Here is a 113,607-nt window from a genome sequence, read left to right as displayed (position 1 = left end):
ATCAGGGGATGGATCTTCATGGCCAACCTATACAGCCTCGGCCGAAGGCCGCAAACTTTCGCGCGCCGTAACAATCAATCCGGAACGGATCAAAATAACATTTTGGCATCTTTGAGAATCAATATCTCCGCCGCTATGTAACGCGCGCAATGACCATCGGTTGGGGGCGCGCATGTTGGTGTATCAGGTGATCGTCGTTGTCCTTGCCATTGCCCTGATAGGGCAACTGCTTGCGCAGGGCGGGGATGCCTTTCTGGTTCTCGAGAATTCAAGACCGGTTGGCGGTGACCGCGAGGTCGTGACGATACTCGGCTGGGGCTTTGCCACCCGTGCAGGCCGCAGTGCGTGCATTGCCGATCCGGTAGGCCATGGCATCAATGACATGCGCTTTTCGATGAGCTTCGGCCAGATCATGCTGTCACTGGTGACGCTGGGCTTTGTTCGCCGGGTGACGATCGACTACCGGCTGTTTGCGGGGAACCATGTGGTTGGTGCCGCCTGATGCCTGCACCGCTACGCCATGGTCCCCGGGAGTGGACCAACTATCACGGTACCGAAACCGCACAGCTTGCAGACCTGATCGAACTTCTGAACAGTTCGCGAGAGAGCGGGCGTGACGCACTGCGCGAAGTGGCGACCGATGTGCAGGCGCTTCTCGGCGATGCGAGCCGCATGGGCGCACAGCTGCGCCCGCTGGGAGCTGGATGGTCGCCATCGCCGATCACGATCGTCCAGCATGGCTGGCTGGTCGAAACGCGCCGGATCAATCGCTGCTTCGCCCTCGGCAACGATGATGTCGCGTCCGGTGTCGATGCGTCGCGGTTGCTGCTGGTGCAGGCCGGGGCCACGGTAGACGAGGTCAATGACAGTGCGGAAGAACTGGGCCTGAGCCTGCGGACTGGCGGCGCCAGCAACGGCCAGACCTGGGCAGGGGCCTGCGCAACCGGAACGCATGGCAGCGTCCTGACGGCAGGAGGCATTCAGGACCATATCCGGGCGCTGCAAGTGGTCACGCCTTCGGGCATCTTCTGGGTTGAACCCGCCCGGCCGGTCATGTCGCCGGCCTTTGTCGCGGCGACGGGCAGCACCATCTTTCGCGATGACGATGTGTTCGCCGCCTGCCTCGTTGCCGTGGGGGCCATGGGGTTCATCACGGCAATGGTCATCGAATGCGTGCCGATCTTCATGGTCCGCAACATCCAGAAGCGGGCGCGGATCGGTCGTGACGATGTGACCAGGTTGGCCGAGGGAGATTTTCGCGGCTTCTCGAGGCTCTATGGCCTGGATGAAGACCCGCATTTCCTGCAGGTCATCCTCAATCCCTTCGCCCCGTTCGAAAAGGATGCGCTGCTTAGGCTGCTCTATCTGCGCGATCATGACCCCAGCATTCCGCCACCTCCGCGCCCCTTGACGGGGGCAGGGTTCGACGCGCTGACCCTGATCGGCAAGGCGATGGCGGGCATCGACCTGTTTCGTGCCGATATCCTGCAGCTTGCCATGCGCGCCGGCTATGCGGTGCGGCGGGATGTCGACGATCCCGAGGCCATCGCGACATGGGGCAATACGACCGAGCCGCACAATCCCATTGCCAATCTGTTCAACGGTTCGGTCACATTGACCCGATCGGATCTGGACCGCGCCTTCGACCCGCTGATCGAGGCGTTTCTGAGCGGCGGGGGCGGAACGGTGGTGACGCTGCGCTTCATGAAACGGGCTGCCGGATTGCTGGCCCCGGCGCGCTTCCCGGACAATGTCGTGATCGATTTCGACGGACCGCGCAGCGATGTCAGCCATCGCAGCTATCGTGCGGTGGTGGCGCGGCTCGATGCCATGGGCATTCGCTTTACCCGACATTGGGGCAAGACCAACGATCTGGATGCCGCACGGGTCGCCTGCGATTATGGCGATGATTACCGTCGTTTTCGGGTCGCGCAGCGCCGGTTGATGCCAGACCTGGCGGACATTGCCGTGTTTCGCTCCGATCCCCTCATCCATCTTGGCCTGATCGAATGACGGCGATGGGCGGAGCAAACGCGCTCAAAGCTTGACAAAAGCGCACCGGCACGGTGTTAGCCGCGCTATCGGCAAGCCTTGTCTCTGAAAAGGCTCCAGGCTCCAATTCTCGATCAGGATTCATGGTTCTCATGCACGCATATCGCACCCATAGCTGCACCGCGCTTCGCGCCTCCGATGTTGGCCAGCAGGTTCGCCTGTCGGGCTGGATCCATCGCAAGCGCGACCATGGCAACCTGCTGTTCATCGACCTGCGCGACCATTACGGGCTGACCCAGATCGTCACCGACAGCGACAGCCCCGCCTTTGCCGCGCTCGAGCGGCTGCGCGTTGAGAGCGTTATCACCGTGACCGGCACCGTGGTGGCGCGCTCGGCAGAGACAGTGAACGCCAATCTGCCGACCGGCGAGATCGAAGTGCGCGCGGCCGAGGTCGTTATCCAGTCGGCTGCCGAAGAGCTGCCGATGCCGGTCGCAGGCGAGCAGGAATATCCCGAAGACATCCGCCTGCGCTATCGCTTCCTCGATTTGCGCCGCGAGCGTCTGCACCGCAACATCATGCTGCGCTCGCAGGTGATCGCGTCCTTGCGCCGCCGCATGGTCGAGCAGGGCTTTACCGAGTTCCAGACCCCGATCCTGACCGCCTCGTCGCCGGAAGGCGCGCGCGACTATCTGGTGCCCAGCCGCGTGCATCCTGGCAAGTTCTACGCGCTGCCCCAGGCTCCGCAGATGTTCAAGCAGCTGCTGATGGTGGCAGGCTTCGACCGCTATTTCCAGATCGCGCCCTGCTTCCGAGACGAGGACGCGCGTGCCGACCGTAGTCCGGGCGAATTCTACCAGCTCGACCTGGAAATGAGCTTCGTCACGCAGGACGATGTGTTCGCGGCGCTCGAGCCGGTGCTCGCGGGCGTGTTCGAGGAATTCTCGGGCGGCAAGCACGTCACGCCTGCCGGCACGTTCCCGCGCATTCCCTATCGCGAATCCATGCTGAAATACGGCTCGGACAAGCCCGACCTGCGCAACCCGCTGGTGATCAGCGACGTGACCGAGCATTTCGTCGGATCGGGTTTCGGACTGTTCGACAAGATCGTCGGCAGCGGCGGCAAGGTCCGCGCGATCCCGGCCCCCGGCGCAGGTGCGATGAGCCGCAAGTTCTTCGACGACATGAACGATTGGGCGCGCGGCGAAGGCCATGCGGGCCTCGGCTATATCAACATCAAGGATGGTGTGCCCGGTGGTCCGATCGCCAAGAACCATGGTGAGGAAGGCACGGCAAAGCTGATCGCCGAGCTCGGCCTTGGCCCGAACGACGGCGTGTTCTTCGCAGCGGGCAAGGAGCTTCAGGCCGCCAAGCTCGCAGGCGCGGCGCGCACCCGCGTCGGTGAGCAGCTCGGCCTGATCGAGCAGGGCGTCTACAAGTTCTGCTGGATCGTCGATTTCCCGATGTTCGAATATGACGAGGACGCCAAGAAGATCGACTTCAGCCACAACCCCTTCTCGATGCCGCAGGGCGAGATGGAAGCGCTGGAGACGATGGACCCGCTCGACATTCTCGCCTGGCAGTATGATATCGTCTGCAACGGCGTCGAACTGTCTTCGGGCGCGATCCGGAACCATCGTCCGGACATCATGTACAAGGCTTTCGAGATTGCCGGATACAGCAAGGAGGATGTCGAGAAGAACTTCTCGGGCATGCTCAACGCGTTCAAGTACGGCGCGCCGCCGCACGGTGGTTCGGCCCCTGGCGTCGATCGCATGGTGATGCTGCTGGCCGACGAACCGAACATCCGTGAGGTCGTGCTGTTCCCGATGAACCAGAAGGCCGAAGACCTGATGATGGGGGCGCCTTCGCCGGTGAACCTGAAGCAGCTGCGCGAGCTCAACATCCGCGTGGTCGAGCCCCAGAAGGGCTGACGCAGGGCTGATTGCGAAAACTGTGAAACTGTGATAATGCGATGGTCATGAAGAACGTGACCATCGCGCTGGACGACGAAACGCACCGGCTCGCCCGCATCCGCGCGGCAGAACTGGGCACGTCGCTTTCGGCCATGGTCAAGGCGTATCTGCAGGGTGTCGCAGCAGGCGATATCCCTGCGCCTGCGCCGCAAGCCGGAGCGCGCGAAATACCCATGGCTTTCGCCAGCCAACCCGCCAGCGAATTCACTCCACTGAAAAAGCCGCGGCAGCCCGGCGCGCTGCGGGGAAAGGTCCATATGGCGGAAGATTTCAACGAGACTCCGCAATGGCTGATCGACGCCATGGAGGGCAAGGACAGCGGCAAGCCATGGCCCATGGGCTAATCGTTCTGGACTGAGCGATGCGGCTGATGCTCGATACCCATGTGCTGCTATGGTGGCTTCAGGACAGCCCTCGGTTGGGCCAGAAGGCGCGCGCGCTGATCGCCGACCCCGATCACGAGTTGATGGTAAGCCTTGCCTCTCCCTGGGAGATTTCGGTCAAGCACCGCATCGGCAAGCTGCAGGAGAGCGGAGCGGACGTCATGGCCGCACTGGATGGCCAGGGTTTCGTCGTGCTTGATCTCAAACCTGAGCATCTCCGCGTGCTGGAGGCCATGCCGCTGATCCATCGCGACCCGTTCGATCACCTGATCATTGCTCAGGCCCTGGCGGAGCGCTGCATTGTCATCACCGACGATGCGCAACTTTCTGGCTATGGCGTGTCTTGCCTGCCCGCCTGATCCCGGCTTTGCAGTGACCTCTGGCACAGCTTTGCCGCATGACTTGGGTAAGGATTGTGTTACATTTCAACGGAATCGTATCATCATGACGGTGCATCAATCTGGGGCTAGTGGCATGGGGATTGTGTTTGGGGCGCGGGCGCGTTGGCGCCATCTGGCAATGATCATTGCAGGTCTGGGATGCACGGGGTCCGCCCATGCCGAAACGCTTACGATCGACGCGCTATACCCGGCGCGCGATCGTGACGCTGCTCAGGTCGGTTCGCTGGTTGTCGAACGCTTTGGCGGACGCGACGGGCGCGAGCTATCGTTCGCCCTGGAAGGGGCGCTGGCGCAGGTCAGTGTCTATGGCCAGTCCTATTTCAAGGTCGTTGCAGAGCGTTCGTCCGCCCCAGCCGATGCAATCCTGTCGGGCATTGCCAATGCTCAGGTGCAGAACCAGCCGGTCGAGGAAAGCCGCAAGCAATGCGTCGAGCGCGACGGAAATGACAAGTGTATCCGCGAGGAGCAGGTCAAGATCCGCTGTCAGCGGCGTATCGTCTCGCTGAACCCTTCGCTTCGCATGGCGCGGATCGACGATGGCGCGATCGTCTATCAGCGCCAGATCACGAAGAGTGACCAGATCGTCGTCTGTCCTGATCGCGAGGCCAGCCGCAGCGTGCCCGACACCGTTTCCATGCTGGTCGAACAAGTGGCCGATGAGGTTCGCGGCGATATTGCCCCGGTCTTCCGCAGCGATGCCATTCGCGTGCTCGAAGGGCGCAAGGGTCTGGACAAGGATCAGTCGAACCGCTTTCGCGATGCCTTGAAAGCAACGTTTCGCGATCCCGGCCAGGCCTGTTCGATCTGGCAGGCGCTGGATACCGAGGCGCCGGGCCAGAGCTCGGTGGTCTTCAACCTTGCGCTGTGCGCCGAACAGCGCGGCGAGCTCGACGAGGCTCTGACGCGCTACAGCCAGGCACAGGCTCTTCTGCCACGCGAGCCAGCGATCCGCGCCGCGTTTGACCGGATTGCAGCGCGCCAGGCCGCCGAGGCCGATTATGGCGCGCGCGAGGCGCGCCTGGGAGGGACCGGATCATGACCATCAAACTTTCCGATTACGAGCGGGGAAGCGGCTATGATGGCGACTATGATGCCGCGCTCAAGCAGGTGCAGGAACGCCTCTCGCACGCGCATGCCCGGCATATCGTTCACGGCCACCGCGCGATCATCGTGATGGAAGGCTGGGACGCCGCCGGCAAGGGCGGCGTCATCAAGCGGATGACGGCGGAATGGGACCCGCGCTATTTTCAGGTCTGGCCGATCGGCGCGCCGACACCGAACGAACGGGACAGGCATTTCCTGTGGCGCTTTTGGCAGAAGCTGCCCGGGAGCCGTGAAATCGCGGTGTTCGACCGCTCCTGGTATGGCCGTGTCCTGGTCGAACGCGTCGAAAGCCTGATCAGCGAGCGCGAATGGAAGCGCGGCTATGACGAAATCAACGAGTTCGAGGCGCAGCAGGTCGATGGCGGTACGGCGATCATCAAGATATTCCTGCATGTGACGCAGGCGACGCAGGACAAGCGTCTCGCCGATCGGCTTTCGGTTCCCGAGAAGCGCTGGAAGGTAACGCATGACGATTTTCGCAATCGGGCGAAGCGCGCCGACTATCTCGAAGCGATGCACGACATGTTTCGTCAGACCGATACGCGCTGGGCGCCCTGGGCCGTGTTCGACGGCAACAGCAAGAAGGCTGCGCGCATCGCGGTGCTGACGCATATCGCCGAGCGGCTCGAAGCCAGCGTGCCAAAGGACCTGCCAGAGGCTGATCCCGAACTCGTGGCGCTGGCGAAAGAGGCCTTCGGCTACAAGGGCTAGAACAGTTCGCCCTGCATCCCATCTGCAGGGGCGCGGAAGCTGGTCGTGTCCAGCAGCCATTTGTGCTGGTTCAACCCTGCGCGTTTGACGGCAAGGCGGAAGCGGGTGCGGATCAGATCGGCCCAGGGACCCTGGCCCCGCATGCGCGCGCCAAACTCCGGATCGTTGTCGCGCCCGCCCCGCATCTGCTGGATGATCGCCATGACCTTGGCTGCCCGCTCGGGGAAATGCGTGTCGAGCCATGCACGGAACAGCGGAGCGACCTCGTGCGGCAAGCGCACCGGGATATAGGATGCCGACCGCGCCCCGGCCTCGGACCCTGCAGCCACCAGAGCCTCGATCTCATGATCGGTAATCGCGGGTATGACCGGCGACACATTGACATGCGCCGGCACGCCGACCTGATGAAGTGCTCTCAGCGCCGCGAGACGCTTGCGCGGGGTCGCGGCGCGTGGCTCGAGTGTGCGCGCCATCCTGGCGTCCAGCGTGGTGATCGACAGCGCAACTGCGACGAGGTCGAGCCGTGCCATGTCTGCGAGAAGGTCGAGATCGCGCAACACCCGGTCCGACTTGGTCGTGATCGCCACCGGATTGCGGGCCTCCAGGCACACCTCCAGGATCGAGCGGGTGATGCGATGTTCGGCCTCGATTGGCTGATAGGGATCGGTATTGGTGCCCAGCGCAATGACCTTCGGAATATAGCCGGGCTTGCGCAATGTCGCTCGCAACAGCTTCGCAGCATCGGGCTTGGCGAACAGTCGGCTTTCGAAATCGAGCCCTGGGGAAAGGTCCAGCCAGGCATGTGTCGGCCTGGCGTAACAATAGATGCAGCCGTGCTCGCACCCGCGATAGGCGTTGATCGATTGGTCGAACGGCAGGTCGGGCGAGCTGTTTCGCGAGATGATCGAACGCGGATGCTCGATCGTTACCGTCGTGCGCAATGGCGGGGCACCATCGTCCACCGCGTCCAACTGATCAAGCCAGTCGCCATCGGCCTCGCGCAGGGGAAGGTTGAAGCGCGCCGACTCGTGATTGAGCGGAGCGCCCCGGCCCTTGACCGGACGAGGAGGCATGGATGACGCCATGCCTCCTTCTAGAACATTAACGGAACATTCGCTACCGAATTCGCTCGCCGGATGCGGTTGAACGCAAAGTTGATCGGACGTCAGATCCTTTCGAACCGGACCTTGAGGCCATCCTTGGGTTGCGGGATCGGCCAGGCCTGCCATTCGGGGGCATAACCGGGCTCGGTAACGATGCGATGCTGGCTGAGAACATGGTGCAACAGAACCTTGATCTGCATATAGGCAAAATGCAGGCCGAGGCACATGTGCGCGCCGCCGCCGAACGGTACCCAGGCATATTTGTGGCGGTTGCGCGTCGCTTCCGCCGTGAAGCGCATCGGATCGAACCGGTGCGGCTCGGGCCAGTGCTCTTCCTGCTTGTGGGTATAGGCCGCGCTGATGCTGACCGGGGTGCCAGCCGGAATGCGATATCCACCGAATTCGAAATCCTTCAGCGCGCGTCGCGGCGTGGAGGGAACGGGCGGGATAAGCCGCAGCGATTCCTTGAACGCCATTTCGGTGAGTTCCAGGTTGGCCAGCGAATCATAAGGCATCGGTGAGCCGGCAGGGGCCTGCTCCAGCAGTTCGGCGCGAATCCTGTCCTGCCATTCCGGATGGCGCGCGAGCAGCCATATCAGCGAACTGGCTGACGAGGTGATGGTATCATGCGCCGCCATCATGAGGAAATTCATGTGATCGACCACCTCGTCGGTGGTGAGCAGGCTGCCATCGTCGCGCGTCGCGCGGCAGAACTGGCTGAACATGTCCGGCCCCTGCTGCTCCCGGCGCTTCTGGACCTCTGGGGTGAAGTAATCGACCAGATATTTGCGCCCGGCAACGCCCCGGCCCATCTTGGTGAACGGCAGCGGCCGCCGGACCACGCCGATCGAGGCCTGTACCATGTCGACAAAGGCCTTGTTGATCTTGTCGGCTTCAGGGCCCCACGGGATTCCCAGAAAAGACGTTGCAGCAAGATCGAGCGTCAACTTCTTGATTTCGGTGTAGAAAAGAATGTCGCGATCGGACCATTGGTTGACCCGTTCGGCAATGCCTTCGTTCAGCTTTTCGGCATAGTGCCGCATCGGGCCGGGCTTGAACGCGATCGAAAGCGCGCGTCGATCCGCACGATGATGGTCGAAGTCCATCAGCATCAGGCCGCGCGGGAAGAGAAGGTTGAGAACCGGGCCCCATCCCTGTTCGGACGAGAACACCTTGTCACGGTCGAACAGCACCAGTTCATTCGCTTCTGCGCCGAACAGCGCCACCTGGCGCCGGCCAAAGGCATGGGTGCGATAGACCGGACCGTATTTGGCGCGCATCTCGCTGCCGAACTTTTCCGGATCTGCCAGCATCTTCAGCGTTACCCCCAGAATGGGCAGGCCATCTTCACCTGGGATATGGTCCAGCGCTTCGCCGCCGGGTACCCTGGTCCAGTGAGGGTTGCCGCTGTCGCGCTGGATGGTGTGATCAGGAAACATTTCGCGCGGGGGAGCAATCACGGTGGCCATCGGGGGAATCCTCTGCTCAGATTTAATCGATCCATTAAATACCAACTGACATAGATGTTAGCAAGCCGTCTGTCGCGGGCAGGATGTCATTCATCGTTAATTCAACTCTGCCTTTGTATGAACGAATGATCGGAGCGCCGCTCCGGCGGCCCGCCGCGCCCCGCTTGCGGCGACATGGGGACTGAGCGTTGAACCCTGTTTCTTATCTCCACACCATGCGCACCAGCGCGCTGAGGATCGCAGCCATTGCCGTGGGGGCGGTATCGCTATCTGCCTGTGCTTATGGCGATTACGGCGGTTATGGCGGCGTATCTGTTGGCGTCGGCAATGGCTTTGCAGGTGGCTTCGATCCCTATTGCGACGGATTTTCGACATGGGACAGCTGGTATGGCTGTGATTATGGCTATGGATTTGGCCAGCTGGGCTTTGGCGGAGGCTATTGGAACAATTTCTATTACCCCGGCTATGGGCTGTGGCTGTACGATCGCCCGGGCGGTCGGCGCTTTGCCATGGATGATCGCTATCGCCGGTACTGGGCGCAGCGTCGCTGGGAATTCCAGCAGCAGCGCAGGGCCGATCGCCGTGACCTCCGCAATGACCGGCGCGAATGGCGCGGCAACCGGCGCGAAACGCTGGACGATCGCAGGGACTGGCGGCGCGAGCGTCAGGAGGCGGGACAGGAATTTCCGCGTACCCGGCGAGCGCGAGCGCGAACGGGTGAGGGGGCTGACCCCCGAAGATCGCCAGCGCCGGCTCGAACGCTGGCAGCAGCGCCAGCAGCAACAGCTGGGTCAGCCTGCCGATCCGCAGCGCAACTGGCAGCAGCGCGGTGAGGGCCGGGTCCGAGGCGAGGGCCGGGCCGGTGGTAACCGCCAGGGCAGGGGCGAGGGCGGTCTCCGGCCGGAGATGCGTCAGTCTCAGCCTGGCGCTCAGCGCCCTCCGCGAGCCGAAAGACCTCAGCGAATGGAGCGATCGGCTCCTGGTGTGTCCTACGATTCTGGCCGCTCCGGAATTCAGAGAGAGGACGTCAAGCCACAATAGGCTGACCGGCAAAATGGGAGCGGGTGACGCCATGGGCTTGTGAGCCGCCCCAAAAGCCCTATTCTTTGAAGCGATGATCCGTTTTTCGCTTCTCGACCAATCGGTCCGCTTCGCAGACGTTTCCGCCGCCGATGCGCTGGCTGGAACCATGGAGGCTGCGCGCCTGGCTGACCGGCTGGGCTATCACCGCCTCTGGGTTTCGGAGCATCATGCCAGCCGTTTTCTGTGCGGCAGCGCGCCGGAAATCCTGATCGCCGCGATCGGGGCGCATACCCGGCACATCCGGCTCGGCTCGGGCGGCGTCATGCTGCCGCATTACAGTGCCTATAAGGTCGCCGAACAGTTCGCGGTGCTGAGCAATCTCTATCCCGGTCGTATCGATCTGGGCGTCGGACGGGCTCCAGGAGGAGAGATGCGTGTTGCCGCCGCGCTGTCGGCTCCTCATCCACCATCGTTCCGGGAATTCCCCCAGCAGGTTGCTGAGCTCGTGGGCTATATGGAAGGGAGCCTCACCGATCCCCGACTGAGCCCTGAACCATCGGGCGACGTGCCCGTCTGGATCCTGGGCACCAGCCCCGATAGTGCCATGCTGGCGGGCGCACTTGGCCTGCCTTATGCTCTGGCCCTGTTCATCAACCCGCAGGCGGATCCCGGTCTGACCGACCTGTATCGTCGCCATTTCGTGCCGAGCGCGCAGCTGGCAGAGCCTTATGTGATGCTCGCGACAACGGCTTTTGCCTGTGATGACCCCGAGCGTGCGGAACTTCTGCGCAAGAACTATTTCCTCAACATTGCGCGCCTGCTCGGTGGAAGCGCGCAGCCGGCGATTTCACCGGAGGCCAGCCGCGATATCGGGTTTACCGAGCGGGAGGCGATGATCATCGGTGCGCAGGCGCGGATTGCTGCCTTCGGTACTCCCGATGCCGTGCGCGAAAAGGTGCTGGCGCTGGCACAGGCCTTTGGTGCCGACGAGGTCATGATATCCTGCAACGCCTATCACCAGCATGATCGCCTGCGCGCGATCGAACTGTTCGCGAACAGCATGACCATGGCCGAGGCTGCCTGACGTCATGGCATCACCGATACCGCATTTTTGCGCCGAACAGGCCTTACCTTTCATCGATGGCGAGGCGCTCGTCATCGACAAGCCGGCAGGCTTGCCGGTGAGCCGCCCCCGGCGGGGTGGCGCCAGCCTGGAAGACCATCTCGGCGCGCTTCGCTTCGGTTTTCAGCGGCCGCCACAGCCGGCCCATCGGCTCGATCAGGACACGTCTGGCTGTCTGCTGCTGGCCCGCAACGCGAAGGCGCTGAAGCGTTTCGGTGCTGCGTTCGAGCAGGGCGTGGTCGAAAAAGTCTATTGGGGAATCATCGATGCGGTGATGGAGCAGCAGGCAGGGACGATCGAACTCCCCCTCGCCAAGATCAGCAGCGCGGCCGACGGGTGGCGGATCGTCTCCGACGCATTCGGCAAGCGTGCCGTCACGCACTGGCGCTGCCTGGGGGTTGCCGGGGGCCTGAGCCTGATCGAGTTCCGTCCGGAAACGGGCAGGACCCACCAGATCCGCGTGCATGCACTGCACGGCCTGGGCCATGCCCTTGTCGGGGACCCCGTCTACGGATGCGCCGACTCTTCCGGCCTGATGCTGCATGCCGCAAACCTTACCGTTCCGCGCGACGGAAAGCCGGCGATAATAGCCTCCGCGCCGATGCCGACCCGGTTCCTGCAACGGGGCTTCTCGATGCCCGAGCCTATTGATGCCTGATCTTCAGATTCCGGATCATGCCATTGTTTCAGAACGGTTCATTACCGCTTCTGGCCCTGGCGGGCAGAATGTCAACAAGGTTGCGACGGCCGTGCAGTTGCATGTCAACATCTTTGCGCTCGGTCTGCCGCCGCTGGTGTACAGCCGCTTGCGTGCGCTCGCGGGCAGTCGGATCAACCAGGACGGCGAACTGGTCATCCAGTCGCGCAGCCACCGGACGCAGGAAGCCAATCGCCGCGAAGCGCGAGAACGATTGGTGGGGCTGCTGACAGAAGCCTATGACCTGCCTGCCGTGCGCGCCAAGTCGCGCGTGAACAGGGTGGGCAAGACCGAGCGGTTGGCAGGCAAGAAAAATCGCTCAGCCATCAAGAAGAACAGGGGCAGGGTTAGCCTCGACTGAATCTGACATAGTGGACCTAAAGTCATGTACGCATTTGATATTGATACCAACGCCCCGAAGGCGCAGCTTTATGACGATTTGCATTCGGCCGCGATGGCCCTGGTAGCGGATGAAAGCGATGCCGTTGCCAATATGGCCAATGTGGCGGCGCTGATCTGGCAGTTTCTGCCTGATCTCAACTGGTCCGGCTTCTACCGGATGGTGGACGGCGAACTGGTACTGGGGCCATTTGTCGGCAAGCCTGCGTGTATTCGCATCGCGCTCGGCAGCGGCGTATGCGGAACGGCCGCCGCAAGCGGCGAGACGCAGCTGGTGAGCGATGTGCACGCCTTTCCGGGGCATATCGCCTGCGACGCGGCGAGCCAGTCGGAGCTCGTCGTTCCGGTGCTCCATGACGGCAAGGTCACCCATGTCATCGATCTCGATAGCCCCACCTTGGCGCGATTCGATGACGAGGACCGGGCAGGGATCGAGCGGCTCGCGCAAAGTCTTGCCGGGCGGATTTAACCCGGCGTTTACCTTGGCGCCCAGGCCTGACCCATATTGAAACAGACATTGAGCGCTGCGCGCGTTTTACATCCGCGCGATGGTGCGCCCCGCCTGCAAATGCTAACAAAGGCTTAAGAAAACCGGACGGCTGGGCGCCAGTTTGCGCTTTGGCCTTCAGGCCGCCTAGCTTTGTCAAAAGGGGAGTTAACCATGAAGAGCCGCGCTTTTGCTTCCATGCGCCTTGCCGCCATGGCTGCTGGTGTTCTGGCTATGGCGGGGGCAACCGTGCCCGCCCAGGCTGCCGACTCGCCGCTGCAACGTGGCGCGCCCGCATGGCTGCAACTCCGCACGACCAGCGCGCTCAATGGCGGCACCGTGATGCGTTCGGGTTTCGGCGCGCGCTTTCCGCTGGGCGCACCGGCTTATGTTCGTCCGTTTCGTGGCTTCATTCTGCCAAGGGTCTGGATTGCCCCGACCTATTACATCAGCAACTGGCGCGGCTATGGCCTGCCGCGCCCGGCCCAGGGCTTCGGCTGGTCCCGTTATTATGACGATGCCGTGCTGACCGACCGCAGCGGGCGCGTCTATGACAGCGTTCAGGGCGTCAACTGGGAAGTGGCGCAATCGGGCCCTGCTGCCGCCGCGCAGCAGAGCTATTCGCCCGATTATGACCCCTATAATTATGACGACAGCCTGCTGCTTGGCAACGATGAGGTCGTGCAAGGCACGCATTGGGTGGCGACGCCTCCGAATGCTCCCGGGGTTGATTACGACACCAGCGCTCCGCCGCAGAGCTATTCGCAGATGGATGACCGGGCATTTCTGGAGGCATGCCGTCGCGATTCCGGCCTGGGTGGCGCAGCCATCGGTGCGGCTGCGGGCGGGCTTGCCGGCAATCGCATTGCCGGTCGCGGCAACCGCACCGGGGGCACGCTGATCGGCGCTGGTATCGGTGCTTTGGCCGGGATGGTGATCGACAAGGCCGAGGACCGGGAGCGGTGCAAGCGCCTGCTGGCGGCGGAAAATGCGTCTGGCGCTGGCGCAAGCTTCCCCGCTCCACCGGTCGCTGGCCCGGCCTATGCGCCTGCAGCACCTTTCCCGCCCGCGTACGGCGCCGATTACGATCCCGCGTTTCTGGAGGCATGCCGTCGTGACAGCGGGCTCGGCGGCGCCGCCATAGGCGCTGCAGCAGGGGGACTGGCCGGCAATCGCATTGCAGGCCGCGGCAATCGCACCGGCGGGACGCTGATCGGTGCTGGCGTGGGCGCGCTTGCGGGCATGGTCATCGACAAGGCCGAAGATCGCGAGCGCTGCAAGCGGCTGCTTGCGCAGCAGGGTGCAGCGCCCGGGCAGCCGGGTGGCTATCCACCGCCGCCGCCTGGCTATTACTATTATTATCCGCCGCCGATCGTCACCACGATCACCATCACGCCGGGCAGCTGCAACTGCAATGAGACCGTCGTCGTCACCGACCAGGCGGGCACGGTGCTCCACCGCAGCAAGAATGTACGTGCCTATCGCAACTGAGGCTCAGCTGCTGGTCGGCGTGTCGATATAGCCGGCTAGCCCCCAGGGATCATAGGGCCCCAGCACGAGCTGCTCGAACGTACCCAGGCCTGTTTCTCCCGCGCTGCTATGCACCCGGCAGAGAACCTGGACGTGCAGATTGCTCATGTCGGGCGCAAGCGGGTCGAGTGCGGCAAGGTCGAAATCCTCGCGCTCCACGGCCAGCGCGCCATGGTTGAGGCCATGGCCCTAGCGGGGGCAGGTATAGCCGAGACCGCGCATCTGGAAGCGCTGGATGGGATCGAAATGAATTTCGAGCGGCCCATCGTCGGTGTCGATGACCAGCGTTCCGCCATCGGGCCAGCGGGTGCCCGCGCAGTGGCGCGTCTTCATGGCAGCGCAAGGCGTTTCGTAAAACCCGTCATGGCCTGCCCCATCGGGGGCAGTGGCCGCGCGGGTATTCCACGGCTTGCCGCTGCGATGCGCATTGACATGGAAGAAGAGGCTGCGGCGCTCGAGGTTGACCGGGGTCCATTGCCAGAAAAAGCTGGGCTGACGGCTGGCGGAATGCGGTTGGGCATCAGCAGCACCAATCGGACGCACGCCCCAGCTGCGATCGCGGGTTCCCGCGCACCCGCACGCAAGCTCGGTCCGCTCGCCATCCACCTCTATCCAGCCCCTGTAATGGCCGTTCTGGGTCATGCGGGTATAGTCCATGAACGTTCGCGGGCCGTTGCGAAACGTGAAGCGCGGCTCCTCTATGGGGAAGGCGCGCCCGGTAAAGGTCAGGTCCGCTGCCAAGCCTTCTCCGTCGATCCGGATGCGGACTGTCTGCAGCGGTTCGACAATCTCGATCCGGATCGGGCCGACATGCAGGTCCATGCGTTCCATACCAAGCTCTCGAGACGCATGAAGATTGTGCTGTATACCGTTGCGAATGCAGGAGAAGCTTGCATCTGCAATGTCGAGATGCGGATAGACGCCAAAGGCAAGAGCGAAAAAGCCGCTGCCGTCGGGATTGTAGCCATTGAAGAAATAGCGGTCGTAGAAATTGCGATCCGTGCCAGCATAGGCGACCGGTTCAGCCGTCTGGTGCAGAGGGTAGTCATCACCTTTGGTCAGCATGCTGTTGTCTCCAAATGATTTTCTAGGCGCGCCGGAGCAAGGCTCCGATGCTGTCATGATCGAGCGCCAGGCTGCAGGCGCCCCGCGCCATCGACAGGAAATTGGCATCGCCGCGTTCGGTCCGCTCGACAAAGGCCGCGCTGAACACGGCGGTCGAAAGCCCTGACAGGGCGCCGATCCTGTACTCATCCCAGATGGTGTTGCGGTCGCGCGGCGCGCCGAGCCGGGTCATTTCGGCACAGTACAGATCGATAAGCGCAGATTCGTGGCCCCGACGCAGTTCGGTGCCGATGCCGGTACCCAGAAAATAGCCGAGGTCGGTCGTGCCAGCGCCGCTGACACAGGTCTGCCAGTCGACGACAGCGATCGGCTCTGCGCCAGCGCGGATGCAGAACAGCATGTTGTCCAGCCGGTAATCACCATGGGTCAGGCAGCGAGTGGAAGGGATGAAATGAAACCACGCACTGCAATGCTCTGAAAGCTGCTCGCAGATGTCCAGATATTCGGGCTCTATCTGCCCGGCATAGCGCTCGCGAAAGATCGCCTGGGCACCAGGATAGGCCTGTATGATCCAGTCGCGCGCAGCCGGATCCGGGAGCAGCCAATCCTCGTCCAGAACTGGAAGCCCCTCGGTCGAGGCGTGCAGCAGGGCTGCTTGCCGGATCGCCTCTTCCGCCTCGGCCAATGTACAGGAATTAAGCTGGTTGCCGGCGCGCGCCGGTCCCAGATCCTCGAACAGCAGGATAAAATCGCAGCCCGCCTCGTCGATCAGTGCGGTATAGACCTTGGGCACGCGCATCGGGATCAGCGGCGCGACGCGCGCATAGAAGTTCACCTCGCGCAGATAGAGCCTGAAATGCGCCGCCGTGGCGCGGCTGGTTGCATCGCGCGAGGGCAGCTTCGCCGCGATCGAGGCGGGGGCATGCCGGGCAGGGCCGTCATAGGTCAGAGCGATCCTGACCGTATCCCCCACCTGGCCAGTTCCTATGGGCGTGATTTCGGTCGAGAGGATCTGTGCCCCGTCCAGAACGCCGGCTGCACCGAGCTGGATCTGCAACCAGTCGCGGCCGATATCCTCCGCACGGGTCGGAAATGGGTGCATCGCTCTCCCTTTCGCCGGCGTGTGTCCGGCGCTTGTTTAACCGTACGATTAAACAAGCAGGGGGGAATTGCAATCGGTCAATTGGGCAGGGCTGCGGCGCTTCAGGCGAGTTCGCTGGCGAGGCGTGCCTGCATCTGGTGGACCATCGGGTGCATGGCCTGAATTTCGGCAAACCCCAGCCGGTCCGCTTCCAGCGACCTTTCCAGCCGGACCAGTCGGTCGAGCAGATGCTGGGTCTCATGCACCAGACGCTGGGCCTCTCCCGGCAGGCGAGCCACGACAAAGGGGTCGCTGGTGCTGCATTTGCCGAGCGAACGGCTGCGGCTGCGCAACTGGTGTTCTGAAAGCTCGCCTGCAAAAAAAGCCTTCTGATTCAGCAGCCAGGCGATCGAATGCATCAGCCGTGTCGTCACCCGCAGGGACTCGCAGGACATGTCGATGCGAATGTCATCCTCAAGCGACAGGCCCTGCTGCTGCGGGGTCAGTTCGAAATAGGACCGCGCTTCGTCAGCCAGGACCATGGCCTCGACATAGAGCGACTCGACCAGCTTGGCGGTGAAAGGGGACTGTACGCTTTCCATGTTTTACATTTGCCAAAGACCCGGCGTCCTGCACAGCGTAAACCTATGGTTAAGCGGGCAGCAAGTCTGTTTGTGTCAACTCGGAACACCCTGCCAGCCTGGCATGAACGGGGATTGTCTGCGACTGGATCAGGCGATGATGTCGGGAATGAGATAGTCTTCCAGAATCGCTATCTGGTCACGCAGCATCAGCTTGCGTTTCTTGAGGCGCGCCAGTTGCAGCATGTCGGGGGTGCCGCCATTGCTCAGTGCCACAATGGCATGGTCGAGATCGCGATGCTCTATGCGGAGCGAGGCCAGCTTCTGCCGGACTTCTTCCTCTGTCACGTGCGCGCCCTTTCCCCACCATAGCCCGGCCGTCTTGCGGCGCGGAATCGCCATAGCCCAGGCACGAGGCCTGCCGGTTATCGCGGTTATGGAATGTTTCGCCGCATTGCAAGCCGACCTGTGCATATCAAACCGGACAGGCCGGAAATTTTATGTTTAGATTATCTCCCCACGATGAGAAGGCAACGAGTCGAAGGAGACATACATGCTGAACGACAGCCATACCGAAGCCCTCAAGGCCAAGCATGCTGGTATCGAACGGATGATCCACGACGAAGAACGCCGACCCGCGCCGGATACGGCGCTGATCGCCAAGCTCAAGAAACAGAAATTGCGCATCAAGGAGGAAATCAGCCTTCATTGACAGGCTGATCGAGTTCTAGCGGGCGCCGGCCGGGGGGCCTGACGTCCGCAAAACGCCCGGCGCGCCTGCAAGGCCGATCGAAAGGCCGGGGGCAGAGCGCGCGTCGGGCGCCCTCGGCGGATACCCAGGCTTCCGCAATGCAACGGAGCCTGCATGGACGGGCCTGGCGTGATGCGTTCAGCGCAGGACGATATCGGTACTGATCAGCTTCACGTCATGCAGCTGGTGAAGATAGGCTTCATAATAGCCCTTGTGTGACGCTCCGACGATGGTCAGCATCCGCGTGCCGGGATAGCGGCCAAGTACGTCGCGGATGTTCGCGACCATGCGCAGATTGCGCGTCTCCCAATAACCCAGATACTGTCGGCCAAAGCCCTGGGGAGAGGGGTCTGCAAATGCGGCGCCGAAATCGGATCGATAGGTGAGCATGGCAGCCTCTGGCGCGTTATAGGCGCGGTAAAGGTCAAGCAGGCCATCCGTCTCGGCCAGTCTCGCGTTGAGTTGCTCGCTCTGCGCCCTGCGCGCTTGCGTGGCAGGATTGTCCCACGCTGCCATGATCGCTTCCCCGTTGGCCTTGCGCTCTTCGGGGTCCGACGGTTCTGGCGTGTCGGCAGAATGATCGTCGACGCTGAACAGGCGCTCCAGTCCCAGCCTGGCGGCCAGCACTGCTGCGATCAGATCGGTCTCGTTGCGCCGGGTGCGGGCCTTTTCGAGGATCGCGACCAGCTCGTCCGTCAGGCCATCGCCAGCCTTGCGCTGATCGACCGGCAGCCTCAGCCATTGCACGAGCGCTGATCCCGGCTCGCCTGCCGCGAGGAAAACCGCTGCCAATCTGCGGCGTTGTGCCGGGTCGGGGGCGTCCGGCCAGTTTGCGAGCTGCCGCTCTGCTTCAGCATTGGCCGCTGGAACGGAAAGTCCGGTCGCCGCGCCTGCCTTGCCCGGGTCAGGGCAATAGGTTTCCACTGTCTCGGCATAGCGAGCCGGGTATCGCCGCAGACTGTCGCATTGCAGCCCCGAAAGATCCTCGGTTGCGATCGCGGTCGGCTTCCACGCTGCCAGCCTGTCGAGCAGCGGTTCGAGCGATGCGGGCGTGAAGCTGTCGGGCAGGCCTGAAAGGTGGGGCGTTCCGAGCACCATCACCTCGTTGGGCTCGCCGCGATAGGGGCCTTTCAGTTCTGCCGGACGGAATGAGGGAGTATAATCCTGCGCGATTGCGAGCGGCGGCTGCAGCATGAGGCAAAGGCCGATCATTCCGAACGCCATGGTGCGATACGACGGGGTGCCGGGTCCTGATGCCATAATGCCTCGCAATGACTTGGTGTATTACTGTATTGATACGCTGCTCGATTTGGGCTGTCCAGCGCGCGGTTTGGACCCAAATCGGATGGAAGGCCGGATGGCGCACCGGCCATGGCCGTGCTAGGACCCGGGCCATGTCTCAGGCTCAGATCAACGCAACACTCGCTGCCCGCAATATCCTCACCCGCCTGCACGATGTCATGGCTGCGCGAACCAATGCCCAGGCCAAGCTCAATCAGGTGGTGGATATCATCGGGGATTCGCTGAACAGCGAGGTGTGCTCGATCTATCTTCTGCGCGAAGGCGTGCTGGAACTGTTTGCGACGCGCGGCCTGAACCAGGAAGCCGTGCACGTGACCAAACTGGCGTTGGGGCAGGGGCTGACCGGCACGATCGCCAAGAATGTCGAGACGCTGAACCTGGCCGAGGCGACCGCGCATCCGGACTTTCAATATCGGCCAGAAACCGGCGAGGAAAAGTTCCACAGCTTTGCCGGAGTGCCGATCGTGCGGATGGAGCGCGCGGTGGGCGTGCTGTGCATCCAGCATGTCGAACCGCGCCGCTATCTCGAGGTCGAGATCGAGGCGATGCAGACGGTGGCGATGGTGCTGTCCGAACTGATCGCCAATGCCGGACTGGTCGATGCGCAGGGTGCATCGGACGGCGGCGCCGAACTGACCCATTCGCAGCGGGAAATCGGTTTCCCGCTCGTTGCCGGCCTCGCCAGTGGCAAGGCGGTGTTCCATCAGCCGCGGATCACCATCGAGCATGTCGTCGCCGAGGATGTCGAGGCCGAGCGCCAGCGCGTCTATTCTGCCTTCATCAAGATGCGCGAGCAGATCGACAAGATGGCCAGCCAGGCCGAATTCGGCACCGGCGGCGAGCATGACGAAGTGCTCGAGACCTACAAGATGTTCGCCTATGACGAGGGCTGGTCGCGGCGGATCAACGAGGCGATCGACAGCGGCCTCACCGCCGAGGCCGCGATCGAGCGCGTGCAGCAGCGCACGCGCATGCGGATGCGGCAGATTGACGATCCGCTGCTGGCTGACCGCATGCACGATCTGGAGGACCTCTCCAACCGGCTTCTGCGCATTGTCTCCGGGCAGATCGGCACTGCGGCGCAAATGGGGCTCAGGCAGGATACGATCCTGATCGCGCGCAATCTGGGGCCGGCGGAACTGCTCGAATATGACCGGCGCAGGCTCAAGGGCGTGATCCTGGAAGAAGGCTCGCTTACCGCGCACGTGACCATCGTGGCGCGCGCCATGGGCATTCCGGTCATGGGCCGGATGCGCAATATCCTGCACCAGGTGCGGCAGGACGATCATCTGCTAATCGACACCAACGAGAATTCGGTGCTCATCCGGCCCGCGCCGCAGGTGATCGAGGCGTTCGAGGCCAAGTTCGTGCGCAGTCGCGAGAAGCAGGCCGCCTATGCGGCGCTGCGCGATGTCGAGCCGCGAACGAAGGATGGGACGCGGATCGATGTCCTGATCAATGCGGGGCTGCGCGACGACATCGCGCATCTGGCGGTGACCGGCGCCGACGGGGTGGGGCTGTTCCGCACCGAATTCCAGTTTCTGGTGTCGGCCACCTTGCCCCAGCGCGAACGCCAGCTCAGGCTCTATCGGGACGTCCTGGATGCTGCAGGCGAGAAGCCGGTGGTGTTCCGGACCGTCGATATCGGCGGCGACAAGTCCTTGCCCTATCTGCGCGAGGATGGCCCGGGCGAGGAGAACCCCGCCATGGGCTGGCGCGCAGTCCGTGTGGCGCTGGAGCGCGACGGTCTGCTGAAGGTGCAGGCGCGTGCGCTGATCGAGGCGGCGGCTGGCAAGACGCTCAATGTCATGTTTCCGATGATCGCCGAACCCTGGGAGTTCGATGCGGCGCGGCAGGTGTTCGAGGATCAGTTGAACTTTCTCAAGGGGCGCAAGAAGATCCTGCCCGACCGTATCCGCTATGGCGCGATGCTGGAAGTTCCGGCGCTGGCCGAGACACTCGATCTGCTGGGGCCGAAGATCGATTTCCTGTCGATCGGCACCAATGACCTGACCCAATTCCTGCTCGCGGCTGATCGCGCACATCCCAAGCTGGCGCAGCGTTACGACTGGATCTCGCCTGCCATCCTCCGCTTCATCCGCAGGGTGGTGAAGTCGGTGGAGCCCTATGATATCGACCTGACGGTGTGCGGAGAAATGGGGGGGCGTCAGCTTGAGGCTCTGGCGTTGCTGGCGGTGGGGATCAGGCGCCTGTCGATCACCCCGGCCGCAGTCGGACCGATCAAGGCGATGGTCCGGTCGATCGACCTGAAGGCAGCGAGCAGCCGGATGGAGGAGATGCTCGCTCATCCGCCCGCCAACATGCGCGAAACGCTGCAGGATTGGGCCATGGACCAGGGCGTCGAGCTGGGGTGAACCTTCTGGCGTCTGGCTGCCATGTCGAGGCCGAAAAAATGGTCATGCCCTCGGCGCGCAATTGGTTAACAAACCGCCAATTGCGTTGACTTGTAAATCGGTTCATGGTTCTCCGGACAGATGGACCACGAGATAACCGGGCCAACCCGGATCGGGAGCGCATACGTGTCCGAAACCGCAGATAACGCAGCCGCGCCACCATCCGATGATGGTGATACGACCGGTGATCTTTTCCCTCCCGCGCATGTCGGAGAGCGCCTCGCGGCAGCGCGGCACCGGCACGGTCTCACGCTGCAGGACATAGCCTCTCGCACGCGTATTCCGATGCGCCATCTGGAGGCCATGGAAGCCGGCAAGTTCGAAACCTTGCCCGGGCGGACCTACGCGATCGGCTTCGGCAAGGCCTATGCGCGCGCTGTGGAACTGCCCGAAGATGACATTGCCCAGCAGATCCGAGAAGCGCTTGGCGGCGCATCGGCAGCCTCGACGCGGGAGGTTACGCAATTCGATCTCGACGAGCCGAGCAAGGTCCCTTCCGCCAGGCTCGCTCTGCTTGCCGCCGTTACCGGTGCCGTCATCCTGCTCGCAGGATTTGGCGTCTGGCGCAGCTATCTGTTTCCAGCGGCCAATGTCGAGGAGCTCGCGCAGGCTGCCGATGCCGCCTCGGCCAGCGAGGCAGCGCCGCGTAAAACCGACGCGGGGGCCAAGGTTGCAACTGCGCCTGCCATCGATCCCGGGGCCGAGGTCGTGTTTACTGCGACAGAGGACAACATCTGGATCAAGTTTTACGATGGCGAGGGCAAGCAGCTGATGCAGAAGCAGATGGCTCTTGGCGAGCAGTATGTCGTGCCTGCCGACGCTGTCGATCCCCAAGTCTGGACCGGGCGACCCGATGCGTTCGAGATCACGGTCGGCGGGCGAACCGTTGCGCCGCTGGGCACAGCCGAAGTTGCAGTCAAGGACGTACCTGTTACCGCTGCGGCACTGATGGCGCGGCCGGCAGCATCGCCCGAAACCGCATCGCAAGCGGACGATAGCGCCCGTATATCGGGTTGATTGGTCCGGTTTCGCGCAGTCAATCGCCGTTCATTGACGTCATGACATTCAAAATCCCGTTGCGCGGCTTTGACGAAATCCGCGCGACCACTATAGGTTTTGCCGCATCCCATTTTTCCGAGCTGGAGCCCGACATGACGACCGTCCGCCCATTTTTCGTACTGTCCAGCCGGATGAGCCTGGCCGCGCAGATGCTTGGAAGCACCATGATGGCGGCGCTGATCGCTTCGGCAAGTCCGGCCGCCGCGCAGGCGACATCGCTGGAGCCGCGTGTCAAGAAGCTCGAATCCGAGATGCGGGCAGTGCAGCGCAAGGTCTTTCCGGGGGCGTCGGATCGCTTCTTCGAACCTGAAATCAGCGCACCTGCTTCCGCACCTGCTCCGACGGGCGTCAGCGCCTCTGCGCCGCTCACTGATATATTGCAGCGGGTCGACACGCTGGAAACCCAGATCACGCGGCTGACGGCGCAAACCGAAGAAAACGGCTTCAAGATTGGTCAGCTGGAAAAGCGGCTTCTGCAGATGGAAGAGCAGGCCAAGGCTGCCGCAGCGGCTGCTGCCGCCGCGCCTGCTGGAACCGGCGCTGCAGCGCCAGGCGCGGGCGCTTCGACGCCAAGGCCTGCAACGCCGGGGGCCGCCGCCGCTGCATCGGCTGCGCCGAGCGCCGAGCGGGTTGCAGCGGTCTCGAAGATCGAGAAGCCACAGAGTGCCGATGCGGGCGAGGACGCCTATCTCTACGGCTATCGCCTCTGGGAGGCCAAATTCTATCCCGAGGCACAGGCGCAGCTGCGCTTCGCGCTTGAAAAGCATCCCAGGCACAAGCGTTCGAGCTATACACGCAACCTGCTTGGTCGCGCTTATCTGGACGACGGCAAGCCAAGCGCAGCTGCGAAGATGTTTGCCGAGAATTACGAGAAGGAGCCCAAGGGCGATCGCGCTCCTGAAAGCCTGTATTTCCTTGGTGAATCGCTGATCAAGCTCAACGAAAAGCCCAAGGCCTGCGTCGCCTTTACCGAGCTGGCCGAGGTTTATCCCGATGTCGCAGCGGGCCGTCTGTCGGATCGATTGGCGACCGGGCGGCGCAATGCCGGATGCAAATGACGCCAAGCTGAAACGCATCGGCCAGGCGCTTGCCCGTCTGACCGTCGGACCTCAGGCCAGCCTGTTGCTCGCGGTGTCTGGCGGACCCGACAGCATGGCAATGCTCGATCTGGTGGTTCATGGCTGGCAAGGTCCGGTGCTGGCAGCCACCGTGGATCACGGTCTTCGTACAGGAAGTGCGGACGAAGCGCACATGGTGGCTGATTTTTGCGCAGCGCGGGGTATCGCGCATGCAATCCTGCAACCGCACGAGCCGATTTCAGGCAGTCTCCAGGCAGCCGCACGATCGGTCCGCTACGCGCTGCTTCACGCCCATGCCGATTGCTTGGGGGCTGACCATGTCGTCACCGCCCATCATGCCGATGACCAGCTCGAAACGATCATGATGCGTCTGGCCCGGGGGGCAGGGGTCGACGGACTCTCGGCCGTTCGAGCCCGAAACGGGCGCGTAATCCGGCCCATGCTCGGCTTTCGCAAGGCCGAGCTGGTGCAATATTGCGCAGCACAGGCAATCCCGTTCGCTACGGATCCCAGCAATACCAGTAATGATTTCGACCGGGTTCGGATGCGTCAGGCTCTGGCGAGCTTTGATGCGGTCGACCCGCTGATGGCTGCGCGATCGGCATCGGCTCTGGCAGAGGCGGCCGAAGCGCTGGACTGGGCGGCAGCGCGCGAAGCTGCGCTTGCACTGGTGCCGGAACCTGATGGCGTTCGTCTGACCGTGATGGATTACCCGCCAGGGCTGCTTCGCCGTCTGGTGGTTGCGGCCTTGCAGCAGGTCGAACCCGAGATTGCGGTCCGGGGGCCCGCGCTTGATCGGTTGCTGGCGCAATTGCTGGCGGGCGAACAGGCGATGATTGGCAACGTCCTGTGCCGCCCAGACGGGGCAGGGCAGGGTTGGGTCTTTCGACCGGCCCCGCCGCGCGGCGGGTCATTTTCGGCAATTGCGCCGGAATAATCGATCCCAGCCGACAAAGCGCAGGCGGATTATATTGTCATTCAGGATTAGTAGCCTATCTTGATCATGGTTTATGGCTGCAAAGGCTTTGTGATGAACGACGATCAGGATCCCGGTTCGAACCAGAACGGCTGGATGAAGAACATGCTCATCTGGGCAGGTGTCATCATCGGGCTGCTCGTGGTCGTATCGCTCATCGACACGCGCGGCTCCGCCGATCGCGGCAGCTCGATCAGCTATTCGACATTCCGTGATCGCGTGGCCGATGGTCAGGTCAAGAATGTCGTGATCTCGTCGGACCGTGTGACCGGCACCTATGTCAACGACGAGTCCTTCTCCGCTGTGCGCGTAGAGAACGACCCCACGCTGATCCCGCTGCTGGAAGAAAAGGGTGTGGATTACAGCGGCAAGGCAATCGAACAGCCCAGCCTGCTGGTCGCGATCCTGTTCCAGTCGCTGCCGTTCATCCTGATTATTGCCATCGCGTTCTTCGTCCTGCGTCAGGTGCAGAAGGGCGGCGGGGCGAGTGGCGCCATGGGCTTTGGCAAGTCCAAGGCCAAGTTGCTCACTGAAAAGGCTGGCAAGGTGACGTTTGCCGATGTTGCCGGTATCGACGAGGCGCGCGAGGAATTGCAGGAAATCGTTGAATTCCTGCGCGATCCCAGCAAGTTTGCACGGCTTGGTGGACAGATTCCCAAGGGCGCGCTGCTGGTCGGCTCGCCAGGCACCGGCAAGACGCTGCTCGCCCGCGCGATTGCGGGTGAGGCGGGCGTGCCCTTCTTCACCATTTCGGGTTCGGACTTTGTCGAGATGTTCGTCGGCGTCGGCGCGAGCCGCGTGCGCGACATGTTCGAACAGGCCAAGAAGAACGCGCCCTGCATCGTGTTCATCGACGAAATCGATGCCGTGGGTCGTCATCGCGGCTCGGGCCTCGGCAATTCGAACGACGAGCGTGAGCAGACGCTGAACCAGTTGCTCGTCGAGATGGACGGTTTCGAGGCCAATGAGGGCATCATCATCATCGCGGCGACCAACCGTCCTGATGTGCTCGACCCCGCGCTGCTGCGTCCTGGCCGTTTCGATCGCCAGGTCGTGGTGCCGGTGCCCGACATCGAGGGCCGCGAGAAGATCCTGCAGGTGCACATGAAGAAGGTGCCGCTGGCGCCCGACGTCAACGCACGCGTCATCGCCCGCGGCACGCCCGGTTTCTCGGGTGCGGACCTGGCCAACCTCGTCAACGAGGCAGCGCTGCTCGCTGCGCGCCGGGGCAAGCGCCTGGTTGCAATGAGCGAGTTCGAGGCTGCCAAGGACAAGGTCATGATGGGCGCCGAGCGCAAGTCGATGGTGATGACCGAGGACGAGAAGCGCATGACTGCCTATCATGAGGCAGGCCACGCGATCGTTGCGGTGCACGAGCCTGCATCCGATCCGATCCACAAGGCGACGATCATTCCGCGCGGTCGCGCACTCGGCATGGTCATGCGTCTGCCCGAACGCGACGTGTACAGCTATCATCGCGACAAGATGTACGCCAATCTTGCCGTCTCTATGGGTGGCCGCGTCGCCGAGGAAGTGATCTTCGGCTATGACAAGGTTTCCTCGGGCGCGAGCGGCGACATTCAGTACGCAACCAAGCTGGCGCGCGACATGGTCACCAAATGGGGCATGTCGGATCAACTCGGCCCGCTCCAGTACGAGGAGCAGTCGGAGGGCTATCTCGGCTACGGCCAGAGCCAGCGCCTGATGATGTCGGACGAGACTGCCCGCAAGATCGACGCGGAAATCCGCAAGGTCGTCGATCAGGGCTATGATCGGGCCAAGCAGGTGTTGAGCGACCATGTCGACCAGCTCCACACCCTGGCGCAGGCCCTGCTCGAATACGAGACGCTGAGCGGTGACGAGATCAAGGAACTTCTCGACAGCGGCAAGCTCGATCGTCCCGATGGCAGCAAGATCAAGCCCGATGTCGCTCCAGGCATTGGAGCGGTGATCCCGCGCGCGGGCAAGCGCAAGGGTCCGTTCCACGATCCGAAGCCGCAGGGCGCCTGACCAATCGACTTTCCCCGGTCGGGTTCGTGAACGGAATTGGAAGCATGATGACGGCGTTGGCGCTTCAGGCGTCAGCGCCGTCTGTGCAATCGGGGTCCACCATTGTTCCGCCCGAGACTGTACGAGAGTTTCTTGTTGCGGCTGACGCGCTCGCCGCGATGGGCGAGCAGGGTGCAGGCTCATCTCAGGCTGAAGTCATGCGTGTTGCCGTGCAGGATGCGGCCATGGCCTATCGTGCGGCACTGGCCGAAAGCGCAGCGAGGGGCGATCATCCTGCAGGATGCCCGCCGCCACCGGGCCGGGCGCAGCTATCGCTGGCAAACCTGATCGATGATTTCCGTGCCTTTCCCGAGCCCAATCGGGACATGCCCGTGACCACGGCCTTTGCGCTGGTCATGACGCTGCGCTATCCCTGCGAAGCTAAGCAGAAATAGGCTCATTGGGCGTTCATGTTCGGATGCCTAGCCATCGCTCAAGTGTGCATGGAGGATGAAATGAAGCGGGGAATACAGACAGCAGCCATCGCACTGGCTGCAGTCTTGCTGACAGGCGCGTCATCGGAAATGACGGTTGGAGAGTTTCTGGCGGGAATGAAAAAGGCCGAGAGCATGGGGCCGGCCGCCTTGCTGTCCAGCGATGTGCGCGCACTGCGCTCTGAATCGGAGCGGGTTCGCGAGATGTATGTCGCCGATATCACGCGGCAGAAAAAGGCGGGCGGCAAGATGCACAGCTGCCCGCCGGTCAGCGACAAGCCCAAGATGACGGGCGAGGAATTGCGCGTATATCTCACCAGCCTTCCGCCTGCGGCGCAGAAAAAGCCGTTCCGAGTGGCGGTCTATGACCTGATGAAGAAGAAATTCCCCTGCAAATGAGCTGTTGGCCCTCCCGCTGTTGCGGCGGGAGGGCCGACGGTTTCAGGCAGCGAGAAAGCCTTCCAGCCGCCCGCGGATGATCTGCTCGGCTTCGGACATGATGCGGTCGATCAGTTCCTTGCACGTCGGGATGTCGTGGATGAGCCCGGCGACCATGCCGCAGCTCCACGCGCCGGCATCCATGTCGCCTTCCATCATGATGCGCGGATAGACGCCCGCGACCTGCTCGATGATGTCGGTGAACTGCAGGTCCTTGCCCTTTTCCTTCTCGATCACCAGAAGCTTCTCGACCGCCTCGTTGGTCAGCACACGTTCGGTGTTGCGCAGTGGTCGCATGACGAGCCGGGTGTCGAGCTCGGACGCCGCGACGATCGCCTGCTTCACATGTTCGTGCACCGGGGCTTCCTTGGTGGCGATGAAGCGGGTGCCCATGTTGATGCCGTCCGCGCCCATCGCCAGCGAGGCGACCAGCGAGCGCGCATCGGCCTGACCGCCCGAGGCGACGAACGGAATGTCGAGTTCGTCGGCGGCGCGGGGCAGCAGGATCATGTTGGGCACGTCATCCTCGCCCGGATGGCCGCCGCATTCGAAACCGTCGACGGACACTGCATCACAGCCAATCGCCTGGGCTTTCAGCGCATGGCGCACGCTGGTGCACTTGTGGATGACCTTGATGCCCGCATCCTTGAGATAGGGCAGTACCGATTGCGGATTGTTGCCGGCGGTCTCAACCGCCTTCACGCCGTTTTCGATGATCACGCGCACATAGCCCGGATAATCGGGCGCGGTGAGCACCGGCAGGAAGGTCAGGTTTACGCCGAACGGCTTGTCGGTCAGTGCCTTGCACTTCTTGATCTCGGCATCGAGGTCCTCAGGCGTTTTCTGCGTCAGCCCGGTGATGATGCCGAGGCCCCCGGCGTTGGAAACGGCAGCAGCCAGCTCGGCAAAGCCGACATAATGCATGCCGCCCTGGATGATCGGGTGTTCGATGCCGAAAAGCTCGGTGATACGGGTCTTCACGAGGCTCTCTCCTGTCTTGCGATTGTGCTTTGAAGGTCAGACGAACAGGGCGACGCTCTGCATGGCGGTCATCACCGGTTCCAGTCTGCTGTTCCAAACGGTCATGTACTGGCTGGCGGCGCCATGGTGGGCATGGTGTGTCACCGATTCGAGCAGCCACCAGCCGTTCTCGGTTTCCGGCGCATCGGTCAACAGGTTGACCTGCCAGTTCATGCTGCTCACGGGTCCTGCAATATCCATCAGCCCCATGGCCGATGGCGGCAAGCCGTCGCCGATCGCCAGCAATTCGGTCATCGGGTCAAGTCCGTCGCGCTCGGTCAAGCGGTGCCAGTTGGCCAGTTTCGGCGTGTTCATGCCCAATGCGAGTCGCTTGTCGGGATATTCCATCTGCGAGGTGAAGAACTCCGGAGGGCCGCTGCGTGTCATGTCATCGGTTGGCGGCGGCGCGATATCGGGCCGATGCACCCCTTCGAATGCGATCTTGCTCTCGCGCTTGCTCATGAAGATGAAGGTGCCGATGAAGCCAAGGCCTTCGGCGCTGCGAATCTTCACTTCGACAAAGGCGGTGTTGCGCCCGCGGCGCAAAAGGTCGGTAGAGATCGTCAGTTCGCCCGCCAGCGGGCCCACAAACGCAACCTGGGCAGAGCGCAGCGGCGGTGCATCGGGCACGGTCAACCGCGCGGCATGATGCGCGAGCGCGGAGGACAGGCCGCCATAGCAGGTACGACCCTGCATCCAGCACGGGGCGACGGGAACGGTCCAGCCATTGTCGGCACGGACGAACGAAGCGAGGGTCTGAGCGAGATTCATCGCGCGATTAAGACCAGAGAATCTGGCATGAATCCACCGGAAATTTGCGGATAATCGGCTGCCGCTACGGATCGCGCGATGTCAGAAGAGGGGAAGGCTGGTGGGCGTAGGAAGGATTGAACTTCCGACCCCTGCGATGTCAACACAGTGCTCTACCACTGAGCTATACGCCCACGCTTTAGCCTTGCTGCCGGTGCTGTGCGCCGCGGCAAGGGCGGTCCATTACAAAGAGCTTGGCGGTCGTGCAAGCGGTAAATGAAGCCACTCGCCGATTATTGCCTCAAAGACTCTGAGCGAAGGTGCCACGCGAGAACACGCGATCGACCTCCAGTACCAGATCCTTGAGGTGGAACGGCTTGGACAGGACCCGCGCGCTCGGCGCGGCCTGCTCCGCCTTCAGCGTAACCGCCGCGAATCCGGTGATGAACATGACCTTGGTGTTGGGCGAGATGCGGCCGCAATGCTGGGCAAGCTCGATCCCGTCCATTTCGGGCATGACGATATCGGTCAGCAGCAGATCGAAATGTTCTTCCTGGAGCAGGGGCAGGGCGGCAGTGCCCCGATCCACCGAGGTTACCGTGTAATCCGCCTTTTCAAGGGCTCGCTGCAAATAGGTGCGCATGGCCGCGTCATCTTCCGCCAGCAAAATCCGCAACATCGCTCAAACCCTCCAACGGATACCTTGAGCGGCTTGTATGCCGGAGGCGGTTAAGATTTTCCAGCATCTCCCTCACCTTGTTGTGTGGCTGCCCCGAAGCAGGACAGCAGCAGGCAGGATGGTAAACACTGCTGTGCCTTAGGGCTGCCAACAGCCTGCGGCTTTGACACGGACTACGCTTTGGCGCATGTCGTCGTGCATGGACGGCGTGCCCATCGATGCAGCGATGCCATCGCGACTTTTCAGCCTGGAGGGGTTGGACAGTGCGCGGCTGCCGGTGCTGATCGCGGTGCCCCATGCGGGGCGCGATTATCCCGACGAAATCCTGCAGAATCTGCGTGTCGCCCCCGAAGTGCTCGAGCGCTTGGAAGATCGCCATGCCGACATGCTGTTGCCCGATCCGGCTGCTCTCGGCGCTCCTGTTCTTGTGGCGCACGCTGCGCGCGCCTGGATCGACCTCAATCGCGCGCCGAGCGAGGTGGATCCGCAGATGATCGCCGATGCGCCGCGCACGGCCTTTGCCCAGCCCAGCGCCAAGGTTCGCGGTGGGCTGGGCCTGGTGCCGCGCCGCCTTGCTGATCATGGCGATCTGTGGCGGCGGCCCTTTCGGCAGTCCACCATAGCAGCGCGCATTTCGGGGTTTCATGATCCCTATCATCGCGCCTTGAATCAGGCTCTGCATGCACTGAAAGCGCGTTTCGGTTGCGCATTGCTGATCGATCTCCACTCGATGCCGCCTTTGCGACCCGAAGGCGCAGCTGTGCCGCCGGGAATCGTGCTGGGCGATCGCTTCGGGCGGTCGGCCAGCGGATCGTTGTGCGATCTTGCGATGCGCACCATGACGCGCCTGGGCTTCGAGGTGGCGCTCAACCATCCCTATGCGGGGGGATATGTTCTCGATCGCCATGGACGACCATCGCGCGGCATTCATGCGCTGCAGGTGGAGGTCGATCGGAGCCTTTATCTCGATGCCGGCCTGAGAAACCCGGGGGCGGGCCTGCCCCATGTCCGCTCTGCGCTGGTGGAACTCATCGAAGCCTTGTCCGACGATCTGCTGCGCAGCGATCCAGGCCTTGCCATTGCCGCTGAATGACCGCCCATTTCGGGCATCAGATGTACGAATACGGACTGCTGTGCCGATGCCATGCGTGGCTTCCGAGCGGATATCCCGGCAGGTCTAACAGGCGTGGCGGTGCTGTGTGTGGCCGGCGGAAGGCGAGCGCAAACCGGGGGTACACGAAAGGAGAGCTTGATAATTTTTCGCGGATCGGATCAATCGCGTCGCTGGACCGTTCGAAGATCGGCAGGTTAACATATATCATGGAAAACCCTGCGGGTGGGGTGGGTTCCCAATAGAAAAATTCAATCGCTCCGATTGGACCCTTTCGAATGGGCTTATCGGCTGGGTCGCCTAATTCGTGCGCTGGCGACCTTGGTTTCTTGGGCAGGCAACACATGGCATCATCTTCCGAACACCACATCATGGGCGCGCGCGAGGCTATTCGCTGGATGCTTGGCCTCTTGAAGGGCGAGCGCAATTTCATCGCTCTGGCGCTGGTTTACGGCGTCGCGATTTCCGTACTTTCGCTGGCAACGCCGATTTCGGTGCAGATGCTGATCAATTCGGTCGCCAATACCGCTCTGGTCACACCGCTGGTTACCCTGGCCGCGACTCTGCTTGGCCTGCTGCTGATCGCGGTACTGCTATCGGCTTTGCGGATCTATACGATGGAGCTTTTTGCGCGGCGCTTCTATTCGCGTCAGGTAGCGGAGATCACCATCCGCTCGATCCATGCGCGCAACCCGTTTTTCGAGGACAGCAAGCGGCAGGACCTGTTCAATCGCTATTTCGATGTCAACACGGTGCAGAAGGCCGTGCCCAGCCTTTTAATTGGCGGCTTCACCATCATCCTGCAATCCGCCGTCGGGTTTGCCGTCACGGCCTTCTATCATCCCTTCTTCCTGGCATTCAACCTGATCGTCATCGGCTTGGCGGCACTCATCCTGCTGGTCTGGACCCGCGGAGCCATTCGCTCGGGCATCGCTCTCAGCCATGCCAAATATGACGCCGCCAAATGGCTCGAAAATGTCGGCGCGTCGAATGGCTTCTACAAATCAGGTCGCCATGTCGATTATGCGCTAGATGGTTCGGAGGCCGTGACGGCCACCTATATCGCCGCCAAGGCCAAGCATTTTCGCTATACCATGTCGCAGACCGTGGCCTTTCTGCTGCTCTATGCACTGGCCAGCTCGGGTCTGCTCGCACTGGGCGGCTGGCTGGTCATCCAGGGCGAGCTTTCGATTGGCCAGCTGGTTGCGGCAGAGCTGATCCTTTCTGCTGCATTTTACGGTCTCGGCCAGATCGGTGTGTATATCGATACAACCTGTGACCTGATTGCCGCCGCCGAGGAGATCGGCCTGATCTATCATATCGAGCAGGAAGAGGAGGTGCGCGAGGGTCAGGACGCGATCAGCGGCAGCGATCTGGTGCTGCGCCGGGTTACGCACACTGCCACCGCGCCAGGCATCACGCTCGACATTTCCATTCCCGCAGGCAGCCAGTTGATCGCGCAAGCCCAGAATCATGGGATACAGCGCTTGTTCACCCATGCAATGAAACGTTACCTGACGCCCGAAACCGGCGTCGTCACCTTGGGAGGCCAGGACATTGCGATGGTCGACATGTTCCGCCTGCGCAGCGAGATCATCGTCCTGGACCGTCCAACGATCGTTCAGGCGAGCATCCGCGATTATCTGCGCCTGGCCGGTCCCGAAACCACGTCGCGAGACGTGCTGAAGGCCTTGTCTCTCGTCAGGCTGGAAGAGCGCGTCATGCGTCTGCCCGACGGGCTGGACACACAGCTTTCGACCAGTGGCTGGCCGCTCTCCTATGCCGAGGCGCTGCGGCTGAAGCTGGCAGGGGCCATGCTGAAATGCCCGCGCCTGCTGATCCTGACCGGATTGTTTGACATGATCGATCCGGCTATTCTCAGGGACGTCCGCGCCGTCATGCGCAAAGAGGGGTCGACCATCATCCAGTTCAGCTATCGTCCCTCCGTTACCGAAGGGTGCAGCTATTTGTGGCTTGGTGAGGACGGACAGCGGATCATGGAAGATCCCGACGAGTTCCTGCAGATTGTCGACACCAAGGCAGAGGAGGCCGCGCATGGCAACGCGTGATCGCGCCCTGGACCGCTTCCGCACGCTTTCGGCGCAGCAGCCTCCCCGTCCGCTGCGCGCCATCGGCTGGATGATCCTGATCACTCTGGTCACCGCTACCCTGTTCATGGTCTATGTTCCGTGGATTCAGACGGCTGCAGGTGCCGGACAGGTCATCGCGCTCAATCCGCAGGACCGTTTGCAGAATGTGACAGCGCTCGTTTCGGGTCGCATCGAACGCTGGTATGTTCAGGATGGCGCCATCGTCAGGGAAGGTGATCCGATCGTCCAGATTTCCGACAACGATCCCATGCTGCTGCAACGGTTGCGCGTCGAGCGCAGTCTTGCCGAGGCAAAGGCGGCTGCGGCCGCCAGTGCGCTGAGCACGGCACGGCTCGATGTCGGGCGTACCGGAACGCTGTTCAGTGAAGGTTTGGCGTCGCGGCGCGAGAACGAGCTGGCCCGGATCAAGGTCGCCGAAATGGAGGCCAAGCTGGCCGAGGCGCAGGCCGCGATCACCAATATCGACATCAACCTGGCACGCCAGTCGCTGCAGCTCGTCCGCGCTCCGCGTGACGGCGTCATTCAGCGCATCAGCGGAGGCGACAAGGCCACCATGGTGTCGCAGGGTGATGTGCTGGCTACCTTTGCTCCGGTCGAGGCGCAGCGTATCGTCGAAATCTATGTCGATGGCCGCGACGCACCGTTGATCAAGAAAGGTCAGCAGGTGCGGCTGGAGTTCGAGGGATGGCCCGCAATCCAGTTCTCTGGCTGGCCATCTGTCGCTGTCGGTCTGTTTGACGGCGAAGTCCAGCAGGTCGACCTCGCAGCGTCGCAGAACGGCCTTTTCCGAGTTCTTGTGCGTGAGGCAAAGGGCAAGGCCCGCTGGCCGGGCGAACCGTATGTCCGTCTTGGTGCCAATGTTCGCGGCTGGGTTGCGATGGAGCAGGTTTCGGTCGGCTTCGAGCTGTGGCGCCAGCTCAACGATTTCCCGCTGCAGAATCCGGCTCTGACCGAACAGAACGGAACGGGGATGACTCAGACCGGCGGAAAGATGTCCTCGTCATCATCTTCCTCGTCGTCGTCCTCCTCCTCGTCCAGCAGTTCGTCGGGGAAGAAATGATGCCCAAGACCGTCTGGCTGGCGGGCTTGGCGGGCTTCGCGCTGCTCGCCACGCCTGCCCTTGCGCAGCCGCTGCCAGCGCCCGTGGTCGCGCCGGAGCAGGTGCCTTCCTCGCGTGGATTGCAGCTGTCGGAGGTTCTGGCGTCGTCGCGCAGGTTTGCGCCGACGATCCTGGAGGCTCTGGCCAATACCCGTGCCGCCGACGGGCGGGTGTTGGCAAGCGAGGGCGCGTTCGACCTGCTCTTCACCGGCGAGGGTTTCTCCCGCGTCGCGGGCTTCTATGATGGCACCTATGTCCAGGGCAAGGCCATCCAGCCGCTGACCAACAATGGCGGACAGCTGGAGGCGAGCTATCGCGTCTCGCGCGGGGATTTTCCCGTCTACGAGGATTATAGCTTCACCGATCGGTTGGGTGAACTGAAGGTGCGGGGCGTATTCGCGCTTCTGCGCGACCGCTATATCGACGATCGCCGTTTCGGTCAGCGCAACGCGCTGATCGAGCGTGACATTGCCGGGCTCGATGCGTTGCTCATTGCGATCGGGGTGCAGCAGCGGGCCATCCAGGCCTATGGCCAGTGGGTAGCGGCGGGCCAGCAGGTCCGTGTCTATACGTCGTTGGTCAACCTGGCACAGGATCGTCAGGAGGGTATCCGCCGTCAGGTGCAACTGGGGGCTCGCGCAGCCATCCTGCTGACCGAGAACGAACAGAACCTGTTGCGCCGCCAGTCGCTGCTGGTGGCCGCACAGCGCGATCTGGCCAATGCGGCGCAGCGGCTGTCCCTGTTCTGGCGTGACGATGACGGGCGCCCGCTGGTCGCAACTCCCGCTGACCTTCCGACATCGCTGCCCATGGTTCGCGCCATGCGGGAGACGGACCCTGCGGCCATCCTGGCTCGACGGCCCGATATCAAGTTGATCGAGCAGCGCCTGGAGCAGGGCGAGGCAAAGCTTGAGCTAGAGCAGAACAAGCTGCTGCCGTCGTTGCGGCTGTTTGCCGAAGCGGGCAAGGATTTCGGGGAACAGGGACTTGGCGGACGGTCGCGCGACCCGTTCGAGGCCGTTGTCGGCTTCACCTTTTCCATGCCGCTGCAGAATCGTGCCGCGAAAGGCAATGTTGCTGCAGCTGAAGCCAGCATCAATGCGCTCGAATGGAAACGGCGCCAGAGCGAGGAGCAGATCATCGCCGAGATCGCCCAGCTCTCGACCAACCTCACAGCGGCGGAACGGTTGGCTGTTCTGGCAAGGGACGAGGAGGTTCAGGCCGAAAAGCTGGCTGCCGGCGAGCGGCGCCTGTTTCAGGCCGGCGCCAGCGACTTCTTCCTTGTCAACCTGCGCGAGGACGCTGCAGCCAATGCTTCCATTCGCAGGCTGGATGCCGAATTCCGCCTGGCACAGGCACGTGCCGATCTCGTGGCTGTTGCGGCCGATCTCGATGCCTTGCAACTGGGCGATACGTTTGCCGAAAGTCTGCAGCCCTAGAGCATTTTCAAACTGACCGTTGGCGGTCAGCGCCTTGGAAAATGCGGCAACAGGCAGCCTGGGGTGTTTCGCTCATGATGAAAACGCCCCAGCCGACAGTATTGCAAAACGAGAAAAATCCCGCTGCGGTTTGCCGACCGCAGCGGGACAGGATCATTCTGGTATTCGGGCAGAGATAGGCGGGTGGCGCATCGGAGGCTAAGCTGCGACCTCGGCGGACCGATGCGCCACCCTGTCCGCAGCTTTGGGGTGTCCGTTCAAGCCGCGGCATCTTTCAAGCAGGTTTATCGAGCGGTTCGGGGAGGGGTTGCTCTCCTGCTTGTTGTGATCCGTATATGGCACAAGGTATCATTGTTTCCATTTGAAAGACCGGCGATGGACCGATAGATAGCTTCTATCAGACAGGGGATATGCCGTGCCCAGCCTTCGTCAGTTGCAGTATCTCGTCGCGCTCGACGATCACCGTCATTTCGGCCGCGCCGCGTTTGCCGTGCATGTGTCTCAACCGACACTCAGTCAGCAGTTGCGGACCCTGGAGGCAAGGCTGGGGGCTTCGCTGATCGATCGCAGCGGACAGGATGTGCAGCTCACGCCCCTGGGGCGGGATATTGCTGCGCGCGCACGTGGCATATTGGTGCAGGTCCGCGATCTTTCCGATCTTGCAAGGCGTGCAGGCAAGGGGATCGGCGGAACGCTGCGCTTTGGCGTGACCCCGACCCTGGGCCCCTATCTGATGCCCGCCATCGTTGCGGGGCTCCACCGGGAACAGCCCGACCTCCGCCTGCACATCCGCGAAGGCATTCCCGATGACCAGGTGCGTCAGGTAATGCGGGGCGAACTCGACATGATGCTGTGTCCCATGCCGGTCGATGCAACCGGCATCGTCGTGGAACCGCTGTTCAGCGAGCGGATGTTCGTCATCGCACCGCCCGACCACCGACTGGCTGGTCAGAAAGACATTCCTGCCAGTGAACTGAAGGGCGAGGGGTTTCTCACCCTGGACCGGCGGCACCATTTTCACCGCCAGACGCGCGATATATGCGAGCAGCTGGGCGCACATATCATGCACGACTATGAAGGTACCAGCCTCGACAGCATCCGTCAGATGGTCGGTTCCGGCATTGGCCTGGCCCTGTTGCCGGAGCGCTACATGGCGGCGGAAACGCAGGCGGCCGAAGTCGTGGCCACGCTGGATATTGCAGGCTGGAACGCGCGCCGGTCGATTGCCGCCCTGTGGCGGACGGGCGCAGCGTTCAGCGACGGTTTTCACGCCATTGCCGAGTTCATCCGCGCCTATGTCAACGAAACAGCCTAGAAGGCTCGTCTCAGGCTTCTGCCGGAACCATTCGCGCCATTTGCCACATGAGATTGTAAATGAGGGTGCGGGCGTCTTCTGGCAGCATCTCGCGGGTCTGACGGTCGAACGAGGCTCTGTTGCCACGCATTGCACTGCGAACCATGCCGACAAACATGGACTCGTCAGGAGAGAGCCTTCCGCAGCAGGGTCGTGATACGCAGAAGGGTTCAGGCCAGGCCTGGCCGATGGCCTCGACTACCAGCGAAAGCTGGTTGGATAGCGCGAGGCTGCCCAGACGGGCCGCAACGTGCGGGGCAGGATTTGTGCCAGCCTTGTGTGCGAACACGGCGATGCGCAGCGCCACAACCAGCTTCGCCTCGATCAGGCTAGCCGAACCCAATTCAGCCGGTTGATCCAGCAGATCCTGCCACCAATAGCCCATGATCAATCCTTCCATCGCAGATTGCTGCTCTGCTGCAGCGATGGAGAGAGGGTATTGCGAGTGGATCGCATTAGCAAGAATTTTCTGTGCCTTTCAATTTTTACGTTGGCAGGCATTGAACTCGGTCATTCTTTACCCTAGATTATGCGTGTCGGGATGCTTCCCCCCCTTTCGCATTCCGACAGGTGCACTTGTGCACCTCCTCCCTGAACCTTGGCCGCCTCGTGAGCAATCACGAGGCGGTTTTTTGTTGCGCGACCCCCGGATCAACGCGTCAGAAGCGGTGCAAGATACTGACCGGTATAGCTTTTGGCGACCTTCGCCACTTGCTCGGGCGTACCTTCGGCGACTACCTGTCCGCCCTTCACACCCCCTTCGGGGCCCATGTCGATAATCCAGTCGGCGGTCTTGATGACGTCGAGATCGTGCTCGATCACCACCACGCTGTTGCCCTGATCGACCAGCCGGTGGAGCACCTCGAGCAGTTTGCGCACGTCCTCGAAATGCAGACCGGTCGTCGGCTCGTCGAGAATGTACAGCGTCTGCCCGGTCGAACGGCGCGACAGTTCCTTTGCGAGCTTGACGCGTTGCGCTTCACCGCCCGAGAGGGTCGTCGCCTGCTGGCCGACCTTCACATAGCCCAGGCCCACTTCCCAGAGCATCGCCATCTTGTCGCGGATCGGCGGCACCGCCTTGAAGAACTCGACTGCATCCTCGACGGTCATGTCGAGCACGTCAGCAATCGAATGACCCTTGAACTTCACTTCCAGCGTCTCGCGGTTGTAGCGCTTGCCCCCACATTCCTCGCAGGTGACGTAAACATCGGGAAGGAAGTGCATCTCGATCTTGATGACGCCGTCGCCCTGGCACTTCTCGCAGCGCCCGCCCTTGACGTTGAAGCTGAACCGCCCGGGCTTGTATCCGCGCGCAAGGCTTTCGGGCAGCCCGGCGAACCAGTCGCGGATATTGGTGAACGCACCGGTATAGGTCGCCGGATTCGAACGGGGCGTCCGACCGATCGGCGACTGGTCGATATCGATCACCTTGTCGCAATGTTCGAGGCCAGTAATCTTGTCATGCGGTCCGGCGATGATCCGAGCTCCATTGAGCGCGCGAGCGGCGCCTGCAAACAGGGTATCGATGGTGAAGCTTGACTTGCCCGACCCCGATACGCCGGTGATGCAGGTGAAGGTGCCGAGCGGAATCGATGCCGTCACCCCGGTCAGATTGTTGGCGCGTGCATTATGCACGGTCAGCTTCTTGCCATTACCCTTGCGGCGTTTCTTCGGCACCTCGATCCGACGCTCGCCGGTCAGATATTGCGCGGTGAGCGAATCGTTCGAGCGCAGCAGTTCGTCGAGAGTGCCCTTCGCAACCACCTCGCCGCCATGCACGCCCGCGCCGGGGCCGAGATCGACGATATAGTCGGCGGTGCGGATCGCGTCCTCGTCATGCTCGACGACGATCACTGTATTGCCCAGGTCGCGCAGGCGTTTCAGTGTCACCAGCAGCCGGTCATTGTCCTTCTGGTGCAGGCCGATACTGGGTTCGTCGAGCACATAGAGCACACCCGAAAGGCCGCTGCCGATCTGGCTGGCAAGACGGATGCGTTGCGATTCACCACCGGACAGCGTCCCCGAGGTGCGGTCCAGATTGAGATAATCCAGCCCCACATTGTTCAGGAACCCCAGCCGCTCGATGATTTCCTTGAGGATCGCCTTCGCAATCTGCTGCTGCTGCGGGCCCAGCTTGTCGTTGAGCGTCTCAAAGAAATGCAGCGCATCGGCGACCGAGCGCCGGGTCGAGATCGAGATGTCCTCACCGGCCACCTTGACCGAAAGCGCTTCCGGCTTGAGGCGCGCGCCATCGCAGACCTCGCAGGGCTGCGCGGTCTGGTACTTGCCCAGTTCCTCGCGCATCCAGGCGCTGTCGGTTTGCAGCATGCGGCGGTTGAGGTTGCCGATCACGCCCTCGAACGGCTTCTTGACCTCATAGCTCCTGCGCCCGTCCTGAAAGCGCAGCGTCACCGGCTTGCCCGCGGTTCCGTGCAATATGATCAGCCGCACTTCGCCGGGCAGATCCTTCCACGGCGTATCGAGCGAAAAACCGAATTCCCGGCCCAGGCTGGCGAGTACCTGCATGTAATAAGGAGAGGGCGGGTTGGACTTGGCCCAGGGGACGATTGCGCCCTTCTTGAGGCTCAACTCCTCATTGGGCACGACCAGCTGCGGGTCGAAATACATTTTCTCGCCCAGGCCGTCACAGGCAGGGCAGGCGCCCTGCGGTGCATTGAACGAGAACAGCCGCGGTTCGATGGCCTCGATGGTGAAGCCCGAAACCGGACAAGCGAAGCGTTCGGAAAAGATGATGCGGTTATCGGGGATGCCGGCATTCTTCATGCCCTTTTTCGGCTTTTCTCCCTCATTCGCTTGCGGATCGACAGGGGCTTGTGCGGCCTTTTCTCCCAGCGCCGCAACCGTCCCATCCGCCAGGTCGACATAAGCGAGGCCATCGGCCAGTTTCAGCGCGGTTTCGAAACTGTCGGCGAGGCGCGTCTCGATTCCCTCACGTACTGCCATGCGGTCGATCACGACCTCGATGTCATGCTTGTACTTCTTGTCGAGCGCCGGCGCCGCGTCGATCTCGTACATCTCGCCGTCGATACGCACGCGGGTGAAGCCCGCCTTCTGCCACTCGGCGAGTTCCTTGCGATATTCACCCTTGCGGCCGCGCACCACGGGGGCGAGCAGGTAGAAGCGCGTGCCCTCGGGCAGCGCCATCACCCGATCGACCATCATGCTGACGGTCTGCGCGGTAATCGGCAGGCCGGTGGCGGGCGAATAGGGCACGCCGACACGCGCCCAGAGCAGGCGCATGTAATCGTAGATCTCGGTGACGGTCGCCACGGTCGAGCGCGGATTGCGGCTGGTGGTCTTCTGCTCGATGCTGATCGCCGGGCTGAGGCCGTCGATATGCTCGACATCGGGCTTCTGCATCATTTCAAGGAACTGGCGCGCATAGGCCGACAGCGATTCGACATAGCGCCGCTGGCCCTCGGCATAGATGGTGTCGAACGCCAGGCTGGATTTGCCGCTGCCCGACAGGCCAGTGATCACGATCAGCTGATCACGCGGCAGATCGATGTCCACGCCCTTGAGATTGTGTTCGCGCGCGCCGCGCACGGAGATGTGTGTGAGCATGAACAGCCTTATGTTCTAATGATGTTCCGCTGGCAAGCGGGGGAATGCGGGCTTGCGGCGCGTGCCTCGGTCGCGCGAGGAACATGGGAAAGGTGGGGCTCTGCCGCAAGGGCGGCCAATGCATCTGCTGGAACGTCTTTGCGGGAAGGGCGTAGCCATGATAGTCGAGATCAACTTTGTTCTGAGGGAAACAAGAGCATGACCATCCGTTTCGTCGGCACGGCCGCTTTGGCCATCGCGATGACCACATCTGCCTTCACGCTGCCCGCTGCCGCGCAGCAGGCCAATCCTCCGGCCACCGAGGCTCAGGACAGCGGCTCCATGGAGCCGTCCCCGGTCACCCTCAAGCCCAGCACACCCGAAGAGCAGGCGGAGCGCGAGGCTGCAAATGCCGCGCAGGTGCAGGCGTCGAACGCGCAACTCGCGCAGAATGCGGCCAATATCGCGAATTACGAAGCGCGGCGCGCCAGCTATGAAAATCAGATGAAGCTGTACGAGAACACTGTGGAATCACGTGACCGGGCCGAAGCGGAATATGCCGAGGTCAAGAAGCTGTACGATGCCATCCATGCGCAATGGGAAGCAGATGTCGCCGCGTGCAACGCTGGGCAGCGCAAGCGCTGCGCACAGGCACCAGTGGTTCCGCAATAATATCGTTTCGTATCAACGGCGGGCGGACTATTCCTTCGGCAGTGTCAGCGTGAAGCGCGCACCCTGACCGGGCGCGCTTTCGACCGTCAGGTCGCCCTGCATCGCGAGTGCCAGCCTGCGCGAAATGTAGAGACCCAGACCGCTTCCTCCATCACCGCTGCGACCCAGCCGTTCCCATTTGTTGAACAGCCTCTGTTGCTGTTCGCTCGTCAGCCCCGGTCCCTGATCGGCAACGGTCACGCTGGCCCAGTCGGGTCCCTCGTCGAGTCTCAACCAGATCATCGAGCCGTCGGGCGCATAGTTGATCGCATTGCCAAGCAGGTTGAGCAGCACCTGCAGTACGCGCCGGAATTCACCAACAGCCGGAAGGGCCTCGTCCTCGGCAGGGCGATCGACCCTTATCGCGCGGTCTGCAGCCTTGAGCGCGAGCAGACCTGCCGCGCGGCGTGCAAGATCGGCGAGATCCACCGGCTCGCGGGCGGCGCTGAAGCCGCTCGCCTCTATGGCCTCAAGGTCCGCCAGATCATCGATCAGTGCGAGCAGATGCCGCCCGGCTGATGCGATGTCGCCAGCATAATTGGCGTAATCGGCCCGGAGCGGCCCCTCGAGCCGCCCGCCGATGGTTTCCGCATTGGCAATGATGCGGCCGATCGGCTGGCGCAGGGCAGGGCCGATCTGGCTGCCGAACATGTGCGCCAGGCGCTGGCTGTCGAACAGCGGTGGCGGCTCGGGGGCGGTCATGGCCTCAGCATCCGCCGCCTCGGTCACCAGCAGGTTCCAGCCCGCGCCTGAAGGATCGCGGGTGCGATGCAATGTCCAAAGACGTTCGTCACCGGCCAGACGCAGCAGGGCGCCGTCGTGGCAGTCGGCCAACACCAGCGGGCCGCCACCCTCGATCGTAAGGAACGATCCCACAGACTTCAGTGTCGAATGCTCCGGCTGCCAGAATGCCGGCAACGGTTGCTCGCATTCGACGTTCAGAATCCGTCCCAGCGGATCGACGCGAATGCGGATCGAATTTCCGAGCGGCGGAACGGCGCTCTGGAATGGCCAGCCGTGATCGGCTTCAGGCAGGGGCCGTTCTCGCCATTGCGAAAGGACGAGGTCCGCTCCGGCACCGTCGGGAGCGCAATCGCACCAGAATTCGACAATCTCGCTGGCGCCAATCGCGGTGATCGGCCTTGAGAGGCGCATGCCGAGGCGCAGGGCATTGCGAACGAGATCGAGCAGAGCCGGCACAGCCAGGACGTCGCCATCACTGCCGCCCAGGCCGGCATGCAATCTGGCCAGGCGTGCATCCGCTGTGACAAGGCGTCCATCTCGGTCGATGCGCGCGGTGTCGGGCGCTCCGGCAGGCGGCGGAGCAAATCCGGTTTCAGCTTTCGGGCGATGCGCTTTCACCAGCCGGCCCCCTGCGGAACGAGCGGGTCCATGTTGCGCCAGCCAGCGACCAGCCGCGTTGCATTTTCGACGGTGATGCTGCGCAGGTCTGCGGCGAGCGGGAGGTCGTCAGGGCGCAGCGATGCCAGCGCTGCAACCCCCTCGAGCAGCCGGGCGGTCACGTCTCCATCAACACCGCATGCGCGCAGCACAACGGCGAGTCTTGCGAGACCGGGGTCACGGACCATGTCGAACAGCGTATCCGCCGAGAGCCCGGCGGCGCGTTCCAGCATGGCCATTGTCAGGCTGGGGCCAGTGTCGGCCAAGGCCCAGTCCGCGCTGGTGCGGGGCAGCTCGAACAGATGACAGAAGCGCATCAGCCGATGGGGTCTGGTCCTGCGCTCGTCAAAGGCCTGCAACAGAGCATCTGCAGCGGTGTTCAGCAGGAGCGGATCGGCGCCAACCTGATCCTGCAGCCACGCAACGCACAGGCGCACCAGCCCGTGCAGGGTCTCGGGCGGCAGCTCGTCGATATCAATCGCGAAGGATTGCGCGCGGCTGAGAAACCGGCTTTGCGCGATGATGACCGCCATGGCAGCTTCGGACAGCTCATCCTGTGCGTCTGCCACCTGGGATTCGATGCGAGGCGGCAATTCCGGTGTCGGAAGGCCGATCAGCCCCGATTGCCGATTGAGCCGCACCTCGATTGCGCGCGCCAGCAGCAAGCGTGTCGTGGGCGCATGCGCCAGCACGGCATTCCGGGCAAGTTGGCTGGCCAGACCTGCATCTCCGGTCAGCGCCTCGGTCAATCGCGAGGCCAGCGATTCGACGAAACCACCGGTGAGACTGAGGTCATCTTCGCGCAGAGGCTGAGCCTGGTCGGGCAGAAGATGCTGCCGGACCAGCGCGCCAACTGCCATGGCTTGCCGCGCGTGCGCATCGGCCTGGCGCAGAAGCGCGCCAACGTCCCGAAAGGTCGGGCGTGAGGGGGCCATGTCGCTCTTCATCGCCTTGCCCTACCAATGGCTGGTTAAAATGCTGTTAGTTGAAAGGTGCAGCCTTCCCCCGGGGATATGGGATCAGGCCGCCGGAGAGGCAAGCGCACGGTCGCGCGTCTGCCAGAGCAGAAGCGCCACCAGCCCCAGATTCCACAGCATCAGCAGAGGCATGATGCTGCCGAGGGGCAGGGCAATCATCGCGGCCGCAGCAACGAGGCTCGGCGAACCAGCCAGGCGCTGGGCAAATCGGGGCAGTGGCCCGTCAGTCCGGCTCAGAACGACCGCAAGCGCTGGCAGCATCAGAGCTGCGAACAATCCGGCCAGCCGGTCCGACGCAGCCACGCTGGTGACGGTCAGCACGAGAAATGCCAGAGCGAATGCCAGATTGCGCACAACCTGCTCGATCGGGCGTGTCAGATCGCCCACAAAGCGGCCGTACAGTCGATTGGCTGCATGTCCAGCCATTCGTCCGATGATCAGCAGGGGCAGGGCGGCAAGGCTCCAGCCCGAGACGGCGGCCCCTGCTGCCAGCGCTGGCAGCGCGATGGCCGAGACCCGCAAGGCCGGCCGCGCCCAGCGGGCAGACCAGGCACGTTTGGCAATCGCCGAAAAGGCGCGGGTCTGAACGATCCTTGCTCCCAGCGCGCCGGCCGATCCCGCCAGTTCCTGCAAGGCAAGTGCCTCCGCCTCGCGATTGTCGCGTACAATCGCGATCCTGCCGGCTTCGGCCTGGGCAAAGGCCAGCACATTCCTTCGATACCCCCGCTGCACCGCCAGACGAAGCAGCGCCGACTGCACGTTCCAGTCCTCGGGAAGATCACGTGCTTCCACCAGATCGCGCGCGCGCACGCAGGCAAGACCTGCCCATATGTGATTGATATCGATCCGTTCGAAGCGTTCGACGAGCACGCGGGCGCCATCGCCCGGGGCAAAGGTGGCAACGAATGTTCCCGTTTCGCGGGCCAGCAGGTGCATATCCGCCGGGGCAACATACAGGCCTTCGGCGATCACCAGCAATTCGTCCTCGCTTGCCAGGCGCACGCTGATATCCGCGACCGAACGGACAAGATGAAAGGCGACGCCGCGCCTTGCCGCATAAGCCTCGATCTCGCGAACGGTCTCATCGACCGTGCCGATCAGGCACAGGATTTCGCCCGCGCCAGCATCGACCGCCAGATCGACATGCAGCATCGCCAGCCGCCCCTGCGCAAGGGGGAGAGCGCCGCGCAGCATAGTGCTGCCGGGCACGGTTTCGATCAGCGAGATGAGCGCAGCGCGCACGGATTGTGGCTCCAGTTGGTCGGGAGCGGCTGTCTTATCGGCAAGCTGTCACAATGCCAACCGCGGGAGGGGCAAGTCGGTCGGCGCGTGTCACGTCAAGGCGTCGGGCCGTTCATGTCGCCGAAGTCGCGCATGGCATGTGCCAGTTCCCGAAGCACGACCGGATCACCTGGGGCTCCTTCCAGCGCCTGGTCTGCAAGATCGACGATGCCCTGAACGCTGAAGCTTGCTGCAAGGCTCTTGAGCCGAAGCGCGGCGAAGTGCCAGTTTGCGTCGCAGCGTGCGCGGCCCAGGAGATCGATCTGGCGGGCAGCGCTTTCAAGAAAGGCGCCGCGCAATTCCGCGACGAGATCGGGATCGTTGCCAACCGCTGCAGACAGCGCTGCGTTCAATGCTCCGGATTCATAGGCCATGGTCCATCCGAATAGACGAGCCGTCTTAACTTTCGGTTTCTGGCCCCGCAAAATCTGTTAAGTATGTTGGCATGGGCGAGGGGAAGAAAATCATAGACCTGCGGCATGGTCGCAGCGACGAACAGCCTGGAACGCAGGATGTTTCACCGGACATGGCGGCACCCGCCTCTCCGGAGCAGGTGTCTGTCGATGCGCCCTCTGATTCGCGAGGGCCCTGGGCGGATGACGAGGTGGCTCCCGTTATCGGCTCATCGATCGGGCCTGGCGGCTGGGCTGCAATTGCAGCAGGTCTTGCCTGGACCGGAGCCTATATCTGGGCATCCTTGCCCCTCTGGCAGGGCATGATGACCCCGGTACTTGCCGTCCAGGCCATTGTGCAATGGGCAACGCCGGTCGTCCTGATCGCGGTTCTCTATCTGGTCATCCAGCGCAACAGCAGCAGCGAGGCGCGTCGATTTGGCCGGATCGCCGGCTCGCTGCGGGCGGAAAGTGCCATGCTCGAGACGCGGCTGGCGCATGTGAACGCCGAACTGTCGCTCGCGCGCGAATTCCTGGCCAACCAGAGCCTCGAACTCGAATCGCTCGGCCGCGTATCGAGCGACCGTCTTCGCGGATTTGCGGACGAATTGCGCGCCACGATCGAGGCCAGCGACACCGGGATGCGTGCGATCGGCGAGGTCAGCGCCGCTGCTTCCGGCAATATGGACAAGCTGCGCAATCATCTGCCCGTCATCGCCAATTCTGCGAAGGACGTGACTAACCAGATCGGCAATGCGGGGCGTACGGCACAGAGTCAGGTCGAAAATCTGGTCGGAGCCTTTCAGAAGCTCAACGCCTTCGGTCAGGCTGCCAGTGCGCAGATAGCCACTCTGGTTCAGGAATCGGATGCAGCCACTACCCGCCTTGGCGAGTCGGTGGAGACAAGCGGGGCCGCGCTGACCCATCATGTCACCGAAGCCAGCGAACAGATGGACCGGGCGATCGAAACCGTGGCCAGCCGCCTCGCCAATGCGCGCAGCAATCTGGACAAGACCGCCGAGGCGCAGATCGCAGAGCTTCAGATGCAGGTGGCCGAACTGGACCAGTCTCTCGCGCAGATGGCCGATGCCATGGCCAGCCGCGCGACACACAGCCGACAGGATATGCGCGCTGCGGTAGACGATCTCGGCCTGACCCTCACGACGCTGGCGACATCCGCTGGCGAGAGCGAAGCGACGATCCGCCAGATCATAGCGGCTGCAGACGCCCAGATCAGCGATGCGGAGCGCAGGCTGCAGGCGATGGACAAACAAAGCAGCGATTCGCTTGGACGGCTTGCTTTTGCGCTGTCTGCGCTCGACAGCAATGTGGCGGCGCTGACCGAGAAGCTTGCAGCAGGTAGCGGGCATGCCGAGATATTCGATGCCAAGGCGGATCGTGTCAGGGCGTCGCTCGAACATATCCAGCGTCAGGCCAGCGACGCGATCCCGGAGGCGCTGATCGAACTGGACCGCAAGACCGGCGCAAGCTCGGAGAGTGTCGCCACCCTGCGCGCGGGTGTCGGCGAAGTCGACGACCAGATGATCCGTCTGGGCTCGGTGCTGGGCAGTTTCGAACAGCGCATTGCCGAACAGGCGGTCGAGGTCGGGCGCCTTTCCGAAGCGAGCGACGCGGGCTGGCGCGAGCGCACGGAGGATATCGGGGCACTGATCGCCGCAATGCGCGCGGCTCGTGACGATATCGATGACATCAACCAGACATCGGCCATCAAGCTGGTGGAGACGATGCGCGACGTGCATCGCGAAGCGCAGGCTGCAGCCGATGAGGCACGCCGGGCAATGGACCGGGCAATTGGGGGCGCGACCGACAAGCTGGGCCAGGACAGTGCAGCCGCGCTCGAGAAGGTGCTTCGCGGCAAGGCGGAGGAACTTGTCGGCAAGCTTGAAGGCGCCATCAGTCGTGCCGTCGGGGCGACCAGCGAGGCAAGCCTGCACCTCAAGGATCAGCTTGCGCGCGTTGATGATCTTGCCACCCATCTCGAGCGGCGCGTGGCTGAAGCCCGCGAGATGGCCGAAGAGCGGACGGACAATGATTTTGCCCGGCGGCTGGCGCTGCTGACCGAATCGCTCAACTCCTCCGCGATCGACGTCGACAAGATACTGTCCGCCGAGGTCAGCGATACCGCCTGGTCCGCCTATCTGAGGGGCGATCGCGGCGTGTTCACGCGGCGCGCGGTTCGCCTGATCGACAGTGGCGAAGCGAAGGATATCGTGTCCGCCTATGAGAACGACCCCGAGTTCTTCGAGCTGGTCAACCGGTATATCCACGATTTCGAAAGCATGCTGCGCACTGTGCTGTCTACCCGCGACGGCGGGGTGATGGGGGTCACCCTGCTGTCATCGGAAACCGGCAAACTCTATGTCGCGCTCGCACAGGCCATCGAGCGACTGAGAAACTAATCGCGCTTCGTGGCGCTGACCTCCTGGACGGGTGGGGCATTTTCCCAGCCGCCCCCCAATGCTCGGAAAAGCGACACCTCAGCCTCTGCCCGCGTCGCCATCGCCGATCCGCTGGCAGCTCGCGCGCTCAGCAGATTGCGCTCGACTTCCAGCAGCTGCAGGGCATTGTCCCGGCCCGCGCGAAAGCGGATACGGGTGATGCGAGCTACCTCTTCGGCCGAATTGGCCGCCGCCTGGAGTGCTGCTTCCTGCTCGATCGCTGCCTTCAACCGTGCGAGGGCCTGCTCGGTTTCCTGCAGGGCCGTCAGCACGGCGCCATCGAACGCGGCCAGACGGGCATCAGCCTGCGCCGATGCAGCGTTGACGCGCGCACGTGCGGCCCCGTCGATCGGCAAAGACCAGGAGATCAGCGGCCCGATGGAAAAGCCGATATTGTTCGATTCGGTCAGTGCATTCGGGGTAGTTCCACCGATGGATAGCGAGCCGGCGAGGCTGATCGATGGATAGAGCGCTGCCGTCGCAACTCCGATCCGGGCCGTGTCAGCGGCCAGCCTGGCTTCGGCGGCGCGCACATCCGGTCGGCGGGCGAGCAGCGCTGCGCCATCGCCAACAGGGATCGCGGTGCGGACCCTGGGCGGCGTGGTGCAGGCGGCTGCGGCTGCATCGATGCTGGAAGGCGTGTCACCCGTGAGCGTGGCCAGGGCATAAAGCGCCGCGCGCTGCTCTGCCTCGAATTGCGGCACCTGCGCCTGAGCCTGCGCCACCAGCAGCTCGGCATTGGCCACGTCTCGGCGCTGGCCTCGCCCGGCGGTGAACAGGCGCTGGGTCAGGTCCAGTGTGCGTTTTTGCGTCTCAAGCGATTCACGGGCAATATTGGCCTGCAACCGGCTGGAACACGCCAGCGCATAGTTGCGTGCCACTTCTGCTGCCACGCTGACCCGCGCGGCATCGAGCTCGGCCTGAGCTGCCAGCGCATCGCCGCGCGTGGCCTCGACCGATCGCCGAATCCCGCCAAACAGATCGATCTCGTATGAGGCATCGCTCGCCAGCTGATAGAAATCGAAGGAGAGCGGCTGCGGAGGGGCAAAGCCGACACCTGCATTGGCGCCGACACCCACCTGATTGGTATTGGCCGAGCCTTGCGCGTTGAGACTGGGCAACTGCCGTGCCTTGGCCTCGCGGATCAACGCACGGGACTGACGCAGGTTGGCGCTGGCCTCGCGCACCGTCGTGTTGCGTTCGAGCGCCTTTGTCACCAGCGCATCGAGCGCAGGATCTTCGAACAGGCGCCACCAACCCTCGGGCAGCGGGCTCGCCGCAAAGCGCGCATCGGCGCCTTCGGCAAAGCCCTGTGCCGCAGTCGCCGGAGTGGCAGGGCGTTCGAAATCCGGCCCGACGGTGCAGGAAGCGAGCGAAGCGCTGAGTGCAACAGTGCCAAGAAGGCGGAGCTTGATGGTCATGGCTGATTGCCCTCCAGGGCTGGCTGGGCGGGGGTTTGCGAATCATCCTTCCGGCGGCTGTGGGACCAGGCCTTGACTCGCTCTTCCAGCGTCCGGACCATCACGTAGAAGGCGGGCGTGAACAGCAGGCCGAAAATGGTCACCCCGATCATGCCGAAGAACACGGCAATGCCGAGCGCCTGACGCATTTCCGCGCCTGGACCGGACGAGATCACCAGTGGCAGCACGCCCAGGATGAACGCGAGCGACGTCATCAGGATCGGGCGGAGGCGCTGGGCAGCGGCATGGCGCGCCGCCTCGAGCACCGACTGGCCATGATCCTCGTTATGCTTGGCGAACTCGACGATCAGGATCGCGTTCTTCGCCGCCAGACCGATCAGCACGACCAGCCCGATCTGCGTCAGGATGTTGTTGTCGCGCCCCATCAGGTTCACGCCCAGAATGGCGGCCAGCAGGCACATCGGCACGATCAGGATCACTGCCAGCGGCAGCACCAGGCTTTCATATTGCGCGGCGAGCAGCAGGAAGACGAAGATGACGCCGAGCGCGAAGACGAGGGTGCCGGTGCTGCCGGCAGCACGCTGCTGATAGGCGATTTCCGTCCATTCATAGTCGAAGCCCTGAGGCAGCACCTTCTGGGCCAGCTTTTCCATGGCATCAAGCGACTGGCCGCTCGAATAGCCGGGCAGCGTATCGCCCTGCAGTTCCGCAGCGCGATAGAGATTGTACCGGACCACGCGATACGCACCGGAGTCGTTGCGCAGGCTCATGACCGCATCAAGCGGCACCATCTGACCGGTCGAGGACCGCGTGCGCAGCCGCCCGATATCGGACACATCATCGCGATAGGGTGCATCGGCCTGGGCGGTAACGCGGAAGGTTCGGCCCAGAAAGTTGAAGTCGTTGATATAGCTGGAGCCGAGATACGTGCCGAGCGTCGAGAAGATGTTCTCCACCGGCACACCAAGCTGCTCGGCGCGCGCCCGGTCGATATCGGCGAACAGCCGCGGGGTTCGGGTGTTGAACGTGGTGAAGGCTCCTGCAATTCCCTCGGTCTGATTGGCACCTCCCATCATCGCGAAGGCTGCGCCTTCCAGCGCCTGAAGCCCGGCATTGCCGCGATCCTCGATGATCATCTTGAAGCCGCCACCCGTGCCGAGGCCGGAGACCGGTGGCGGGGCAATGACAAGGACATTGCCGGCCGTGATCCGTGCCATCGCACCGAAAAGCTCGCCCGCCAGTTCGGTCGCACCGATACGGGTGCCCGCTGGCTTCAACGTGATGAAGATGGCACCGGCATTGGGCGCATTGGTGAAGGTCGCGCCGTCAAAGCCGGCAAAGGCGATGGTGCTGATGACGTTCGGGTTCTTGAGCGCGATCGCCTGCGCTTCTTCCAGCGTCGCGGTCGTGCGCTGCAGGGATGCACCTGGCGGCATCTGGACCACGCCGATAAGATAGCCCTGATCCTGTGCAGGAATGAACCCGGCAGGCGTCGCGGCGAACCGCCATCCTGCCACCGCAATCAGCGCCAGATATGCAACACCCATGAACATCAGGCTGCGGATTGTCCGCGCGGTCAGGCGGCCATAGCGTTCGGACAGCCTGGCAAAGGCCCGGTTGAAACCGCGTGCGAAGCGCGTGCCCCAGCCGCGCCATCCAGCCGGAACATCCTCTTCGTCATGACTGCGCGGACGCAGCAGCAGGGCCGCAAGGGCTGGCGAGAGGGTCAGCGACACGAAGGCAGACACTGCCGTCGCGCCAGCAATCGTCACTGCGAACTGCTGATAGAACGCGCCCGAAATGCCGGGAATGAATGCGGTCGGAATGAACACGCCGCACAGCACGAGAGCAATGGCGATCAGGGCGCCGGAGACTTCGTCCATCGTCTTGTGCGCAGCGTCGAGGGGACTCAGTCCTTCCTCTTCCATCAGGCGTTCGACATTCTCGACCACGACGATGGCGTCATCAACCACGATGCCGATGGCCAGAACCATGCCGAACAGCGAGAGGCTGTTGAGCGAGAAACCGAGCGCGGCAAGCACGGCGATGGCTCCGGCAAGAGCGATCGGAATGGCCACGATCGGAATGATCGCCGCGCGCCAGCTCTGCAGGAACAGCAGAACCACGATGGCGACGAGAATGATCGCTTCGACCAGCGTGTCCTGAACCGCTGCGATCGACGCCTCGACATAGCTGGTCGGGTTATAGGGTATGCTGTAGGCCATGCCGGGCGGGAAGTTTTCTTCCGCGCGCTTGAGTTCGTCCTCGACGGCCTTGGCGACCGTGAGCGCATTGGAGCCGGGTAGCTGCGAGATCGCCAGCGCGACCGTGGGCTTGCCGCTGGCAAAGGCATTGATGCTGTAGTCCTGGGCTCCCAGTTCGATCCGTGCGACGTCTGCAAGGCGGGTCAATGCCAGACCATCACGCTTGATCACGATCTGGCCGAACTCCTCCGGCGTGCTCAGCCGGCCCTGGGTCTGCACCCCCAGCTGGAAGGCCGTGCCGCCGCTGTTGAAGGGGGGCTGGCCGATGGAACCTGCGGAAACCTGCGCATTCTGGGCACGGATCTCGTTCACGATTTCGTCGACGGTCAGGTTGCGCGTCGCCGCCAGTTCCGGATCGATCCAGACGCGCATGTTATAGTCGCGCCCGCCGAAAAGGCGTGCCGAGCCGATGCCATCGATGCGCGAGATGCGGTCGATGATCTGCAGCGTCGCATAATTCGAGATATAGGGCTGGCTCAGCGATCCATCGGGCGAATAGAAATTGGCCACCAGCAGAAGGTCGGGAGAATTCTTGCGCACGGTGACGCCGATCTGGCGCACTTCCTGGGGCAGGCGAGGCTCTGCCGTGCTGACACGGTTCTGGACCAGCACCTGTGCCTGGTCGACATCGGTGCCCTGGGCGAAGGTGACCGTGATCGCCAGATTGCCGTCGCCGGTTGATGACGAGGACATGTAGAGCATGTCCTCGACGCCGTTGATCGATTCCTCAAGCGGCGCGGCAACAACATCAGCGATGGTTTCCGCGCTCGCGCCGGGGTAACTCGCACTGACCACGACCGTGGGCGGTGCAATCTCGGGATATTGCGATACGGGCAGGGTGGGATAGGCCACCACGCCGAAGATGACGATCAGGATCGAGAGGACCGCCGCGAAGATCGGGCGGTCGATGCAGAAATGGGCAATGCGCATCGGATTAGCTCGCTGTCGCCTGGGCCGGGGCCGGAGCGGAGATGGGGCGGGCGATCGGGGCATCGTCCTTTGCACGAGCCTTGATCTGTCCCTTGCGCGGCGTGACCACCATGCCCGGCTGCATCCGCGTCAGACCGTCGATCACGATGCGCTCGGTCGGCGCAATACCTTCACGGATGACCCGCAGGCCCTCCACCATCGGGCCGGTCTGGACCGGGCGCGGGGTCACCTTGTTGCCCTTGCCCAGCACGAAGACGAGCTTGCGCGTCTGGTCGGTCATGATCGCCTCGTCGGGAACGAGCAGGGCCTTGTAGGTGCCCGATCCCAGCAGACGGGCTCGGCCGAACATGCCGGGGACCAGAAAGCCCTCGGGATTGTCCACCATCGCATAGGCGGTGATGGTGCCGGTTTCCGGGCTGATTCCGTTATTGAGAAACGCCATGCGACCGCGCCAGCGGAAGGTCGGTTCGTCTGCCAGCTGGATTTCCACAGGGTTTGGCGCATAGCGCGAACTGCGTCGTTCGCCGCCGGCATCCTGGCGGATATACTTGAGGTAGAACGCTTCTGCGCCGTCGAAGCTGAAACGGATAGGGTTTATCCGCACGATCCGCGTCAGTTCGGTCTGCCCTGCACTCACGAAATCGCCGACATCGACCATTCTGCTTGATGCCCGGCCCGAGATGGGGGCACGCACTTCTGTAAACGACAGGTCAAGCTGGGCCTGCTGCCGCCGCGCCTGAGCCGCTGCCAGCGACGCCCGGGCGGAGCGCAGATTGGCCGCCAGCGTGTCTGCCTCTTCCTTGCTGATGGCATCGAAGCCGACAAGTTCACGACCGCGCGTTGCCTGCGCCTGGGCGTTGACAAGGGCAGCGCGTGCACTTGCGACGCTCGCCTCCGCTTCAGCCAGGGCGGCACGGAAAGGGCGCTGGTCGATGACGAACAGCAGCTGCCCCTTGCCCACATTGCCTCCATCCCGGAACGCCACGCGCGCGATAGGTCCGGAGACGCGCGCGACCAGCTGCACGTCCTCGTCGGCTGTGAACCGGCCGATATACTCGTCCCAGTCGACGACCTCGCGCTGCAAGGGCGTTGCTATTGTCGCAGCGGGGGGTGGCGGGGCTGGGGGCGGTTCGGAAGAACAGGCGCTGATCAGCAGCGAAAGGGCTGCTGCGACAAGCGCGCATCTGGGGGGGACGCGCATCAGAGACTCCGGATTTTTATATTGCACCGCAGCAACGTGGCGGAAACGTAAGGGAAGGTCCAGAGAAAAAAGTTGCAATTAACAACTAATCTATGTTTATTTTTTGCAACTGAGCTTCCGGAACGCGCAATCGCCGGGATGGTTCCACAATCGATTTCACAAATCGCCCCGGGAGGGCAGCCATCTTGCGCCAACGGTTGTAGAGGGTCGGTAGGCTCCCTATGTTCTGCGGCACGCGTACGACAAGGGGGATGCCTGATGCTTTATCACGATGCCGATTATGACGGCGACCTTTCAGAAAATGGCAAGATCCCCGTTCCCCAGGATGTCCAGCAGGCCATTGTGACCCTGCTGCGGTGGACCGGCGACAATCCGGAGCGCGAGGGCCTGCGCGACACGCCGCTTCGCGTGGCGCGGGCATGGAAGGAATATTGCTCGGGTTATGATGACGATCCCAGCGTGCATCTGAGCCGCACGTTCGAGGAGGTCGGCGGATATGACGAGCTTGTCTTGCTCAAGGACATTCCGTTCCAGTCGCACTGTGAACATCATATGGCACCGATCATCGGCAAGGCATCGATTGCCTATATGCCCAGGGATCGTGTCGTCGGCATTTCCAAGCTCGCCCGCGTGCTGCACGGCTATGCGCGCAGACTTCAGGTGCAGGAGCGTCTGACTGCAGAGGTGGCCGCCTGTATCTGGGAGCACCTGCAGCCGCACGGCGTGGCAGTGGTTATCGAAGCAAGCCATAGCTGCATGACCGCCCGCGGTGTCCGCACGCCTGGCGTCGGCATGATCACCAGCCGATTGCTGGGCTGCTTCCTCGAAGATCACCGCTCGCGCGAGGAAGTCATGAGCCTGATGGGCTACTGAGCCCAGCTGCAACAGACTGCAACAATCTGAAATCGGGATGTGAGGTCCTAGCTCTAGCTCCGACGGTGCAGACCGTTACCAGGAGCGAACCATGGCCTTGCATTCCCCATCATCCGACCGCGTCGCACCAGCGGCACATCACGATCATGACGAAGGACTGGCGCATGATCTTCAACAGATCGAGCGCATCCGTCTGGGTCGCCGCAACATGCTCGGCTGGATGGCCTCGGCCGGTGGCGCCGCGCTGATCACCGCCTGCGGTGGCAGCGGTGAGTCCGACAGCACCTCCACCGTTACCGTTTCCGGTACGACCAGTTCGACCACCACGTCGACGACAACCACTACATCGACCCCGACGCCCAGCGCGTCATCATCGACATGCACGGTTTATGCGACCGAAACCAATGGCCCCTATCCGGCAGACGGCACCAACAGCTCGAACGGCAGCACCTCGAACGTCCTTACCGTCAGCGGTGTGGTCAGGTCCGATATCCGGCCGAGCTTCGTCGGATCCAGTACGGTCGCAACAGGCGTGCCGGTGACCTTCACCATCACGGTGGTGGATGCGAACAACAGCTGTGCACCGCTCGCCAATCATGCCATCTATATCTGGCATTGCGATCAGCTGGGCCGGTATTCGCTCTACGATCTGCCTGCGGAAAGTTATTTGCGGGGGCTGCAGGTCACCGATGCGAACGGCAAGGTGACCTTCACGACGATCTTTCCCGGCTGCTATGCGGGTCGCTACCCGCATATCCATTTCGAGCTGTTCACGTCGCTGGCCAACGCGACGCGCGGCAGCTTTGCCCGGCTTATCTCGCAATTTGCTCTCCCCGCCGATATCTGCAGCACCGTCTATGCTTCGACCGGCTACAGCACCAGCGCCGCCAATTTCCGCTCGGTCTCGATCGCCAACGACAACGTGTTCGGAGACAATACATCCGCGCAGATCACTGCGATGACTATGGCGATGAGCGGATCGGTCTCGGCGGGCTATACCGCGACGGCCACTGTTGCGATTGCCACCTGACATGACCAGCTTGGCAGTTGCATCGTCTGCCACGCCGGGCGATGGTGCACGTGCCATGGCGGGGGAAACGATCATAGTCGTCGATGACGATACGGGTCTGCGCGGCCTGATATGCGAATATCTGGCGGCGCAGGGCTATGCCGTGCATCCGGCGGAAAGCGTTGCAGCGCTGCGATCGTTGATGGATCGCGTCAGGCCCGAAGTGATCATCATGGACGTCATGATGCCGCAGGAGGACGGGCTGGACGGCATGCGCTGGCTGCGCAGCCGTTCGGATGCGGCCTGCATCATGCTGTCCACGCTTGCAGCCGATATCGACCGGATCGTCGGGCTGGAACTTGGCGCGGACGATTATATCGCCAAACCTTGCAACCCGCGCGAACTGCTCGCCCGGGTGCGCGCCGTGATGCGCCGCCGACCGTTGGTGCGTACGGGTGCAGCCGAAGGCGGCGAGCCAGGCTGGGTGTTCGATACCAGGCACTGGCGATTGATTGCCCCTGATGGCCAGCAGCCGGAACTCTCCACCCATGACATCCGCCTGCTTCAGGCGCTGGTCGAGGCGGAGGGCAGGGTGCTATCGCGCGATCGGCTGATGGAGGTTCTCGATCCCGATGCAGAAAGCTTCGACCGGTCGATCGATGTCCAGGTCAGCCGGTTGCGCCGCAGGCTTGCGGATCATGGTGGCCAGGCGCTGATCCGCACGGTGCGCGGCTTTGGCTATGGCCTGGGGCTGCCCGTGCGGCGGGTCTGAACGCTGTGGTCTCCGCACTACGCGGCTGGTGGCTCCGCCGCCCGATATTCACGCAGATTTTCGCGCTGGTTGCCGCTGCGGTTCTTCTGACCGCAGGCGCGATGTACACACTGACCCAGATAGGTCCCCCGTCTCGGCCCGCACCGACCCCGCTGTCCAGCATTGTCGCCAGTCTCAGGACAGGCCATCCGCAGCCTGGCAGTGGCAGGCCCATGACCCTTGAACGTCATTCAAACGTCCCGCGTCCGCAAGCAGGAGAGGTGCGTGCGCGCTGGCTGGAACGGATGCTGCTGCCCCTTTTGCAATCCCGCAGCGCCGGGGAACCGGAGCAGATCCTGGCTTATTCGTCCGAACGTGGCAGGCCGCGTGTCGTGACGGTCGTACCGGAAGTGCGCGGAACGGTGACGATCGCCTGGAAAAACGGCAACCATTGGCTGGTGCTGCGCTCGCTGTCGTCTCCAACCGAAACAAGGTGGCTGGCAAGTTTCATGGCATCCGTGCTGGGCGTGCTTGCCTTCATCCTCGGGTGCGCGTGGCTGGTGGCCCGCGCCATCACCCGTCCGCTTTCCAGGCTTGCCGATGCCGCCGAATCCGCCAGGATCGGACAGCCCTGGTCGATGCCTGCAGACCCGATCACGCCCGAACTCGGCAAACTCGCCTCGGCGCTGATCAGCTTCGATGCGCGTCAGCGCGACCATGTTCGGCAACAGACTACGATGCTGGCGGGGATCGCGCATGATCTGGGTACGCCGCTGACCCGCCTGGCATTTCGCGCCGAAAGCCTGGGCGAGCCTCAACGCCTGGCTGCCAATGCCGATATTGCTCTGATGCGCGCGCTCATCGGCAATTCGCTGGCTCTGGCGCGCAGCAGCATGGCGCGCAGCGAGCCTGTCGATCTGCACCCGATGGTTCATGCCGTGGTATCGACAAGCTGGAACGAAGAAGCGCCGATCGAAGTGAACGCGGCGGTCGGGATCCGTGTCGAGGGCGAGCCGGTCGCACTGCAATGTCTGGTGCAGAACCTTGTCGACAACATGCAGCGCCATGCCAGCGGCGGGGCAATTCATCTCTGGCAGGCCGACGGCAAGGTCATGCTGAGGGTGGAGGATAACGGGCCTGGTTTCCCGGAAGACCTGCTCGATCAGCTGGGATCGCCCTTTGTGCGTGGAGAGCCATCACGCAATGCGCTGACTGGCGGAAATGGTCTGGGCCTGGCCATCGCCAGGACGATTGCGGAGCGCCATGGCGGCGGCCTTGCGTTCGGCAATCGAGACGAGGGCGGTGCGTGGGTCGAGGTGACCTTGGCCTGCGCTGCATGAAAAAAGGCGCGGAAACCCGATGTTCCCGCGCCTTCCTTGTTGCTGGTCGTGAAGACGATCAGAGCTGTTCGAGCATGTAATCCGCGCTGCTGACCTTGAAGTCGCCGGGTTCCTCGACGAACAGCTTGTCCACCACGCCGTCCTTGACGACCATGGCAAAGCGCTGACCGCGCTTGCCCATGCCGAACCCGGTGCCGTCCATCGTCAGGCCAAGCGCTTCGACAAAATCACCATTGCCGTCTGCCAGCATCGCGATCGAGTCCGCGTTCGCCGATTTGCCCCAGGCGCCCATCACGAAAGCGTCGTTGACTGCGGTGCAGGCGATCTCGTCCACGCCCTTGGCTTTCAGCGCTTCGGCCTTCTCGACAAAACCCGGCAGATGCTTGGCCGAGCAGGTCGGCGTGAAGGCACCCGGCACCGAGAAAAGCGCGACGGTCTTGCCGGCGAAGAATTCCTTGGCGTCGACCTGCTGCGGACCCTCGGCCGTTGCGCGTACGAATTTGGTGTTGGGAACGGTATCGCCGACTTTGATCATGATCGTCTCTCCTGCTGGCAAAAATGAAACCGGGCTGCATGTTGTCCGGCCAGAGGCGCATTGCAAGGGGGCATCGGGCAGGCGCATCCAAATGTCGGGGCATTACGCATAGGAGGCCATATAAAGGAATCTTTATATTTGCCTGTCAGGCCGAGTCTGGCTATGGGAGCCGGAGTTTCCGATCGCCCCCTTGGCCATTCGGACAGACATTCAGGAGATATTGCGTGGCCAGTGCCCCGACCCTCGACCGCAACGATTATGTTGTTGCCGACCTTTCGCTCGCCGATTTCGGCCGCAAGGAAATCGCGATCGCAGAAACCGAAATGCCCGGCCTGATGGCGATCCGCGAAGAATATCGCGCCGCTCAGCCGCTCAAGGGCGCCAAGATCACCGGTTCGCTGCACATGACCATCCAGACCGCCGTGCTCATCGAGACGCTGGTCGCGCTGGGTGCAGAAGTCCGCTGGGCGACCTGCAACATCTATTCGACCCAGGACCATGCCGCTGCCGCCATCGCCGCGCAGGGCATTCCCGTGTTCGCCATCAAGGGCGAGACGCTGGAAGAATATTGGGAATATGTCGATCGCATCTTCGACTGGGGCGCCGAGGAAGGCACCACCTGCAACATGATCCTCGACGATGGCGGCGATGCCACCATGTATGCGCTGTGGGGCGCACGCGTCGAAGCGGGTGAAGAGCTGTTCACCCCGACCAACGAAGAAGAAGAGTGCTTCGTCAAGGTGCTGAAGCGCCGTCTGGCCCAGACCCCCGGTTACCTCACCAAGACGGTCCAGAACATTAAGGGCGTGTCGGAAGAAACCACCACCGGCGTGCACCGCCTGTATGACCTCGCCAAGAAGGGCAAGCTGCCGTTCCCCGCGATCAACGTCAACGACAGCGTCACCAAGTCGAAGTTCGACAACAAGTACGGCTGCAAGGAATCGCTGGTCGACGGCATCCGTCGCGGTACCGACGTGATGATGGCCGGCAAGGTCGCCGTGGTGTGCGGCTATGGCGATGTGGGCAAGGGTTCGGCGGCTTCGCTGCAGGGCGCGGGCGCACGCGTCATCGTCACCGAAATCGATCCGATCTGCGCGCTGCAGGCGGCGATGGACGGCTTTGCCGTGCAGACGCTGGAAGACGTTGTGTCGACCGCCGACATCTTTGTCACCACCACCGGCAACAAGGACGTCATCACGCTCGATCACATGCGCGCGATGAAGGACATGGCGATCGTCGGCAACATCGGTCACTTCGACAACGAGATCCAGGTTGGCGCGCTCGAGAACATGAAGTGGACCGAGATCAAGCCGCAGGTCGACATGGTCGAATTCCCCGATGGCAAGCGCATCATCATGCTGTCGAAGGGCCGTCTGCTGAACCTCGGCAACGCAACCGGTCACCCCAGCTTCGTGATGTCGGCCAGCTTCACCAACCAGGTGCTGGCGCAGATCGAACTGTTCAGCGGTGCCAACAAGTACCAGAACGACGTCTATGTGCTGCCCAAGCATCTCGACGAGAAGGTCGCCCGTCTTCACCTCGCCAAGCTGGGCGTGAAGCTGACCGAACTGACCAAGGAACAGGCCGCCTATATCGACGTGCCGCTGACCGGTCCGTTCAAGAAGGACGAATATCGCTACTGATCGCGCTGTTCCGGGTTCGCCCGGAACGCTGACGAGCAAGAGCCCGCTCCGCGCCCTCGCGGGGCGGGCTTTTTGTTGAGTTGCGACATATGCTGGTGCTTGCCGGTCCCCTGCGAAGGCAGGGGCCCATCTCCCAAGGCCTGGTCCAAGGTGACGGCTGCTCCAGCGGCACCAGCAGGTGATGGGCCCCTGCCTTCGCAGGGGAGCAGGTGATTGTGAGACGCCCGGCAACATCCTCCGCCGTTCGTCGTTTTGTCGTTGCGCTCTCCGTCCGTGCAGCTAGCCTCATGGTATACGAACAAGAAAACCGGGGAACATCATCATGAAAGCACTGCGTTTTTCCGCCGCCCTCGCGGCGCTTGCCATCGCGATGCCAGCGCTTGCGCAGGACAAGCCTGCCGCCTGGGACGTGAACGCCCCACCGATGAAGACCCGCGCCATTCCGATCAAGGTCGACGAGGGCACCTGGATGAACCTGGATGTCAGTCCCGATGGTAGCCGGATCGTCTTCGATCTGCTCGGCGATATTTACACCATGCCGATTGAAGGCGGCGCGGCGACCCGGATCGCCGAGGGGTTGGCCTATGAGCAGCACCCGCGCTTCTCGCCGGATGGCACGCGGATCGCCTTCACCTCGGATCGCGGCGGCGGCGACAATATCTGGATCATGAATGCCGATGGATCGGACAAGCGCCAGCTCACCAGGGAGAGCTTCCGTCTGCTCAACAATCCGAGCTGGAGCCCCGACGGCCAGTATATCGTCGCGCGCAAGCATTTCACCACCGGACGCTCGCTCGGCACGGGCGAGTTGTGGCTGTATCATGTCAGCGGCGGCAACGGCGTGCCGCTGGTCAAGCGCCCTAGCGAAGCGCACCAGAAGGAGCTGGGCGAACCCATTTTCGCGTCCGACGGCAAGGGCATCTTCTACAGCAAGGACGCGACCCCCGGGCCGATCTTCGAATATGCGCAGAACAGCAATGCCCAGGTCTTCGTGATCGACCGTTATGACATGGGCACCGGCAAGGTCGAGCGCGTCACCGGCGGTCCGGGCGGCGCGGCGCGACCCCAGCCTTCGCCCGATGGCCGCTATCTCGCCTTCGTGCGCCGTGAACGTGCGAAGACCAAGCTCTATGTCCGCGACATGCAAAGCGGGATGGAGCGCAAGATCTATGACGACATGGACCGCGACGTGCAGGAAACCTGGGCGGTGCACGGCGTCTATCCGAACATGGGCTGGCTGCCTGACAGCAAGCGTCTGGTCTTCTGGGCGGGCGGCAAGATTCGCTCGATCGATGTGACGAGCGGTAAGGCCAGTGTGATCCCGTTCAGTGTCAACGATACACGCAGCATCGTCGACCCCATCCGTCCGCAAAAGCCGGTCGCGCCCGATACCGTCGCGGTGACCATGCCGCGCTTTGCCAGCGTCTCGCCCGATGGCAGCCGCATGGTGTTCGAGGCTTTGGGCAAGCTGCACCAGCAGCCCGTGCAAGGCGGCGCGGCGCAGCCGCTGGTCACCAATGGCGGGAGCGATTTCGAACTGTTCCCCAGCTATTCGCGCGATGGCAGCCAGATTGTCTATGTCAGCTGGGACGATGAAAGACTTGGCGAACTGCGCGTGGTTGGCGCAGCGGGCGGCGAGGCACGGACGATCAGCAAGACGCCGGGCCATTATCGCCGACCGCAATTCTCGCCCGATGGCCGCTATGTGGTATATGAAGCTGGAAGCGGCGGCGGCCTAACGTCCGATGCCTGGGGCATTCAGCCCGGGATCTATCTGCTCGACGTCGCCAGCGGACAGGCGCGGCGCATCACGGCAGAGGGGAGCGAACCCCATTTCGGCGCGACCGGCGACCGGGTGTATTTCAGCAAATATGCTGGCGGCAAGCTGGCGCTGGTCAGCACCGACCTGAATGGTGAGGCCGAGCGCACCCATGCGAGCGGTGAACTGGTCAGCGGCTATGCGGTCGCGCCCGATGGCAAGACGCTCGCCTTCCGTCAGAATTATGCAGCGTATCTGATGCCGTTCATGGCGGGCGCGGTCGATCTGGGCGCTGGCAAGGGCGGCGGCGCACTGCCGGCAGTTCAGGTGAGCGAGGGCGGCGCGACCTTCCTGCAATGGTCGCATAATGGCCGCCAGCTCAATTGGTCGCTGGGGCCGGTGGTCTATTCGGCCGATGCCGGCAAGGCGATCGCCGATGGACCGGTCAGCAAGACCGATGCGAAATTCGCGCCGCCGAAGACCGGAGTGGCGATCAGCGTCAACGCGCCAGCCGACAAGCCGAGCGGTACTGTCGCCTTCACCAATGCGCGCATCGTGACGATGGCGGACGACAAGGGCGGCATTATCGAGCGTGGAACGGTGGTCGTTCGCGACAATCGCATCGTTGAGGTCGGCGCGAATGTCGCCGTGCCTGCTGGTGCGCAGACCGTCGATGTCGCGGGCAAGACGATCATCCCGGGACTGGTCGATGCGCATGCACATGGCCCGCAGGGGTCGGATGATCTGGTTCCGCAGCAGAACTGGAGCGCTGTCGCGCATCTGGCGATGGGCGTGACAACGATCCACGATCCCAGCAACAGCGCCGCCGAGATCTTCACCGCCGCCAGCTATCAGCGCGTCGGCAAGTATCTGGCCCCGCGCATCTTCTCGACCGGGGAGGTGGTCTATGGTGCCAAGGCGGCGGGCATCTTTGCCGAGATTGACAGCCTCGCCGATGCGCGCGCCCACACCACGCGGCTGAAGCTGCAGGGCGCGCACAGCGTCAAGAACTATAACCAGCCGCGCCGCGAACAGCGCCAGCAGGTTGTCGCCGCCGCGCAGGCCGATGGTTTGGCGAGCGTCGCCGAGGGCGGGTCGCTGTTTAGCCAGGACATCACGATCATCGCCGATGGCAACACCACGCTCGAGCACAATATCCCGCAGGAGCGGCTCTACGAGGACGTGCGCAGCTTCTTCGCGCAGAGCAAGGTCGGCTATACGCCGACTTTGGTAGTGACTTTTGGCGGCATGGGCGCGGACCCGTATTGGCGATCGCATACCGACATCTGGCAGCACCCGATTCTCAGCCGCCACGTCCCTCGGCGCAAGCTCGAAGCCAGCAGCGTGCGCCGCGAGATCGGGCCGGAAGAGGATTATGCCGATACCGCGTCGGCGCGTGAAGCCGCAGAGCTGGCGCGGCGCGGCGTGCCCGTCGGCATCGGCGCGCATGGGCAGGAAGAGGGGCTTGCCTCGCACTGGGAGCTGTGGAGCTTCGTCAAGGGCGGCATGACGCCGATCGAGGCGCTGCGCACCGCGACGATCAGCGGCGCGCGTTCGCTCGGCTTTGACAAGGATATCGGTTCGATCGAGCCGGGCAAGCTCGCGGACATGGTCGTGATCGATGGTGACCCGGTGGCGGATATCCGCCAGTCCGACAAGATCACGCACGTCATGCTCAACGGGCGGCTCTATGAGGTGCCGACGATGAACGAAACGGTCACGGGGACGGCCAAGCTGCGCAAATGGTATTGGGAGAAGTGAACGTTTCCTAATCCTCCCCGAGCTTGTCTCGGGGAGGGGGACCGCCGACCATAGGTCGGTGGTGGAGGGGAAGCGGGATGGCACGATGGCGGATCCGAAACGCGCACCCGCTGCCCCTCCACCACCCGCTGCGCGGGTGGTCCCCCTCCCCCAGCAAGCTGGGGGAGGATTTTGGGAGGAACCATAGCATTTTCTCCACAGCCCGTTTTGCACCAACCCCAATCTGCGCTACGGCCCAATGCGATGACGCGGATGCCTGTTTTCACCCCTGAATCGATGAGTCGCTTATGCTGGTGAGCAATGGCGGGCTGTTCCTGATCGCGCTCGTTCTGGCGCTGTGGACCGGGGCGGCGATCTGGGCGCTGATCACTGGCCTGCAGATGCGCCGAGCGGCGGGAACCGCGCGCAGGCAGCTCCGGCGGTTGACCCGGCTGATCGATTCCGGTCCGGCCATCCCTCTGATCGTGCGGTCGGACTCGAGGATCGAGGGACCTGAACGCGTGGCGCGCTGGCTAGGTTTGCCGAAGCTGCCACCCTATCTGGCCGAGCTGTCTCAGGAAGGCAAAGGCCTGCCGCGCGAGACGCTCGATCTGCTGGGCCAGAAGATCGCGACCGCGCAGAAGAGCGGCGCACCTTTCGAGCTCGCGGTTGCCGCCGCCGGTTCGAACCGGCGCTTGCGCATCGAGGGGCGGCTTGCCGACCCGCAGACAATCGCCCCCGGCGCCGTGCTGCTATGGTTCTATGACGCCACGGAGAGCGAAACGCGGATGGCATCGCTGGTCGAGGCCGAGGCCGAGACACGGCGGGCCTTTGATGCGCTGTCCGGACTGATCGAGGCTGCTCCCATTCCGATGTGGTTCCGCCGCGAAGATCTCTCGCTGCTGCTGGTCAACAGCGCCTATGTCGAGGCAGTTGGCGGCAGCAGCGCCGCCGATGTCGTCCAGGCCGGGCAGGAACTGGTCGAGACCGTCGACGGACTGACCCCGTTGGCGGTCGCTGCGCGTGCGTTTGAAAGCAACACGCCATCGCGGCGCACGGTCACGACGACAATTGCCGGCACGCGCCGCGCGATGGAGATTGTCGACCTGCCGATCAGGGGGCGGGGCATTGCGGGCTATGCCATTGATGTGCACGACCTCATCCTGGCGCGCCAGGCGACCGAGCGCTTCCGCGATGCGCAGCGTGACATGCTGGACAACCTGTCGGCGGGCGTGGCCCAGTTCGATGCGCAGCGCCGCCTGATCTTCGTCAACCAGCCGTTCGTGCGCATGTTCCAGCTGAAACCGCAATGGCTCCAGGACGGGCTGGAGTTCGAGCGGTTGATCGACCGCATGCGCGAGGCGGGCCGGGTGCCGCAGGTGCGCGACTTCCCCGCATGGCGCGACGAGAAGCGCGAATGGTTCCAGTCTGCCGCCCCGGTCGAGGACAGCTGGCTCATCGCCGATGGCACGCATCTACGCGCCATCGCTCAGCCGACCCCCGACAACGGCCTTTTGCTGATCTTCGAGGACCGCACGGAGCAGGTGCAGCTCGCCAGCGCGCGCGATACGCTGTTGCGCGTCCGGACGGCGACCTTCAACAACCTGTACGAGGCGCTTGCTGTCTTCACCTCGGACGGGCGTCTGCACCTGTGGAACACCCGTTTCGGTGCGGTGTGGGAGATCGACGAAAGCGAACTCGCCAAGCACCCACGCGCTGACGAACTGCTCAAGGCCATCGCACCCCAGCTCAAGCGCCCGGCTCAGATTTCCGCGCTGCGCGAGGTCATCCGGTCGGCCACGCTGGATCGCAGCCAGCGCGCGGGACAGCTGGTGATGAAGGATGGCCGGGTGTTCGACTTTGTCGGCATACCGCTGCCCGATTCGAGCGCGCTGTTCACGATGATCGACGTGTCCGACGCCAAGCGGATGGAAGATGCGCTGCGCGAGCGCAACGAGGCGCTGGTCGAGGCGGACGCGATCAAGACCCGTTTCCTTGCGAACATGAGCTACGAATTCCGCACGCCGCTGACCTCGATCGGCGGCTTTGCCGAACTGCTGGCGAGCGGCGTTGCCGGTCCCTTGTCGGATCAGGGGCAGGACTATGTGAAGGCTATCATCGACTCGGTCGAGCGGCTGTCCGCGCAGATCAACATGGTGCTGGACTTGAGCCAGAGCCAGGCAGGCACGCTGCCGCTCAAGCGAGAGCCGACCGATATCGGGGCTCTGCTGGTCGACGTCGCCAAGGGCGTGGCGGGGCTTGCAGGCGGGCGCAATATTGCGCTTGAGGTCGATGTGAATGGCGGTCCCGGCTCGGCGGAGGTGGATCGGCAGCGCTTTGCCCAGGCGATCACGGCCGTGGTAGACAACGCGCTGCGCTATACGCAGGAGGGCGGGCGCGTGCTGCTGCTCGGCGACCGCTTCCGCAACAAGCTGCGCATCGTGGTGTCGGACAATGGCCCGGGGCTCGACGCGCGGGCGCAGGCCCGTGCGCTCGATGGCGTGCTGCAGGCGGACGAGGCCGGCGGCAAGCCGGTCACCAAGCGCTCCGGCCTTGGCCTGCCGTTGGCGAAGAACCTGATCGAGGCGCATGGCGGCCGCATGGAGCTGGTGAGCGAACCCGGAGCGGGCACGATCGTCACCATCCTGATGCCGTGATGCTGACCATCGGTTCCATCGAGGCGATGCAGCGCCTGGGCCGGCATCTCGCCGACGCAGCGCTTCCTGGCGACACGATCGCGCTTTCAGGTGATCTGGGCACCGGAAAGTCGACGCTCGCGCGCGCCATTCTCAACGCGCTTGGCTTTGCCGGCGAAGTGCCGAGCCCGACCTTCGCGCTTATCCTGCCTTACGACCCGCCAGAGGTGCGCTTGCCCGTGATTCATGCCGATTTCTACCGGCTCGATGGCGCGACGGAACTTGACGAACTGGGCCTCGATGCGGGCGATCCAGCGCTGCTGATCGCCGAGTGGCCAGAGCGCGTCGGCGGTCTGGCGGGCCCCGATACGCTGCAATTGCGGATCACCGGAAGCGATGCTAGCGACCGCCGGATCGAGGCGCAGCCGGGTGCGAACTGGCAGGCGCGCTGGCAACAGATTGCAGGTGATTGGTCTTGAGTGAACGCGAACAGCTGATCCGGAACTTTGTCGATACGCTGGGTTGGACGGACGCCGACATCCTCGCCATTCCGGGGGACGCTTCGTTTCGGCGATATTTCCGCGTGGTCGGGCCAGACCGGCAGGCGATCCTGATGGATGCGCCGCCGCCCGAAGAGGATCCGCAGCCGTTCGTTCATGTCGCGCGCTATCTCACCGCGCAGGGGCTTCGCGCTCCCGAAATCTTTGGCGTGGACATGCAAGCCGGACTGGTGCTGCTCGAGGATTTCGGCGATGCGCGGATGCGCGAGACGGTTGATGCAGGTGATGCCGAAACCGAGCGCGCGATCTATCGAAAGGCGATCGAGACGCAAGTCGAGTTGCATGGCCGCACGCCCGCTGACGTCCCACCTTACGATCGCGCGGTCTATCAGCGCGAGGCTGCGCTGTTCACCGAATGGTATTGCCCTGCGCGCGGCCTGGATGTCGATGCCGATGGCTATGTGAAGGCATGGGATTGCGTGCTCGATGGCATGGACCGTGCGGCCCCGAAGGTCACGGTGCTGCGCGACTATCATTCGGAAAACATCATGTTGCCGCCCGATGGCTCGCAGGGACTGATCGATTTCCAGGACGCGCTGGTGGGTGATCCGGCCTACGATCTGGTGTCGCTGCTTCAGGATGCGCGGCGTGACGTGTCGGAGCAAGTCGAGGCCGAGATGCTTGCGCATTACCGCGACCTGGCGCGACCGGCTTATGATCTCGACACCGCCTATCATGTGCTCGGCGCACAGCGAAATGCCAAGATCATCGGCATTTTCGTTCGTCTTTGGAAGCGCGACGGCAAGCCGCGCTATCCCACGATGATCCCGCGGGTCTGGCGAGCGATGGAGCGCGATCTGAAGCACCCCGCACTTGGCCCCGTTGCGGCCTGGTTCGATGCCAACATTCCCGCCGACCTGCGCGATCCGGAAGGCACGCTGGGCGGAAAGTTCGAACTGTGAACACGTCCCCTGCCTTTGCCCGCACCGCGATGGTCATGGCCGCAGGGCTGGGCAAACGGATGCGGCCGCTGACCGTCACTACTCCCAAGCCGCTGGTGCGGGTTGCGGGCAAACCGCTGATCGACCATGTTCTCGATCACCTGGGGGATGCCGGGATGCAGCGGGTGATCGTCAATGTCCATTATCTGGCCGATGCGCTGGAAGCCCATCTTAGGGCCCATCGCTGGCCATTCGAGCTTCTGATCTCGGACGAGCGCGATATGCTGCTCGAAACCGGCGGTGGCTTAATCAAGGCTCTGCCGATGATCGGTGAGGATCCCTTCTTCTGCCTCAACAGCGACAATGTGTGGCTGGAAAGCGCGCGATCCTGTTTTGATGAACTGCGCGCCGCATGGGACGATGCGCGCATGGATGCCCTGCTGCTCGTGGTGCCGCACAGCCGTGCCAACAACTATCAGGGCGTCGGCGATTTTCATCTCGACCAGATGGGGCAGATCACGCGCCGCAAGCCTGGGCATGTTGCGCCCTATATCTATACCGGCATTCAGCTGCTCTCGCGTCGCCTGCTGGCAGATCCGCCATCGGGGGCGTTTTCCACCAATGTCTTGTGGAACCGCACCATGGCGCAGGGGCGATTGTTCGGAATCTCGCATATGGGCCAGTGGTTCGATGTCGGGACCCCGGCCGCCATCCAGCCTACTGCGGAAGCCCTGCTGGATGCCTGAGCCTCGTCAGCCCGCCGTTTTCGCCATCGGGGCACAGCGCGGGTTTGCGGATGCACTGGCTGAAGGATTGCTCAAGCGTTATGCCAACGACCGTCTGGGCCTGGCCCGGGCAACCTTGCTGATCCCGAACCACCGCGCCGGTCGCGCGATCACCGAGGCGCTGGTGCGTCACGCCGCGCAGGGTCTGCTGCTTCCGCGCATGGTGCTGATTGGCGACATCGATCTCGACGAAAGCCTTGGTGCACTGCTCGATCCGCTCGGAGATGGCGCGGACGTGCCGCCGGCTGTCGATCCGCTCGAACGTCGCTTCCGGCTCGCTGCAATCATCACGCGCGAGGGGAAGGGGCGAGCGGGGGCTGACGACCCGGCAGAGGCCCTGCGGCTGGCGTGCGATTATGCTCGGGTCCTCGATCAGCTTCAGATCGAGGAAAGGACGCTCGATCAACTCGACAGCATCGATGTCGAAGCGGACCTTGCGGAGCACTGGGCGGCCGCCCGCGACCTGTTCCTGCGCGTAGGCCGGGCATGGGCCGCCGAACTGTCGGAGCTGGGCAGGATCGACCCTGCCGATCGGCGCAACCGGCTGCTCGACAAGGCGGCAACGCGTTGGCGCGATCACCCGCCTCAGACCCCGGTGATCGCAGCCGGCATCACCACGTCCGCCCCCGCCATAGCGCGCCTGCTGCGCGGCATTGCCGATCTGCCAAAGGGCATGGTGGTGCTGCCCGGGCTTGATCTCGACATGGACACGGCTCTCTGGGAAGCCATTGGGCATCCCGTGACGACGCCCGTGCCCCCTGGCAGCGAGGCGGTCGAGAAGCCGGCGATCACCCACCCGCAATACCATCTGAAGCAGTTGCTCCACGCGATGAGCGTCAGCCGTGAAGAGGTGCAGGCCTGGCAGACCGAACCAAGGACCGGGCTTGCGGCGGACCGGGCGCGATTGCTGCGCAGCATTTTCCTGCCCGCAAGGCTCAGCGACCGTTGGGTCACCCTCGAAGCCGCCGACCGACGGACAAAGGGTATCCGCATTATCGAGGCTGAAAACCCTGACGAGGAGGCACAGGCGATCGGGCTGCTCGTGCGCCAGGCGCTGGATGTGCCCGCCCGGCGCGTGGCGATCGTGACGCCTGACCGCTCGCTTGCCGCGCGCGTCATCGCCCATCTCAGGCGCTGGCAGATCGAGGCGGATGACAGCGCGGGCGAGGCGTTGCCGGTTACCCCGCCGGGGCGGTTCCTGCTGGCCGTCGCCCAGTGTCTGGCCGACGATTTTGCTCCCGTTGCCTTGCTGGATCTGTTCAAGCATCCTCTCGCACAGGCGGGCGATGGGCGGAGGGCCTGGCTCGATGAGGTGCGCGCGCTCGACAAGCTGCTGCGCGGTCCTCGCCCTGCTCCGGGCCTGGCCGGTATCGACGCCGCCATCGGCAACCGTCCGCTCAAGGCCTGGTGGCACGACGTCAAGGCGCTGCTGGCGCCTGTCGCGAAATGGCCGCGCGATCCGCAGCCGCTTTCCGCGACCATCCAGGCTATTGCTGCGGCAGCCGATAGTCTCAGCGGTCAGGCGGTCTGGACGGGTCTTGCCGGGCGCTGTGCCTCAGATATCGTCCAGCAATTGCTCGCACGAACGGGCACGCACGATCCGCGTGTCACGCCATCGCAGGCGGTCGACATTCTCGCTCGGCTGATGCGCGAGAAGGCGGTGCGGCCGCCTTATGGCAAACATCCGCGCGTGGCCATTTATGGTCTGCTGGAAGCGCGATTGCAGAGTGCGGACCTGGTCATCTGTGCCGGGCTGAACGAGGGTATCTGGCCGCAGATCCCGTCGCCCGATCCGTGGCTTGCGCCGATGGTGCGCAATGCGTTGGGCTTGCCGCCGCTCGAAATGCGCGTGGGGCTTGCTGCACAGGATCTCGCAGGCGCACTGGCTTCGGCCGAAGTGGTGCTGACACGCGCCCGGCGTGATGGCAGCGCACCGACCGTTGCGTCGCGCTTTCTGCTGCGCCTGCAGGCGGTGGCGCCCGACCGCCTTATGGAGAATCACGAAACGCTGGTCTTGGCGCGCAGGCTCGATCGTCGCCTGCCGCTCGCGCGGATCGAAAAACCGGCGCCTCGCCCTGATGCCGGGCAGCGGGTCAAGCGGCTGTCGGTCACCGAGCTTGATCGGCTGCGCGCGGACCCATTCGCCTTTTACGCCAAACGCATTCTCGCGCTGCCCTCGCTCGATCCGGTCGATGCCGAACCCAGCGCGGCGTGGCGTGGCACGTTGGTGCATGAAATCCTGGAATATTGGCACCGTGAGGATGGGCTGGATGCTGCAAGCCTGGTTCCGCGCGCGTGCCGCTATCTCGACGAAACGAACGTGCACCCCTTGATCAAGGCGCTATGGCGCCCCCGTCTGGTCGCGGCGCTCGACTGGATCGCCGAGGAAACCCGGTCTCTGGCGGTTGCCGGGCGCCGCATGATCGATGCTGAACGCAGCGGAACGTTCATCATCGACGGCGTCGAGATTCGCGGCAAGGCCGACCGGATCGACCGCCTGCCCGATGGCACATTGGCGATTGTCGACTACAAGACCGGAAAGCCGCCCTCGGCGAGGCAGGTCGAGGCGGGATATGCGCTGCAGCTGGGGTTGTTGGGCATGATGGCAGAGCGCGGCGGGTTTCTGGCCAAGGACGACCAACCCGAGATCGCGGGCAAGGCTGCCGCGTTCGAATATTGGTCGCTCACGCGCAGCAAGAGCGGCGACTTCGGCCATCGCGAAAGCCCTGTGGGGCGCCGTGGCAGCGAGCTGACGGCGGATGCCATGCTGCCGACCGCGGAGCGTTTTTTGCGAGAAGCGCTGGAGAAATGGATATTGGGCGACGCGCCGTTCACCGCCAAGCTGGTGCCCGATCAAGCGACCTATACCGAATATGACCAGCTGATGCGGCTCGCCGAATGGTATGGCCGTCAGGGAAGCGGCGAATGAGCGGCGGCAAGCCCGGACTTCCGCCGCTCGCTGGCGACCAGGCGCTCGCGGTGTCGCCCGCCGATCAGGTGTGGTTGAGCGCCTCGGCGGGCACGGGCAAGACTCAGGTTCTTACCGCGCGCGTGTTCCGCCTGCTGCTCGAACCCGGGGTGAACCCCGATGCGATCCTGTGCCTGACCTTCACCAAGGCCGGCGCAAGCGAGATGGCCAACCGCATCAACGCCCAGCTCGCCGCCTGGGTGCGGATGAGCGACACCGCGCTGGGGGCGGACCTCACCAATATCGGCGCGCCGGTCGACGCCGCCACGCTGACCCGCGCGCGCCGCCTGTTCGCGCGCGTGCTCGATGCACCCCAGGGCGGCTTGCGCATCCAGACGATCCACAGCTTCTGCCAGTCACTGCTGGCGAGCTTTCCGGAAGAGGCGGGCCTGGCGCCCGGCTTCCGTCCGATCGAGGACCGCGACCGGATTCAGCTTGCGCGCGACACGCTCGGCGAGATGCTGATCGATGCCGCGCGGCGGGGTGACACAAGGCTGGCCGAGAATCTGGAAGGGCTGAGCCTCAGGCTCGGGGCAGAAGCGACCGAGAGTTTTCTGATGCGGTGTGCAGCCAAGCCCGATGCGATGGACGCGCTGGTCGGTGATATCCGCCCCTATATCAATTCCGCGCTTGGCCTGAAGCGCGACGAGGATGGCAGCGGGCTTGCGGCCATGTGCAGCGATGCGCTGTTCGATATCGCCAATCTGGAGGCCGTGCAGGACAGCAATGTGCGCTGGAATACTGCGACAGGCAAGAAGGCGGCTGAGGCGATCCAGACATGGCTGGGATTGGAAGCGAACGATCGTATCCACCAGCTCGACCTCATCTGGTCGGTTGTGGCAACCGACAAGGGTGCATTGCGATCCTTCTCCAAATCTCCGATCAAGGTCGATCCCGACTATGCCGAAAAGGCCGAGAGTCTGTACAGCGACCTCTCGGCGCTTAAGGAGCATATCGCACTGATCGGTTTTGCTGGCGATTATGCCCGCGCGCTCGAGGTCGGCCGCGATTTTGCGTGGCGCTTTGCAGAGGCCAAGCGGCAGGCGGGGCTGCTCGATTTCGACGACCTGATCCGCGCCGCTGCGGATCTTCTCTCGGGCCGCACGATGGCGCAATGGATTGCGTTCAAGCTCGACCAGCGCTTTGATCATGTGCTGGTCGACGAGGCGCAGGACACCAATCCCAGCCAATGGGCGATCGTGAAGGGCTTGATCGACGACTATTTCTCCGGTCTGGGCAGCAAGGCGGACCGGTTTCGCACCCTGTTTACCGTCGGCGATTTCAAGCAGGCGATTTTCGGATTTCAGGGAACGAGCCCGCAATATTATGCTGCTGCGCGTGTCCGCATCGGCCAGAAGGCAGAGGAAGCCGGACAGCCGTTTCTCGATCTCAGCCTCGATCGCAGTTTCCGATCGACCCAGCCGGTGCTCGACATGGTCGATGCGGTTCTGGATGACCTCGGACCTGCAGCGCTTGGCATCATGGACGATGCGCTGCCCCGACACGAAGGGCGGAAGGGACCGGGTATCGTCGAGCTGTGGCGTCCGGTCGGCGAGGGGCTAGACGATCAGGACGAAGGCGGCGAGGGCGAGGACGCCGAGGAATGGCTCTCTGGCGCAGACCGCAGGTTTGCCGAGCAGCTGGCCGATCGCATCGCAGGCTGGCTGGCCCCGGACTCGCCCAGCCGCCTTTGGCTGGAGAAGCGGAGCCAGGCAGACGGCCCGGGCTGGGCGGGGCCGGGCGACATCATGGTACTGCTCCGGCGTCGAGGCGATCTTGCCTCGCTGATCGTCGCGCGGCTTTATGCCGCAGGCGTGCCGGTCGCCGGAATCGACCGGTTGCGGCTGGGGCAGCCGCTGGCGGTGCAGGATCTGATCGCAGCCATCCGTTTTGCGCTGCAGCCGCTCGATGACCTGACCTGTGCTGCACTGCTGGTATCGCCGCTGGGCGGATGGACGCAAGAGCAGTTGCTGCAGCACGGCTATCGGCCCGAGAAGCGCGCGCTATGGCCGCATCTGCGCGACCTGGCGGAACATGATGCAGCTTTGCGCGATAAGCTTGAACCACTGTACGCGATCCTCGCGATGGCGGATTTCGGTACTGCCTATGATTTTCTGGAACAGGTTCTGAGCGGCCCGATTCAGGGGCGTGCAAAACTTGTGGCCCGGCTCGGCGAAGAAGCCCTTGATCCCATCGCGGAACTGCTCGCCCTGGCTCAAAAATTCGCGGCAAGCCATGACGGCGGGCTGCAGGCTTTCCTGCACTGGTTCGATGCGGGTGACGAGGAGATCAAGCGCGAGCTTGCCGGACAGTCCGACATGGTTCGCGTAATGACCGTACACGGCTCGAAGGGGCTGCAGGCGCCAATCGTGATCCTTGCGGATGCCTGTGTCGATCCGACCCGCAAGGTCGATTCGAGCTTCGACTGGCCGATCGAGATCGTGGGGCGCGATGCCATGGTCACATTGCCAGTATATTCGCTGCCCAAGGCCCAGCGCATCGGACCGCTTGCGCAAGCACATGATATCGCCCGCGAGGCCGATATGCAGGAGCACTGGCGGCTGCTCTATGTCGCGATGACTCGTGCGGCAGAGCAGCTCTATATTGGCGGAACGCTGGGCAAGAAGGCGAAGGAGCCACCAGAGCTGAGCTGGTATGCTGCGATCGAGCGCAGCCTCGCCGCGCTGGCGTGCGACTGGGGGGAGACGATCGAAGGACCGTGTCGCCGGTTCGGCAACGCAGCCATCCCGACGCCTCGTGCCGATCCGGTCCAGGTCGCGACGACTGAAGCGCTCGATGGCCTGCCGGATTGGGCACTGACGCCGGCGGCGCCGGAGCAGCGCCCGCCGATTCCCCTCGCACCGTCCTCTCTCGGCAAGGACGACGTTGCCAGCCCGCCGCTGTCGGGTCCGGACCGCGAGATGGCTGCACGGCGCGGGATCATCATGCACAGCCTGTTCGATCGCCTGCCATCGGTGGCGCCCGATCAGCGGCGCGGTGCGGCACGGCGCTGGCTGGCACGGCAGCATGGCATCGAGAACGAGAGCGAGGCAGACGCTATCATCGACCCGGTTTGCGCCGTGATCGAGCATCCGGACTTTGCTGACGTTTTCAGCGACGACGCGCTGGGCGAAGCGCCGATTGCCGCCGTGGTCGGGCCCAATGTCGTGTCCGGAACGGTCGATCGGTTGCTGGTGACGGACGGGCGCGTGCTGGTGGTGGATTTCAAGACGGGGCGTCGCCCGCCACGATCGCTCGAGCAGCTTCCCGTGGCGCATGTCCGGCAGATGGCAGCCTATGTCGCGGCGCTGCGGCTCATATTCCCGGGGAGCGAGGTGCAGGCAGGATTGCTCTATACATCGACGCCGCAACTTTTCAGGCTGCCCGACGAACTGCTGGCAGCGACGAAGCTGGATTGAATCATCCGATATGAATAGTTGGGCCAACCGAACTTGAGCCGCGGCGCTGCAGCGCTTACATCCCTCAACAAGTCACGAACAAGGAGTTTACCCCCATGGCAACCACTGCAGTCAGCGACGCGAGCTTCGAAGCCGACGTGCTGAAGTCCGACAAGCCCGTTCTGGTCGATTTCTGGGCCGAATGGTGCGGTCCGTGCAAGATGATCGGTCCGGCTCTGGAAGAGATCAGCGACGAGCTGGCCGACAAGGTGACCATCGCCAAGATCAATATCGACGACAATCCCGATGCTCCCGCGAAATACGGCGTGCGCGGCATCCCGACGATGATCCTGTTCGACAAGGGCCAGATTGTCGAAACCAAGGTCGGCGCGGCGCCCAAGAGCGCGCTCAAGAGCTGGCTCGAAGGCGCGCTTCCGGCCTGATCGCTCAGATCATGATCGCTGCCGCTCTGTCCCACATGGCGGGGCTGGCGGCGGCGAGCATGCCCTTGCGCTGGTCGCCGGGGCGATAGGGCGACCCGTCCAGCCGCGCGGCATGGCCGCCCGCTTCCAGCGTGAACAGCACGCCGGCGGCGTGATCCCAGGGCAGCGTCCGCTCGAACAGGGTCACGTCGTTCTGCCCCAGCACCAGCCGGGGATATTGCTCCGCCGCACAGCGCGGAATATCGACCATCGTGAACTTGCCTTCGATTGCTGAGGAAAGAACGCTGCGTCGCGGCTCCGGGATATACAGCGTCGAAATCGCCGCGATGGGCAGCGCTTCACCGCTCTCGCGCGCCTGAACGATCTCGTCGTTGATGAAGGCGCCGCCGCGCAGCACCGCATGGCACATGCGGTCGGCGAGCGGGTCGTAAAGCCAGCCTGCAGCCGTCTCTCCGCCCTCCACCAGCGCGATGATGATGCCGAACGGGGGATGGCCGTGCGCGAAATTATGGGTGCCGTCGATCGGGTCGATGACCCAGGCGGTGCTGTCGTTGACGCGCTCGATCAGCGCCGGGTTGGCCGCCACTGCTTCCTCGCCGACGATACTCGCCTGTGGCAGGATGGTCGCGAGCCCCGCGCTCAGCCGCTTCTCGCTCTCCTTGTCGGCGATGGTCACCAGATCGCCGGGTGTCTTCTCGACAATCTGGTGCTGCGCGAGATCCTGATAATGGTGCAGCACCACATCGCGCGCGACGGTGCGAATGACAGCCGAGACAGGGGCGTGAAGCGGATGCATGCGTTCAGCTCCGGTAATCGGCGTTGATCGAGATATAGCCATGCGTCAGGTCGCAGGTCCACACGGTGGCGCGGCCATTGCCCAGCCCGATATCGGCCTCAACCAGAATGTCGCTGCCCTTGAGATGCGCGGCAACCGGCGCTTCGTCATAGCCATGGACGACCATGCCTTCAGCTGCGACCTCTACCCCGCCGAAGCGGATCGACAGCAGGTCTCGCTCGGCAGGTTCGCCAGCCTTGCCCACCGCCATCACGACGCGGCCCCAATTGGCATCCTCGCCCGCGATCGCGGTCTTGACCAAGGGCGAATTGGCGATGGACAATGCGATGCGATGTGCGCTCTCGTCCGAGACCGCGCCGGTCACGCGCACCTCGATGAACTTGCTCGCACCCTCGCCATCGCGGACGACCAGATGCGCGAGCTGGCGGCAAAGGTCGGTGATCGCAGCGGCGAACGCATCAGCACCGGAGCTGTCCATGCTCTGCAGCCGGGCATGGTCAGCCTGGCCCGTGGCGAAAGCGAGCACGGTGTCGCTGGTCGAGGTGTCGCTATCGACGGTGATGCAACTGAAGGTTTTGGCGTTCGCGGCGCTCAGCATCTCCTGCAGCAGTGCCGGTTCAATGGCTGCATCGGTGAAAATATATCCGAGCATGGTCGCCATGTCGGGCGCAATCATGCCGGAGCCCTTGATCACGCCGACCAGATGCACCTTGGTGTCGCCGATCATCGCGCTCGTTGTCGCGGCCTTGGGAAAGGTGTCGGTGGTGCCGATCGCATCCGTCAGCGCGCTCCAGTCGCATGGGGGAGCGTCAAAGGCGGCTTCGAGTCCTGCGCGCGCCTTGTCCTGCGGCAATGGCACGCCGATCACGCCGGTGGCCGAGACAAAGATTTCCTCTGCCGCGCAATCCAGCCGCGCCGACGCGGTCTCGACCAGCAGCTGCACTGCCGCGCGGCCCTTGCCGCCGGTGAACGCATTGGAATTGCCCGCGCTGACGATCAGCGCGCGCGCATGACCCTGGGGCAGGGCGGCGCGGCACCATTCCACCTCGGGCGAGGGGCATTTGCTGGTGGTGGTGACGCCTGCGACGCTGGTTCCCGGCACCAGCTCGACATAGCTGAGATCGCAGCGGTCCCATTCCTTGTAACGCGCGCGGGCAACGCGCGGCGTGACGCCAGCGATTGCGGGCAGTTCAGGAAAGGGGAGCGCAAGTGGGGAAACAGGGTGAGTCATGTTGCCGTCCAGACCATCGAGTGACTGGTTGCGGCCCTAATCGCTATCCAGCAGAGCGCAAGGCCTTTGCCGGATGACGCGGCAAGAGCATTCGGGTTGCGTCTGCTGGAAGATAGCTGGTGCGGGCGGTCGGACTCGAACCGACACTCCTTGCGGAACCGGATTTTGAGTCCGGCGCGTCTACCATTTCACCACGCCCGCGTGTGGAGCGGAGCCTATAGCGCCTTGCCCGCGACAGGCAAGGCGCAAAAGCTGTTGCTCCAGATCGTCAAACCTTCAGATCACGCGCGATCGCCTTTTTCGTGGCATCGCCATAAGGCGGCAGGAAACCGCCGAGCTTGGCGACATCGATACGGGGCTGGCTGTAGATCGCCTTGGCATGGCTGAAGGTGCGGAAGCCATCGACGCCATGATAGGCACCCATGCCCGAAGGGCCGACGCCGCCGAACGGCAGGTCTTCCATCGCGACATGGAAGATCGTGTCGTTGAGCGTCACCCCGCCCGACACGGTGCGATCGGTCACCTTTTTCGCCTCGTCCTGATTCTCGCCGAAATAATAGAGCGCCAGCGGACGGTCGCGCCCGTTGACAAAATCGATAGCCTCATCGACCGTCGAATAGGTCTTTACCGGCAGGATCGGGCCGAAAATCTCGTCCTGCATCACCTTCATGTCGTCGGTGACGTTGCGCAATATATGCAGCGGCATCTTGCGGCTGTTCGCGGACTTGAAGTCCTCGCCCGCCGGGTTGACCTCGATCACCTCCGCGCCCTTTTCGCGCGCATCGTCGAGATATCCGGTCAGGCGCTGGTGGTGCCGCTCGTTGACCACGGCGGTGTAATCGTCATTGGTCAGCAGCGTATGATAGAGCGCAGCAGCCGACTGCTGGATGTTCTCGATGATCTCGCGCTCGTCCTCGCGCGGAACATAGAGGTAGTCCGGGGCGATGCAGATCTGTCCGGCGTTGAGCATCTTGCCCATGGTGATGCGCTGTGCAGCCTTGGCCTTGTCGGCACCGCGCCCGACGATCGCGGGCGACTTGCCACCCAGTTCCAGCGTGATCGGAACCAGATTCTTGGCCGCTGCGCGCATGATATGGTGGCCGACGCTGGTCGCCCCGGTGAACAGCAGGTGGTTGAACGGCAGCTCCGAAAAAGCCTGGCCGACCTCCGGCCCGCCGGTAAAGAACGCGACCTCGCTCGCATCGAAATAGCGCGGACCGAGCTCGGCGAGCAGGTTGGAGGTATTCTCGGTATACTCGCTGTTCTTGATCATTACTCGATTGCCGGCGGCAAGCGCGCCGATCGCAGGGGTAAGACAGAGCTGCACGGGGAAGTTCCACGGCGCGATCACGCCGACGACGCCGAGCGGCTGATATTCGACCCGCGCCCGCGCGCCGAGAAGGCCAAGCGGAAACTGGACCGGGCGCTTTTCAGGCTTGGCCCAGTCGTCCATATGCTTGAGCGCGTGGCGGGCGCAGTTGAGCACTGCGACAATATCGGTCATCTTCGACTGGTCGGCACTGCGATGACCGAAATCCTCGCTCATCGCGGCAACCAGCGCGTCGGCATTGTCGTGCACCAGCTTCATCATGCGCCGGATACGGTCCTTGCGCGCGGCCATCGGCACGGGCAGTTCGGCGAGAAACGCCTTTTTCTGCCGTTCGAGAACGTCATCCAGCTGGTCCGCCTTGAGCGGTGCGTCTGCCAAAGTCGCCATTCATCATCTCCCGGTTATCTAAGTAACACGAGGCATATCGCGATAGGTTGCGAATTGAAATGCCATTTGGCCCGAACAAGGCCAGGGCAGATTATTTCGGCGGCGTAAGCTTGAGCAGACGCCCCTGCGAACCGCGCGCGCCGTCTTCCAGCAGCCAGATGGCACCATCGGGCCCCTGTTCGACCTCGCGAATGCGGCCTTCCATCGTCCAGTTGTCAGCCTTTTCTGCATTCACGCCGTCAAGCTTTACCCGCACCAGCGCCTGCGCGCCGAGCGCGCCGATAAAGGCGCTGCCCTTCCAGGCGGGGAACAGCTCGCCCGAATAGATCATCAGGCTTCCCGGCGAGATGGCCGGGTTCCAGAAGACCTTGGGCGGCTCGAAGCCATCACCGGGGGCATGATCGGGAATGTCCTTGCCGTCATAATGGTCGCCATTCGAAACCTTGGGATAACCGTAATTGGTGCCGCGCTTGACAAGGTTGAGCTCGTCGCCGCCCTTGGGGCCCATTTCGAGTTCCCACAGATTGCCTGCGCCATCAAAGGCGAGGCCCAGCGGATTGCGATGGCCCCAGGACCAGATCTGCGCCTTGATTCGGCCCTGATCGTACATCGGATTGTCCGACGGAATCATGCCGGTTGGCGTGAGGCGCACCACCTTGCCGAGATTCTGGTCTGGATCCTGCGCCGGATCGAATTTCTGCCGCTCGCCCGACGAGATATACATCATGCCGTCGGGGCCGAAGGCGATACGATGCCCGTAATGGCCCTTGCCCGAAACCTTGGGCTCCTGCCGCCAGATCACCTGCATGTCCTTGAGCGAAGCGGCACCGTCATCGGCCATCACCAGCTTGGCGCGCGCCACGGCTGCGCCGCTGGTGTCGCCATCGCCGGCCTCGGCAAAGCTCAGATATACATAGCTGTCGTTGATGAAATCGGGCGAGAGCACGACATCGCCCAGGCCGCCCTGGCCGCCATAGGCCACGCTCGGCGTTCCGCTGACATCGACCATGCTGATCTTGCCGTCGGTGGCGAAGGTGACGAGTTTGAGCTTGCCCTTCTTCTCGGTCACCAGCGCGCGGCCATCGGGCAGAAAGGTCATGGCCCAGGGTTCGTCGAACTTTGTGATCACGGCGGTTTCAAAGGGAACGGTGTCGATCGGAGAGATTGTGGCGACCGCTTCGCTTTCGTCTCCGCTGGCCACGGCCTTGTCGCTGCTGTTGCAGGCAATCAGCGCCAGCGGCAGGGCCGCACAAAGGGTCAGTCGGTGCATCTGGTTCACTCCGTTCATCATGGATTTGATCATCGCCATCCGGGGGCAGATTGCAAACGATTCGGGTAGAGTTATTGAATGGTGCCCGGGTCTTGCGGTCGCAAGGGGCATGCGGCACAGACGCGTCATGACGACAGCGGGTTCCCCAACATTTGATAATCTGACGATTGTCGCGGGCGTCGATGAGGCGGGGAGGGGGCCGCTGGCCGGACCCGTGGTTGCTGCGGCGGTGATCCTGTGCCCGGACGGCATCACAGGCCTGGCCGATAGCAAGACTTTGGGCTTTGCACGGCGCGAGAAGCTTGAAGCGCTGATCCGCGAACATAGCGTGTTCGGCATCGGCATGGCGAGCGTCGAAGAGATCGACGCCATCAACATCCTGCAGGCGACGATGCTGGCAATGACGCGCGCGGTCGAGGCGATGGGTCAGGAACCGCACGAGGTGCTGGTCGATGGCAATCGGCTGCCCAAGTGGCGTTACAGCGCGCGCGCCATCGTCAAGGGCGATGCGCTGCACCCGTGCATCTCGGCTGCGTCGATCCTGGCCAAGCAGGAACGCGACAGGATGATGCGTGCCGCAGCGCTCGAACACCCGCATTACGGCTGGGATCGCAACATGGGTTATGGGACGGCCGAGCATATGGCGGCATTGCGGGAGCATGGCCCAACGCCGCTTCACCGTCGCAGCTTCGCTCCGGTGGCGCAGGCCTGTCTGCTTTGACACATTTTTTTGCGGCCCGAGTCTTCGCGGCAACACCACCATTGGTTGAGTCCCGGCTGGTTAACGGGACTCAACATGTGGATTTGGACTCATATTGTTCCGCATGGCAAACCCCATGTTAACCATTTGAACACCCGGATTCCCTAGGGTTTTGGCCTTGACCGATGGTCGCCAAGGACTCATTCAGGGCCTCGTTCCACGGGGTTAGCGGGGGTTTAATATGGTTCAGATCGGCGAAATGCTTGCGCCTGCAAAGCGCACAATCAAGGCGCCGCCGCGTGCCCGGGTCGCGCCGCGTCCGGCCTTGCCGCTCAACCAGATCCTCAAGGGCGACTGCATCGAGGAGATGCGCCGCCTCCCCACTGCGTCGGTCGATATGATCTTCGCCGATCCGCCGTACAACCTGCAGCTTGGCGGCGACCTCTATCGCCCCGAAGGCAGCCGCGTCGATGCGGTCGACAATGACTGGGACAAGTTCGACACCTTCGCCGCCTATGATCGCTTCACCCGTGAATGGATGACCGAGGCACGCCGCATCTTGAAGCCCGACGGCTCGCTCTGGGTGATCGGCAGCTATCACAATATCTTCCGCTGCGGCGCGACGCTGCAGGATCTGGGCTTCTGGATCCTCAACGACATCGTCTGGCGCAAGGCCAATCCGATGCCCAATTTCCGCGGCACGCGCTTTACCAACGCGCACGAGACGCTGATCTGGGCCTCGCGCGACGAGAAGTCGAAATACACGTTCAACTATCGCGCGATGAAGACGCTCAACGACGAGCTGCAGATGCGCTCCGACTGGGTGCTGCCGATCTGCGGCGGCCAGGAGCGTCTGAAGCGCGGCGGCACCAAGGCGCACCCGACGCAGAAGCCCGAGGCGCTGCTCTATCGCATCCTGCTCGCCTGTACCAATCCGGGCGATGTCGTGCTCGATCCGTTCTTCGGCACCGGCACCACCGGCGCGGTCGCCAAGCGCCTGGGACGCGACTGGATTGGCTGCGAGCGCGATCCGATCTATTGCGAGGTCGCCGAAGAGCGCATCGCCGCTGCGCTGCCGCTCGATGAATCGGGCTTGAAGACGATGCAGTCGCCCAAGAGCCAGCCGCGCGTCGCCTTCGGGACTCTGGTCGAGACCGGCTATGTGCCCGTAGGCACGAAGGTGTGCGATAAGGCGCGCAAGCATTTCGCGACGATCCGCGCCGATGGCTCGCTGCTTTCGGGCGAGCATAGCGGATCGATCCACAAGGTCGGCGCGCTGTTGCAGAACGCGCCGTCGTGCAACGGCTGGACCTGGTGGCATCTCGAGACCGATGACGGCTTGAAGCCGCTCGACAGCCTGCGCCAGACCTATCTGCTCGCCACCGAACCGTGAGCAGGCCCACGCGCGTCTATGTCCGGCCGGTCGCGCTGGCGGAAAGCCCGCAGACCTTTGACGGCGCGACGATCCGGCTGGGGCACAGCCTGGTCTGGTGCCATCTCGTCGCGCTGGAAAGCTATGAAGGCGGGCGCCTGGCCGCGCGGCAGATCGTGCCGGTCGATCGTTTTGCCGATGCGCTGAACGCGCTTCCCACCGATCAGGCCGAGCGGGCGCAAGCCCAGTTCGCCAACCTGTCGCGCGCGCATCCGCCGCTACAACTGGGCGAGCGCGTGCTGCGCTTCGACCAGCCGCAGGTCATGGGCATTTTAAATGTCACGCCCGACAGCTTTTCCGATGGCGGGCGCTTTACCGACGATCCCGCGCAGGCGGCGGACGCAGGGTTCGCGATGCTGACTGCGGGTGCATCGCTGATCGATATCGGCGGCGAATCCACCCGGCCCGACGCGCCGGTGGTATGGGAGGGCGACGAGATCGCTCGCGTCGTCCCCGCGATCCAGGCGCTGGCGCATAGCGGCGCGATCCTCTCGGTCGATACCCGCAAGGCCGCCGTCATGGAGGCGGCGCTGGAGGCTGGCGCACATATCGTCAACGATGTCTCGGCGCTGCTCTATGACACACGCGCGCTCGATGTCGTGGTGCGTTCGGGCTGCCCGGTGGTGCTGATGCATGCGCCTTCGCAAGGTGCAAACCCGCATGCGGGGGGCGGCTATGGCCATGTCGTGACCGATGTCTTCGACTGGCTGGAGGCGCGCGTCGCCGCCGTGGTTGCCGCAGGCGTGGCGCGCGAAAAGGTGATCGTCGATCCCGGAATCGGCTTCGGCAAGTCGCTCGCCGACAATCTGGCGCTGATCAACGCGCTGCCGTTGTTCCAGGCGCTCGGCCAGCCGATCCTGTTTGGCGCGAGCCGCAAGCGGATGATCGGTGCGCTATCCAACGAGGCTCCGGTCGATGCGCGGCTCGGCGGATCTATCGCGCTGGCGATGAGCGCGATCGGCAGCGGCGCGCAGATCGTCCGCGTCCATGACGTCCCCGAAACCGTCCAGGCCGCCCGCGTCTGGCGCGGCCTGCGCGATGCCGCCTTGACGGTGCCGGGGCTGGACTGACAGAGGGCGGCCATGACCAGCTTCGTCCTCTCCATCGCCATGCTGACCGCCATCGCGCTCGTCTTCGGCGCGATCGTCCTCTTCCGCCGCGGCCAGCGCAAACAGCCCGCGCTGATGCTGGTGCTGGCGGTGGTGATGATCGCGAACGTCGTGATCTGGTCGATCCCGACAAAGAACGGGCAATCGCTGGTGAAGACGGAAGCGCCGGAGTGAGCACGGGCGATCAGAAAACCTGAGCCTTGCCACCCCCGCTCATCCCTGAAACAAGTTCAGGGCAGGCTCTGAGCAGCGGGCGAAAGCCCGCGTCGTCGAAGGACCCGCGCCGACGCTGGCCATTTTGCGGGGCCTTCGACAGGCTCAGGCTGAGCGGTGGTGGTGGTTTATTGCTGCCCCGGTAACGGACAATGTAATGGGATACGTGCCCAAGCGCTGTTTACAGACGCTGCAATAATGATATTTTCAGCCACATGGCTTTTCAGCGTCCCATTGAACCAAGCGTTGCACTCGAGCGGATTTGCTTCACATTCGCTTTGGGATCGTGGCTGCTCATTGCAGCCTATTTGCTTTGGGTGGTCCACTTGGGCCACTTGGTTTTGTCCCAAGTGCCTGAGCTCATGTTGGTGGTGACTATTGCGGTCCTGCCTGCCGTCTACCTTGGGTCATGGCTGCGATACAGGCGGAACCGCAAGATTCTTGCGCTGCGTGAATACGAGCATATTTTGCGGCGTGTAACTGACAATTAGATTTCACGTCATTCAATCTGTGGCCGCTACTCATGCCTAGAAAAAGCCCCGGACATCGCTGCCCGGGGCTCCCTCATTTACCTAACGCACCACCCGCTCATTTCACATCGAACCGGTCGGCGTTCATCACCTTCACCCATGCGGCGATGAAGTCCTGGACGAACTTCAGCTCGTTGCCGTGTTCGGCATAGACTTCGGACACCGCGCGCAGTTGCGAGTTGGAGCCGAAGACCAGGTCGGTGCGCGTCGCGTGCCAGCGGGTTTCGCCGGTGGCGCGGTCGGTGCCCACGAACTCCTCGTCGCCGCTCTCGTCGACGGTCTTCCACGCCGTGCGCATGTCGAGCAGGTTGACGAAGAAATCGTTGGTCAGCAGGCCCGGACGATCGGTGAGCACGCCCTTGCTGCTGTTGCCGGCATTGGCCCCCAGCACGCGCAGACCCGCCACCAGCACCGCCATTTGCGGGATCGACAGGCCGAGCAGATGCGCGCGGTCGAGCATGATCTCCTCGGTCTTCACCGTCTGCTTGGTCGCGAGATAGTTGCGGAAGGCATCGGCGCGCGGTTCGAGCGGCTCGAAGCTCTCGGCATCGGTCTGCTCGTCGCTCGCATCGCCGCGACCGCCGAGGAACGGCACCGAGACGTCGAACCCGGCGTCACGCGCCGCCTTCTCGACCGCGGCGCTGCCCGCCAGCACGATGGCATCGGCCACCGACAGCTCGCCCCGCAACTCCTCGATCTTCGCCAGCACCGTCGCCAGCTCCGCCGGATCGTTGACCGCCCAGTCCTTTTGCGGGGCGAGACGGACGCGCGCGCCATTGGCTCCGCCGCGATGGTCGCTGCGGCGATAGGTCGAGGCCGAGGCCCAGGCCGCCTTGACCAGCGCGCTCATCGGCAGTCCGCTCGCCAGGATCGCCGACTTGAACGCCTCGACCGCCGCATCCGAGGGCTTCGAACCGGCGGGCACCGGGTCCTGCCAGATCAGGTCCTCTGCCGGGACCTCGGGGCCAAGATAGCGAACCTTGGGTCCCATGTCGCGGTGCGTCAGCTTGAACCAGGCGCGGGCAAAGGCATCGTCGAGCGCCGCCTGATCGTCGCGGAAGCGTTCGGAGATCTTGCGATATTCCGGGTCCATCTTCAGCGCCATGTCGGCGGTGGTCATCATCGTCGGCACCTTCTTGGAAGGATCGCGCGCATCGGGCGCCATGTCTTCGGGGTCCGGGTTGATCGGCTGCCATTGCTGCGCACCCGCCGGGCTGCGCACGAGCTCATAATCGTATTTGAACAGCAACCTGAAATAGTCGCCGCCCCATTGCGTGGGGTTGGGCGTCCACGCGCCTTCGATGCCCGACGTTGTGATGTGACCGCGCTCGATCTGCTCGGCATCGGTCGCCCATCCGAAGCCCATCAGGTGCAGCGCCTCGGATTCGGGTGCGCCGCTCAGCTGGTCGGGCGGCACCGCGCCATGCGCCTTGCCGAAGGCGTGACCGCCAGCGGTGAGCGCGACGGTTTCCTCGTCGTTCATCGCCATGCGCTCGAAGGTGATGCGCATGTCGCGCGCCGATTGCAGCGGGTCGGGCACGCCGCCGGGACCTTCGGGATTGACGTAGATCAGGCCCATCTGGATCGCGGCGAGCGGGGCTTCGAGCTCCCATCCCTTGTCGGGCTGGATGCGGGTTTCCGCGCCGGTATCGACCCATTCCTCCTCGGTGCCCCAATAGACATCGCGCTCGGGCTCGAACACGTCGGCGCGGCCGCCGCCAAAGCCGAAGACCGGGCCGCCCATCGATTCGATCGCGACATTGCCGGTCAGGATGAACAGGTCGGCCCAGCTGATGTGCTTGCCGTATTTCTGCTTGATCGGCCAGAGCAGGCGGCGCGCCTTGTCGAGATTGCCGTTATCGGGCCAGCTGTTGAGCGGGGCGAAGCGCTGCTGCCCGCTGCTTGATCCGCCGCGCCCGTCGGCGGTGCGATAGGTGCCGGCGGAATGCCAGGCCATGCGGATGAAGAACGGACCATAATGGCCGTAATCGGCGGGCCACCAGGGCTGCGAGTCGGTCATCAGCGCATGCAGATCGGCCTTGAGCGCCTGATAATCGAGCTGCTTGAAAGCCTCGGCATAATCATAGTCCGGCCCCATCGGATCGGGCGAGGTGCCATTCTGCGTCAGAATGTCGAGCTGCAACGCATCGGGCCACCAGTCGCGATTGGTCCGCCCGAGCAGCGCGCGAACGCCGCCGTCCCTGCCGGAAAACGGGCAGTTTCCGCCCATGCCGCTAGTTTTCATGTCCATGGCTCGTCTCCTTCATCAAACGAATGACGCTAACATAGGAAAGTTCCATGAACGGCTGAAACGATCAAACTATGTCAGTTCAATCGAAAGAGTCGATTGAAGCCGAGCAAAGGCGCAACGCGACGCTGCCCGGCAAGCCGGGTTCGTCGCGCATATCAGGATCGATACGAGGAAATGGTCGGGGAGAGAGGATTCGAACCTCCGGCCCCTGCCTCCCGAAGGCGTGGCTCCTGCCCGCACACGGCAGTTTTCGGTCACTTTCCGGCGTGAACACCCCTCACAGAGCGGTGTCTGTTCCTGTGCCGTTCACGGCCGAGGTTCACGCCTGAACCTCAACCCCTGTCTTAATGGGGGTGATCGCTGATGGCCCGCGTTCTCGTCGCCTGTGAGTTCTCCGGCATCGTCCGCCGCGCATTTGCCGCGCGCGGGTTCGACGCATGGTCCTGCGACCTGCTGCCTTCCGACGATCGCAGCAACAAGCATATCGTGGGCGATGTCCGCGACATCCTGCACGATGGCTGGGACATGCTGATTGTGGCGCATCCACCGTGCACGCGGCTCTGCAATTCCGGCGTCCGGTGGCTGTCGTCACCACCGCCAGGCAAGACGGCCGATCAGATGCGCATTGAGCTCGAGGAAGGCGCGGCGCTGTTCTCGGATATGTGGAACGCGCCGATCCCGCACGTCGCGGTCGAGAACCCGGTCATGCACAAGCACGCCAAGGCGTTGATCCGCAATTACGCCGAGCCGGCGCAATCGGTGCAGCCGTGGCAGTTCGGCCATGGTGAGACGAAACGCACCTGCCTTTGGCTGCGCAATCTGCCGCCGCTCAAGCCGACGCTGGTGGTCGAGGGCAGGGAGGCGCGGGTGCACCGCATGTCGCCCGGTCCCGACCGCTGGAAAGAACGCAGCCGGTTCTTCCCCGGAATTGCCGAGGCCATGGCCGACCAGTGGGGCGGCTACCTGAACAGCCTCGCGAGGTTCGCCGCATGACCCGCCTCGCGACCCACCCAACCGCAAGGAGTGCGCAGTAATGAGCCGTCGTGAATGGACCTTGATATTCAACTGTGGCCATGAGGGCTGCACAGAGCGGGCAACATACCGCTATCCGACCCGCCGCGATCTTGTCAGCAGTTACGAGAGCAAAAACTACAGCAACGGTCGCTGGCGCTGCGTGCGCCACACTCGCCCGAATGAAGTTCTGGGGATCGACAACCTGGCTACTTGCCACGAGACGGTTCTTGAAGAGCGCTCGTATGGCAAGTTTTGGGGCAACTCTGGATTTATCCACGGCCCCGGCTTCAAAGCGTTCGCCGACGACTTTCCACCCGGCACGAAGATCATTGTGCGGGCCGAGGTTGTTTTGCCGGATGCCCGCAAGTCCGGGAGCGTCGCATCATGACCCACAACGAACTAGCCGCCCGGATCGAGAGGGCGGAGGGGCTGATTGAAGCTCTGGCAGGCGAACATGGCTGGCGACGCCGCGAAATGCAGGCCATCGGCGCAGCGATCAGCACACGCAACTGGCAGAGCCTAGAGGCTGCTTACAACGAGTTGCGCGACAAGATGGACAACGCCATCGGCGGGGCCGCTTACCAATCGAGCGGCAGCATCGAAGCCGACAGCTTAATGGCGCTGATTGAAGGCTGCCCAGCGCGGTATTCGATGCACGGTTGCCCGATCATCACCCGCGCCGCCGCCCTACGCGCAAGGAGTGCATCATGACCGAACAGGATAAGCCGCCCATCAAATACGATGCCTTCACCAAAGACCTTGCCCGCAAGTGCGGAGATGACGTTGCAGCTGCGATCCGGCGCACCATGGCGCTGCATCCCGACCTCGACGGCAAGGTGGCCATTGCCATCATGGCGGCAGGAGTGGCCAACGCTGCTGCTGCCGGGGTGTTCTGCCAATACACCAATATCAACGATCCTGAGAGGATGGCCGACGCCCTGATCGAAATCACCAAGCCGTTTACGATTTCCGCCATCGCTGATTTGAAAGGCCCCACCACATGACCGAGCAGACAGACTGGCAGCAGTGCCGCATCGGATCGTGCCAGCGGCATCATAAGTGCATGTATCTCCCCTGCCGCAAGGGCTTTCGGAACAGGCCAGCGAAGCCCGCCACCCCAAGAAGGATGACCCCGATGAATGAACGAGAGGCGATAGTCGCTTGGCTGCGGAACAAAAGCCAAAATGCGCACAAACTTGCGGCAGATGAAACGGCCAACGGCGACCAAGAATTTGCCGCCATCTACATTCATGGCAGCGCCGCTTATGCCAACGCAGCCGACGAAATCGAGCGCGGCGACCACCTGAAAGGAAAGAGCGATGAACGATAAGCCGGAAGCCGTGGCGTGGATGTATAGCAAGCCGGGCTGCGCAGAGGAATGGTTCACGGACCCGTGGCCTGAACTGATTGAAAGAGGCTGGACCGAAACCACGCTCTATGCCCATCGCCCAGCCCAGGACGCATCCGCGCTGGTGGAGGCGGTAAGGCAGTCGCAAAAGGTGTTTGCTAAATATGCAGAAATGCACCGACGGAAATTGTCAAAAACGCGCACTAGCGAGCACCGCCAGATACTCGCCAAGATCGAGCGTAATCGCGCCATGTCCGACATTTGCCTCGCAGCCCTTTCAGCATGGGAGCAGGCCAATGGATAAGACAGCGGAACAGATCGCGGCGGGCTTTGGGCAGGACGTTGACCTGGCAGAAACCGGCCAGCCCATGTTCATCACCATCGCAGGGCGGGAGATCGTTGTCATGGATGCTGAGCCGTTCAAGGTGATGCAGAGCAAGGCTGCGGAACTCGATTGCCAGCCTGCTGTGGGTGAGGATGTGGTGGAGAGGGTGGCCAAGGCTCTTTTTGAGCATGACGAGCAATGGATGTTTGGTTCGTTCCCTGAGATCACGAGGGCATGGGGCGAATTGCCCGCAAGCTGTCAGGATGATTGGCGCAACAAAGCCCGCGCAGCCATCGCCGCCATCGCCGCCATGGGGGGAGAGGGGAAGTGAGCTGGAAGCCGGAAACCTTTAAGGTCGCGATGCCTTATGGCCCCGCAGACGTTCCTGGCTACACCTATCGAGGGCTTGGGCTGCACCTCATTATGCAGCAATCGCCCAAGGGCCGACGCCCTGCGATGTGGTCGCTGTCACACCTCGGCAGTGGTCATCGGATCGCGATTATCAACGGGAATGTGGCCACGGCCTTCCCGATCGCCAGCGAGATTGCAGAGGCGGGCGATTGGGAGTTCGACAGCCTGCATGGATGGAAGGATCGCTTTCCCGACGCGAAAGAGAAGGTTGACGAGATTTTGGCCCGGTCGAAAATCGGCAAGCGGGGTAGCGGTATCGGCTACAGCGAGGAAACCGCTCAGCAGATTGCGCAATCGCGATGGTGACCGCCGCCATGGGTGGAGAGAGGGCGTGAGCAGCGTATCCACCGCAGCGGGCATCATCGCCTTGTTGGCCTGGGCAGTGGTGCGCTATTTCCTATACTGGCTTCGCCGCCATGGGTAGCGCGGATATGGAAGGGTGGGGAAGGGTGATCAGCAGGCCACCTTGTCAGCCAGCCAGGTATTCACCCACTCGCACCAGCGCCGCGCCTGCAGATCCCGCCGCTCGCCCCAGTCCATCACGTCGCTGACCCACGCCTCGTAGATCGCTTCGGACGATTCCGCTCCCGCCGGCAGGGCAGGGCGCGGGTCCACCTGATCGGCTTGCAGCGCCATCGGCGGTGGCGGAAGGTGCTCAACGCTGGGCTTGTCCCCGCAGGCGCTCACGCTCCACCCGAGCGCGCTGACGAGCAGAAAGCCCCTGGTCCGGTATCCCCGCTGTCGCATCGTCCAATTCCTTTCGCCGGTCAATGATAGCCTGTCCCTGCGCCTTGATGGCAGCGTCTCGTTTCTCGGCCGCCGCAGCCGCCTTGACACGCCGATCAATGATCGCCGCGCTCTTGGCCTGCCACGATGCCCGCTCGACGCTGACACCCCGGTCATAGCCCCGGCAATAGGATAGCTGGCAGGCGAGAACGATGACGGCGGCCGCGATGATGTAGCGGCGCAGGGGTGTGCCCCAAGTCACTTATGCACCACCTGGGCGATATCGTTCGGCGCAAACAGGGCGGCCTTGATCAGCTTCCGCTTGGCCGAGTAGGTCCGCCAGATGCCCCAGGCCATGGGCGCGGCCACAGTGACCAGCGCGGTCAGGGCTTGCAGGGTGGCGTCGTCGATCCAGCCCTTGCCCAGAGCAAAGGCTCCGCCCGCTGCGACAAGATAGCGCAGCAGCGTGCTGACCTGCCCCTCGAGTGTGTTGTCGGTGACGATGATGGGGGTCTGTTCTGCCATGGTGATGTCCTTTCTCAGCGTTCGCGAACGGGGATAAGCATGGTGCGCTGGTCGGTCTGCCCGGCGCTGGTCGTAACCTCGCACGTGACCAGGTAGGACGAACCCGCCGTCCCGCCTGCGACCCGGAAGCGCACCACGCCTGCCGCCTGAGTGACAGCGCTGATCGTGATGTCGTCATTGTCGCACGTCACGGTCTGCGCGGTGATCGTCTCGCCATCTGCGAGCCAGGTCGACCAGTTGAGCTCGTAATCTAGCGTGGCGTCGGGATCCTTGTTCGGAGCCTTGAAGCTGTAGGTCATGCGGCAAGCCTTTCGGTGATGGTGATGCGGCGCGGTTCTGCAGGAACGGTGAAGGCGCGGGGGTCGGGTGGTACGGCGAACCGGCGCGGTTCCGGCGCGATGGTGAAGCGGACGGCCTCACGCTCGACAGTGAAGCTGCGGGACTCGCGGGCGATGGTGAACCGGCGATCGGCGTTGACCGGGGCGGGCACAATGAACGCGCCCACACCATTGGCCACTGCCAGACCCGCAGCACTACCGCTGGCCTCGGCAATCGATCTGCCTTCCCCGACGACGACGCCAAAGCCCGCCGCCACCCCAGCGCCGGTCGAATAGGCGGCGCCGACGCCCTGAACCGTTGCCGAGCCCTGCGCCTGGCCGATACCGCCCGCTATTGTGCGCGCAGTGCCCGTGACGGTTGCCTGACCCGATGCAGACCCGCTTGCCGATATGAGGGCCGTCCCGCCGCCCGTGGCCGATGCAGCGCCGTTGCTGTTTGCCGCAGCGCTCGCCCGAGCCGCGCCCATGGCGGACACTGTTGCAGCGCCAGACGATGCTCCCGCCGCGCTGGCGATTTGCCGCCCAACGCCCGCGACCGCTGCCCCTGCGCTTGCCGTGCCGGTTGACGCAGCAATCGTCCGCCCGACGCCGGACACCGTTGCCGAGCCAGATGCAGATCCTGTTGCACCGCTATTGTCGAGCGCCTGGCCGACGCCCGCGACAGTCGCAACGCCTACAGCGCTGCCAGCACCGGAAGCCCGGCTCGCGCCTGCGCCGCTGACGGTTGCCACACCCGCTGCGCTGCCCGTTGCCCCGGTGACAGCCGTTCCGCCGCCATTGATAGCCGACTGACCCGCTGCCGTGCCGATCGAAGCGAGCCGCGCGCCGCCCGTGCCTGCAACCGTGGTGACACCTGCCGACGCACCAGCTCCCGATGCACGGGATGCGCCGCCACCAGAAACGGTTGCCGCACCAGATGCGCTACCAGCCCCGCCAGCGACCGATGCGCCCGCACCGCTGACCGTCGCTGCCCCGGATGACGAACCCACCCCAGCCGCGACCGTAGGCGCTGCGCCGACGCCGCTGACCGTTGTGGAGCCGGACGCGCTGCCGGTTGCTGCTGCGATGGTCCGACCAGTGCCGGAAGCCGCTCCGATGCCTGCGGATGACCCAGCGCCCGCTACCGTCGCTGCACCTGCACCCGATACGCTGGCTGTGCCGGTTGCCGATCCAGCGCCAGAGACAATGCCGCTGCCCGCACCCGCATCTTCCAGCAGCCGAGCGCTGCCGTTCTCGAGAAGCCGGACGCTGCCGTCCTCAAGAAGTCGGCGGGTCATTTATTCAGGCTCGGCAGGGATGAACTCGCCATCCTGGTAGGTATCGCCGATGTTGACACCTTCAGGGCAGGGGACAGCCTGGTCAGCGCCGCCCCATTCGGTTTCACCGTCCCAAAGAACCACGTTGGTCACGGTCCCGTTGTCAATGACTGCATAGCGTTCCATGCCACACCTCAGAAATACGTGATGACGACAACCCTGCCGCCACCGCCATTGCCGCCCGCGCCGCTGTTGTTCCCGACACCTGCACCCCCGCCTCCGCCACCACCTGCCGGGGTCGCGCCGTTTCCGCCCGCCGTTGCCACGCCTGCGGCTGTCGAAGCGCCGCCGCCGCCACCTCCGCCGGATTGAGAAGGCAGCGCAGTACCGGCGCCGCCCGCTGTCCCGCTGATGCCGTTGCCCGCCGTTGCACCGTTGCCGGACCCCGGAGCGGTTGACGCGCGCGAAATGTTTCCATGTCCTACGCCGCCAGTCCCGCCATTACGCGCTGCAAGGCTCGTTCCCTGACCGCCGCCACCACCGCCACCGCCCCCCGCAAACACACCGATATTGCCGTTCGAGCCATTGCCGCCAGCCTGCGAGCCACCACCACCGCCGCCGCTGTTGGAGTTCCCGAAAAATCCGATCGTGGTAGTAGAACCGCCACCGCCCGCGACAGTGTTGGAGCCACCGCCGCCTTGGGCACCACCGTTCACAAAAAGGTCTGCGCCAGCACCCGTGCCACCAAAGGCGGAACCGCCGCCCGCCGTGCCACCACCGCCGTTATTGTCCGGTGTTCGGGCGGTAGCACCATTGCCACCAGCGCCGACCGTGACTGTCTCGGTTGCGCTCAGATCAGCGGCAAGAAACAAGTATTCGGCAAAGCCGCCGCCTGCACCGCCGCCACCGCCACCCGCTGCTGTGCCCGCTGACGATGCGCGACCCGAACCGCCGCCACCACCGCCACCCCAGGCGCGCACCAGAACCAGCTTTGCGCCGGTCGGTTTGTTCCACGTGCCGGAAGAGTCGAACACTTGGACGTTTGGACTGGCGAACGCCGCAATTGCGGGACCGCCAACGCGCTTGTTGGTGCCGCCCTGCACAACCTCGAACTGATCCGCCGCATCGAGCGGCAGTGTCGCCGGGTCGAGGTCGGTGATCTTCTGATCGACCATCGACTATCAGTCCTCGGTGATCGTGGTGCCGGTCGTGATGCGCGGCGTGACCCCGGTGTTGCTGATAACGATCGTGGGTGACAGAGCGCCCTTGTAGAGAACCTTGCCTGTGCCGGTGGAAGCCGTGCCGATCGCGAAGTTCGTGGCGGTCTGCGGCAGGTTGGTGGCGTTGGTCGGATTGGCAAAGTCGATGTTCGCTGCAGGGCTGACGCTGTTGCCGGTCACGGTCCAGCCACCCGAGTTCCGGTTCACACCGATGCGCGCATAGCCGGTGTAATTGCACTCGCTGGTCGTCTGGCTTCCCGCCTCGCCAGGGTCCGCGGTGTGCAGGCTGACGAACAGCTGCGTCAGCGGCGCGCTTGCTGCATTGTCCGCGATATTGCCGATCGGGGTGGCGTTGAAGATCAGCGCCAGCAGGTCGTTCTCGAACGTATTGCCTTTGGACATGGGTGTTCCTTTCGGTGATCAGGCACCCGCCGCCAGAAGCGCGGCGACGGTGCGGTTGAAACGGGCAGTGCGGTCGGCGAGGCCGTGGGTGCCGCCATTGATGCGGCGGGTTTCATCCTCGACGCCGGGCGTATCGGCGAGGCGATTGAGGTCGTTGACGTTCCAGAACCAGGCCGCAGACATGACCCCGCCCTCGAGCGTGCGACCATAGGTCAGCGCCTGGTCGACGGTCATGCCCATAGCGTCGGCAAAGCCGGTCCAGTTGGAGCGCCCGGTCAGCTGCATCGGGCCCGCGCCGCGGAACTTCCAGCCATCGCCGGAAATCTCGGGGCCGTTGCCCATGCGCCCGGCATAGACGCGGTTCGCCAGCTTCTCGGGATTGCGCGCATAGGGCTCGGCACGGGCGATCGTTGGGAAGCGAGACTTCCACACCTCGGTCAGTCGCCTCGCGCTGTAATTCAGGTTCTCCTCGCGCCCTTCCTTCAGGCTGGATTCGTGGGCCATCTGACTGATGAAGGCCGCCACGCGCCGCACGGTGTTGATGTCGAACCGCTTGCAGGCCCGCTGGATCGGCTCGACCCAGGGCGCCAGCTGCGCCTCGGTGCGCTCCGGGCAGGCCACGCGCAGCAGCTGCACGTCGATCTTGCCAATCACGCCGGAATAGACGGGCGCTGCAGGAACGGGGCACACGCGATCAAACGCGGCAGCGGCCGCGCGGAACACATCGTTGATGCTCATCGCCCGGTTTCCTTGTCCATGCGTTCCTTCAGCGCGATCGTGTTGCTGTCGATCCGCTCGAGCCTGACCAGGATCTGCGTCATCTCTGCCGCCCGCGCCCGCTCCGCCGCCTCGATCGCGACGATGCGGCGATCATGGTCCTGATGCGATTGCCACAGCGCGCCGCCGCCGAAGACGATGCTGAGGATGTTGATGATTAGCGCCGCTGCGGCGATCCACTCTGCGCGTTGCACTTGGGCTCCTGTGGTGTTTGGCATGGTCAGGCCAGGCCAAGCTGTTCGACCGCAGCGCGGCCATATTGCTGAAGCTCGAAGATGCCGGGGTGATTGCCGCCTGCGCCGATATTGGTGGAGCAAAGCGCCTCGGCGGGCATACCCATAGCACCGAGATTGCGATCATCGGCAATCGCCGTCGTGCTGATGAAGGCCGCGCCCGAGTCCATGGCGGCGGCTTCCAGAGCGTCGCAGGTGTAGCGCCAGTTGCTCACACTTTCGTCTGCATGAGGCCGGGGGCAACCCATGACGATCGGGATCGCACCCTCGGCCTGAAACTGCCCGGCCATGTTGACGATGTTTGCATAGGTCGATGTGCTGCCGCGTTCGTTCATGCCGAAGGCGATCACGACGGCATCAAGGGATGCAGCCAGCGGCACGGCGATGCGGGCAGGCCACAGGCCGTTATTATCGCTGTTCGCGCTAGTCGTGCCGCCGATGCCGTAATTCAGATAATCGACAACATCAGCGCCCGCGATCGCATCGAGCGCGGCCTTGATCGACCAGTTCCAGCCAATCTTGGTGTGGACCTGGCCGGATCCGTCGCCGAAATCGAACAGCGGCAACAGCGCGAGCGTGTCGCTGGGATAGGCCGAGAAATATACCGAGCGCCTGTCGCGCCACTCCCCATTCGCCGCATAACGCACCGCCGAATCGCTGGGCGCCCCCGTCTGCAGGGCAGTGATGCTGTCGCCATAGCCGCCCCAGTTGATCGCATCGCCGCGCATCGCCTTGCCGATCACGGGGCGCAACAGGCCACGATTGCGCTCGACATGACGCGCCATGTTTCCTTCCTGGCCAATCTTGATCAGGCCACGGAACTGCGCGCAGTTGACCGCCCCGACCGCGCCACTGTCGCGGACAAGCGCGCGGGCAAGCAGGATCTTGCCGGCAGGCGTGGCTGGCAGATACTCGATCGCGTCGAGCTCCTCGTCGCGCTGCTCGGTTGCCTCTGTCGAAATCGCCCCGGTAAGCCGGTCAGCGTAAACCCCGAACGCCCACTCCTTGCCAGCGGCAGCGGCGGTGAATGTCACAGTGTCGCTGACAGCCACCTCATTGCCGTTCGCAAACAGCTTGCCCGAGACGGTCAGATTGTTGCCGACCAGCGCGACATCAACGCTGGCGCTGCGGAACGGATCAGCTTTGACCGCTCCGGCACCGGTATCGAACAGCTCCGTCGTCACCGCAAAGGCCGGGCGGATGGCGATGATGGGGATGGCTTCCCAAAAACCGGCGGCTTGTCCCTCAAAGCGATACCAGCCATACTGATATTGCTGGGTCGCACCGCTTACCGGGCCGTGCGACAGATTGTTATACTGCGGTACATCCGAATTGTTGACGGCGACCACATCGAAAATCAGCAACGTGCCATCCGGCGCCGTCTGGCCGCCGAGCGGGATCGTCGCGACACCGCCGACGCCGGACACCAGACCGACATCGGCAAGCGTGAATTCGCGCGTGTCAATAACCGTGTCGCCAGCATTGCCCGGCTGGCTGTTGAGCCATGCGTCGGTGCTCAACCTGCTGGAACGCTTGACGATGATCTTGGTCGCCGCGCTGCTGGTAAACGTGAAGGGAACCAGCAGGGTGGCAAGAGGCGTGTCGGCGGGCACATCTTCGCCGCCCATTACGGCAATCGCAAGGTTCGTGCTGTTGCCGGTATTGTAATTGCCCGCTGCCGGGCGATCGACTGCGGTCGTGATGATGGTGTCGAAGCTCGCTTTCACCTTGGCGTTGGTAAGGGTCGCGTCTGCCAGCAGGTCGGCGGCCTCTGCTGCGCTGGATGCTGCGGCATCGGCTGCGGATTCGGCCTGCAGGACAAGCGTTCCCGCGACATCGGCACCGGCCCCGATAATGACCGGCTTCGAGCCGCGCCCGTCGATGATGGCAATCGTCATATGGTCACACCTGGCTTGATGGTGAATGTGCCTTCGCAGTAGACGCGCTTGGGTTCGCCGCTGGGCGTGATGTGCAGGTCGTAGTGCAGCACCAGCGGCTTGTCGGTCGGCGTCCCGAGGTCGAGCCCCTCGATCGTCGCCTCGTCGATCTGGATCATCACCTTGGTTGCAGGCGCGGTGGCTGGCTGGCCCTGCGCGTCGACATAGGCATAGGCTGCGTCATAGGTCGCGCTGATGCCCTGAGAACCCGCTGTTGCGCCCGTGATCGAGAGAATGGCCGTCCCGGTGTCGCCGGGGTTCTGCCGCAAATCCATCTTGAAGGCCGCGCCGGACCAGTTCGGTCCGATGATGACCAGCGTCGCCCCGTCAGGATCGAGGAACGGGACGCGCTTATAGGCGAGCAGGGGAAGGTTCACGGCCATGCTGCATGACTTATGGCAGCGCGTGGCCCCGTGTTACCGCCGTCCCATCACGGGATTTGGGTTCCGGGGTCGCCGTCCCATCCACCAGAGCCAGGCGGGCCACTGCCACCGGTACTGCCGCCAGTACCGCCAGCCGCAACCGTTGTGACGCGCGCCACGAAATGACGCCAAGGATGGTCCGAACTGAAATAGGCGTCAGCTGCGATCGTCGTCGTCTGATAGGTGACCGCGCCGCCGTCCAGTTCAGGGTCATCGTAATAGATCAGATAATCGGTCTCATAGTCGAGGCCGGTAATCGTGCCTCCCGTGACCGATCGCTGCGGAAAGGCACCGGTATAGACCCTGGTATGCGTCGGGATCGTCACGGTCACGTCGCTGCCCGCATCGGCCTGCGTGATGTTGCCGGCGAGCCCAGCGGTGTAGCTGTTGGCCAGCGCACCAGCGGCAGCGTTTTCGTCGATGCCCTGCACGATCGGGTTCTTGCCAAAATCATAGGTCGAGGGCGGCGCGGCCTGCACCGGGGGCTGTTCCTCCTCGTCCCAGGCATAGATCAGCGGGCTTTCCTCGCGCAGCACTACAGGCACGGTGCCGTCCACCCGATGCTCCATTTCGGCAACGCGAAAGAGCTTGTCCACCCAGCCCAGCGGCGCGAACGAGAGCTCGATCGGGCTGTTCTTGCGGATGCGCCAGCCAGTCGCGTCGAATGTGCAGGTGAATGCCCCCCCGAACTGCTGGCGCTGCAAGCGCTGCTTGGCGAGCCGCTGCGCCTGGCTGGCAGACTGGACCATGGGCAAGTCGAAGGTGTCGATGCGATCAATGCCGTCCACGCTGTCGAGCTCGATTTGCGGATAATCCACCGGCTGATAGAGCGCGTTATCGCTGGGGTCCGTGAAGATCCCGCGCACGATGTTGAACGTCTCGTCGAGCGCCGGCGTCTGCCGCCACTCGAACTCGCCGAGCACATTGCCGGTGTCGAAACTGGCCTGCGGAACGGCAAGGTCGTTGTAGAACACGAACAGCCGCAGCTTGCCGCCCACGTCATCGAAATCGGCGTACATGCTGGCCTTGAGGGCATCTATGACCGTGGGGGGGCTGTCGGCTTCCGAGAACACGCCATCGCTGCGGTAGCGCGGTTCGGTCCCGCCTGCTGCCAGCGAGATTTCGTCGTCGCACAGATTGGCCGCCGCGATGAACGATTCCAGATCGATGCGTTCCTGCGGAATGCCGAGCCCCACCGCGAGCTTGTCGTTGATCCGCCAGCCCAGCAGATACCAGAGCAGTTGCAGTGCCGGGTTGCGGGCAGCGTCATCATCCCAAGCCCAGGTCGATTGATCATCCGCGCGTTGCGAGCCGCTGCCGCCGGGAACAGTGCTGTCGAGGCGGGGGTCATAGACCTTCGCACCCTTGCCCCGGATCGTGATGCGCGACGGGATGGACTGCGCGAACGGGCTGTCGGTTCTCTTGGTGTTGCCGGTCAGCTTGAAGCGCAGATGGACATAGGCGAGGCCGGTATAGCGTCGGGTGCTGCCCATGCGAGCGCTGATATTGATGGCGTTCACTGCGCTGCCCTCGGTGCGGGTGGCAACGTCAAGATAGCCCGCAAACTCGCCTTGCGCGCCGCCGCCCGATGTCCATGCCAGCTTCTCGTCGAACCAGATTTCGTCGATCGACTGCACCGCATGGCTGGCCGTCACGATGAAGCGATGCAGGTAGGTCTGGTTGTCGGTATATTCCTGGTCGCGGATATCGGTCGCCATCGCGGTCTGACCGAACACGATCTTGCGCGGCGTGCGCGGGTCGATACTGGCATTCAGGCGGTTGATCGCTTCCGGGCTGTTGCGGGGAGCCTGCGGCTTCTTCGCGATCAGCGAGGCGCCGATTGACAGGGCAGTGGATGCCGCAATCAGCAGGCCCGCACTCAGACCAGCGGTTGCCAGACCAGCGGCCGCCGCGCCCAAGAACCCAATGCCGGCCCCGCCCGTTGCCACGATGACGGCAGCTGCGCCAACCGCAAGCGCCGCGACCTTGAGAACCTTCGCCATCAGACCCTCCAGGCTCGTTGCCAGGCGGCGCGCGGGATGGTGACCAGTCCCTCGGCTTCACCTTCCTGCCCGACGAACAGCCCGGTCGTGCCGTCACAGACGCCGAGTGCTTCCCCCGTCCAGACCAGATCGCCGCGCCGGGCATGGCTGGGCGGGATAGTAGGCAGCATTGTGTCAACGGTCGCGTCGAGCGTCCCGGCACCATAGCGCGACAGGGCCAGCACAGAGCCTTGCGCGGTCGAATAGCGCCCCCGGAATGCAGCCGCGATGTCGGTGTCCGTCATGGTGAGGACGGCGTTGGCACTGTGCAGGGCGCAATCGTGCTGGCCCCACGAAAATGGCTTGCGCCGCACGCTGGCCAGGTACTCGGACAGCCGGGCATCCCAATCGGATCGGCGCGCGATCATTGTGCGAACGGTGGCGGGCCGAAGCCTCCGCCAATCCCAAAACTCGGCCCACCAATGATAGCCCCACCCGTGCCTGCGGTCGCCGGGTTCGCATTGATGCCGTTCGCGATGGCAATAGCGGCCCGTGCCGAGAGGTCGCCGCTGTCGTATCGTTCCTGGTCGAGATATGTCCGGTTGGACGCGGCGCGGAAGGCTGCCAGATATGTCTCGATCGTGACCCGGATGATCTGCCCCTGATCATTCCCGCCAATGTCGAGCGCGGTCATGTAGCCGGTGTAATAGGCTTGGTATCCGCCCTGCTGGACATTCGCGCTGTTGCGGATGATGCGCCAGAGCCGGGCGACACGGCCCTGCCAGTTGGCGCGGTCGCCGATCGTGGCCAGCGTCTCGTCGTCGATACCGGGCAGGCCAGACAGTTCCGCCGTCACGCTTTCACTGCCACCCTCGCGCACCTGCACCGACGAGATATTGACGAACGCCGCACCGATGCCGGTGAAGAGCTGGCCGTCGAGGTCAGGGTCGCCCGTCCCGCTCGGCGTCCAGTCAGCGCCAGAGGTATTCGCGCGCACCGGGTCGCCATCGATGTCGAGAAAGGCGAACCACACGGGCTTGATGATACGGGCATCGAGTGCGGCCGCTGCTGTGCTGTCGGGGAGGCTCACAGGTTCTCCACCAGCGAAAGCTCGGTGCCGGATACGGCCTGCGAATAGGCCAGCGAGAACCCGGCATCCGCATTGGACACGGGAATGAACGGATCGCCAGTCTCGACCACCGCATTATCAGCAGGCACCTCGTTAAGCGCTGGCTCGAATTGCGCCGTCGCCTGGCCGCTGCTGTTCGTGATCAGATCCGCGGTCAGCCCCACGGTGCGCCAGTGACCAGACGGCAGCGGCACGGTCATGAATTGACCGGCGCGCAGGATGCGGGTCGAGGGAGCCATGCCGTCGAGCGGCAGGCTGTATCCGTCGCCCGTCGCGGCATTGACCAGCGGCTTGGGACCGTAATGGCGGTTGCAGGGCAGGGGCAGGCGGAACCAGTTCTGCTGCCCGCGCAGGGACAGCAGGAAGGCACGCCAGGCGCGTTCCTGCTCCTCGGTCGTAATGTCGACGATGGAAATGCGCGCTGCCCAAACTTCGGCGCCGGGCAGGCCGATGATCTGCCGCCGTCCGGTCCAGATTGATCGGTTCTGCTGACCGGGCACGGACAGGTCGAGCGAGGTCATTTCCCATGCGCCGGGATCGTCGGGGAGATATACTTCGGTCATCCCAGCCTCGGCCTTCTCAAGCGCCGCTCGGTCTCGGCGGCAGACAACTCGACGATGCCAGGCGCATTGACGCGCACCACTTCAATCGCGATCGGGCCCGAGACATTGGCGATGCGCGCGTCTATGTCGCCGGAAAGCTCCAGCCGGATCGTGCCTCCCACTCGCTGGCTGACACCACCGCGCATGGCGTCCATGCGCCCGAGCGGCACGATGTTTCCCCCGGTCGATGGCCCGACGAACCCCTCGACGCGGCCAGGGGATGCGCCCTCGTTGATGCGGTAGACCTGACCGGGCGCGACGGGGCCACCACTGGCGCGGCCGAAAATGCTGGCAATGCTGCTGGCGAACGACAGGAATCCGCCGCCGCCGCCTCCTCCACCACCGCCACCACCGAACAGATTCTCGGCCAGCGGACGAATGACGGCCTGCTGGATCGCGATGCGCAGCAGGTCGGCGACGATCGATTTCGCCACGTTGCTGAATACGTCGCCGAGCGATTCCGCATTGAAGATGGCGTCGACGAGCTGGTCGTTCAGGTTCTGCAGGCCATCGATCGCGATGCCCTCGACCTGATCGTTGATGTTGTTGCCCGAGATGGTCAGGTCGCGCAGGAAGCGCTGGCCCGGCGACTGGTTGGCAAGCTCGGTTTCTTGGCGCAGCTGCTTTTCAAGTTGTGGCAGAATGGCGAGACGTGCCTGCGCCATGCGCTCTTGGACTTCGGTGCTGCGCAACAGGGACAGCACCAACTCTTGTTCCGCCTGACGCTGGCTCGCCTGAAGGTCGAGCAGCCGGTTCTCGAGCAGTGCGCGGTCCTCGCGGGTCGTGGCGAGCGCGAGGCTGGCGCGCACGAGGTCTTGTTCGTTTTCGTTGGCCGCCGTGGCAAGGTCGAACTTGTTCTGAGTTTCCTGATCGAGCAGTTCCAGCGAGCGGACGATGGACCGCCCAAGCTCGCGGCCCTTGTCTGCGGTCTGGCGGATATCGGAATCGGTAAGGCCGCCAGATGATGCGCCGCTCGAACCACCGCGCCCACGGCTCGACGGGGCCGCGACGTTCGCCACGCCGGGCACTGAGTTGATGGCGGCGTTGATCTTGCCTAGCGAGGCTTCAAGCTGTTGCACGGACGTGAATGCCGCGCGCTCGTTCGCATCTGCCCGAGCGGCGCGTGCAGCGGCAGCATCGGCCAGCCTTCGCCCACCCGCCTGAGCAACGCGAGGATCGGCAGCGGCAAGGCCACCAGTGGCACGCGCTCGGCGGGCAAACGCATTGGCCTGCTGTGCCTCGGCAGCGGCAAGAATAAGGCTCGCCTGCGCACTGGCCAGCTTCTGCTTGGTTTCCTCGCGGACCGCCTTTGCGTTGGCCAGCGCTTCCTCGCGTGCCCGACCCGTTGCGGTTGCCAGGCGGTCAGCGGCGTCGCTCGCCCTCTGCGATGCCTCGGCAGCAGCATCTTGTGCTTTCCGATAGGTGCCGGCGGCAACCGATCCTTCTTCCGTGCGGGTTGCGACATAGCCGATGCCCAGCGCCAGAGCGGTGATAGCCAGCCCCACCGGCCCGCCAAATGCGGCGAGCAAGGATCGGCCCGCAAGCGTGGCGGCGGCTGCGGTGCCGTTAAGGGAAGCGGCAAGGCCCAGCGCGACGACGCGCATCGCAGCAGCGTTTACAGCCGCCGTTGCGAGCCCGATTGCAAAGCGGCCAGCCACAAGTCCGGCGATGATCGTGATGGCCGGGATGATCGTATCAAGGTTTTCGGCGAGCTTCTGGATTCCAGTCGCCAGCGCGTTTGTGACGCCATTGGCCTCCGCCGACTCGCCGACATAGGTGGTCAGCGCATTGTTGAGCGTCGTGAACGCGCCCGAGATCGTCAAGGTTGACGATGCCGCCTGCTTTTCCAGATCACTCAATGCAGCGATGATCGCCCTGAAAAGCTCGACGTTCGACACGCCAGGTCCATTGGTGTCCTTGATACGCTGGGTCAGGCCCGCGAGCGTGCCACCGGTACCCTCGATATTCTTGGCGGCCTCGCGCAATAGAGGCTGCATGGTATCGAGCAGGCTGTTGAACTCCTCCGCCTGAACGCGAGGCGAGCCCAGCGCCTGGCCAAGCTGTAGCAGCGCGCCCGATGCTTCCTGCGTGCTCGTGCCGGAGATGCGCAGCGATGCACTGACCGCGCTGGTGAGGTTGATCAGGTCGGACGTGGAAGCGCCGAGCTCTTTCTGGTTCTGTGCGGCGCGCGAATAGAGCTGCCCCACGGCCTCAAGCTCGACGCCGTTTTTCTGCGCGACGGCGAACAGCCGCTCTTGCACCGCAGCCAGGTTCTCACCCTCCAGGCCAGTGACCTTCAGGCTGTTTTGCAGCCGGGTATAGCTGTCGATGATGTTGACGAGCTCGCGGCCCGTAAAGGCAGTCGCAAAGGTGGCGGCCAGTCCTTTGAGCGACGAGCCGATGGCCCCGCTGGACCGCTGCATCTGCGCTTCCAGATCGCGCACCCGGCGCTCTTGCAGCCCGAGTTGCTGGTCTACGGTCTTGGTCGCACGCCGTACATCGCCGAGATAGCGATCCACCTTGGCGTGCAGCTCCAGGATAACAGGGTCGATTTCGGCGGCCATGTCGGATGGCTACACCGCCTTCGGATTACCCGTTACCGCCGTCCCTGTGCGCAGCGAGAAAGCGTTTGAGCCCGTCACTGGCCTGCCGTTCGGGCTTCTCGCTGCTGTGAGCCTCGTTGTGCGCCTCAAGCGCTTCGAGATAATCCGACAGGTCGAGCGTGCGCCAGTCGAGCCCCATCGCGCCGCAGTTGGCGATCAGCTGTCCTTTTCGGTATCGCTCGGGTTCTCGCCGGGGTCCGGTTCCGCTTTTTTTTTAAGCTCGACGCCGAAGATCGCGGCGGACAGCACGCGCCAAGCCTGAACGACGCCCTCGGAGAGCGGGCGGGCGGGGTAGGCGTATTGCTCGACAAGCTGCTTGGCGCGGATGGGCCCGACCTCGACCTCTTCGCCATCGACCATGCCGGAATTGCCGCCGATCAGGCCGAGCCGCAGCACGTCCAGCACGTCCTTTGCATTGGCCGAGCCGCCACCCAGGAACGACAATTCGCCGTCGCCAGTGCCACCGATTGCCTGACGCAGGCTTTCTTCGATCGCCAGCATGGGGCGTCCGGTTACGCGCTCGAGTTCGACCACCTGTGGAAGTGGAAGCCAGAACACATATTCGCCGTCGCCGAACGGCATTTCGACGCGGGTTTGCATCGGATCAGGCTGCGGCAGTCCAGGTCCAGGCACCATCGCTGGCGAGGGTGATTTCGCCGCTGCTGTCGCCATTGGCGTCTAGCGACATATTGGCGCTGGTCAGGTTGAACGCGCCCGCGAAGGTGCCCATCAGTGCGCCGGTGTCGGTGCCGTCGTACTTGTAGAGCTCGACCTTGTAGTTCTTGACCACACCCAGCGCATCGTCGAATGCATCGATATCAGCCTTGTCCACACCGCCCGTTCCGGTGATGTCCATCTGCTTCGATGTGGTCTTGGAGCGGCGCACGCCGGGCGCGCCTGGCTTGGCACAGTCGCGGCGATTGCGGTCGGTGGTGTTGGCGACGCGATTGATCGAGACATTTTCGATGCCACAGATTGCGGCGAAAACCTCGGGGCTGGCACCATTGCCGACCTTGATCAGCGCAAAATCACTTTCATTGGGCACGGACATCTGCGGCTCCTATGGATAGTCAGAGCCGTTCTAGGTGCTGTCAGTCGCCTTCGTTACCGCCGTCCAATGCCCCGCCCTCGATCACCTCGAATCCGGCGCGGCGCTCGTCGGGCTCGTCCATGGCGTTTGCGATCGGCAGGAAATTCAGCGCAAATGCAGCATCGTCCATCCCGATGCTTTCCAGGCGGTTCGCCATGTTGGACAGGTCGGCACCTGATAGCGCGCCGGATTTCAGCAGTTGCGCGATCAGCACTTCGATCACTGGATCAATGGGAGGAGGGGTTGCCACGGCAGGCAGCATAACACTGCGGTCAGGGCTGCGCCAGCACCCGCGCCGTGATCTGTGCCAGATAATGGAACGCCTCGGGCTCGTCGTCCTGCAGCAGCTGCATGTCGGACAGGCGGATTCGCGCCGTGATGCCGGTGTCGAGCTCGATCCGGTTGTCGTTCAGCGCCGCCTCAATGCGCTCGCCAATGCGGCTTGCGTGATCCTCGGCTGTCTCGACGGTCTGCGAGCCGGACTTGCGGGCATTGGCGAAGGCATGCACGTCCATGGTGATCGTGCCGCCATCGACGCAGGATTGCCGCAGCCGCAGGGTCAGCGGTGGGCCGAGCTTGATGAAGGGCCACGGGCGCGAGCTGGGCACGGCCTGACCATAGATCGACGAGGGCGGGACCAGTGCGGTCAGCTGGGGGTCAGCCTTTAGGCGAACGAGCACGGCGCGGCGCAGCAGGCGCTGCAATCCTTTGGCCATCGGCTTCCTCCTCGATCAGTGCGCCTGCGGCCCGTGCGGCGTCGGCGATGGGCTGGGCAACGTCGTGCGTGCCAGCGGGATAGGTGACGGTGGCCAGCGGCGTCCGATAGGTCCACGGCGCTTTCAGGCTGATGTTCATCCGCTTCCTTTCACCAGCTTGTTCATCTGCTCGACATAGCGCTTGCGGATCTCGGGCAGCTTTTTGTCGCGCGCGGGCCGAACATAAGGGCGCTGCGCCATCTTTGAGTTGCCGAACTCGAGCGCGCGGGCATACTCGGCCTTGGACCTGAACTCGGCCGTCAGCGCACCTGTCTGCACCGATTCCATGTTCGCCTGCAGCACGCCGGTGTCGCGGTTGGGCGGCTCACCAGGGCGTGACGGCACATGCCCCTTGCCCGAGACGCTGCCAGCGGAAACAAGCCGGAAGGCCTCGGCGCGGATCATGTCGGCACCCTCATAGGCAATCGCACCCGCGATCTGGATCACGCGCTTGCTCGACAGCTTCTTGAGCCGATCGGTATGCTTGCGGCGGCCCTTCATCCGATCAGCCGTCCAGCGCATTCCCAACCGATGCCCACGGGGTCACGCTCGGCACTCAAAAGCGACCAGGTGCCGGCGCGGGGGCCATCTGCCACCACGATGCTTGCCTCGGTGGTCAGGGTTGCCGCGAGCGATGCGCCGAGCACCAGAATGCGCACATCGGTCTGCAGAAAGCCCTCGGCCTGGCGCATGGCTGTGGTTGCGCTGTCGAACTGGACCCGGCACGGCAGATCAACCGGCGTCCCGGGCGTCACGATCGAGCCGCCGTCGTCATAGACCGGAGTGCCGGGCCACGAAGCCGTCGCGTCGATGAACGGCCCGCCGAATGCCTCCGAGAAGCTCGTGGCGAGATTGGCGAAGATCTGGTCAAGCACGGGCAGGGGGTGTCCATGCGAGACGCGGGCCGCCGAAATTGCGGCGCATCAGTTCCAGATACTCGCGGCCATAGACGGTGGCATCGTACCCGGTGCGCGATGCTGCGGCGTCGGTGATCGTCGCGCTGAACGTGCCCGATTTGAAGCTGGTCACGCCCGCTGCGATGTTGCCGGTGCCTTGCCCACCCTCTGCCAGTCGATGCGCCGCATAGGCCATCACCGCACGCGCGCGGGTGTCGTCTGCCCAGCTTGCCGTCTCGGTTTCCCCCTCGTCGAGCCAGACCTGAATCGCAACATTGTCGAGCGCGGCGAACGCAGAGTAGCGGGCGCGGAACTGGTCAGGCGTGGGCGCGGTGTAAGCCATGGTTGTTCCTTAAACGGGGAAGGCCGCACCCGCCCGTGAGCGAGAGCGGCCCCCAATCCCCCCGGTTGAGCCGGTTATTCGGCGGCGTCGGGCTTTGCCGCCTGCTTGCCCTTGGGCTTGGCATCGACTTCCTCGAACCAGCCCATCAGCATCGCAACGTCGTGCTCTGCCTCGTTGAGTTCCACAGTCGCCTCGCCACCTGCCGGGATCGTGACGGGACCGACCAGGCTGTTGACGACCTTCGGGCCATCGGTGATGTTCTTGATGATCATCGCGATGCCCTCAGATGCCGTCGAGATAGCGGAATGCTGCGGGGCGCAGAACATCGACGCCGCCGGTGCGGAAGATGCCGGGCATCTCGTAGCTGGTCGGGCCGTCCTGATAGACGGGCAGGAAACGGTGCGGCATCGGCAGATGCAGAACCACCACGTCCTCGCGGTTGGCATATGCAACCATACGGCGCGTACCCGAACCGCCAGCGGTGTCGAGGCCCAGCACGCCGCGAATAGTCAGCGGGCGACCAGTCTGCTGAGTGTAATAGTTGTTCCGCTGGATGAACGACAGGATCGTTTCGCTGTTCGTGTCGCTCATTGGCGTCGCGCCGAGCCATGCCAGCACCGCGAACGGCAGCAGCACGGTATCGGCCATTTCGACGGTGTTCGAGCCGGTGAAGATGCCCACAATGACGTTGTTGAAGTCACGGAGAATCTGCGCTGGGGTCTTGGTGCGAACGCCGCCAGCGTCGAACCACGTCGTGACAGAGCCGGTGCCATCAGCCGGCGCAGTGCCGGTGCTGACACCGCTCTGGTTGACCAGACCCTTCAAGCCCTTGTCAGCATCGCCGGTCTGCGAGATGCGCCACATGAACTCATTGTAGGCGCGCGCAGCCGCAACGCCCTTGCGAGCCGTCAGACCGACGCCAAGCAGCTGGGCCTGACCGACTTCCTCAAGGTCGTAGCCATAGCCGATCGAGGCCATGTGGACGGCCTGCTGTACCTTGTCCATCGCGATGTCGGCCTTGGCAACGTCCTTTGCGCCGCCCGAATACCAGCGAGCCTGGCCAACGGTGGTCGAGCTGAACGTGATGATGCCCGGCGTCCATTCGGGTGCGCTGGTGTCCACAAACACCAGCTCATTCCACGGCAGTTCCGGGAAGCGGGTTTCATAGACAATAGGGTTGATCGTGGCCGCCTGAGCCACCACGAAGTTGAATGCTGCGGCGTCGTTAAGCTGCATCGTCATAATCCTTGATTACGAGGGGATGCGGCGCAGCCGCACCTTGAAGATTGCACCGGCACCGGATGCAGCGGTTTCCGCTTCGCTCTGCGGCACAGCAATGACGGTCCCGGAGGTTGCAGCCGTGGTCCACCGACCGGACGCAGTGTTGAAGTTGAGGGCGGCACCGACCGCGATGGCGGCATCGGCCAACACGAAAAAGCAGCCTTCATCTGCGACCGGCACGTTGTCGCCAGCGGCATATCCGTCGCCGGATGCGTTGGTCACGCGGCGGACACCGGCGATACCGATGTATTCGCCGCCGGATGCGAGGGTCTGGCAACCTTCCGCACCATTGCGCTGGACGGGGACGCCGAAATTGATCGCGGCCGTTGCGGTGCGAGTGCGCGCGTCCCACTCGGCCATGTCGGCGTGCATACCGGGAAAACCGGCATCCTGGTTCAGCGGATAAGTGGTCTGGAGTGCAGGCATTTCGGTTTCTCCTTAAGCCTTGGCCTTGCGCCATGCGTTGAGGTTGGCGACAGAATCGGCGAACGCCTTGGCTTCGGCAGACTGCGCATCGGTGGCGGTCACGCTCGGCAGATTGTGGATTTCCGGCGTGGCCTTTTTCACATCAGCCGAAAGCACCGCGAAGGCGCCGGAAATCGCCGCGTCATCCATGCCCGCAGCCGCATCGCCCAGCTTGGCGGTCACGACTTCCTTGCGGATATCGGCATCGGTCTTGCCATCGGTCACGATGTCGGCCTTGACGGCCTTCGCCTTGACGATCAGCGCGGCGCGATCGGCGACGAGCTTGTCGAGCGAGGCGGGCTCGAGCTTGGTATTGGCGTCGGCCAGCTGCTTTTCCAGCGCGGCCCTTTCACCGGCTGCGGTCGAGAGCTTGGCATTCGCATCCGCCAGCGCGGCTTCGGCGGTGCTCGCCTTGTCCTGCAGCTTGGCGATGGCCGCAGACACCGCATCGGCGTCCGACAGATCGACCTGCAGGCCGTCCAATGTGATCTTCTTCACGGCATTTCCTTCTTGAAGCGCGGCGACTGCCGCAGGGTTGGCGTCACAAACAGCGATGGCGTCGGCGATTCGACATTCGGGGCCAGCGCGACCACGATCGACCAGGGCGATGTGATTGCCGACGATGGCCGTCTGCTTGACATCGTAAGCGTGCCCCTCGGGCGTGGTGCCGGGGGTAAAGTCGAGCGTGGTCTGGTAGCCGTTCGACAGCTCGCGCTTGCCGGACTTGACCGCAGCGATCGCGGCGGCATCGGTCAGCATCAGGTCGAACGAGACATATTCGCCATCACGGACAGCGCCCATGACGGTCCCGCGCGCATGCTCGCGCCAGTTGTCGGCGGTCACTGCGGTTGCGGGGTGATCGTTGGTGATGGGCTTGCCGATGAAGCTGGCAATGCTGGCGCGGTCGAATACCTGGTCGCCGCTGCGATAGACCTTGACCACCGCCTTGTCGCGCAGGCCGTGGGCGTTATCGGGGTCAACCTCGGACCCGGCGTAATCGTAGAGGCCGGTCCTGGCTGCGCGGGCTCGAACCGCTAAGAATCCTTCCTTGGTGGTCTTGCGAGCGTCGAGCGTCAGATGGTCGAATGCGATCATGCCCCACGGGATAAACCGTGGTCGGGTGGGGCGTTACCGCCGTCTTAGGGTACAGTCAGGTAGGAGTGGTTATCTCCGCTGGCTGCTCGCAATAGTCGGCCATTGCCTGCCATCGGGCATCCCAATCATCGCCGCGCATGTGCGGTGGCACGATATGTTCGGCAATGCCCTGCATCACGCGCGCCGGGTTGGCCTTCGAAAGGTCGATATGGGAATCCCCATGTCGCCGATCACCCATCACTCACCCCCTGCCAGAATGGCGTCGATCATGGCGGTGTAGATGTTGGCGCAGCCGCGCTTTGAGCTCTGGTCTTCTAGATAGTTTGGCGCAAGAACCCCAGCTTCAACCATCGCCTCATCCGGCTTCCGGATCGCGGTCAGGACGGCGCGGACAATATCTTCTGGCAACACCCACCCATCAACCCCGATTGTGCCGGGGCCTTTAAGATCCTCGCCATACCCGTAAGCATCTTTAGTCCACAGGGCTTGTCACATCCTGGCGCGGTGCATATTGGTCGATTAGCCATATCGAAATCATCCTTCGTTTGTGGTCAGGGCTGGGCAGTGTGCAACCACTGTTCCAGCCCGAATTAAGTAGCATAGATGGCCATTAATCCAAAATCAAAACTGCTCTTTCCGTACATGCGCAGTTGATTGGCACGCCAGCGCGATCGTCTGCCGGGGGTGGCTTTTTGATGATCTTGCCCTGATACTTTTGGCCTATGCGATCGGCGTTTTCGGAATACAGGTTGCCGTTGCGCGCTTTGTGTTCAGGTCGATAATTGATCTTGCCCGAGCTGACCCATTCCACGGAATCAATGCCAGCCTGCCGTCGCCTCTCCTGATTAAGCTCTGACCCAAGTTTTACCAATTGGTCAGCGGCTATGTTCTTGGCGCGGCGGCGCGACATATCGACAAACCCGCGTATCTCCTTCGCGAACTCCGCAGCCGGCTTGCGCTCGGTCAGCCCGCGAAAGGCGGCATCCGCGATCCTGCGCCTGGTCTCGTCCGAAACTGACGACACGAGCGCGACGTTGCGCTCGATCACGGTGGCGAGGGTTGCGCGAACGTCCGATGCGCCGATGAGGGTTTCCAGCGACACATTCGTTGCAGTCAGCACATTGCCAATCCACCGCCTGCGATGCCATGCCTCGACGCTCTCGGACCAGCGCCCGATCGCGAACCGCAGCGACACGATGACGCCAGATACGGACGACGATGCGGCCTCGATGCGCGCGGTGACATCAGCCGGGGCGTCGGTTTGCAGCTCGCTCAGCGACTGCGCATAGGCGGCGGTGATGCTTTCCAGCGAGGCGGACCAGATGGCGATGACCGGGGCGTAGACGCTGGTGTAGAGCGCGGTCGCCTGTAGCGCGGGCGGGGTGATCGGGCGCAGGGTGATGACGCGGCGGCGGGGGTTCTTGGCGCGGCGGGTCAGGGTGGCGAGGTCAACGGACGCCATCAGGTCAAACCTATGGCGAGGCCCCACCATGCGAGCTTGCAGCCGATATGGATTGCTTGATCGGCATTAAAGCTGATCCTGCCCTGGCACTTGGCATCGTCGGTCATGAAATGAATGGCAGCCTCGGCAAAGAACACCCACCAGACGCCAGTAATAAGCGATGCCGCTGCGCCATGGATTGCAGCATGGCTGGCAAGAACGGTCTGCCACGGCACGCCGGGGATGGCTGTCGTGCGGTTCTTGGCCTTGGACATAAAATCGCCCTGTCCGGCATAGTCGAACAGGCAGTGAGCGCCGATGAGCGCGATAAGCATCAAGGCGGGGTCGTTCATCATCAGCTTTCCTTGACCTTGGCCTTCCAATCATCGTCCAAATCTTCGAAGATTTCCGGCCCGAACCGCAAGACACCGCGATAGGGCTCGATCGCGTCCACATCCACCTCGGGCGCGTTGTAGGAAATCGTGACGTGCGGCTGATATTCCGGCCAATCCCATGATGCACCGGCATTGCGGATCTGTTCATGCCGCCATGAGAGGCGCGACGATCCAAACAGCAGCACCACGGCCTCGCCATCCTTGCCCAGTCGCTCAACCAGACGCGGGCCGCCGGGATTGATGACGAGCGTACCGTCCTTTTCCTCGTTCCAGTCGTTCGCCTCGACCTTCAGCCAGTCGATGGGCTGGCGGCTGAACGCGATGGTGACATGCATGTCGCTGCCGTCGATGGTCGTAGCAATTCCCTGCGCTTTGGCCCATGCGATCAGATCGGCGCTGTTGAGCAGCTTGCGGTGCACGTAGAGCGGGCGCGGGGTGGCGTCGTTCATCCGGCGCGAATCGTCCACGCTCGCGCCGTTCGCTGGATCTGGATCACCTCCTTCCGCTGAGTTGCCACCAAGATCATCATCGCTCGGGTCAGCCTGCTCCAGCCCATATCGCTCATCATCGGAAAGCGGCATCAGCGCAGCCTCAAGCTCGGGCCACATGCCCTCATCGATCGCCCACGACTGCACCGCCTGAGCAAACGCGCGGTCGGGGATGGTCGCGGTTTCCTGAATGATCTTGATCGTCTCGGCCTCGGCCTTGCGTCGTTCCGCCTCGGCCTTCTGGTCGGGCAAGTCGAGCGGCGCCCATTCGTACCATTGCCCATCGGGAACGCTGCCGATTGCGGATTGCAGCAGGTAGCGGTCGAATCGCTCGAGGCACGGTGCAAGGTCGAGTTCCTGCATCGCCCGGATCTTCTTGTTCCAGTCGGTCTGCTGGCTCTCGCCACTGCTGTTCATGCCCTCGGGTGCGCGGCCCAGCAGGCGGGTGGCCGGAATGTCGGACACAGCCGCGACGAACTCGCCGTAGCTGTTGAGAATGTCCTTTGCCCCGGCGAAGCTGTAGCTGCTGTCGTCGATCTTCTCGCCGCCTTTGCCCTCGGCATCGCCAGCGTCGTAGATGAAGGCGTTGTGGATGCTCTCGGCCATGGCGAGGATCGACATGCGGGCGGAAACCTGGTCCGTGCCCGCTTGCGTCGAGGCGAGCTCCATCAGCCGGGGGATGCCGATGCGCAGGGTGCGCGCCTTGTTGACCAGCGCCGCGAACGATGAGCGGGCGCTGTCGTTATCCTGCACGGCGTCGAGCACCTGCTGCACCGTGCTCTCGCCCCAATAGGCGTCATGCCCGGTATTGGTGATCATGGCGAGCGAGGCGGTGGTGTCGGCGCGGAAGGGGATCACGCGCGAGGGGTGCAGGGTCTGCTGCCCGCCCTGTCCGGTCAGCGTCCACATGATCGGATCGAGATAACCGGGCTCGCGGGCATCTTCCTGGTACTGGCTGAAACCGAGATGCCAGCGCGAGACGACATTGACATAGGCCAGCTGGTTGCGGCTGATATTCTCGGGCGCGGGCTCGCTCGGATTGCCCGGCAGGCCGAGGATGAGAGCGCCGCCACCTATGCCGCGCAACACCTCGACCTGGCGGACCTTCTGCCGGATCATCAGCCGCTTTTCGAGCGCTTCGACCGCGGTGATCTGCTCCGCGTCCAGCTTCCACTCGCGCCATTCGCGCACCATGTCCATGGCGGGAATCTGCACGATCTTGCGCATCAGCGGCGAGCCGGAATAGGCGGCCGCGATCTGGTGCTGGTTCATCGGGACGGCGGTGTAAGCGTTCGCCGTGCGCGGGTCGCGACCTGTGCCCGTGCCCGCGATGGCGTTCATCAGGCGGTCTTTCGCCATGGTCAGCAGATTACCCATGATGCGGGGGTATGCCGGATCGCGCGCGGGTGTTACCGCCGTCTAGAGGGCGTTGGATAGGTCGTACGAATAGTTCGAGTCGAGCATCAGCTCGGTCAGCGCCCAGACCAGCGCATCGGCCCGGTCTGGCGAGCCTTCGCCGACATAGCCCGAGGGCGTGAAATTGCACATCTGGTCTTCGAGGTCGGGGAAGGTGCCGACATGGCTGACCTTGCCCTGCTCGTAGAGCGCGCTGATGGGTTCGGCGCGCACCGCCTTGCCGCGCGATGCGACCACTTCCTTGAACGCCGCCTTCTTGTCCGCCGTAGCCACCGTGAACCGCACCATGTCTCCGCCGTAATTGCGCTCGCCGATGATGCGATCGGCTTCG

Annotated in this window: 116 protein-coding genes and 2 tRNA genes (2 of these 118 cut by a window edge); 53 read left to right on the top strand and 65 right to left on the bottom strand. The window is 63.5% G+C overall.

Going from position 1 to position 113,607, the window contains the following annotated elements; translation table 11 throughout:
* Positions 1-20, bottom strand: the start of a protein-coding gene (gene rnd / locus C7451_RS09665; RefSeq protein ID WP_110298740.1) for a ribonuclease D. It extends 1,198 nt beyond the left edge of the window; only the first 20 of its 1,218 coding nucleotides appear in the window; the start codon lies at positions 18-20; the stop codon falls past the left edge of the window.
* A 152-nt stretch (positions 21-172) separates the two neighbouring features.
* Between rnd and C7451_RS09660 the strand changes: the two genes are divergently transcribed.
* From C7451_RS09660 to C7451_RS09630, 7 genes are all read left to right on the top strand, one after another.
* A complete protein-coding gene (locus tag C7451_RS09660; protein ID WP_110298739.1) occupies positions 173-502 on the top strand; it encodes a hypothetical protein in 330 nt (109 codons plus the stop codon).
* On the top strand, positions 502-2,013 hold the full coding sequence (locus tag C7451_RS09655; RefSeq protein WP_110298738.1) for an FAD-binding protein: 1,512 nt from the start codon (positions 502-504) through the stop codon (positions 2,011-2,013). Before C7451_RS09660 ends, C7451_RS09655 begins: the two co-directional genes overlap by 1 nt.
* A 131-nt stretch (positions 2,014-2,144) precedes the next feature.
* Positions 2,145-3,926, top strand: coding sequence for an aspartate--tRNA ligase (gene aspS / locus C7451_RS09650; protein WP_110298797.1), 1,782 nt, complete (start codon positions 2,145-2,147; stop codon positions 3,924-3,926).
* Between the two features lie 47 nt (positions 3,927-3,973).
* Positions 3,974-4,312: a ribbon-helix-helix domain-containing protein gene (locus C7451_RS09645; RefSeq protein ID WP_146215338.1), complete on the top strand. Its 339-nt coding sequence runs from the start codon at positions 3,974-3,976 to the stop codon at positions 4,310-4,312.
* A 17-nt stretch (positions 4,313-4,329) separates the two neighbouring features.
* Positions 4,330-4,710 (top strand): type II toxin-antitoxin system VapC family toxin, encoded by a 381-nt coding sequence (locus C7451_RS09640; RefSeq protein WP_110298736.1) that lies wholly within the window; start codon positions 4,330-4,332, stop codon positions 4,708-4,710.
* Between the two features lie 115 nt (positions 4,711-4,825).
* Positions 4,826-5,791 carry a tetratricopeptide repeat protein gene (locus C7451_RS09635; protein ID WP_110298735.1) on the top strand — a complete coding sequence of 322 codons (966 nt, stop codon included), beginning with the start codon at positions 4,826-4,828 and terminating at the stop codon, positions 5,789-5,791.
* Positions 5,788-6,567 (top strand): polyphosphate kinase 2 family protein, encoded by a 780-nt coding sequence (locus C7451_RS09630; protein WP_110298734.1) that lies wholly within the window; start codon positions 5,788-5,790, stop codon positions 6,565-6,567. Before C7451_RS09635 ends, C7451_RS09630 begins: the two co-directional genes overlap by 4 nt.
* On the opposite strand, the gene C7451_RS09625 is transcribed toward C7451_RS09630, so the two are convergent.
* Complete coding sequence (locus tag C7451_RS09625; RefSeq protein WP_244181777.1) at positions 6,564-7,640, bottom strand: PA0069 family radical SAM protein; 1,077 nt, start codon at positions 7,638-7,640, stop codon at positions 6,564-6,566. The two genes, C7451_RS09630 and C7451_RS09625, sit on opposite strands and share 4 nt — an antisense overlap.
* 92 nt (positions 7,641-7,732) lie before the next feature.
* Positions 7,733-9,139: a cytochrome P450 gene (locus tag C7451_RS09620; RefSeq protein ID WP_208625179.1), complete on the bottom strand. Its 1,407-nt coding sequence runs from the start codon at positions 9,137-9,139 to the stop codon at positions 7,733-7,735.
* 188 nt (positions 9,140-9,327) lie between these two features.
* On the opposite strand from C7451_RS09620, the gene C7451_RS09615 reads away from it, so the two are divergent.
* The 6 genes from C7451_RS09615 to C7451_RS20250 all read left to right on the top strand — a co-directional run bounded on the left by C7451_RS09615 (position 9,328) and on the right by C7451_RS20250 (position 14,359).
* Complete coding sequence (locus C7451_RS09615) at positions 9,328-9,972, top strand: hypothetical protein (protein ID WP_146215337.1); 645 nt, start codon at positions 9,328-9,330, stop codon at positions 9,970-9,972.
* Between the two features lie 281 nt (positions 9,973-10,253).
* A complete protein-coding gene (locus tag C7451_RS09605; RefSeq protein ID WP_110298730.1) occupies positions 10,254-11,246 on the top strand; it encodes an LLM class flavin-dependent oxidoreductase in 993 nt (330 codons plus the stop codon).
* Positions 11,247-11,250: 4 nt separating this feature from the next.
* Positions 11,251-11,943, top strand: coding sequence for an RluA family pseudouridine synthase (locus tag C7451_RS09600; protein WP_110298729.1), 693 nt, complete (start codon positions 11,251-11,253; stop codon positions 11,941-11,943).
* Positions 11,936-12,343: an alternative ribosome rescue aminoacyl-tRNA hydrolase ArfB gene (gene arfB / locus C7451_RS09595; RefSeq protein WP_110298728.1), complete on the top strand. Its 408-nt coding sequence runs from the start codon at positions 11,936-11,938 to the stop codon at positions 12,341-12,343. The genes C7451_RS09600 and arfB overlap by 8 nt, the downstream gene beginning before the upstream one ends.
* A 24-nt stretch (positions 12,344-12,367) precedes the next feature.
* Positions 12,368-12,850, top strand: coding sequence for a GAF domain-containing protein (locus C7451_RS09590; RefSeq protein ID WP_110298727.1), 483 nt, complete (start codon positions 12,368-12,370; stop codon positions 12,848-12,850).
* A gap of 192 nt (positions 12,851-13,042) precedes the next feature.
* Positions 13,043-14,359, top strand: coding sequence for an RcnB family protein (locus C7451_RS20250; protein WP_244181775.1), 1,317 nt, complete (start codon positions 13,043-13,045; stop codon positions 14,357-14,359).
* 3 nt (positions 14,360-14,362) lie between these two features.
* Here the strand turns inward: C7451_RS20250 and C7451_RS20245 are convergent, their stop codons facing one another.
* The 5 genes from C7451_RS20245 to C7451_RS09560 all read right to left on the bottom strand — a co-directional run bounded on the left by C7451_RS20245 (position 14,363) and on the right by C7451_RS09560 (position 17,473).
* A complete protein-coding gene (locus tag C7451_RS20245; protein WP_244181773.1) occupies positions 14,363-14,557 on the bottom strand; it encodes a hypothetical protein in 195 nt (64 codons plus the stop codon).
* A 30-nt stretch (positions 14,558-14,587) separates the two neighbouring features.
* Positions 14,588-15,463 carry an Rv3169 family protein gene (locus tag C7451_RS09575; RefSeq protein WP_244181771.1) on the bottom strand — a complete coding sequence of 292 codons (876 nt, stop codon included), beginning with the start codon at positions 15,461-15,463 and terminating at the stop codon, positions 14,588-14,590.
* A gap of 22 nt (positions 15,464-15,485) precedes the next feature.
* Entirely contained in the window at positions 15,486-16,565 is a 1,080-nt protein-coding gene (locus C7451_RS09570) for a phosphotransferase family protein (protein ID WP_110298726.1), read from the bottom strand.
* Between the two features lie 101 nt (positions 16,566-16,666).
* A complete protein-coding gene (locus C7451_RS09565; RefSeq protein WP_110298725.1) occupies positions 16,667-17,146 on the bottom strand; it encodes a DUF1465 family protein in 480 nt (159 codons plus the stop codon).
* Positions 17,147-17,275: 129 nt separating this feature from the next.
* A complete protein-coding gene (locus C7451_RS09560; RefSeq protein WP_066284411.1) occupies positions 17,276-17,473 on the bottom strand; it encodes a YdcH family protein in 198 nt (65 codons plus the stop codon).
* Between the two features lie 205 nt (positions 17,474-17,678).
* On the opposite strand from C7451_RS09560, the gene C7451_RS09555 reads away from it, so the two are divergent.
* Complete coding sequence (locus C7451_RS09555; RefSeq protein ID WP_023838338.1) at positions 17,679-17,837, top strand: YdcH family protein; 159 nt, start codon at positions 17,679-17,681, stop codon at positions 17,835-17,837.
* A gap of 177 nt (positions 17,838-18,014) precedes the next feature.
* Here the strand turns inward: C7451_RS09555 and C7451_RS09550 are convergent, their stop codons facing one another.
* Entirely contained in the window at positions 18,015-19,136 is a 1,122-nt protein-coding gene (locus tag C7451_RS09550; RefSeq protein WP_244181769.1) for a DUF5694 domain-containing protein, read from the bottom strand.
* 134 nt (positions 19,137-19,270) lie between these two features.
* On the opposite strand from C7451_RS09550, the gene ptsP reads away from it, so the two are divergent.
* From ptsP to C7451_RS09515, 7 genes are all read left to right on the top strand, one after another.
* Entirely contained in the window at positions 19,271-21,553 is a 2,283-nt protein-coding gene (gene ptsP / locus C7451_RS09545; RefSeq protein ID WP_110298724.1) for a phosphoenolpyruvate--protein phosphotransferase, read from the top strand.
* Positions 21,554-21,718: 165 nt separating this feature from the next.
* The gene (locus C7451_RS09540; protein ID WP_167398499.1) at positions 21,719-22,609 is read left to right on the top strand and encodes a helix-turn-helix domain-containing protein; all 891 of its coding nucleotides are present in this window, start codon (positions 21,719-21,721) and stop codon (positions 22,607-22,609) included.
* Between the two features lie 41 nt (positions 22,610-22,650).
* The gene (locus tag C7451_RS09535; protein WP_244181766.1) at positions 22,651-23,709 is read left to right on the top strand and encodes a hypothetical protein; all 1,059 of its coding nucleotides are present in this window, start codon (positions 22,651-22,653) and stop codon (positions 23,707-23,709) included.
* Entirely contained in the window at positions 23,693-24,667 is a 975-nt protein-coding gene (gene tilS / locus C7451_RS09530; protein ID WP_167398498.1) for a tRNA lysidine(34) synthetase TilS, read from the top strand. The genes C7451_RS09535 and tilS overlap by 17 nt, the downstream gene beginning before the upstream one ends.
* A 93-nt stretch (positions 24,668-24,760) precedes the next feature.
* Positions 24,761-26,716 (top strand): ATP-dependent zinc metalloprotease FtsH, encoded by a 1,956-nt coding sequence (gene ftsH, locus C7451_RS09525; protein WP_110298792.1) that lies wholly within the window; start codon positions 24,761-24,763, stop codon positions 26,714-26,716.
* A 44-nt stretch (positions 26,717-26,760) separates the two neighbouring features.
* The gene (locus C7451_RS09520) at positions 26,761-27,150 is read left to right on the top strand and encodes a hypothetical protein (RefSeq protein ID WP_146215336.1); all 390 of its coding nucleotides are present in this window, start codon (positions 26,761-26,763) and stop codon (positions 27,148-27,150) included.
* Positions 27,151-27,210: 60 nt separating this feature from the next.
* Complete coding sequence (locus C7451_RS09515; RefSeq protein ID WP_146215335.1) at positions 27,211-27,588, top strand: hypothetical protein; 378 nt, start codon at positions 27,211-27,213, stop codon at positions 27,586-27,588.
* A gap of 42 nt (positions 27,589-27,630) precedes the next feature.
* Here C7451_RS09515 and C7451_RS09510 read toward each other — a convergent pair whose 3' ends face one another.
* The 4 genes from C7451_RS09510 to cpdR form a co-directional block, all read right to left on the bottom strand.
* Positions 27,631-28,608: an NAD(P)H-dependent flavin oxidoreductase gene (locus C7451_RS09510; RefSeq protein WP_110298719.1), complete on the bottom strand. Its 978-nt coding sequence runs from the start codon at positions 28,606-28,608 to the stop codon at positions 27,631-27,633.
* A gap of 36 nt (positions 28,609-28,644) precedes the next feature.
* Positions 28,645-29,418, bottom strand: coding sequence for a thioesterase family protein (locus C7451_RS09505; RefSeq protein WP_110298718.1), 774 nt, complete (start codon positions 29,416-29,418; stop codon positions 28,645-28,647).
* Between the two features lie 98 nt (positions 29,419-29,516).
* Positions 29,517-29,591, bottom strand: a tRNA-Val gene (locus C7451_RS09500).
* Between the two features lie 107 nt (positions 29,592-29,698).
* Positions 29,699-30,076 carry a cell cycle two-component system response regulator CpdR gene (gene cpdR / locus C7451_RS09495; protein ID WP_110298717.1) on the bottom strand — a complete coding sequence of 126 codons (378 nt, stop codon included), beginning with the start codon at positions 30,074-30,076 and terminating at the stop codon, positions 29,699-29,701.
* A gap of 226 nt (positions 30,077-30,302) precedes the next feature.
* Between cpdR and C7451_RS09490 the strand changes: the two genes are divergently transcribed.
* The 5 genes from C7451_RS09490 (at position 30,303) to C7451_RS09470 (ending at position 37,151) form a co-directional block, all read left to right on the top strand.
* Positions 30,303-31,169 (top strand): N-formylglutamate amidohydrolase, encoded by an 867-nt coding sequence (locus C7451_RS09490; protein WP_110298791.1) that lies wholly within the window; start codon positions 30,303-30,305, stop codon positions 31,167-31,169.
* A 362-nt stretch (positions 31,170-31,531) separates the two neighbouring features.
* On the top strand, positions 31,532-33,256 hold the full coding sequence (locus C7451_RS09485) for an ABC transporter transmembrane domain-containing protein (RefSeq protein ID WP_244181764.1): 1,725 nt from the start codon (positions 31,532-31,534) through the stop codon (positions 33,254-33,256).
* Positions 33,243-34,358 (top strand): efflux RND transporter periplasmic adaptor subunit, encoded by a 1,116-nt coding sequence (locus C7451_RS09480; protein ID WP_110298715.1) that lies wholly within the window; start codon positions 33,243-33,245, stop codon positions 34,356-34,358. Before C7451_RS09485 ends, C7451_RS09480 begins: the two co-directional genes overlap by 14 nt.
* Entirely contained in the window at positions 34,358-35,836 is a 1,479-nt protein-coding gene (locus C7451_RS09475) for a TolC family protein (protein WP_208625178.1), read from the top strand. Before C7451_RS09480 ends, C7451_RS09475 begins: the two co-directional genes overlap by 1 nt.
* A 415-nt stretch (positions 35,837-36,251) precedes the next feature.
* Positions 36,252-37,151 (top strand): hydrogen peroxide-inducible genes activator, encoded by a 900-nt coding sequence (locus C7451_RS09470; RefSeq protein WP_244181762.1) that lies wholly within the window; start codon positions 36,252-36,254, stop codon positions 37,149-37,151.
* 10 nt (positions 37,152-37,161) lie between these two features.
* Here C7451_RS09470 and C7451_RS09465 read toward each other — a convergent pair whose 3' ends face one another.
* Together C7451_RS09465 and uvrA are read right to left on the bottom strand one after the other, a co-directional pair.
* Complete coding sequence (locus C7451_RS09465) at positions 37,162-37,590, bottom strand: hypothetical protein (RefSeq protein WP_110298712.1); 429 nt, start codon at positions 37,588-37,590, stop codon at positions 37,162-37,164.
* 251 nt (positions 37,591-37,841) lie between these two features.
* Positions 37,842-40,775, bottom strand: a complete 2,934-nt coding sequence (gene uvrA / locus C7451_RS09460; protein WP_110298711.1) for an excinuclease ABC subunit UvrA — start codon at positions 40,773-40,775, stop codon at positions 37,842-37,844.
* A 198-nt stretch (positions 40,776-40,973) separates the two neighbouring features.
* Here uvrA and C7451_RS09455 point away from each other — a divergent pair, with 198 nt between their 5' ends.
* On the top strand, positions 40,974-41,426 hold the full coding sequence (locus C7451_RS09455; protein WP_110298710.1) for a hypothetical protein: 453 nt from the start codon (positions 40,974-40,976) through the stop codon (positions 41,424-41,426).
* Between the two features lie 27 nt (positions 41,427-41,453).
* On the opposite strand, the gene C7451_RS09450 is transcribed toward C7451_RS09455, so the two are convergent.
* From C7451_RS09450 to C7451_RS09435, 4 genes are all read right to left on the bottom strand, one after another.
* Positions 41,454-42,827, bottom strand: a complete 1,374-nt coding sequence (locus C7451_RS09450; protein WP_244181760.1) for a sensor histidine kinase — start codon at positions 42,825-42,827, stop codon at positions 41,454-41,456.
* Complete coding sequence (locus C7451_RS09445; RefSeq protein ID WP_146215334.1) at positions 42,824-43,801, bottom strand: hypothetical protein; 978 nt, start codon at positions 43,799-43,801, stop codon at positions 42,824-42,826. Before C7451_RS09445 ends, C7451_RS09450 begins: the two co-directional genes overlap by 4 nt.
* An 84-nt stretch (positions 43,802-43,885) precedes the next feature.
* Positions 43,886-45,085 (bottom strand): hypothetical protein, encoded by a 1,200-nt coding sequence (locus C7451_RS09440; protein ID WP_110298708.1) that lies wholly within the window; start codon positions 45,083-45,085, stop codon positions 43,886-43,888.
* 95 nt (positions 45,086-45,180) lie between these two features.
* Positions 45,181-45,498 carry an Hpt domain-containing protein gene (locus tag C7451_RS09435; protein WP_110298707.1) on the bottom strand — a complete coding sequence of 106 codons (318 nt, stop codon included), beginning with the start codon at positions 45,496-45,498 and terminating at the stop codon, positions 45,181-45,183.
* Between the two features lie 152 nt (positions 45,499-45,650).
* Here C7451_RS09435 and C7451_RS09430 point away from each other — a divergent pair, with 152 nt between their 5' ends.
* Positions 45,651-47,936, top strand: coding sequence for a coiled-coil domain-containing protein (locus C7451_RS09430; protein WP_146215333.1), 2,286 nt, complete (start codon positions 45,651-45,653; stop codon positions 47,934-47,936).
* Here the strand turns inward: C7451_RS09430 and C7451_RS09425 are convergent.
* From C7451_RS09425 to C7451_RS09415, 3 genes are read right to left on the bottom strand one after another with little or no spacing between them, the layout of a single operon-like run.
* On the bottom strand, positions 47,933-49,396 hold the full coding sequence (locus C7451_RS09425) for an efflux transporter outer membrane subunit (RefSeq protein WP_110298705.1): 1,464 nt from the start codon (positions 49,394-49,396) through the stop codon (positions 47,933-47,935). The genes C7451_RS09430 and C7451_RS09425 overlap by 4 nt on opposite strands.
* A complete protein-coding gene (locus C7451_RS09420) occupies positions 49,393-52,590 on the bottom strand; it encodes an efflux RND transporter permease subunit (protein WP_110298704.1) in 3,198 nt (1,065 codons plus the stop codon). Before C7451_RS09420 ends, C7451_RS09425 begins: the two co-directional genes overlap by 4 nt.
* 4 nt (positions 52,591-52,594) lie before the next feature.
* A complete protein-coding gene (locus C7451_RS09415) occupies positions 52,595-53,791 on the bottom strand; it encodes an efflux RND transporter periplasmic adaptor subunit (protein ID WP_110298703.1) in 1,197 nt (398 codons plus the stop codon).
* Positions 53,792-54,049: 258 nt separating this feature from the next.
* Between C7451_RS09415 and folE the strand changes: the two genes are divergently transcribed.
* The 4 genes from folE to C7451_RS09395 all read left to right on the top strand — a co-directional run bounded on the left by folE (position 54,050) and on the right by C7451_RS09395 (position 57,764).
* Positions 54,050-54,664 (top strand): GTP cyclohydrolase I FolE, encoded by a 615-nt coding sequence (gene folE, locus C7451_RS09410; protein WP_110298702.1) that lies wholly within the window; start codon positions 54,050-54,052, stop codon positions 54,662-54,664.
* A gap of 91 nt (positions 54,665-54,755) precedes the next feature.
* A complete protein-coding gene (locus tag C7451_RS09405; protein ID WP_110298701.1) occupies positions 54,756-55,694 on the top strand; it encodes an intradiol ring-cleavage dioxygenase in 939 nt (312 codons plus the stop codon).
* 1 nt (position 55,695) lies between these two features.
* Complete coding sequence (locus C7451_RS09400) at positions 55,696-56,445, top strand: response regulator transcription factor (protein WP_208625177.1); 750 nt, start codon at positions 55,696-55,698, stop codon at positions 56,443-56,445.
* A gap of 212 nt (positions 56,446-56,657) precedes the next feature.
* A complete protein-coding gene (locus C7451_RS09395) occupies positions 56,658-57,764 on the top strand; it encodes a sensor histidine kinase (RefSeq protein ID WP_167398497.1) in 1,107 nt (368 codons plus the stop codon).
* A 58-nt stretch (positions 57,765-57,822) separates the two neighbouring features.
* Here the strand turns inward: C7451_RS09395 and C7451_RS09390 are convergent, their stop codons facing one another.
* A complete protein-coding gene (locus tag C7451_RS09390; protein WP_110298788.1) occupies positions 57,823-58,302 on the bottom strand; it encodes a peroxiredoxin in 480 nt (159 codons plus the stop codon).
* A gap of 221 nt (positions 58,303-58,523) precedes the next feature.
* Between C7451_RS09390 and ahcY the strand changes: the two genes are divergently transcribed.
* From ahcY to trxA, 9 genes are all read left to right on the top strand, one after another.
* A complete protein-coding gene (ahcY, locus tag C7451_RS09385; protein ID WP_110298699.1) occupies positions 58,524-59,942 on the top strand; it encodes an adenosylhomocysteinase in 1,419 nt (472 codons plus the stop codon).
* Positions 59,943-60,264: 322 nt separating this feature from the next.
* Entirely contained in the window at positions 60,265-63,462 is a 3,198-nt protein-coding gene (locus tag C7451_RS09380; RefSeq protein ID WP_244181758.1) for an amidohydrolase family protein, read from the top strand.
* A gap of 287 nt (positions 63,463-63,749) precedes the next feature.
* Positions 63,750-66,098: a sensor histidine kinase gene (locus tag C7451_RS09375; RefSeq protein WP_110298698.1), complete on the top strand. Its 2,349-nt coding sequence runs from the start codon at positions 63,750-63,752 to the stop codon at positions 66,096-66,098.
* Complete coding sequence (gene tsaE / locus C7451_RS09370) at positions 66,098-66,556, top strand: tRNA (adenosine(37)-N6)-threonylcarbamoyltransferase complex ATPase subunit type 1 TsaE (protein ID WP_110298697.1); 459 nt, start codon at positions 66,098-66,100, stop codon at positions 66,554-66,556. Before C7451_RS09375 ends, tsaE begins: the two co-directional genes overlap by 1 nt.
* Entirely contained in the window at positions 66,553-67,539 is a 987-nt protein-coding gene (locus tag C7451_RS09365; RefSeq protein ID WP_110298696.1) for an aminoglycoside phosphotransferase family protein, read from the top strand. Before tsaE ends, C7451_RS09365 begins: the two co-directional genes overlap by 4 nt.
* Before the next feature lie 29 nt (positions 67,540-67,568).
* Positions 67,569-68,264, top strand: a complete 696-nt coding sequence (locus C7451_RS09360; RefSeq protein ID WP_110298695.1) for a nucleotidyltransferase family protein — start codon at positions 67,569-67,571, stop codon at positions 68,262-68,264.
* Positions 68,257-71,232 carry a PD-(D/E)XK nuclease family protein gene (locus tag C7451_RS09355; RefSeq protein WP_110298694.1) on the top strand — a complete coding sequence of 992 codons (2,976 nt, stop codon included), beginning with the start codon at positions 68,257-68,259 and terminating at the stop codon, positions 71,230-71,232. Before C7451_RS09360 ends, C7451_RS09355 begins: the two co-directional genes overlap by 8 nt.
* Positions 71,229-74,690 carry a double-strand break repair helicase AddA gene (addA, locus tag C7451_RS09350; RefSeq protein WP_110298693.1) on the top strand — a complete coding sequence of 1,154 codons (3,462 nt, stop codon included), beginning with the start codon at positions 71,229-71,231 and terminating at the stop codon, positions 74,688-74,690. The genes C7451_RS09355 and addA overlap by 4 nt, the downstream gene beginning before the upstream one ends.
* A gap of 95 nt (positions 74,691-74,785) precedes the next feature.
* Positions 74,786-75,112, top strand: a complete 327-nt coding sequence (gene trxA, locus C7451_RS09345) for a thioredoxin (protein ID WP_023839553.1) — start codon at positions 74,786-74,788, stop codon at positions 75,110-75,112.
* A gap of 4 nt (positions 75,113-75,116) precedes the next feature.
* Here trxA and C7451_RS09340 read toward each other — a convergent pair whose 3' ends face one another.
* The 5 genes from C7451_RS09340 to C7451_RS09320 form a co-directional block, all read right to left on the bottom strand.
* A complete protein-coding gene (locus C7451_RS09340) occupies positions 75,117-75,908 on the bottom strand; it encodes an inositol monophosphatase family protein (protein ID WP_110298692.1) in 792 nt (263 codons plus the stop codon).
* Positions 75,909-75,912: 4 nt separating this feature from the next.
* A complete protein-coding gene (gene argJ / locus C7451_RS09335; RefSeq protein ID WP_110298691.1) occupies positions 75,913-77,139 on the bottom strand; it encodes a bifunctional glutamate N-acetyltransferase/amino-acid acetyltransferase ArgJ in 1,227 nt (408 codons plus the stop codon).
* Between the two features lie 117 nt (positions 77,140-77,256).
* Positions 77,257-77,340 (bottom strand) — tRNA-Leu (locus C7451_RS09330).
* A gap of 67 nt (positions 77,341-77,407) precedes the next feature.
* Positions 77,408-78,856 carry a coniferyl aldehyde dehydrogenase gene (locus C7451_RS09325; protein WP_110298690.1) on the bottom strand — a complete coding sequence of 483 codons (1,449 nt, stop codon included), beginning with the start codon at positions 78,854-78,856 and terminating at the stop codon, positions 77,408-77,410.
* Between the two features lie 91 nt (positions 78,857-78,947).
* Positions 78,948-80,147, bottom strand: coding sequence for a PQQ-dependent sugar dehydrogenase (locus tag C7451_RS09320; RefSeq protein ID WP_244181755.1), 1,200 nt, complete (start codon positions 80,145-80,147; stop codon positions 78,948-78,950).
* Positions 80,148-80,253: 106 nt separating this feature from the next.
* Here C7451_RS09320 and C7451_RS09315 point away from each other — a divergent pair, with 106 nt between their 5' ends.
* The 4 genes from C7451_RS09315 to C7451_RS09300 all read left to right on the top strand — a co-directional run bounded on the left by C7451_RS09315 (position 80,254) and on the right by C7451_RS09300 (position 83,541).
* Positions 80,254-80,847 carry a ribonuclease HII gene (locus C7451_RS09315; protein ID WP_110298689.1) on the top strand — a complete coding sequence of 198 codons (594 nt, stop codon included), beginning with the start codon at positions 80,254-80,256 and terminating at the stop codon, positions 80,845-80,847.
* Positions 80,848-81,076: 229 nt separating this feature from the next.
* Positions 81,077-82,219, top strand: a complete 1,143-nt coding sequence (locus C7451_RS09310) for a site-specific DNA-methyltransferase (RefSeq protein WP_425266475.1) — start codon at positions 81,077-81,079, stop codon at positions 82,217-82,219.
* On the top strand, positions 82,216-83,328 hold the full coding sequence (folP, locus tag C7451_RS09305; RefSeq protein WP_110298688.1) for a dihydropteroate synthase: 1,113 nt from the start codon (positions 82,216-82,218) through the stop codon (positions 83,326-83,328). The genes C7451_RS09310 and folP overlap by 4 nt, the downstream gene beginning before the upstream one ends.
* 12 nt (positions 83,329-83,340) lie before the next feature.
* A complete protein-coding gene (locus C7451_RS09300) occupies positions 83,341-83,541 on the top strand; it encodes a hypothetical protein (RefSeq protein ID WP_110298687.1) in 201 nt (66 codons plus the stop codon).
* Between the two features lie 627 nt (positions 83,542-84,168).
* Here the strand turns inward: C7451_RS09300 and katG are convergent.
* Positions 84,169-86,361 carry a catalase/peroxidase HPI gene (gene katG / locus C7451_RS09290; RefSeq protein WP_110298685.1) on the bottom strand — a complete coding sequence of 731 codons (2,193 nt, stop codon included), beginning with the start codon at positions 86,359-86,361 and terminating at the stop codon, positions 84,169-84,171.
* Between the two features lie 363 nt (positions 86,362-86,724).
* On the opposite strand from katG, the gene C7451_RS09285 reads away from it, so the two are divergent.
* From C7451_RS09285 to C7451_RS09255, 8 genes are all read left to right on the top strand, one after another.
* Positions 86,725-87,354, top strand: a complete 630-nt coding sequence (locus tag C7451_RS09285; protein ID WP_110298684.1) for a hypothetical protein — start codon at positions 86,725-86,727, stop codon at positions 87,352-87,354.
* 40 nt (positions 87,355-87,394) lie between these two features.
* Positions 87,395-87,763, top strand: a complete 369-nt coding sequence (locus C7451_RS19775; protein ID WP_146215332.1) for a hypothetical protein — start codon at positions 87,395-87,397, stop codon at positions 87,761-87,763.
* Complete coding sequence (locus C7451_RS09280; RefSeq protein ID WP_110298683.1) at positions 87,760-88,086, top strand: hypothetical protein; 327 nt, start codon at positions 87,760-87,762, stop codon at positions 88,084-88,086. The genes C7451_RS19775 and C7451_RS09280 overlap by 4 nt, the downstream gene beginning before the upstream one ends.
* Complete coding sequence (locus C7451_RS09275; RefSeq protein WP_110298682.1) at positions 88,083-88,379, top strand: hypothetical protein; 297 nt, start codon at positions 88,083-88,085, stop codon at positions 88,377-88,379. The genes C7451_RS09280 and C7451_RS09275 overlap by 4 nt, the downstream gene beginning before the upstream one ends.
* Positions 88,380-88,510: 131 nt before the next feature.
* Complete coding sequence (locus tag C7451_RS09270; protein WP_146215331.1) at positions 88,511-88,705, top strand: hypothetical protein; 195 nt, start codon at positions 88,511-88,513, stop codon at positions 88,703-88,705.
* On the top strand, positions 88,695-89,027 hold the full coding sequence (locus tag C7451_RS09265) for a hypothetical protein (protein WP_110298680.1): 333 nt from the start codon (positions 88,695-88,697) through the stop codon (positions 89,025-89,027). Before C7451_RS09270 ends, C7451_RS09265 begins: the two co-directional genes overlap by 11 nt.
* Positions 89,020-89,379 carry a hypothetical protein gene (locus tag C7451_RS09260; RefSeq protein ID WP_110298679.1) on the top strand — a complete coding sequence of 120 codons (360 nt, stop codon included), beginning with the start codon at positions 89,020-89,022 and terminating at the stop codon, positions 89,377-89,379. The genes C7451_RS09265 and C7451_RS09260 overlap by 8 nt, the downstream gene beginning before the upstream one ends.
* Entirely contained in the window at positions 89,376-89,765 is a 390-nt protein-coding gene (locus C7451_RS09255) for a hypothetical protein (RefSeq protein WP_110298678.1), read from the top strand. The genes C7451_RS09260 and C7451_RS09255 overlap by 4 nt, the downstream gene beginning before the upstream one ends.
* A 147-nt stretch (positions 89,766-89,912) precedes the next feature.
* On the opposite strand, the gene C7451_RS09250 is transcribed toward C7451_RS09255, so the two are convergent.
* From C7451_RS09250 to C7451_RS09095, 36 genes are all read right to left on the bottom strand, one after another.
* Positions 89,913-90,095, bottom strand: coding sequence for a hypothetical protein (locus C7451_RS09250; RefSeq protein WP_110298677.1), 183 nt, complete (start codon positions 90,093-90,095; stop codon positions 89,913-89,915).
* Positions 90,096-90,114: 19 nt separating this feature from the next.
* Positions 90,115-90,447, bottom strand: a complete 333-nt coding sequence (locus C7451_RS09245; protein ID WP_110298676.1) for a hypothetical protein — start codon at positions 90,445-90,447, stop codon at positions 90,115-90,117.
* Complete coding sequence (locus tag C7451_RS09240; RefSeq protein ID WP_110298675.1) at positions 90,444-90,710, bottom strand: Pam3-gp28 family putative phage holin; 267 nt, start codon at positions 90,708-90,710, stop codon at positions 90,444-90,446. Before C7451_RS09240 ends, C7451_RS09245 begins: the two co-directional genes overlap by 4 nt.
* A gap of 14 nt (positions 90,711-90,724) precedes the next feature.
* Positions 90,725-91,009 (bottom strand): phage fiber-tail adaptor protein, encoded by a 285-nt coding sequence (locus C7451_RS09235; protein WP_110298674.1) that lies wholly within the window; start codon positions 91,007-91,009, stop codon positions 90,725-90,727.
* Complete coding sequence (locus C7451_RS09230; RefSeq protein ID WP_110298673.1) at positions 91,006-92,325, bottom strand: beta strand repeat-containing protein; 1,320 nt, start codon at positions 92,323-92,325, stop codon at positions 91,006-91,008. Before C7451_RS09230 ends, C7451_RS09235 begins: the two co-directional genes overlap by 4 nt.
* Entirely contained in the window at positions 92,326-92,490 is a 165-nt protein-coding gene (locus C7451_RS19960) for a hypothetical protein (protein WP_167398496.1), read from the bottom strand.
* 8 nt (positions 92,491-92,498) lie between these two features.
* Entirely contained in the window at positions 92,499-93,479 is a 981-nt protein-coding gene (locus C7451_RS20385; protein WP_208625176.1) for a hypothetical protein, read from the bottom strand.
* Between the two features lie 6 nt (positions 93,480-93,485).
* Positions 93,486-93,926, bottom strand: coding sequence for a phage tail fiber protein (locus tag C7451_RS09220; RefSeq protein WP_110298672.1), 441 nt, complete (start codon positions 93,924-93,926; stop codon positions 93,486-93,488).
* A gap of 18 nt (positions 93,927-93,944) precedes the next feature.
* The gene (locus tag C7451_RS09215) at positions 93,945-94,664 is read right to left on the bottom strand and encodes a glycoside hydrolase family 19 protein (protein ID WP_208625175.1); all 720 of its coding nucleotides are present in this window, start codon (positions 94,662-94,664) and stop codon (positions 93,945-93,947) included.
* Complete coding sequence (locus tag C7451_RS09210) at positions 94,661-94,897, bottom strand: hypothetical protein (protein ID WP_110298671.1); 237 nt, start codon at positions 94,895-94,897, stop codon at positions 94,661-94,663. The genes C7451_RS09215 and C7451_RS09210 overlap by 4 nt, the downstream gene beginning before the upstream one ends.
* 26 nt (positions 94,898-94,923) lie before the next feature.
* Positions 94,924-96,834, bottom strand: coding sequence for an SGNH/GDSL hydrolase family protein (locus tag C7451_RS09205; protein ID WP_110298670.1), 1,911 nt, complete (start codon positions 96,832-96,834; stop codon positions 94,924-94,926).
* Positions 96,831-97,250, bottom strand: coding sequence for a hypothetical protein (locus C7451_RS09200; RefSeq protein WP_146215330.1), 420 nt, complete (start codon positions 97,248-97,250; stop codon positions 96,831-96,833). The genes C7451_RS09205 and C7451_RS09200 overlap by 4 nt, the downstream gene beginning before the upstream one ends.
* Positions 97,251-97,303: 53 nt before the next feature.
* The gene (locus C7451_RS09195) at positions 97,304-99,298 is read right to left on the bottom strand and encodes a phage tail protein (protein ID WP_110298668.1); all 1,995 of its coding nucleotides are present in this window, start codon (positions 99,296-99,298) and stop codon (positions 97,304-97,306) included.
* A complete protein-coding gene (locus C7451_RS09190; RefSeq protein WP_110298667.1) occupies positions 99,298-99,705 on the bottom strand; it encodes a DUF6950 family protein in 408 nt (135 codons plus the stop codon). The genes C7451_RS09195 and C7451_RS09190 overlap by 1 nt, the downstream gene beginning before the upstream one ends.
* Entirely contained in the window at positions 99,702-100,367 is a 666-nt protein-coding gene (locus C7451_RS09185) for a hypothetical protein (RefSeq protein WP_110298666.1), read from the bottom strand. The genes C7451_RS09190 and C7451_RS09185 overlap by 4 nt, the downstream gene beginning before the upstream one ends.
* Positions 100,364-100,969: a hypothetical protein gene (locus C7451_RS09180; RefSeq protein WP_110298665.1), complete on the bottom strand. Its 606-nt coding sequence runs from the start codon at positions 100,967-100,969 to the stop codon at positions 100,364-100,366. The genes C7451_RS09185 and C7451_RS09180 overlap by 4 nt, the downstream gene beginning before the upstream one ends.
* Positions 100,966-103,572 carry a tape measure protein gene (locus C7451_RS09175; RefSeq protein WP_110298664.1) on the bottom strand — a complete coding sequence of 869 codons (2,607 nt, stop codon included), beginning with the start codon at positions 103,570-103,572 and terminating at the stop codon, positions 100,966-100,968. Before C7451_RS09175 ends, C7451_RS09180 begins: the two co-directional genes overlap by 4 nt.
* A gap of 25 nt (positions 103,573-103,597) precedes the next feature.
* Positions 103,598-103,750 (bottom strand): hypothetical protein, encoded by a 153-nt coding sequence (locus tag C7451_RS19955; protein WP_167398495.1) that lies wholly within the window; start codon positions 103,748-103,750, stop codon positions 103,598-103,600.
* Positions 103,751-103,767: 17 nt separating this feature from the next.
* Positions 103,768-104,211, bottom strand: coding sequence for a GTA-gp10 family protein (locus tag C7451_RS09170; RefSeq protein WP_167398494.1), 444 nt, complete (start codon positions 104,209-104,211; stop codon positions 103,768-103,770).
* A 4-nt stretch (positions 104,212-104,215) separates the two neighbouring features.
* Complete coding sequence (locus C7451_RS09165) at positions 104,216-104,662, bottom strand: phage tail tube protein (protein WP_110298662.1); 447 nt, start codon at positions 104,660-104,662, stop codon at positions 104,216-104,218.
* Between the two features lie 40 nt (positions 104,663-104,702).
* A complete protein-coding gene (locus C7451_RS09160; RefSeq protein ID WP_110298661.1) occupies positions 104,703-104,924 on the bottom strand; it encodes a hypothetical protein in 222 nt (73 codons plus the stop codon).
* A gap of 49 nt (positions 104,925-104,973) precedes the next feature.
* A complete protein-coding gene (locus C7451_RS09155) occupies positions 104,974-105,417 on the bottom strand; it encodes a DUF3168 domain-containing protein (RefSeq protein WP_110298660.1) in 444 nt (147 codons plus the stop codon).
* Positions 105,359-105,556 carry a hypothetical protein gene (locus C7451_RS19765; protein ID WP_146215328.1) on the bottom strand — a complete coding sequence of 66 codons (198 nt, stop codon included), beginning with the start codon at positions 105,554-105,556 and terminating at the stop codon, positions 105,359-105,361. The genes C7451_RS09155 and C7451_RS19765 overlap by 59 nt, the downstream gene beginning before the upstream one ends.
* Positions 105,553-105,957 carry an HK97 gp10 family phage protein gene (locus C7451_RS09150; RefSeq protein ID WP_167398493.1) on the bottom strand — a complete coding sequence of 135 codons (405 nt, stop codon included), beginning with the start codon at positions 105,955-105,957 and terminating at the stop codon, positions 105,553-105,555. Before C7451_RS09150 ends, C7451_RS19765 begins: the two co-directional genes overlap by 4 nt.
* Complete coding sequence (locus C7451_RS09145) at positions 105,954-106,331, bottom strand: hypothetical protein (RefSeq protein ID WP_110298658.1); 378 nt, start codon at positions 106,329-106,331, stop codon at positions 105,954-105,956. The genes C7451_RS09150 and C7451_RS09145 overlap by 4 nt, the downstream gene beginning before the upstream one ends.
* On the bottom strand, positions 106,324-106,695 hold the full coding sequence (locus C7451_RS09140) for a DUF4054 domain-containing protein (protein ID WP_110298657.1): 372 nt from the start codon (positions 106,693-106,695) through the stop codon (positions 106,324-106,326). Before C7451_RS09140 ends, C7451_RS09145 begins: the two co-directional genes overlap by 8 nt.
* Before the next feature lie 74 nt (positions 106,696-106,769).
* Positions 106,770-106,967, bottom strand: coding sequence for a hypothetical protein (locus tag C7451_RS09135; RefSeq protein WP_110298656.1), 198 nt, complete (start codon positions 106,965-106,967; stop codon positions 106,770-106,772).
* 10 nt (positions 106,968-106,977) lie between these two features.
* Positions 106,978-107,931 (bottom strand): DUF2184 domain-containing protein, encoded by a 954-nt coding sequence (locus C7451_RS09130; RefSeq protein WP_208625174.1) that lies wholly within the window; start codon positions 107,929-107,931, stop codon positions 106,978-106,980.
* 15 nt (positions 107,932-107,946) lie between these two features.
* Complete coding sequence (locus C7451_RS09125) at positions 107,947-108,402, bottom strand: structural cement protein Gp24 (protein WP_110298654.1); 456 nt, start codon at positions 108,400-108,402, stop codon at positions 107,947-107,949.
* A 12-nt stretch (positions 108,403-108,414) separates the two neighbouring features.
* Positions 108,415-109,536 carry a DUF2213 domain-containing protein gene (locus tag C7451_RS09120; protein ID WP_110298653.1) on the bottom strand — a complete coding sequence of 374 codons (1,122 nt, stop codon included), beginning with the start codon at positions 109,534-109,536 and terminating at the stop codon, positions 108,415-108,417.
* 55 nt (positions 109,537-109,591) lie between these two features.
* The gene (locus C7451_RS09115; RefSeq protein WP_110298652.1) at positions 109,592-109,774 is read right to left on the bottom strand and encodes a hypothetical protein; all 183 of its coding nucleotides are present in this window, start codon (positions 109,772-109,774) and stop codon (positions 109,592-109,594) included.
* Positions 109,774-109,944 (bottom strand): hypothetical protein, encoded by a 171-nt coding sequence (locus C7451_RS19950; RefSeq protein ID WP_167398492.1) that lies wholly within the window; start codon positions 109,942-109,944, stop codon positions 109,774-109,776. The genes C7451_RS09115 and C7451_RS19950 overlap by 1 nt, the downstream gene beginning before the upstream one ends.
* Before the next feature lie 202 nt (positions 109,945-110,146).
* Positions 110,147-110,998 (bottom strand): phage minor head protein, encoded by an 852-nt coding sequence (locus C7451_RS09110; protein ID WP_110298651.1) that lies wholly within the window; start codon positions 110,996-110,998, stop codon positions 110,147-110,149.
* On the bottom strand, positions 110,998-111,333 hold the full coding sequence (locus C7451_RS09105) for a DUF3307 domain-containing protein (protein ID WP_110298650.1): 336 nt from the start codon (positions 111,331-111,333) through the stop codon (positions 110,998-111,000). The genes C7451_RS09110 and C7451_RS09105 overlap by 1 nt, the downstream gene beginning before the upstream one ends.
* Entirely contained in the window at positions 111,333-113,219 is a 1,887-nt protein-coding gene (locus tag C7451_RS09100; protein WP_167398491.1) for a phage portal protein, read from the bottom strand. Before C7451_RS09100 ends, C7451_RS09105 begins: the two co-directional genes overlap by 1 nt.
* A gap of 60 nt (positions 113,220-113,279) precedes the next feature.
* Positions 113,280-113,607 carry the 3' end of a phage terminase large subunit gene (locus C7451_RS09095; RefSeq protein ID WP_110298648.1) on the bottom strand. Its footprint extends 1,055 nt past the window's final position, so 328 of the gene's 1,383 nt are visible here — the last part of the coding sequence; its start codon lies off the right edge, out of view — the gene reads right to left on this strand; the stop codon is at positions 113,280-113,282.

Origin of the sequence: Blastomonas natatoria (assembly GCF_003201955.1) — a bacterium.
Classification (GTDB): Bacteria; Pseudomonadota; Alphaproteobacteria; order Sphingomonadales; family Sphingomonadaceae; genus Blastomonas; species Blastomonas natatoria.
This window is presented reverse-complemented; position numbering and strand designations above follow the sequence as displayed.

Bases quoted from the DNA above. Each gene is read 5' to 3' on its own strand.
- C7451_RS09590 (WP_110298727.1), top strand. From the start codon at position 12,368: ATGTACGCATTTGATATTGATACCAACGCCCCGAAGGCGCAGCTTTAT.
- C7451_RS09535 (WP_244181766.1), top strand. From the start codon at position 22,651: ATGACATTCAAAATCCCGTTGCGCGGCTTTGACGAAATCCGCGCGACC.
- C7451_RS09215 (WP_208625175.1), bottom strand. From the start codon at position 94,664: ATGAGCATCAACGATGTGTTCCGCGCGGCCGCTGCCGCGTTTGATCGC.
- C7451_RS09455 (WP_110298710.1), top strand. From the start codon at position 40,974: ATGACCATCCGTTTCGTCGGCACGGCCGCTTTGGCCATCGCGATGACC.
- C7451_RS09505 (WP_110298718.1), bottom strand. From the start codon at position 29,418: ATGAATCTCGCTCAGACCCTCGCTTCGTTCGTCCGTGCCGACAATGGC.
- C7451_RS09155 (WP_110298660.1), bottom strand. From the start codon at position 105,417: ATGGCCAAAGGATTGCAGCGCCTGCTGCGCCGCGCCGTGCTCGTTCGC.
- C7451_RS09660 (WP_110298739.1), top strand. From the start codon at position 173: ATGTTGGTGTATCAGGTGATCGTCGTTGTCCTTGCCATTGCCCTGATA.
- C7451_RS09300 (WP_110298687.1), top strand. From the start codon at position 83,341: ATGACCAGCTTCGTCCTCTCCATCGCCATGCTGACCGCCATCGCGCTC.
- C7451_RS09640 (WP_110298736.1), top strand. From the start codon at position 4,330: ATGCGGCTGATGCTCGATACCCATGTGCTGCTATGGTGGCTTCAGGAC.
- C7451_RS20250 (WP_244181775.1), top strand. From the start codon at position 13,043: ATGAAGAGCCGCGCTTTTGCTTCCATGCGCCTTGCCGCCATGGCTGCT.
- C7451_RS09635 (WP_110298735.1), top strand. From the start codon at position 4,826: ATGGGGATTGTGTTTGGGGCGCGGGCGCGTTGGCGCCATCTGGCAATG.
- C7451_RS19775 (WP_146215332.1), top strand. From the start codon at position 87,395: ATGAGCCGTCGTGAATGGACCTTGATATTCAACTGTGGCCATGAGGGC.
- folE (WP_110298702.1), top strand. From the start codon at position 54,050: ATGCTTTATCACGATGCCGATTATGACGGCGACCTTTCAGAAAATGGC.
- C7451_RS09375 (WP_110298698.1), top strand. From the start codon at position 63,750: ATGCTGGTGAGCAATGGCGGGCTGTTCCTGATCGCGCTCGTTCTGGCG.
- C7451_RS09170 (WP_167398494.1), bottom strand. From the start codon at position 104,211: ATGCAAACCCGCGTCGAAATGCCGTTCGGCGACGGCGAATATGTGTTC.
- C7451_RS09445 (WP_146215334.1), bottom strand. From the start codon at position 43,801: ATGGCCCCCTCACGCCCGACCTTTCGGGACGTTGGCGCGCTTCTGCGC.
- C7451_RS09550 (WP_244181769.1), bottom strand. From the start codon at position 19,136: ATGGCATCAGGACCCGGCACCCCGTCGTATCGCACCATGGCGTTCGGA.
- C7451_RS09320 (WP_244181755.1), bottom strand. From the start codon at position 80,147: ATGATGAACGGAGTGAACCAGATGCACCGACTGACCCTTTGTGCGGCC.
- C7451_RS09430 (WP_146215333.1), top strand. From the start codon at position 45,651: ATGGCGGCACCCGCCTCTCCGGAGCAGGTGTCTGTCGATGCGCCCTCT.
- uvrA (WP_110298711.1), bottom strand. From the start codon at position 40,775: ATGCTCACACACATCTCCGTGCGCGGCGCGCGCGAACACAATCTCAAG.
- C7451_RS09105 (WP_110298650.1), bottom strand. From the start codon at position 111,333: ATGATGAACGACCCCGCCTTGATGCTTATCGCGCTCATCGGCGCTCAC.
- addA (WP_110298693.1), top strand. From the start codon at position 71,229: ATGAGCGGCGGCAAGCCCGGACTTCCGCCGCTCGCTGGCGACCAGGCG.
- C7451_RS09195 (WP_110298668.1), bottom strand. From the start codon at position 99,298: ATGGCGAAGGTTCTCAAGGTCGCGGCGCTTGCGGTTGGCGCAGCTGCC.
- C7451_RS09485 (WP_244181764.1), top strand. From the start codon at position 31,532: ATGGCATCATCTTCCGAACACCACATCATGGGCGCGCGCGAGGCTATT.
- C7451_RS09165 (WP_110298662.1), bottom strand. From the start codon at position 104,662: ATGTCCGTGCCCAATGAAAGTGATTTTGCGCTGATCAAGGTCGGCAAT.
- ftsH (WP_110298792.1), top strand. From the start codon at position 24,761: ATGAACGACGATCAGGATCCCGGTTCGAACCAGAACGGCTGGATGAAG.
- cpdR (WP_110298717.1), bottom strand. From the start codon at position 30,076: ATGTTGCGGATTTTGCTGGCGGAAGATGACGCGGCCATGCGCACCTAT.
- C7451_RS09490 (WP_110298791.1), top strand. From the start codon at position 30,303: ATGCCATCGCGACTTTTCAGCCTGGAGGGGTTGGACAGTGCGCGGCTG.
- C7451_RS09515 (WP_146215335.1), top strand. From the start codon at position 27,211: ATGAAGCGGGGAATACAGACAGCAGCCATCGCACTGGCTGCAGTCTTG.
- C7451_RS09130 (WP_208625174.1), bottom strand. From the start codon at position 107,931: ATGCAGCTTAACGACGCCGCAGCATTCAACTTCGTGGTGGCTCAGGCG.
- C7451_RS09600 (WP_110298729.1), top strand. From the start codon at position 11,251: ATGGCATCACCGATACCGCATTTTTGCGCCGAACAGGCCTTACCTTTC.
- C7451_RS09275 (WP_110298682.1), top strand. From the start codon at position 88,083: ATGACCGAACAGGATAAGCCGCCCATCAAATACGATGCCTTCACCAAA.
- C7451_RS19765 (WP_146215328.1), bottom strand. From the start codon at position 105,556: ATGAACATCAGCCTGAAAGCGCCGTGGACCTATCGGACGCCGCTGGCC.
- C7451_RS19955 (WP_167398495.1), bottom strand. From the start codon at position 103,750: ATGGGGCTCGACTGGCGCACGCTCGACCTGTCGGATTATCTCGAAGCG.
- C7451_RS09465 (WP_110298712.1), bottom strand. From the start codon at position 37,590: ATGGAAGGATTGATCATGGGCTATTGGTGGCAGGATCTGCTGGATCAA.
- C7451_RS09400 (WP_208625177.1), top strand. From the start codon at position 55,696: ATGACCAGCTTGGCAGTTGCATCGTCTGCCACGCCGGGCGATGGTGCA.
- trxA (WP_023839553.1), top strand. From the start codon at position 74,786: ATGGCAACCACTGCAGTCAGCGACGCGAGCTTCGAAGCCGACGTGCTG.
- C7451_RS09645 (WP_146215338.1), top strand. From the start codon at position 3,974: ATGAAGAACGTGACCATCGCGCTGGACGACGAAACGCACCGGCTCGCC.
- C7451_RS09230 (WP_110298673.1), bottom strand. From the start codon at position 92,325: ATGACCCGCCGACTTCTTGAGGACGGCAGCGTCCGGCTTCTCGAGAAC.
- C7451_RS09280 (WP_110298683.1), top strand. From the start codon at position 87,760: ATGACCCACAACGAACTAGCCGCCCGGATCGAGAGGGCGGAGGGGCTG.
- argJ (WP_110298691.1), bottom strand. From the start codon at position 77,139: ATGACTCACCCTGTTTCCCCACTTGCGCTCCCCTTTCCTGAACTGCCC.
- C7451_RS09190 (WP_110298667.1), bottom strand. From the start codon at position 99,705: ATGATCGCGCGCCGATCCGATTGGGATGCCCGGCTGTCCGAGTACCTG.
- C7451_RS09570 (WP_110298726.1), bottom strand. From the start codon at position 16,565: ATGCACCCATTTCCGACCCGTGCGGAGGATATCGGCCGCGACTGGTTG.
- C7451_RS09135 (WP_110298656.1), bottom strand. From the start codon at position 106,967: ATGATCATCAAGAACATCACCGATGGCCCGAAGGTCGTCAACAGCCTG.
- C7451_RS09120 (WP_110298653.1), bottom strand. From the start codon at position 109,536: ATGATCGCATTCGACCATCTGACGCTCGACGCTCGCAAGACCACCAAG.
- C7451_RS09100 (WP_167398491.1), bottom strand. From the start codon at position 113,219: ATGGCGAAAGACCGCCTGATGAACGCCATCGCGGGCACGGGCACAGGT.
- C7451_RS09180 (WP_110298665.1), bottom strand. From the start codon at position 100,969: ATGACCGAAGTATATCTCCCCGACGATCCCGGCGCATGGGAAATGACC.
- C7451_RS09575 (WP_244181771.1), bottom strand. From the start codon at position 15,463: ATGCTGACCAAAGGTGATGACTACCCTCTGCACCAGACGGCTGAACCG.
- C7451_RS09625 (WP_244181777.1), bottom strand. From the start codon at position 7,640: ATGCCTCCTCGTCCGGTCAAGGGCCGGGGCGCTCCGCTCAATCACGAG.
- C7451_RS09250 (WP_110298677.1), bottom strand. From the start codon at position 90,095: ATGGCGCTGCAAGCCGATCAGGTGGACCCGCGCCCTGCCCTGCCGGCG.
- C7451_RS09405 (WP_110298701.1), top strand. From the start codon at position 54,756: ATGGCCTTGCATTCCCCATCATCCGACCGCGTCGCACCAGCGGCACAT.
- C7451_RS09140 (WP_110298657.1), bottom strand. From the start codon at position 106,695: ATGGCTTACACCGCGCCCACGCCTGACCAGTTCCGCGCCCGCTACTCT.
- C7451_RS09115 (WP_110298652.1), bottom strand. From the start codon at position 109,774: ATGGGTGATCGGCGACATGGGGATTCCCATATCGACCTTTCGAAGGCC.
- C7451_RS09565 (WP_110298725.1), bottom strand. From the start codon at position 17,146: ATGGAAAGCGTACAGTCCCCTTTCACCGCCAAGCTGGTCGAGTCGCTC.
- C7451_RS09325 (WP_110298690.1), bottom strand. From the start codon at position 78,856: ATGGCGACTTTGGCAGACGCACCGCTCAAGGCGGACCAGCTGGATGAC.
- C7451_RS09220 (WP_110298672.1), bottom strand. From the start codon at position 93,926: ATGTCCAAAGGCAATACGTTCGAGAACGACCTGCTGGCGCTGATCTTC.
- C7451_RS20385 (WP_208625176.1), bottom strand. From the start codon at position 93,479: ATGGTCGATCAGAAGATCACCGACCTCGACCCGGCGACACTGCCGCTC.
- C7451_RS09475 (WP_208625178.1), top strand. From the start codon at position 34,358: ATGCCCAAGACCGTCTGGCTGGCGGGCTTGGCGGGCTTCGCGCTGCTC.
- C7451_RS09360 (WP_110298695.1), top strand. From the start codon at position 67,569: ATGGTCATGGCCGCAGGGCTGGGCAAACGGATGCGGCCGCTGACCGTC.
- C7451_RS09125 (WP_110298654.1), bottom strand. From the start codon at position 108,402: ATGCCTGCACTCCAGACCACTTATCCGCTGAACCAGGATGCCGGTTTT.
- C7451_RS09265 (WP_110298680.1), top strand. From the start codon at position 88,695: ATGAACGATAAGCCGGAAGCCGTGGCGTGGATGTATAGCAAGCCGGGC.
- tilS (WP_167398498.1), top strand. From the start codon at position 23,693: ATGCCGGATGCAAATGACGCCAAGCTGAAACGCATCGGCCAGGCGCTT.
- C7451_RS09285 (WP_110298684.1), top strand. From the start codon at position 86,725: ATGGCCCGCGTTCTCGTCGCCTGTGAGTTCTCCGGCATCGTCCGCCGC.
- katG (WP_110298685.1), bottom strand. From the start codon at position 86,361: ATGGACATGAAAACTAGCGGCATGGGCGGAAACTGCCCGTTTTCCGGC.
- C7451_RS09520 (WP_146215336.1), top strand. From the start codon at position 26,761: ATGATGACGGCGTTGGCGCTTCAGGCGTCAGCGCCGTCTGTGCAATCG.
- C7451_RS09355 (WP_110298694.1), top strand. From the start codon at position 68,257: ATGCCTGAGCCTCGTCAGCCCGCCGTTTTCGCCATCGGGGCACAGCGC.
- C7451_RS09655 (WP_110298738.1), top strand. From the start codon at position 502: ATGCCTGCACCGCTACGCCATGGTCCCCGGGAGTGGACCAACTATCAC.
- C7451_RS09620 (WP_208625179.1), bottom strand. From the start codon at position 9,139: ATGGCCACCGTGATTGCTCCCCCGCGCGAAATGTTTCCTGATCACACC.
- C7451_RS09435 (WP_110298707.1), bottom strand. From the start codon at position 45,498: ATGGCCTATGAATCCGGAGCATTGAACGCAGCGCTGTCTGCAGCGGTT.
- C7451_RS09395 (WP_167398497.1), top strand. From the start codon at position 56,658: ATGACCCTTGAACGTCATTCAAACGTCCCGCGTCCGCAAGCAGGAGAG.
- C7451_RS09605 (WP_110298730.1), top strand. From the start codon at position 10,254: ATGATCCGTTTTTCGCTTCTCGACCAATCGGTCCGCTTCGCAGACGTT.
- arfB (WP_110298728.1), top strand. From the start codon at position 11,936: ATGCCTGATCTTCAGATTCCGGATCATGCCATTGTTTCAGAACGGTTC.
- C7451_RS09315 (WP_110298689.1), top strand. From the start codon at position 80,254: ATGACGACAGCGGGTTCCCCAACATTTGATAATCTGACGATTGTCGCG.
- C7451_RS09630 (WP_110298734.1), top strand. From the start codon at position 5,788: ATGACCATCAAACTTTCCGATTACGAGCGGGGAAGCGGCTATGATGGC.
- C7451_RS09270 (WP_146215331.1), top strand. From the start codon at position 88,511: ATGAATGAACGAGAGGCGATAGTCGCTTGGCTGCGGAACAAAAGCCAA.
- C7451_RS09340 (WP_110298692.1), bottom strand. From the start codon at position 75,908: ATGCATCCGCTTCACGCCCCTGTCTCGGCTGTCATTCGCACCGTCGCG.
- aspS (WP_110298797.1), top strand. From the start codon at position 2,145: ATGCACGCATATCGCACCCATAGCTGCACCGCGCTTCGCGCCTCCGAT.
- C7451_RS09555 (WP_023838338.1), top strand. From the start codon at position 17,679: ATGCTGAACGACAGCCATACCGAAGCCCTCAAGGCCAAGCATGCTGGT.
- C7451_RS19960 (WP_167398496.1), bottom strand. From the start codon at position 92,490: ATGGAACGCTATGCAGTCATTGACAACGGGACCGTGACCAACGTGGTT.
- C7451_RS09415 (WP_110298703.1), bottom strand. From the start codon at position 53,791: ATGCGCGTCCCCCCCAGATGCGCGCTTGTCGCAGCAGCCCTTTCGCTG.
- C7451_RS09205 (WP_110298670.1), bottom strand. From the start codon at position 96,834: ATGACGATTGCCATCATCGACGGGCGCGGCTCGAAGCCGGTCATTATC.
- C7451_RS09425 (WP_110298705.1), bottom strand. From the start codon at position 49,396: ATGACCATCAAGCTCCGCCTTCTTGGCACTGTTGCACTCAGCGCTTCG.
- C7451_RS09380 (WP_244181758.1), top strand. From the start codon at position 60,265: ATGAAAGCACTGCGTTTTTCCGCCGCCCTCGCGGCGCTTGCCATCGCG.
- C7451_RS09235 (WP_110298674.1), bottom strand. From the start codon at position 91,009: ATGACCTACAGCTTCAAGGCTCCGAACAAGGATCCCGACGCCACGCTA.
- C7451_RS09240 (WP_110298675.1), bottom strand. From the start codon at position 90,710: ATGGCAGAACAGACCCCCATCATCGTCACCGACAACACACTCGAGGGG.
- C7451_RS09480 (WP_110298715.1), top strand. From the start codon at position 33,243: ATGGCAACGCGTGATCGCGCCCTGGACCGCTTCCGCACGCTTTCGGCG.
- C7451_RS09150 (WP_167398493.1), bottom strand. From the start codon at position 105,957: ATGAAGGGCCGCCGCAAGCATACCGATCGGCTCAAGAAGCTGTCGAGC.
- C7451_RS09260 (WP_110298679.1), top strand. From the start codon at position 89,020: ATGGATAAGACAGCGGAACAGATCGCGGCGGGCTTTGGGCAGGACGTT.
- C7451_RS09175 (WP_110298664.1), bottom strand. From the start codon at position 103,572: ATGGCCGCCGAAATCGACCCTGTTATCCTGGAGCTGCACGCCAAGGTG.
- tsaE (WP_110298697.1), top strand. From the start codon at position 66,098: ATGCTGACCATCGGTTCCATCGAGGCGATGCAGCGCCTGGGCCGGCAT.
- ptsP (WP_110298724.1), top strand. From the start codon at position 19,271: ATGTCTCAGGCTCAGATCAACGCAACACTCGCTGCCCGCAATATCCTC.
- C7451_RS09110 (WP_110298651.1), bottom strand. From the start codon at position 110,998: ATGGCGTCCGTTGACCTCGCCACCCTGACCCGCCGCGCCAAGAACCCC.
- C7451_RS09420 (WP_110298704.1), bottom strand. From the start codon at position 52,590: ATGCGCATTGCCCATTTCTGCATCGACCGCCCGATCTTCGCGGCGGTC.